The 113,038-nt window shown below is 72.4% G+C and carries 102 protein-coding genes and 2 pseudogenes (1 of these 104 cut by a window edge); 42 read left to right on the top strand and 62 right to left on the bottom strand.

Annotation, left to right across the window (positions count from 1 at the left end):
* From E6P78_RS33520 to E6P78_RS20495, 6 genes are all read left to right on the top strand, one after another.
* Window positions 1-532, top strand: the 3' portion of a protein-coding gene (locus tag E6P78_RS33520) for an asparagine synthetase A (protein WP_240799298.1). The gene continues 473 nt to the left of window position 1, outside the view; only the last 532 of its 1,005 coding nucleotides appear in the window; the start codon falls outside the window, past its left edge; the stop codon is at window positions 530-532.
* Complete coding sequence (locus tag E6P78_RS20515) at window positions 529-1,827, top strand: glutamate synthase-related protein (RefSeq protein ID WP_136205081.1); 1,299 nt, start codon at window positions 529-531, stop codon at window positions 1,825-1,827. The genes E6P78_RS33520 and E6P78_RS20515 overlap by 4 nt, the downstream gene beginning before the upstream one ends.
* Window positions 1,824-2,300: a hypothetical protein gene (locus E6P78_RS20510; RefSeq protein WP_240799297.1), complete on the top strand. Its 477-nt coding sequence runs from the start codon at window positions 1,824-1,826 to the stop codon at window positions 2,298-2,300. The genes E6P78_RS20515 and E6P78_RS20510 overlap by 4 nt, the downstream gene beginning before the upstream one ends.
* Before the next feature lie 40 nt (window positions 2,301-2,340).
* Window positions 2,341-3,627, top strand: coding sequence for an MFS transporter (locus E6P78_RS20505; RefSeq protein ID WP_136205080.1), 1,287 nt, complete (start codon window positions 2,341-2,343; stop codon window positions 3,625-3,627).
* A 7-nt stretch (window positions 3,628-3,634) separates the two neighbouring features.
* Window positions 3,635-4,399 carry a 4'-phosphopantetheinyl transferase superfamily protein gene (locus E6P78_RS20500; RefSeq protein ID WP_136205079.1) on the top strand — a complete coding sequence of 255 codons (765 nt, stop codon included), beginning with the start codon at window positions 3,635-3,637 and terminating at the stop codon, window positions 4,397-4,399.
* A gap of 488 nt (window positions 4,400-4,887) precedes the next feature.
* Window positions 4,888-6,606 carry a PP2C family protein-serine/threonine phosphatase gene (locus E6P78_RS20495; RefSeq protein WP_136205078.1) on the top strand — a complete coding sequence of 573 codons (1,719 nt, stop codon included), beginning with the start codon at window positions 4,888-4,890 and terminating at the stop codon, window positions 6,604-6,606.
* 9 nt (window positions 6,607-6,615) lie between these two features.
* On the opposite strand, the gene E6P78_RS20490 is transcribed toward E6P78_RS20495, so the two are convergent.
* Complete coding sequence (locus tag E6P78_RS20490; RefSeq protein ID WP_136205077.1) at window positions 6,616-7,200, bottom strand: TetR/AcrR family transcriptional regulator; 585 nt, start codon at window positions 7,198-7,200, stop codon at window positions 6,616-6,618.
* 143 nt (window positions 7,201-7,343) lie between these two features.
* Between E6P78_RS20490 and E6P78_RS20485 the strand changes: the two genes are divergently transcribed.
* A complete protein-coding gene (locus E6P78_RS20485; RefSeq protein WP_136205076.1) occupies window positions 7,344-8,486 on the top strand; it encodes an NAD(P)/FAD-dependent oxidoreductase in 1,143 nt (380 codons plus the stop codon).
* Window positions 8,487-8,591: 105 nt separating this feature from the next.
* On the opposite strand, the gene E6P78_RS20480 is transcribed toward E6P78_RS20485, so the two are convergent.
* From E6P78_RS20480 to E6P78_RS20455, 6 genes are all read right to left on the bottom strand, one after another.
* Window positions 8,592-9,203: a class F sortase gene (locus E6P78_RS20480; protein ID WP_136205075.1), complete on the bottom strand. Its 612-nt coding sequence runs from the start codon at window positions 9,201-9,203 to the stop codon at window positions 8,592-8,594.
* A gap of 49 nt (window positions 9,204-9,252) precedes the next feature.
* The gene (locus E6P78_RS20475) at window positions 9,253-9,918 is read right to left on the bottom strand and encodes a hypothetical protein (protein WP_136205074.1); all 666 of its coding nucleotides are present in this window, start codon (window positions 9,916-9,918) and stop codon (window positions 9,253-9,255) included.
* A 210-nt stretch (window positions 9,919-10,128) separates the two neighbouring features.
* Window positions 10,129-10,983, bottom strand: coding sequence for an ATP-binding cassette domain-containing protein (locus E6P78_RS20470; protein ID WP_136205073.1), 855 nt, complete (start codon window positions 10,981-10,983; stop codon window positions 10,129-10,131).
* Window positions 10,980-12,866 carry a dipeptide/oligopeptide/nickel ABC transporter permease/ATP-binding protein gene (locus E6P78_RS20465; RefSeq protein ID WP_240799296.1) on the bottom strand — a complete coding sequence of 629 codons (1,887 nt, stop codon included), beginning with the start codon at window positions 12,864-12,866 and terminating at the stop codon, window positions 10,980-10,982. Before E6P78_RS20465 ends, E6P78_RS20470 begins: the two co-directional genes overlap by 4 nt.
* Window positions 12,863-13,804: an ABC transporter permease gene (locus tag E6P78_RS20460; protein WP_136205072.1), complete on the bottom strand. Its 942-nt coding sequence runs from the start codon at window positions 13,802-13,804 to the stop codon at window positions 12,863-12,865. The genes E6P78_RS20465 and E6P78_RS20460 overlap by 4 nt, the downstream gene beginning before the upstream one ends.
* A 28-nt stretch (window positions 13,805-13,832) precedes the next feature.
* On the bottom strand, window positions 13,833-15,368 hold the full coding sequence (locus E6P78_RS20455) for an ABC transporter substrate-binding protein (protein WP_136205071.1): 1,536 nt from the start codon (window positions 15,366-15,368) through the stop codon (window positions 13,833-13,835).
* A gap of 161 nt (window positions 15,369-15,529) precedes the next feature.
* Between E6P78_RS20455 and E6P78_RS20450 the strand changes: the two genes are divergently transcribed.
* Window positions 15,530-16,165: a TetR/AcrR family transcriptional regulator gene (locus tag E6P78_RS20450; protein ID WP_136205070.1), complete on the top strand. Its 636-nt coding sequence runs from the start codon at window positions 15,530-15,532 to the stop codon at window positions 16,163-16,165.
* A 4-nt stretch (window positions 16,166-16,169) separates the two neighbouring features.
* On the opposite strand, the gene E6P78_RS20445 is transcribed toward E6P78_RS20450, so the two are convergent.
* Window positions 16,170-17,108 (bottom strand): SGNH/GDSL hydrolase family protein, encoded by a 939-nt coding sequence (locus E6P78_RS20445; protein ID WP_136205069.1) that lies wholly within the window; start codon window positions 17,106-17,108, stop codon window positions 16,170-16,172.
* Window positions 17,109-17,435: 327 nt separating this feature from the next.
* Between E6P78_RS20445 and E6P78_RS20440 the strand changes: the two genes are divergently transcribed.
* Window positions 17,436-19,751 carry a glycoside hydrolase family 3 C-terminal domain-containing protein gene (locus E6P78_RS20440; protein WP_136205068.1) on the top strand — a complete coding sequence of 772 codons (2,316 nt, stop codon included), beginning with the start codon at window positions 17,436-17,438 and terminating at the stop codon, window positions 19,749-19,751.
* Window positions 19,744-20,955, top strand: coding sequence for a beta-lactamase family protein (locus E6P78_RS20435; protein ID WP_240799295.1), 1,212 nt, complete (start codon window positions 19,744-19,746; stop codon window positions 20,953-20,955). Before E6P78_RS20440 ends, E6P78_RS20435 begins: the two co-directional genes overlap by 8 nt.
* Window positions 20,956-21,010: 55 nt before the next feature.
* Here E6P78_RS20435 and E6P78_RS20430 read toward each other — a convergent pair whose 3' ends face one another.
* Window positions 21,011-21,598 carry a TetR/AcrR family transcriptional regulator gene (locus E6P78_RS20430; protein ID WP_136205067.1) on the bottom strand — a complete coding sequence of 196 codons (588 nt, stop codon included), beginning with the start codon at window positions 21,596-21,598 and terminating at the stop codon, window positions 21,011-21,013.
* 10 nt (window positions 21,599-21,608) lie between these two features.
* Window positions 21,609-22,904, bottom strand: a complete 1,296-nt coding sequence (locus E6P78_RS20425) for a family 1 glycosylhydrolase (RefSeq protein WP_136205066.1) — start codon at window positions 22,902-22,904, stop codon at window positions 21,609-21,611.
* Window positions 22,905-23,135: 231 nt separating this feature from the next.
* Here E6P78_RS20425 and E6P78_RS20420 point away from each other — a divergent pair, with 231 nt between their 5' ends.
* Window positions 23,136-24,728 carry a family 20 glycosylhydrolase gene (locus tag E6P78_RS20420; RefSeq protein WP_136205065.1) on the top strand — a complete coding sequence of 531 codons (1,593 nt, stop codon included), beginning with the start codon at window positions 23,136-23,138 and terminating at the stop codon, window positions 24,726-24,728.
* A 20-nt stretch (window positions 24,729-24,748) separates the two neighbouring features.
* Here E6P78_RS20420 and E6P78_RS20415 read toward each other — a convergent pair whose 3' ends face one another.
* Window positions 24,749-25,423 carry a winged helix-turn-helix domain-containing protein gene (locus E6P78_RS20415; protein WP_136205064.1) on the bottom strand — a complete coding sequence of 225 codons (675 nt, stop codon included), beginning with the start codon at window positions 25,421-25,423 and terminating at the stop codon, window positions 24,749-24,751.
* Between the two features lie 92 nt (window positions 25,424-25,515).
* On the opposite strand from E6P78_RS20415, the pseudogene E6P78_RS20410 reads away from it, so the two are divergent.
* Window positions 25,516-26,328: pseudogene (locus E6P78_RS20410) on the top strand (isocitrate lyase/phosphoenolpyruvate mutase family protein); the annotation flags it as partial.
* Here the strand turns inward: E6P78_RS20410 and E6P78_RS20405 are convergent.
* From E6P78_RS20405 to E6P78_RS20370, 8 genes are all read right to left on the bottom strand, one after another.
* Window positions 26,290-26,886 carry a hypothetical protein gene (locus tag E6P78_RS20405; protein ID WP_136205062.1) on the bottom strand — a complete coding sequence of 199 codons (597 nt, stop codon included), beginning with the start codon at window positions 26,884-26,886 and terminating at the stop codon, window positions 26,290-26,292. The pseudogene E6P78_RS20410 and the gene E6P78_RS20405 sit on opposite strands and share 39 nt — an antisense overlap.
* Window positions 26,887-26,899: 13 nt before the next feature.
* Entirely contained in the window at window positions 26,900-28,063 is a 1,164-nt protein-coding gene (locus E6P78_RS20400; protein WP_136205061.1) for an ROK family glucokinase, read from the bottom strand.
* Between the two features lie 123 nt (window positions 28,064-28,186).
* Window positions 28,187-29,029: an ATP-binding cassette domain-containing protein gene (locus tag E6P78_RS20395; RefSeq protein WP_136205060.1), complete on the bottom strand. Its 843-nt coding sequence runs from the start codon at window positions 29,027-29,029 to the stop codon at window positions 28,187-28,189.
* Window positions 29,026-30,078 (bottom strand): ABC transporter permease, encoded by a 1,053-nt coding sequence (locus tag E6P78_RS20390; RefSeq protein WP_136205059.1) that lies wholly within the window; start codon window positions 30,076-30,078, stop codon window positions 29,026-29,028. Before E6P78_RS20390 ends, E6P78_RS20395 begins: the two co-directional genes overlap by 4 nt.
* The gene (locus E6P78_RS20385) at window positions 30,075-31,058 is read right to left on the bottom strand and encodes a sugar ABC transporter substrate-binding protein (RefSeq protein ID WP_136205058.1); all 984 of its coding nucleotides are present in this window, start codon (window positions 31,056-31,058) and stop codon (window positions 30,075-30,077) included. The genes E6P78_RS20390 and E6P78_RS20385 overlap by 4 nt, the downstream gene beginning before the upstream one ends.
* 293 nt (window positions 31,059-31,351) lie before the next feature.
* Window positions 31,352-32,527, bottom strand: coding sequence for a cytochrome P450 (locus E6P78_RS20380; RefSeq protein ID WP_136205057.1), 1,176 nt, complete (start codon window positions 32,525-32,527; stop codon window positions 31,352-31,354).
* A gap of 85 nt (window positions 32,528-32,612) precedes the next feature.
* The gene (locus E6P78_RS20375) at window positions 32,613-33,329 is read right to left on the bottom strand and encodes a response regulator transcription factor (protein ID WP_136205056.1); all 717 of its coding nucleotides are present in this window, start codon (window positions 33,327-33,329) and stop codon (window positions 32,613-32,615) included.
* Window positions 33,326-34,546, bottom strand: a complete 1,221-nt coding sequence (locus E6P78_RS20370; RefSeq protein ID WP_136205055.1) for a histidine kinase — start codon at window positions 34,544-34,546, stop codon at window positions 33,326-33,328. The genes E6P78_RS20375 and E6P78_RS20370 overlap by 4 nt, the downstream gene beginning before the upstream one ends.
* 147 nt (window positions 34,547-34,693) lie before the next feature.
* On the opposite strand from E6P78_RS20370, the gene E6P78_RS20365 reads away from it, so the two are divergent.
* Complete coding sequence (locus E6P78_RS20365) at window positions 34,694-34,918, top strand: hypothetical protein (RefSeq protein WP_136205054.1); 225 nt, start codon at window positions 34,694-34,696, stop codon at window positions 34,916-34,918.
* Window positions 34,919-34,981: 63 nt separating this feature from the next.
* Here E6P78_RS20365 and E6P78_RS20360 read toward each other — a convergent pair whose 3' ends face one another.
* On the bottom strand, window positions 34,982-35,911 hold the full coding sequence (locus tag E6P78_RS20360; RefSeq protein ID WP_136205053.1) for a DMT family transporter: 930 nt from the start codon (window positions 35,909-35,911) through the stop codon (window positions 34,982-34,984).
* Between the two features lie 153 nt (window positions 35,912-36,064).
* Between E6P78_RS20360 and E6P78_RS20355 the strand changes: the two genes are divergently transcribed.
* The 6 genes from E6P78_RS20355 to E6P78_RS20330 all read left to right on the top strand — a co-directional run bounded on the left by E6P78_RS20355 (window position 36,065) and on the right by E6P78_RS20330 (window position 39,976).
* Window positions 36,065-36,709, top strand: coding sequence for a TetR/AcrR family transcriptional regulator (locus E6P78_RS20355; RefSeq protein ID WP_136205052.1), 645 nt, complete (start codon window positions 36,065-36,067; stop codon window positions 36,707-36,709).
* A gap of 124 nt (window positions 36,710-36,833) precedes the next feature.
* Window positions 36,834-37,268: a hypothetical protein gene (locus E6P78_RS20350; RefSeq protein ID WP_136205051.1), complete on the top strand. Its 435-nt coding sequence runs from the start codon at window positions 36,834-36,836 to the stop codon at window positions 37,266-37,268.
* Between the two features lie 40 nt (window positions 37,269-37,308).
* Complete coding sequence (locus tag E6P78_RS20345) at window positions 37,309-37,920, top strand: TIGR03086 family metal-binding protein (RefSeq protein ID WP_136205050.1); 612 nt, start codon at window positions 37,309-37,311, stop codon at window positions 37,918-37,920.
* 97 nt (window positions 37,921-38,017) lie between these two features.
* Window positions 38,018-38,764: an SDR family oxidoreductase gene (locus E6P78_RS20340; protein ID WP_136205049.1), complete on the top strand. Its 747-nt coding sequence runs from the start codon at window positions 38,018-38,020 to the stop codon at window positions 38,762-38,764.
* Between the two features lie 43 nt (window positions 38,765-38,807).
* Window positions 38,808-39,038 (top strand): hypothetical protein, encoded by a 231-nt coding sequence (locus tag E6P78_RS20335; RefSeq protein WP_136205048.1) that lies wholly within the window; start codon window positions 38,808-38,810, stop codon window positions 39,036-39,038.
* A gap of 107 nt (window positions 39,039-39,145) precedes the next feature.
* Complete coding sequence (locus E6P78_RS20330; protein WP_136205047.1) at window positions 39,146-39,976, top strand: aldo/keto reductase; 831 nt, start codon at window positions 39,146-39,148, stop codon at window positions 39,974-39,976.
* 27 nt (window positions 39,977-40,003) lie between these two features.
* Here E6P78_RS20330 and alc read toward each other — a convergent pair whose 3' ends face one another.
* Entirely contained in the window at window positions 40,004-41,119 is a 1,116-nt protein-coding gene (gene alc / locus E6P78_RS20325; protein ID WP_136205046.1) for an allantoicase, read from the bottom strand.
* Complete coding sequence (gene allB / locus E6P78_RS20320) at window positions 41,116-42,465, bottom strand: allantoinase AllB (protein WP_136205045.1); 1,350 nt, start codon at window positions 42,463-42,465, stop codon at window positions 41,116-41,118. The genes alc and allB overlap by 4 nt, the downstream gene beginning before the upstream one ends.
* Before the next feature lie 315 nt (window positions 42,466-42,780).
* Between allB and E6P78_RS20315 the strand changes: the two genes are divergently transcribed.
* Window positions 42,781-43,581: an IclR family transcriptional regulator gene (locus E6P78_RS20315; protein WP_136205044.1), complete on the top strand. Its 801-nt coding sequence runs from the start codon at window positions 42,781-42,783 to the stop codon at window positions 43,579-43,581.
* 71 nt (window positions 43,582-43,652) lie between these two features.
* Here the strand turns inward: E6P78_RS20315 and E6P78_RS20310 are convergent, their stop codons facing one another.
* Window positions 43,653-44,333, bottom strand: a complete 681-nt coding sequence (locus E6P78_RS20310) for an ABC transporter ATP-binding protein (RefSeq protein ID WP_136205043.1) — start codon at window positions 44,331-44,333, stop codon at window positions 43,653-43,655.
* Entirely contained in the window at window positions 44,330-45,412 is a 1,083-nt protein-coding gene (locus E6P78_RS20305; protein ID WP_136205042.1) for an ABC transporter permease, read from the bottom strand. Before E6P78_RS20305 ends, E6P78_RS20310 begins: the two co-directional genes overlap by 4 nt.
* Window positions 45,413-45,522: 110 nt before the next feature.
* Here E6P78_RS20305 and E6P78_RS20300 point away from each other — a divergent pair, with 110 nt between their 5' ends.
* Both E6P78_RS20300 and E6P78_RS20295 read left to right on the top strand, forming a co-directional pair.
* Window positions 45,523-46,725, top strand: a complete 1,203-nt coding sequence (locus tag E6P78_RS20300; RefSeq protein ID WP_136205041.1) for a sensor histidine kinase — start codon at window positions 45,523-45,525, stop codon at window positions 46,723-46,725.
* Window positions 46,722-47,354, top strand: a complete 633-nt coding sequence (locus E6P78_RS20295) for a response regulator transcription factor (protein ID WP_136205040.1) — start codon at window positions 46,722-46,724, stop codon at window positions 47,352-47,354. The genes E6P78_RS20300 and E6P78_RS20295 overlap by 4 nt, the downstream gene beginning before the upstream one ends.
* 18 nt (window positions 47,355-47,372) lie before the next feature.
* Here the strand turns inward: E6P78_RS20295 and E6P78_RS20290 are convergent, their stop codons facing one another.
* Window positions 47,373-47,675 (bottom strand): DUF5955 family protein, encoded by a 303-nt coding sequence (locus tag E6P78_RS20290; protein ID WP_206307859.1) that lies wholly within the window; start codon window positions 47,673-47,675, stop codon window positions 47,373-47,375.
* 193 nt (window positions 47,676-47,868) lie between these two features.
* On the opposite strand from E6P78_RS20290, the gene E6P78_RS20285 reads away from it, so the two are divergent.
* Window positions 47,869-48,489, top strand: a complete 621-nt coding sequence (locus E6P78_RS20285; RefSeq protein WP_136205038.1) for a nucleotidyltransferase family protein — start codon at window positions 47,869-47,871, stop codon at window positions 48,487-48,489.
* Between the two features lie 234 nt (window positions 48,490-48,723).
* Window positions 48,724-50,343 carry a malate synthase A gene (gene aceB, locus E6P78_RS20280; RefSeq protein ID WP_136205037.1) on the top strand — a complete coding sequence of 540 codons (1,620 nt, stop codon included), beginning with the start codon at window positions 48,724-48,726 and terminating at the stop codon, window positions 50,341-50,343.
* 491 nt (window positions 50,344-50,834) lie between these two features.
* Here aceB and E6P78_RS20275 read toward each other — a convergent pair whose 3' ends face one another.
* The 5 genes from E6P78_RS20275 to E6P78_RS20255 all read right to left on the bottom strand — a co-directional run bounded on the left by E6P78_RS20275 (window position 50,835) and on the right by E6P78_RS20255 (window position 57,026).
* Window positions 50,835-51,734: a sucrase ferredoxin gene (locus E6P78_RS20275; RefSeq protein WP_136205036.1), complete on the bottom strand. Its 900-nt coding sequence runs from the start codon at window positions 51,732-51,734 to the stop codon at window positions 50,835-50,837.
* An 18-nt stretch (window positions 51,735-51,752) separates the two neighbouring features.
* Complete coding sequence (locus E6P78_RS20270) at window positions 51,753-52,964, bottom strand: cupin domain-containing protein (protein ID WP_136205035.1); 1,212 nt, start codon at window positions 52,962-52,964, stop codon at window positions 51,753-51,755.
* Entirely contained in the window at window positions 52,961-53,386 is a 426-nt protein-coding gene (locus E6P78_RS20265; protein ID WP_136205034.1) for a BatC protein, read from the bottom strand. The genes E6P78_RS20270 and E6P78_RS20265 overlap by 4 nt, the downstream gene beginning before the upstream one ends.
* Window positions 53,387-53,579: 193 nt before the next feature.
* On the bottom strand, window positions 53,580-55,868 hold the full coding sequence (locus E6P78_RS20260; protein ID WP_136205033.1) for a glycosyl hydrolase family 18 protein: 2,289 nt from the start codon (window positions 55,866-55,868) through the stop codon (window positions 53,580-53,582).
* A 165-nt stretch (window positions 55,869-56,033) separates the two neighbouring features.
* On the bottom strand, window positions 56,034-57,026 hold the full coding sequence (locus tag E6P78_RS20255; protein ID WP_136205032.1) for a fibronectin type III domain-containing protein: 993 nt from the start codon (window positions 57,024-57,026) through the stop codon (window positions 56,034-56,036).
* 132 nt (window positions 57,027-57,158) lie between these two features.
* On the opposite strand from E6P78_RS20255, the gene E6P78_RS20250 reads away from it, so the two are divergent.
* Window positions 57,159-58,220: an amidohydrolase family protein gene (locus E6P78_RS20250; RefSeq protein ID WP_240799294.1), complete on the top strand. Its 1,062-nt coding sequence runs from the start codon at window positions 57,159-57,161 to the stop codon at window positions 58,218-58,220.
* Between the two features lie 115 nt (window positions 58,221-58,335).
* On the opposite strand, the gene E6P78_RS20245 is transcribed toward E6P78_RS20250, so the two are convergent.
* The gene (locus E6P78_RS20245) at window positions 58,336-59,019 is read right to left on the bottom strand and encodes an alpha/beta hydrolase (protein ID WP_206307857.1); all 684 of its coding nucleotides are present in this window, start codon (window positions 59,017-59,019) and stop codon (window positions 58,336-58,338) included.
* Window positions 59,020-59,079: 60 nt separating this feature from the next.
* Between E6P78_RS20245 and E6P78_RS20240 the strand changes: the two genes are divergently transcribed.
* Complete coding sequence (locus tag E6P78_RS20240) at window positions 59,080-59,922, top strand: chitosanase (protein ID WP_240799293.1); 843 nt, start codon at window positions 59,080-59,082, stop codon at window positions 59,920-59,922.
* 47 nt (window positions 59,923-59,969) lie between these two features.
* Window positions 59,970-60,833: a chitosanase gene (locus E6P78_RS20235; RefSeq protein WP_136205031.1), complete on the top strand. Its 864-nt coding sequence runs from the start codon at window positions 59,970-59,972 to the stop codon at window positions 60,831-60,833.
* Between the two features lie 59 nt (window positions 60,834-60,892).
* Here the strand turns inward: E6P78_RS20235 and E6P78_RS20230 are convergent, their stop codons facing one another.
* From E6P78_RS20230 to E6P78_RS20185, 10 genes are all read right to left on the bottom strand, one after another.
* On the bottom strand, window positions 60,893-62,227 hold the full coding sequence (locus E6P78_RS20230) for a nucleobase:cation symporter-2 family protein (protein WP_240799301.1): 1,335 nt from the start codon (window positions 62,225-62,227) through the stop codon (window positions 60,893-60,895).
* A 384-nt stretch (window positions 62,228-62,611) separates the two neighbouring features.
* Window positions 62,612-64,009 carry an 8-oxoguanine deaminase gene (locus E6P78_RS20225; RefSeq protein ID WP_136205030.1) on the bottom strand — a complete coding sequence of 466 codons (1,398 nt, stop codon included), beginning with the start codon at window positions 64,007-64,009 and terminating at the stop codon, window positions 62,612-62,614.
* 42 nt (window positions 64,010-64,051) lie between these two features.
* Window positions 64,052-65,449: a nucleobase:cation symporter-2 family protein gene (locus E6P78_RS20220; RefSeq protein ID WP_136205029.1), complete on the bottom strand. Its 1,398-nt coding sequence runs from the start codon at window positions 65,447-65,449 to the stop codon at window positions 64,052-64,054.
* Between the two features lie 64 nt (window positions 65,450-65,513).
* Window positions 65,514-66,446, bottom strand: coding sequence for a factor-independent urate hydroxylase (pucL, locus tag E6P78_RS20215; protein ID WP_136205028.1), 933 nt, complete (start codon window positions 66,444-66,446; stop codon window positions 65,514-65,516).
* A gap of 7 nt (window positions 66,447-66,453) precedes the next feature.
* A complete protein-coding gene (gene uraH, locus E6P78_RS20210; RefSeq protein ID WP_136205027.1) occupies window positions 66,454-66,846 on the bottom strand; it encodes a hydroxyisourate hydrolase in 393 nt (130 codons plus the stop codon).
* Window positions 66,847-66,865: 19 nt separating this feature from the next.
* Window positions 66,866-67,375 carry a 2-oxo-4-hydroxy-4-carboxy-5-ureidoimidazoline decarboxylase gene (gene uraD, locus E6P78_RS20205; protein ID WP_136205026.1) on the bottom strand — a complete coding sequence of 170 codons (510 nt, stop codon included), beginning with the start codon at window positions 67,373-67,375 and terminating at the stop codon, window positions 66,866-66,868.
* A 188-nt stretch (window positions 67,376-67,563) separates the two neighbouring features.
* The gene (locus E6P78_RS20200; protein ID WP_136205025.1) at window positions 67,564-67,941 is read right to left on the bottom strand and encodes a helix-turn-helix domain-containing protein; all 378 of its coding nucleotides are present in this window, start codon (window positions 67,939-67,941) and stop codon (window positions 67,564-67,566) included.
* Window positions 67,938-68,189, bottom strand: coding sequence for a thiamine-binding protein (locus tag E6P78_RS20195; protein ID WP_240799292.1), 252 nt, complete (start codon window positions 68,187-68,189; stop codon window positions 67,938-67,940). Before E6P78_RS20195 ends, E6P78_RS20200 begins: the two co-directional genes overlap by 4 nt.
* Window positions 68,190-68,271: 82 nt before the next feature.
* Window positions 68,272-69,462, bottom strand: coding sequence for a lactonase family protein (locus E6P78_RS20190; protein WP_136205024.1), 1,191 nt, complete (start codon window positions 69,460-69,462; stop codon window positions 68,272-68,274).
* Between the two features lie 133 nt (window positions 69,463-69,595).
* A complete protein-coding gene (locus E6P78_RS20185) occupies window positions 69,596-70,435 on the bottom strand; it encodes a GntR family transcriptional regulator (RefSeq protein ID WP_136205023.1) in 840 nt (279 codons plus the stop codon).
* Between the two features lie 260 nt (window positions 70,436-70,695).
* On the opposite strand from E6P78_RS20185, the gene E6P78_RS20180 reads away from it, so the two are divergent.
* From E6P78_RS20180 to E6P78_RS20145, 8 genes are all read left to right on the top strand, one after another.
* A complete protein-coding gene (locus E6P78_RS20180; RefSeq protein WP_136205022.1) occupies window positions 70,696-71,964 on the top strand; it encodes an extracellular solute-binding protein in 1,269 nt (422 codons plus the stop codon).
* 47 nt (window positions 71,965-72,011) lie between these two features.
* Entirely contained in the window at window positions 72,012-72,998 is a 987-nt protein-coding gene (locus E6P78_RS20175; protein ID WP_136205021.1) for a sugar ABC transporter permease, read from the top strand.
* Window positions 72,995-73,837: a carbohydrate ABC transporter permease gene (locus E6P78_RS20170; RefSeq protein WP_136205020.1), complete on the top strand. Its 843-nt coding sequence runs from the start codon at window positions 72,995-72,997 to the stop codon at window positions 73,835-73,837. The genes E6P78_RS20175 and E6P78_RS20170 overlap by 4 nt, the downstream gene beginning before the upstream one ends.
* 33 nt (window positions 73,838-73,870) lie before the next feature.
* Window positions 73,871-75,484 carry a beta-N-acetylhexosaminidase gene (locus tag E6P78_RS20165; RefSeq protein ID WP_136205019.1) on the top strand — a complete coding sequence of 538 codons (1,614 nt, stop codon included), beginning with the start codon at window positions 73,871-73,873 and terminating at the stop codon, window positions 75,482-75,484.
* 41 nt (window positions 75,485-75,525) lie between these two features.
* On the top strand, window positions 75,526-76,968 hold the full coding sequence (locus tag E6P78_RS20160) for a cellulose binding domain-containing protein (protein WP_136205018.1): 1,443 nt from the start codon (window positions 75,526-75,528) through the stop codon (window positions 76,966-76,968).
* A 200-nt stretch (window positions 76,969-77,168) separates the two neighbouring features.
* Window positions 77,169-78,008, top strand: a complete 840-nt coding sequence (locus tag E6P78_RS20155; protein ID WP_136205017.1) for a TIM barrel protein — start codon at window positions 77,169-77,171, stop codon at window positions 78,006-78,008.
* 45 nt (window positions 78,009-78,053) lie between these two features.
* A complete protein-coding gene (locus tag E6P78_RS20150) occupies window positions 78,054-78,953 on the top strand; it encodes a 2-hydroxy-3-oxopropionate reductase (protein ID WP_136205016.1) in 900 nt (299 codons plus the stop codon).
* A gap of 239 nt (window positions 78,954-79,192) precedes the next feature.
* Window positions 79,193-80,650: a catalase gene (locus E6P78_RS20145; RefSeq protein ID WP_136205015.1), complete on the top strand. Its 1,458-nt coding sequence runs from the start codon at window positions 79,193-79,195 to the stop codon at window positions 80,648-80,650.
* A 305-nt stretch (window positions 80,651-80,955) separates the two neighbouring features.
* On the opposite strand, the gene E6P78_RS20140 is transcribed toward E6P78_RS20145, so the two are convergent.
* The 4 genes from E6P78_RS20140 to E6P78_RS20130 form a co-directional block, all read right to left on the bottom strand.
* Window positions 80,956-81,843 carry a hypothetical protein gene (locus E6P78_RS20140; RefSeq protein ID WP_240799291.1) on the bottom strand — a complete coding sequence of 296 codons (888 nt, stop codon included), beginning with the start codon at window positions 81,841-81,843 and terminating at the stop codon, window positions 80,956-80,958.
* The gene (locus tag E6P78_RS20135) at window positions 81,840-82,322 is read right to left on the bottom strand and encodes a hypothetical protein (RefSeq protein WP_346765591.1); all 483 of its coding nucleotides are present in this window, start codon (window positions 82,320-82,322) and stop codon (window positions 81,840-81,842) included. Before E6P78_RS20135 ends, E6P78_RS20140 begins: the two co-directional genes overlap by 4 nt.
* 3 nt (window positions 82,323-82,325) lie before the next feature.
* Entirely contained in the window at window positions 82,326-82,472 is a 147-nt protein-coding gene (locus tag E6P78_RS33515) for a hypothetical protein (RefSeq protein WP_240799289.1), read from the bottom strand.
* 68 nt (window positions 82,473-82,540) lie between these two features.
* Entirely contained in the window at window positions 82,541-82,933 is a 393-nt protein-coding gene (locus tag E6P78_RS20130; protein WP_240799288.1) for a hypothetical protein, read from the bottom strand.
* Window positions 82,934-82,950: 17 nt separating this feature from the next.
* Between E6P78_RS20130 and E6P78_RS20125 the strand changes: the two are divergent.
* A pseudogene (locus E6P78_RS20125) lies at window positions 82,951-83,303 on the top strand (hypothetical protein); the annotation flags it as partial.
* A gap of 624 nt (window positions 83,304-83,927) precedes the next feature.
* Here the strand turns inward: E6P78_RS20125 and E6P78_RS20120 are convergent.
* The 12 genes from E6P78_RS20120 to E6P78_RS20065 all read right to left on the bottom strand — a co-directional run bounded on the left by E6P78_RS20120 (window position 83,928) and on the right by E6P78_RS20065 (window position 99,889).
* Window positions 83,928-85,814, bottom strand: coding sequence for a non-ribosomal peptide synthetase (locus E6P78_RS20120; protein WP_136205014.1), 1,887 nt, complete (start codon window positions 85,812-85,814; stop codon window positions 83,928-83,930).
* 72 nt (window positions 85,815-85,886) lie between these two features.
* The gene (locus E6P78_RS20115; protein ID WP_136205013.1) at window positions 85,887-87,047 is read right to left on the bottom strand and encodes a nucleotidyltransferase family protein; all 1,161 of its coding nucleotides are present in this window, start codon (window positions 87,045-87,047) and stop codon (window positions 85,887-85,889) included.
* Window positions 87,048-87,165: 118 nt separating this feature from the next.
* Window positions 87,166-87,864: an IMP cyclohydrolase gene (locus E6P78_RS20110; protein ID WP_136205012.1), complete on the bottom strand. Its 699-nt coding sequence runs from the start codon at window positions 87,862-87,864 to the stop codon at window positions 87,166-87,168.
* Complete coding sequence (locus tag E6P78_RS20105) at window positions 87,861-88,448, bottom strand: hypothetical protein (protein WP_136205011.1); 588 nt, start codon at window positions 88,446-88,448, stop codon at window positions 87,861-87,863. Before E6P78_RS20105 ends, E6P78_RS20110 begins: the two co-directional genes overlap by 4 nt.
* Complete coding sequence (locus tag E6P78_RS20100) at window positions 88,445-89,710, bottom strand: phosphoribosyltransferase family protein (RefSeq protein ID WP_136205010.1); 1,266 nt, start codon at window positions 89,708-89,710, stop codon at window positions 88,445-88,447. The genes E6P78_RS20105 and E6P78_RS20100 overlap by 4 nt, the downstream gene beginning before the upstream one ends.
* A gap of 3 nt (window positions 89,711-89,713) precedes the next feature.
* Complete coding sequence (locus tag E6P78_RS20095) at window positions 89,714-91,135, bottom strand: fatty acid--CoA ligase family protein (RefSeq protein ID WP_168712659.1); 1,422 nt, start codon at window positions 91,133-91,135, stop codon at window positions 89,714-89,716.
* Entirely contained in the window at window positions 91,132-93,240 is a 2,109-nt protein-coding gene (locus E6P78_RS20090) for a beta-ketoacyl synthase N-terminal-like domain-containing protein (RefSeq protein ID WP_136205008.1), read from the bottom strand. Before E6P78_RS20090 ends, E6P78_RS20095 begins: the two co-directional genes overlap by 4 nt.
* Window positions 93,237-93,497 carry a phosphopantetheine-binding protein gene (locus E6P78_RS20085; RefSeq protein WP_168712658.1) on the bottom strand — a complete coding sequence of 87 codons (261 nt, stop codon included), beginning with the start codon at window positions 93,495-93,497 and terminating at the stop codon, window positions 93,237-93,239. The genes E6P78_RS20090 and E6P78_RS20085 overlap by 4 nt, the downstream gene beginning before the upstream one ends.
* Window positions 93,498-93,553: 56 nt before the next feature.
* Window positions 93,554-94,201, bottom strand: coding sequence for a hypothetical protein (locus tag E6P78_RS20080; protein ID WP_136205006.1), 648 nt, complete (start codon window positions 94,199-94,201; stop codon window positions 93,554-93,556).
* A gap of 78 nt (window positions 94,202-94,279) precedes the next feature.
* A complete protein-coding gene (locus tag E6P78_RS20075; RefSeq protein ID WP_136205005.1) occupies window positions 94,280-95,998 on the bottom strand; it encodes a condensation domain-containing protein in 1,719 nt (572 codons plus the stop codon).
* Window positions 95,999-96,248: 250 nt separating this feature from the next.
* Window positions 96,249-98,018: an ABC transporter ATP-binding protein gene (locus E6P78_RS20070; RefSeq protein ID WP_240799287.1), complete on the bottom strand. Its 1,770-nt coding sequence runs from the start codon at window positions 98,016-98,018 to the stop codon at window positions 96,249-96,251.
* Window positions 98,015-99,889, bottom strand: coding sequence for an ABC transporter ATP-binding protein (locus tag E6P78_RS20065; RefSeq protein WP_240799286.1), 1,875 nt, complete (start codon window positions 99,887-99,889; stop codon window positions 98,015-98,017). The genes E6P78_RS20070 and E6P78_RS20065 overlap by 4 nt, the downstream gene beginning before the upstream one ends.
* Window positions 99,890-99,981: 92 nt before the next feature.
* Here E6P78_RS20065 and E6P78_RS33510 point away from each other — a divergent pair, with 92 nt between their 5' ends.
* Together E6P78_RS33510 and E6P78_RS20050 are read left to right on the top strand one after the other, a co-directional pair.
* A complete protein-coding gene (locus E6P78_RS33510) occupies window positions 99,982-101,463 on the top strand; it encodes a thiopeptide-type bacteriocin biosynthesis protein (RefSeq protein ID WP_346765587.1) in 1,482 nt (493 codons plus the stop codon).
* Window positions 101,460-102,356 carry an IS982 family transposase gene (locus E6P78_RS20050; protein ID WP_136205004.1) on the top strand — a complete coding sequence of 299 codons (897 nt, stop codon included), beginning with the start codon at window positions 101,460-101,462 and terminating at the stop codon, window positions 102,354-102,356. Before E6P78_RS33510 ends, E6P78_RS20050 begins: the two co-directional genes overlap by 4 nt.
* A 27-nt stretch (window positions 102,357-102,383) precedes the next feature.
* On the opposite strand, the gene gcl is transcribed toward E6P78_RS20050, so the two are convergent.
* Window positions 102,384-104,168: a glyoxylate carboligase gene (gene gcl / locus E6P78_RS20045; RefSeq protein ID WP_206307856.1), complete on the bottom strand. Its 1,785-nt coding sequence runs from the start codon at window positions 104,166-104,168 to the stop codon at window positions 102,384-102,386.
* Between the two features lie 289 nt (window positions 104,169-104,457).
* On the opposite strand from gcl, the gene E6P78_RS20040 reads away from it, so the two are divergent.
* Window positions 104,458-105,180 carry a hypothetical protein gene (locus E6P78_RS20040; RefSeq protein ID WP_136205002.1) on the top strand — a complete coding sequence of 241 codons (723 nt, stop codon included), beginning with the start codon at window positions 104,458-104,460 and terminating at the stop codon, window positions 105,178-105,180.
* A 152-nt stretch (window positions 105,181-105,332) separates the two neighbouring features.
* Window positions 105,333-105,563, top strand: a complete 231-nt coding sequence (locus E6P78_RS20035; RefSeq protein ID WP_136205001.1) for a hypothetical protein — start codon at window positions 105,333-105,335, stop codon at window positions 105,561-105,563.
* A 19-nt stretch (window positions 105,564-105,582) separates the two neighbouring features.
* Here the strand turns inward: E6P78_RS20035 and E6P78_RS20030 are convergent, their stop codons facing one another.
* A complete protein-coding gene (locus E6P78_RS20030; RefSeq protein ID WP_136205000.1) occupies window positions 105,583-107,190 on the bottom strand; it encodes an AMP-binding protein in 1,608 nt (535 codons plus the stop codon).
* Window positions 107,187-108,863 (bottom strand): AMP-binding protein, encoded by a 1,677-nt coding sequence (locus E6P78_RS20025; protein WP_136204999.1) that lies wholly within the window; start codon window positions 108,861-108,863, stop codon window positions 107,187-107,189. The genes E6P78_RS20030 and E6P78_RS20025 overlap by 4 nt, the downstream gene beginning before the upstream one ends.
* Window positions 108,864-108,998: 135 nt before the next feature.
* Between E6P78_RS20025 and E6P78_RS20020 the strand changes: the two genes are divergently transcribed.
* Window positions 108,999-109,844: a helix-turn-helix transcriptional regulator gene (locus E6P78_RS20020; RefSeq protein ID WP_136204998.1), complete on the top strand. Its 846-nt coding sequence runs from the start codon at window positions 108,999-109,001 to the stop codon at window positions 109,842-109,844.
* Window positions 109,845-109,868: 24 nt separating this feature from the next.
* On the opposite strand, the gene E6P78_RS20015 is transcribed toward E6P78_RS20020, so the two are convergent.
* Window positions 109,869-111,029, bottom strand: a complete 1,161-nt coding sequence (locus E6P78_RS20015) for a winged helix DNA-binding domain-containing protein (protein WP_136204997.1) — start codon at window positions 111,027-111,029, stop codon at window positions 109,869-109,871.
* Window positions 111,030-111,184: 155 nt separating this feature from the next.
* Here E6P78_RS20015 and E6P78_RS20010 point away from each other — a divergent pair, with 155 nt between their 5' ends.
* Window positions 111,185-112,066, top strand: a complete 882-nt coding sequence (locus tag E6P78_RS20010; protein ID WP_136204996.1) for a DMT family transporter — start codon at window positions 111,185-111,187, stop codon at window positions 112,064-112,066.
* A gap of 49 nt (window positions 112,067-112,115) precedes the next feature.
* Here the strand turns inward: E6P78_RS20010 and E6P78_RS20005 are convergent, their stop codons facing one another.
* On the bottom strand, window positions 112,116-112,700 hold the full coding sequence (locus E6P78_RS20005) for a TerD family protein (protein WP_136204995.1): 585 nt from the start codon (window positions 112,698-112,700) through the stop codon (window positions 112,116-112,118).
* Window positions 112,701-113,038 lie beyond the last annotated feature (338 nt).

Raw genomic sequence — 113,038 nt, 5'->3', positions numbered from 1 at the left:
CGGCCTCCTCACCGAACTCGGGCGCCTGGAGGCCGACTTCGCGGACGTCCGCAGCGGCAAGTACGACGTGTGCACCCATCAGGAGGCGGTCTCCCGCCTGCTCGCCATCGGGCATCCGCAGAACCCGGACAGCGAGATCGACTGGACCGGTGAACGGCTCCTCTCCCTGGAGAGCGACCGCCCCTTCTTCGTCAACGACTACCCCAAGGGCTCGCGCGGCTTCTACGACCGCGAGGACCCCGACCGCCCCGGTGTGCTGCGCAACTTCGACCTCATCGCCCCGCACGGATACGGCGAGCTGGTCTCCGGCAGCGAGCGCGAGTCGGACTACGCGACGATCGTCACCCGGATGCGGGAGAGCGGGGAGAACCCCGCCAAGTACGCCTGGTACCTGAAGGAGGCCCGGGAGGGCATCCCGGCCAGCGCCGGTTTCGGCATGGGCCTGCAGCGCCTGGTCCGCTTCCTGACCGGCCTCGACTCCCTGTGGCAGGTCAGCGCCTACCCGAAGCTCCCCGGGGTGGTGGCCCCGTGAGCGCCCTCACCGCGGCCGGCTTCCCGGAACGGCAGGTCCGCGCCCGCGCCCGGCACGGCACCGCCGAGGTCTTCCCCGCCCCCGGCTCGTACGGGGCCGAACTCTTCGGACCCGGCGCCGAGAGCGCCGTCGGCACCGACGCGCTCGACCGGGCCCGCATCGCCCCGCCCGTCTTCATGCCCGAGCGGCTCGAAAAGCTCATCGCCCTGGCCCGCGAGCCCGAGTCCGGCGATGTCGACCTGACCACCCGGACCGGCGGCTTCGGCGCTTCGCTCCCGCTGTACCTGTCGGCCTTCGGGTCCACCCGGGCGGGCAGCGGCGACCTCGCCGTCCACGCCTCGCGCCAGGCGGGCCGGCTCGGCATCCCCATGGTCATCGGGGAGAACATGGTGCCCGTCCACGGCTACCGGCGCGGCGGGGACGCCACCCGCTCCGCGCTCCTCGACCGCATCGAGGCCTACCTCGGCGCCGCGCCCGAGGGCGTGGGCGGAATCGTCGTCCAGCAGTCGACCGAGGACGCCGACTCCGAGGTCTGGAACCTTCTCTACAGCGACCCCGCCACCCGCCCACTGCTCGAATCCGGGCGCCTGGCCTTCGAGCTGAAGACCGGCCAGGGTGCCAAGCCCGGTCTCGGCGGCATGACCGTGGTCGCGGGCGCGGAGGCGGAGCAGCTGGCGGACCGGTTCACGATCAGCGAGGTGTTCGGCGAGGACGACGACCGCAGGCTGCGCTGTGCCACGCCCGGCACCTTCACCGACGAGATCCTGCGCCAGCAACTGCGCTTCATGCGGAACAACTTCCCCAAGGCCCGCTCCTGGGTGAAGTTCCACCCGGGGCGCGACATCGGGGACGCCGCCCGTATCGCCTGGGCCGCCGGAGCGGACGCCGTCACCGTGGACGGCGCCGAGGGCGGCACCGGCTGGGCCCCCCGGGTCTTCCTGGACCAGGTCGGGCTGCCGCTTGCCGAATGCCTGCGCCGGATCGGCCGCCCCGACGGCTGCCTGCTCGCCAGTGGGGGCATGTGGGAGGGCGGACGCGCCCTGCGCGCCCTAGCCCTCGGCGCCCGGGCCGTCGGCCTGGGGCGCGCCGCCCTGGTCGCGGTGGACGAGGACCCCGAACACGGCCTGGAACGCCTCGTCGAGAGCATCGCCCTCGAACTGCGCTTGCTGGTCAGCGCGTTGGGCAAGTACACGGTCACCGCGCTGGGCCCCGAGGACCTGTGGTGGCCGGACAGCCCCTTCGACGGGCGGGCACCACTCACCACCGGCCAGGCCGCCGTCGGAGCGGCGCCGTGACCGCGTGGCCGTACCGCCGGCGCGGCCGGACCGTCCAGGCCCGGTTCCTGGTAAGGGAGTTGCCCGGCATCACCGTCGCCGCCGCCGACGACGGCGTACGGGGGGCGGAAGGCCAGGACTCCCTGGCCGAAGCCGCCCGCCGCGCCGCCGACGACGACATACGGGAGGCGGAGGACCAGAACTCCCTGGCCGAAGCCGCCCGCCGCGCCGCCGACGACGACATACGGGAGGCGGAGGACCAGAACTCCCTGGCCGGCGCCGCGCGCCGCGCCGCCGAGCGCACCCTCGCCGAGGCGGGCCGGGGCTACCTCGGCGGCCGCCTGGAACTGCGCACCCACGGTGGCACCGGCGGCGCGCGTGACCGCCGGGCCCTGCACCACGCCGCCGGCCGCGCCGCCGCCCTGGCCGTCACCGCGACGCTGCGCGGCGACGACACCGGGGTCAGCGTCCGCGCCACCCGGCACCCCCGCTGAACCGCCCGCTCCGAGCCCTCTCCCCCAGGAAGCCGAACCCATGACAACCACCCCCTCCGCCCCGTCGTCCGAAGCGGCGTCCGCCCCGGACTGGCGGCGCATCGGCAGCTTCGTCACCGGCCAGGCCGCCGTCCAGTGCGGAAGCTTCGCCCTCCTCATCGCCATGAACTGGACCGCGGTCCAGCTCGGCGGGCGGGGCGCCGTCACCCTCGTGATCCTCGCCTCCACGCTGCCGCGCGCCCTGATGCTGCTGTTCGGGGGCGCTCTCGCCGACAGCCTCGGCCCGCGCGCCGTCCTGCTGCGGGCCACCGCCACCCGGCTCATCGTCCTCGCCATCGGCACCCTGGTCACCGCGGGCGCCGACAGCCTCTGGCCCCTGGTCGCCGTCGCCGTGGTGGAGGGCTCCCTGCTCGGGCTCACCGGTCCGGCGTCCGGGGTCCTGCTGACCCGGCTGGCCCCCCAGGAGCACCTGGGCCGTGCCAACTCCCTGTTCTCCATGGTGATGCGGCTGGCGCCGATCGCCGGATCACCGCTCGGGGCGTGGCTGGTCGTGGCGGGCGGCCTGTCCGACGTCATGATCGTCTCGGCCGCCGGATGCGCCGTCTGGCTGGTCTGCGCCTTCCACGTCACCCATGGCATGGGCCGCCCCGAGCGCCGGTCCGGGACAGGTTCCTCGCTGTTCAGGCGTTCCGGTGACGGTCTTCTGCTGCTGGGCGCCCACCCGAAGCTGCGCTGGATGTTCATCGCCTGCTTCTGCATGGACTTCGCCTTCCTGTGGCCGGCCGAGGTCGCCCTTCCGCTGCGCGCCTCCGGCGAGGGGTGGGGCATCGGTTCGGTCGCGGCGGCCCTGACCGCGTTCAGCGCCGGCGCCCTGGCGTCGGCGGCGGTGGGTGCGGCCCTCGCCCACCGCATCCCGGTCCCGGTCAAGCTCCTCGTCACCGGCACCGGACTCGCCGTCGGCATGGGCTCCATGGCGCTGGTCCCCTCCCCGAGCGTCCTGGCCGTCACGGCGTGCGTCGTCGGCCTCTTCTCGGGACTCAACGGCCCGGCCCTGGTCACCGCGTACCAACAGGCCGTCCCCGAGGGCCGGCTGGGCGCCGCGATGTCCACCTTCTCGCTGTCCAGCATCGGAGCCGCGCCGCTGTCGCTCGCCGTCTTCAGTTCGGTCTCCGCCGCGCTGGGCGTCACCGGCACCTGGCTGCTGTGCGCGGCCATCGCCCTGTTCTCGCCGGTGGCCGCCACCCTCGCCCTGCGCTCCCCCGTGACGCGGAAGACCCCCGCAGCGGAGGTATCCGCCGCCCCCGAGCCCACCGCCACAGCCGTGTGAGGCAGACATGTCCCTGCTGGAACCCAGTCCACCGCCCGCCCTCGACCCCCTCCTCCTCCCGACCGCGCTGCCCCCGCTGCCCGCGGCGCTGCCCCCACCCACCGGTCCCGGGCCGGACGGCGCGCGGCTCTGGCTGGTCGCCACCGCCGCGCACGAGGAGAGCGCGACGCGCTACGCCCCGCTCGTCCTCGACCCCTCGGAGCTGGCCCGGGCGGAGGAGTTCCGCCGCCCCAGCGACCGCGCCACCTATCTGTGCGCCCATATCGGGCTGCGCCGGGTGCTCGGCAACCACCTGGGCGTCGCCCCCCGGACCGTCTCGGTGGCCCGGGCGCCGTGCCCGTGCTGCGGTGAGCCGCACGGCCGTCCCGTACTGCCCGGCGGGCACCTGCACTTCTCGCTCTCGCACTGCGAGGGTCTGAGCCTCATCGCCGTCGCCGCCGCCCCGGTCGGTGTGGACGTCGAACCGGTGCCGAGTCCGCAGACCCTGGTCGAGGCGGCCGATGTCGTCCACCCGGTGGAGGCGGCGGAACTCGCCGCCCTCGCTCCCGCTCTGCGCCCGGCGGCGTTCGCCCGGGTGTGGACCAGGAAGGAGGCGTATCTGAAGGGGCTCGGCATCGGTCTGGGTGCGGACCCGTCGACGGAGTACGTAGGCGCCGGCGGGACACCGGCCGCCCCGTCGGGGTGGTCGCTGGCCGACATCGCCGTCCCTCATGGCCACCGGGCCGCAGTGGCGGTCCGCCGCCGGGGCATCGGCGGTGCCGGCCCCGACTGACAGTGAGGACGACGGGTCGTTGTGACGCCTCGCCTTCGCGGGAGGCGTCACGGCAGGCCGGGGGCGCTCTCCCCCGGCGCGGTCCTCGAATGCCGGGGTGATCGGGACCATCGGCCGGGGCGGCGCACATGGCCGGCATGCGGGAGGTGGACGCGACCCTCACGCGGCCGGGCCGGCGCTCGCCGACGGCGGGGCCGGCATGGGCGCCACGAGGGGCACCGCCCGCCCGAGCACGTTCCGGCAGGCGCGGGCCGGGGACGTCGTTCGTGCTCTCCGCCCTGCTCGTACGAACGCTGTTCGCCACGCCCCGGCCCATGCCGGAGGTCCGCGAGCGATGGTCAACGTTTCTTGACCATCGAGGAAGGAGTTTCGCGCGAACCCTCAGGGTCTGCCGTGGCGGCCACTCGGCCCACACCGGCTGGCGTGCCCGGCGCCCCGCCCCGATGCTGTTACACACCCGTCGCCGCACCGCACCGATAAGGCCCGACATGCCCCTGGACGACCCCTCTCCGGTGGACGGCGTGCGCTCCCGGCTGGAGCTGCGGGCGATCCGGGAGCTGCTGGAGAGCCAGCGGCGACGCGTCACGGCGTACACCGAGCTCCACCCCGCCGACCCCGCGCCCTCGGCTCCGCCGCCCCAGGCGCCCTCGGCGCCACCCTCCCTCCAGGAGGTGCTCGACGCCCTCCCGATGGCGGCTCTGCTGGTGGTCCCGGTGTTCGATGACGACGGCGCGCTCCGGGACGTCTTCTACGTGACCCAGAACGCCGCGGCCCGCGCCTATGCGGCCTCCCGGCCGCCCCTGGGTTCGGTGTCGCGGGGCGCCGGCCCCGCATCGCTCTTCGAGCTCTTCCCCGCCCTCTCCCGTACGCCGGTCCCCGGCATGCTGACCCGCGCGCACCACCAGGGCACGCCGCAGGGCCCCGAAACGGCGGAGTGGCTCGTGAGCACCCCGACGGGACCGGTGCGCATCAGCGGCGAGGTCCGGGTCGCCCCCTGCGGTGACCACCTCCTGGTGTCATGGGAGCGCGGAAGCCGGCTCCGTATGGCGTCAGCCACCCAGCACCTCGTCCGCTCCTGCTGGGCGGAGTGGAACCTCGGCGACCACGGGATCGAGCCCTCCCGCGGATTCCGTCAGGTACTCGGCCTGCCCGGCGACACACCGGTGCCGGACCTGCTGGAGCTGGCGACGGCCACCACATCGGACAGCCTGCCCGGTCTGTACCGGACGCTGTACGACGTCATCCTGCGCAAGCGCACCGCCGAGTGCGAACTGCGCCTGCGCAGGCGCCGCGAGCGCGTGTTCCGCATGGTCGCCGAACCCGTGCGCATCGCTCCGGGCAGCCTGGTCTGGGCCCTGCGGGCGGTCCTCATCGACGTCACCACGGACCGGCTGCACCGCGAGGCGGCCGAGCGTGCCGCACGCGAGGCACGCCGTGAGCGTGAGCGCACCGACGCCGTCGCCGAGGTCGCCGACGTCCTGCGCGAAGCGGTGCTGCCGCACTTCCAGGACGAGCCGGCCCCCTTCGGACTCGACGCGGCGGCCGTCTACCGGCCCGACGCGCGGGAAGCCGGAGTCGGTGGCGACTGGTACAAGGCGCGCAGCCTTCCTGACGGCCGCCTCCTGATCGCCCTGGGCGACGCCCGCGGGCACGGCCTGGAGGCGGCGACTTTGATGGCCAAGCTGCGGTACGCCCTCGCCGGCCTCGCCTACACCGAGGAGTCCGTCGAACGGCTCACGGGGTGGCTCAACGAGGTGGCCTGCGCCGACGGGAGCGAGTCCACCGCCACCGCGATCGTCGCCCGCTTCCACCCGGAACGCGCCCTGCTCCGCTGGACCTGCGCCGGGCATCCGCGCCCCGTGCTGGTACGCGACGGCCTCGCCGCCCAGTTGCCGGCTCCCGAGGGCGGACCCGGCCTCCCGCTGGGGGTCATGCCCGGCGCGGCCTACACCGCCACCACCACGCCCGTGCAGGTCGGCGACATCGTCCTGATGTACTCGGACGGCCTGACCGAACGCCGCACCAGCGACCCCGATCTGGACACGCGACGCTTCCTCACCGCCGCGGAACACTGCTTCCGGGAAGCCGCCCCGGGCGTCGGCAACACCGGACTCCAGGACTACGCCGAACGACTCGTCGCCCACCTGGACGGCCCCCACCGCACCGACGACGCGACCCTCCTGGCCCTGCGCCGCATCAGCACCTAGAAGGCCGCTCTACGCCCCGCCCGGCGGTCGCCAGCCGTGGGCGAGGATGTCGAAGACCCCGTCGACGGCGGCCCGGCGGTCCTTCTGCCCCTGGGAAAGGACGGGGATCTCCAGGACGAAGCGGGCGAGGGTGACGCAGGCGAGGTCGTCGTGGGGCACGCCGAGGTCGTCGGCGATGGCCGTGCTCAGCGTGTCGGTGTGGCGGGCCCACATGCGTTCGGCGTACGCGCGCAGCGCCGGGGTCGAGTGGACCAGCCGGTCGAACTCCTCGCGCTGCGGGTGGGCCGCGAGGGGCAGCCAGCTGTCGATCAGGTGCTGGTGCAGGGCGCCGAGGATGCCCTGGCCGGCGGCCCGGTCCCGTACGGCGGCGATCAGCCGCGCGTCCACGCCCTCCTCCTGGTCGAAGACCAGGGCTTCCTTGCCAGGGAAGTGCTTGAAGATCGTGGCGGTCGAGACGTCGGCCGCGTCGGCGATGTCGCGCATGCTCACGTGGTCGTAGCCGCGCTCCAGGAAGAGCTCCAACGCGGCATCGGCGATCGACTGCCGGGTCTGCGCCTTCTTGCGCTCGCGGCGGCCGACGGGGGTTTCGGTCATGGGCGCGAGCCTACCCGACAGTGGAATCCAAATCTAAGTTGTTGGATTCTACTTTTTTCCATGTTCTACTTTTTAGGCGGGTGGGGTCAGCCATCCCGTTCTCACGCACCACCCCTGCCTCGAAAGGCCCGAAAGGAACGCTCATGCCCTCACCCACCCCCGCCCACGCCCGGATCAGCATCATCGGGGCCGGCCCCGGCGGGCTGACCTGCGCACGCATCCTCCAGCGGCTCGGCACAGCCGTGACCGTCTACGACCGCGACGACGGTCCGCACACCCGTGACCAGGGCGGCACGCTGGACCTGCACGCGGACAACGGCCAGATCGCCCTGCGCGAGGCCGGTCTGCTCGACGACTTCTTCCGGTTGGCCCGCCCGGAAGGGCAGGAGATGCGCCGGTACACGGCGGCCGGCGCACTCACCGGCCACCACGTCCCGGAACCCGACGAACTGTTCAAGCCGGAGATCGACCGGGGCGTCCTGCGCGACCTGCTGCTCGACTCCCTGGAGCCGGGCACCGTCCGGTGGGGCCACACCCTCGAACGCGTCGGCGGGCCGGACGACGGCCCGCGACAGCTGCACTTCACCGACGGGACCACCGTCGAAACGGACCTGGTCATCGGCGCCGACGGCGCGTACTCACGGGTGCGGCCCGCCGTGTCGTCCGCCGTTCCCGCGTACACCGGGGTGAGCTTCCTGGAAGCCTGGTTCTCCGGCGTGGACGACCGCCACCGCGACATCGCCGAGCTGGTCGGCCGGGGCAGCGCCCACGCCGCCGACGGGGAACGCGCGATGTTCGCCCAGCGCAACGGCGGCGATCACATCCGCACCTACCTCATCCAGCGCGTACCGGCGGACTGGACAGGCGCCCGCGGCCCGGCCGGCACCGACACCGACGGCATCCGCACCCTCCTCCTGGAGCGCTACGCCCACTGGGCGCCCGGCCTGCGCCGGATGATCACGGACAACGACGGGCCCTACGTACACCGCCCGATCCACGCGCTGCCCGTCCCGCACACCTGGGCGCACAATCCGACGGTGACCCTGCTCGGGGACGCCGCCCACCTCATGCCGCCGCTCGGTGTCGGGGTCAACCTCGCCATGCTCGACGCCGGCGACCTCGCCCTCTCCCTCGCGAACGCCGCCACCGTCGCCGACGCCGTCCGCGCGTACGAGAAGACCATGCTGCCCCGCTCCGTCGAGACCGCCCGGATGCTCGAAGGCCGCGCCGAGGACCTGCTGTCCGTCGAGGGGGACGACAGCGGCCCGGACGGCCCCGGGCGCTGAGGGCGACGCGCCCCGGCATGCGGAAGGCCGGCGCCTCGCCCCCGAGGCACCGGCCGTTCCCTACCGCTCTCGGCCATCAGGCCCTCCGCCGCACACCGTGTGCCGTCAGACCTTCTGTTTCTTCAGTGACGTCAGGTGGGCGAAGACGACGACATTGGCCGAGTAGCCGTCCTTCTTGTTGAAACGCCCACCGCATGTCATCAGCCGCAGTTCCGGACGGCCGGTGCTCCCGTACACCTTGTCGTCGGGGAACTTGTCCTTCGTGTACGTCTCGACCGCGTCGACCGTGAAGACGGCGGTCTGCCGGTCGGCCCGGGTGACCTTCACCGTGTCACCGCGGTGCAGCGCGTTGAGGTTGAGGAAGATGGCCGGTCCGGTCTCCGTGTCGCGGTGGCCGACGATCAGCGAGGTCCCCGCCTCGCCCGGCGACGGTCCGCCGCGGTACCAGCCCACCTCCCTCGGCTTGCTCATCGGCGGGGCGCCGAGGTGCCCCTTCTTGTCGAGCCCGAGGCCGGTGACGGGCGCTTCGATGAAGATGGCCGGCACCGCGATCTTCACCGGCCGCGACGGGGACAGGGGTGCGTGCGCGGCCTCGGCCGGCCGGTCGCCGCCGCCCGCGGCGTCATTGCCGTGGGCGGCGGCGACCGGATCGTCGGACGAGTCGGAACTCGCCCAGACGATGCCGGTCACCAGCGAGGAGGTCACGCACAACGTCATCGTCAGACGACACGCCCGGCTCGGGCCCCGTCGGCGTCTTCTGCGCGGGTTATGCCTCGTTGCGGGCACGGCGGCGTGCGGCTCGGCGGACCATGATCAGCCCGGCGGCTCCGACCGCCCCGGCCGCCAGCGCGGCGGTGGTGCCGACGTTCGAGTCGCTGTCGGAGCTGAGGCTCTCCAGGTCCGGGACGCCGCCGCCACCGGCCGGCACGCCGCCGGACGGCCGCTCGTAGCCCTTCTCGGCGCCCGAGGCCGCGCCCCGGCCGTCGTTGTCACCGCGGCCGTTGTTGTCGGCCGGCTTGGAGCAGTCCACCTGGAAGCTCTTGTTCTTCGGGCCCGCCGGGACGGTCCACACCAGCTGGTACGTGCCCTCGGGGAGCAGGTACTCCTGGCTGCGGGCCGCACCGTTGACGAGGGGCAGCGTGCTCTGCAGGGTGTCGCCCGGGGGGACGGTCGGCGGCTGCGCGGTGATCGTCCACGGAACGGCCGGAAGCGACTCGAAGTTGCTGGCCGCGAGGACGAACTTGCAGACCTCGACGCCGTCGCCGCCACGCGAGTGCCAGCCGACCGAGCGGATGTCGATGTCACCGCTGTCGCCGGGCGCGGCGTAGGCGGCGGAGGCCCCGGCGAGGGTGGCTCCGGCGGCGGCGACCGCGGCGGCCGCGACGGTGCCCGCGCGGACGCTGCGGGAACGGACGGTAGCGGAAATACGCATGCTGAACTCCTTCGAGCCGGGATGATTGTCGTACTGATCAACCGATCGCCTAAGAGATGACACGAGTCGCGGGATAAATGTCGCGTAACACTCTGAAAAAGCTGATAAGTACCCTGAGTAGCCGATAGCGGACCCCGCGCGAAGGTGCCCGGCACGCGAGAACGGGGCGCCCGCCCGGGCACCCCGTTCCGTTTCCGCGTGCGCGGCCCGTCAGTCCCGGGACACCCCGCCCGCCGCGGCCTCGCGCCGCCTGCGCTGCTCGGCCACGTCCGCCACCGGCGAGGCGAGCAGCAGGGTGCGGGTGTAGCTGTGGCGCGGCTGCGAGGTGACCGTCGCGGCGTCGCCCGTCTCGACGATCTCGCCCCGGTGGATCACCGACACGCGGTGGCTCATGAAGCGGACGACGGCCAGGTCGTGGGAGACGAAGAGGTACGAGACCCCCGTCTCCTCCTGGATCTCCAGGAGCAGGTCCAGCACCGTGCGCTGGGTGGTCAGGTCCAGCGCGGACACCGGCTCGTCGCAGATGACCAGCCGGGGGCGCAGCGCCAGCGCCCGGGCGATGGCGACGCGCTGGCGCTGTCCCCCCGAGAACTCCCGGGGCAGCCGCCCCGCCGCGTCCGCGGGCAGGTGGACGCGCTCCAGCAGCCCGGCGACCCTCCCCCGGGCCTCCCGGGCGCCGGTGCCCTGGCCGATGAGCGGTTCGGCGAGCGTGTCACCGATGGTGCGGGCGGGGTTCAGGGAGGTGTACGGGTCCTGGAAGATGACCTGGAGGTCGCGGCTGAGGGCGCGGCGGCGCCGGGCGTCGGCGTGTTCGATGGGCTCGCCGTCGAAGGTGATCGAGCCCGAACGCACCGGTACGAGCCCGAGGATCGCGCGGCCGATGGTGGACTTGCCCGAGCCGGACTCACCGACCAGGCCAAGGGTCTCACCGGGCCGGACATCGAGGCCGACGCCCTTGAGGACTTCGGTCTCCGGGGCCCGCCACCCCTTGCCGGGGAAGGAGACCCGCAGGTCGCGCACGGTGAGCAGGGCGTCCGAAGCGGCCGCGTCGTCAGGGGTGTTCATGCGGCGGTCCTTGCTTCTCGTCGCTGCCAGGGGGCGCGGGCCGGTGCGTCGTCGAGTACGGCGGCGAGCAGGGCGCGGGTGTAGGGGTCCTGCGGGGCGCCGAGGATCTGCTCGGTGGTGCCGGTCTCCACGATGCGGCCGGTGTTCATCACGGCGACCCGGTCGCAGACGTCGGCGACGACACCGAGGTTGTGCGTGACCAGGAGGACGCCGAGGCCGCGTTCGTCCCGGAGCCTGCGCAGCAGGTCGAGCACTTCGGCCTGGACCCGTACGTCGAGTGCGGTGGTCGGCTCGTCCGCGATCAGGAGGGCCGGGTCGCAGGACATCGCGCCGGCGATCAGGACGCGCTGGGCCATGCCGCCGGAGACCTCGTGCGGGTAGAGGCCCATGGTGCGTTCGGGCTCGGGGATCTCGACCAGTCGCAGGAGTTCGCGGGCGCGGTCGGCGGCTTCCTTGCGGCCGACTCCGAGGTGGTGGCGGATGGGTTCCATGAGCTGGCTGCCGATGGTGAAGGCGGGGTCGAGATTGCTCATGGGTTCCTGCGGTACGTACGCGAGGGTGCGGCCGCGCAGCGCACGGTGGTCGCGTTCGCGCATGCCCGCCGTCTCCCGGCCGTTCACCGTGATGCTGCCGTGCGTGACGCGGCCGCCCTCGGGCAGCAGGCCGAGGACCGAGAAGGCGGTCTGCGTCTTGCCGGAGCCGGACTCGCCGACGAGGCCCACGATTTCGCCCGGCCGCACGTCCAGGTCGACGCCGTGCACGACCTGCTTGTCGGTGCCGTCGGGCCGGGCGTAGGCGACGGTGAGCCCGCGTACGGAGAGCAGCGCGGCGCGCGGCGCCGTGGGCTCGACGGCTTCGGTGGACTCGGCGGACTCGGTGGCTTCGGTGGCCTCCGTGCGTTCCGCCGGCGCCGGGGCCGGGGCGGGGCGCGGGCGGCGGCTGGTCCGGGGCCGGGGTGCCTGTTCCTCCAGGGCGTCGCGTACGGCTCCGGCCAGCAGGACGAGGGCGCAGTTGGTGAGGCCGAGGGCGAGGCCCGGCCACAGGATGAGGCGGGGCGCGCGCTGGATGTTCTGGAACGCCTCGTTGAGCATGGCGCCCCAGGTGGCCGTCGCTCCGCTGCCGACGCCGAGGAATTCCAGGCCGGCCTGGAGGGCGATGGCGATGCCCGCGACGAGCGCGACCTGGATGATGATGGGCCCGCGTACGACGGTCAGGACGTGCCGGGCGACGATGCGGGTGTCGGAGAGGCCGGAGACCTTCGCGGCGTCCACGTACAGCTCGCCCCGGACGTTGGCGACGATGCCGCGCACCAGGCGGAAGAAGCTGGGGGCCACCAGGACGCCCAGCACGATCATCAGGACCCGGACGTCGGGGCCGAGGATGGCCCGGGACGCGAGCAGGACGACCATGGCGGGCAGCGCCATGACGAGGTTGACGGTCCAGTTGGCGACGGCGTCGAACCGGCCGCCGCGGTAGCCGGCGAAGAGTCCCGAAGGGACACCGAGCACCAGGGCGATGGCGAGGGCGAGCAGGGCGCCGCCGAGGGTGTTGCGCCCGCCGTACAGCACGCGGGAGAGGATGTCGCGGCCCGCCGAGTCCATGCCGAGGGGGTGCGCCCCGCTCGGGCCGTCGAAGGCCTCGCCGAGCGACGAGGCGCCCGGGTCCTGCGAGGCGATCAGGGGCGCCAGGACGACGGCCAGGACGAGGATCAGGAGCAGGGCGGCGGACAGCCCGCCGAGGGGGTTGCGCAGGACCCGGCGCAGGGTCCGGCCGGTGCGCCGGGGCCCGGCCGGGCCGGTTTTCCCGGCCGGTTCCGTGGTGCCGGCGGGGAGTGCGACGGCTGCGGGTTCCGGGGCCGTGGCCGCCCGGATGTTGTCGCTCATGCGACCCTCGCCTTGGGGTTGAGCCAGCCGATCAGGACGTCGACCAGGAGGTTGATCAGGACGACACCGACCACGGTGAGCATGACGAGCGCCATGATCACGGGGATGTCGCCGCGGGTGGTGTAGGTGACGGTCATGCTGCCGATGCCGGGGAGGCCGAAGATCTGCTCCACGAGCACGGCCCCGCCGAGCAGGCCCACGAACTGCATGCCGAGCACGGAGAGCGCGGGCGCCGAGGCGTTGCGCAGGACGTGCTTGAACACGATCCGGGACGCGGGCAGTCCGCGGGCCCGCAGGGTGCGTACGTAGTCCTGCCGCAGGGCGTCGATGACGGCTCCCCGCACCTGCTGGGAGACGCCCGCGACGGACGCCACGGACAGGGAGAGGACCGGCAGGGTGATGGTGGAAAGCCAGCCGCTGGGCGAGTCGGTGAAGCCGGTGTAGCCGATGGCGGGGAACCAGCGCAGCCGTACCGCGAAGACCAGGACCAGCACGAGGGTCAGCAGGAATCCCGGCAGGGCGTACCCCACCACGCCGAGCACCTGGACGAAGCGGTCGGCCGCGCCGCGCCGCACCCCGGCCCACACCCCGAGCAGGAAGGCGAGGGCCGTGGTGACGACGGTGACACCGAGCATCAGGCTCGCCGTGACCGGGAGGCGGTTGCCGACGGCCTCACCCACGTCCTCACTCGTGAACCAGGAGCTTCCGAGGTCGCCCCGGACGGCGTGGGACAGCCAGGTCCCGTACTGCTGGAGCACCGGCTGGTCGAGGCCGAGCGAGGCGTTCTTGGCGTCGACGGCGCTCTGGGTGGCGCTCTCCCCGAGCAGTTGGCGGCCCACGTCGATGTGCGGGACCGACAACAGCAGATAGGTGAGGAAGGAGATCACGACCAGGAGCACGGCTCCCGAGGCGATCCTGCGGGCGATGAAGTTCAGCATGACACTCGGTATCCGTCGGCGCGGGGCGTTACTTGGCCGGCGCGTAGTTGTAGATCGAGGGGACGGCCATGCCGGACTGCGGCGAGATCTTCACGGTCCCGTCCGAGACGTGCAGGTAGCTCATCCGGTAGAAGGGGACGAACCAGCCCTCCTTCACGAGGTGTTCGTTCAGCTCGTGCGCGGCGGCCTTCGCCTCGGACTCGGTGCCCGTCTGGATGCGGGGCAGCAGCTTCTGCGTCACCTTGTCCGTGGTGCCGAACATGTTGAACGCGCCCGGGGTGACCAGGTCGTTGGCCGCGGCCCAGTCGGCGGTGGGCTGGCCCATGTTCATGACCATGCCGGAGTAGGCCCGGTCCGTGAACACCTTCTGGACGGCCGAGGCGCCGTCGAGCGTGTCCCAGACGAGCTTCACGCCGATGGCCTTGAAGTCGGACTGGAGCGAGGCGGCGAGCGCGTCGTTGACGATCGCCGTGATCCGCGGCAGCTTCAGGGTGAAGCCGTTCGCGTACCCGGCCTCCTTGAGCAGGGCCTTGGCCTTGGCGGGGTCGTGGGAGTAGTAGGTGTCGAGCTTCTTGTCGTAGCCCATGGTCTCGGGGCCGAATATCTGCGAGGTGGTCCGGCCGCGGCTCTGGCGGATGCGGTCGAGCATCGTGTCGCGGTCGACGGCGTAGTTGAGCGCCTGGCGCACCTTCGCCTCGCGCAGCGCCGGCGTCAGCTTGCCGTCGCGGTCGAAGAGCAGCAGCCCCTGGAAGTCGATCTCCTGCTTCTCCGTCTTGGCCTTCGGGTCGGACTCGATGGCGATCTGCTGGTCGGCGGACTGCAGGAGGGCGGCGTTCACCTGCCCGGTCTTGAGGCCGTTGGTGATCGCGGTCTCGTTGTCGAAGAAGCTGATGTTGATGTTCTTGTACGGGAGTTCCTTGCCCCAGTAGTCCGCGTTGCGCCGGTAGGCCCACTTGGTGCCCACCGTGGTGCGGGCCTTGTCGAGGCGGTACGGGCCGGTGCCGTCCGGCGTCGTCTTGAGGCTGTCGCCCTTCGAGAACTGCTTGGGGTTGGCCATCAGGCCGGGCGCGTCGCTCAGGTAGAACTCCATCGCCGGATTGGGCTGCTTCAGCTTGAGCGTGACGTGGGTGGCGTCGGTGACGTCGACGGCCTCCAGGTCGTTCAGCCACTTCGCGGAGGCCCCGCCGCCCTTCTGGAAGCGCTCCATGTTCGCCTTGACCGTCGCGCCGTCGAAGGCGCTGCCGTCGGCGAACTCGACGTCCTTGCGCAGGGTCAGCGCGAGTTCGGTGCGGTCCGTGTTGTACGTCCACTTCGTGGCGAGCATCGGGCTGAAGGTGCCGTCGGGGTCGCGCTTGATGAGGGTGTCGTACACCGCCTGGAAGTACGGCAGGGCGCTGCCGGTGGCGACCGCGGGGTCCAGGCTCTGGGGGAGGGTCATCGTCGCGATGTTCAGCGTGGACGATCCGGCGCTCTCGGCGCCGCCGCCGTCGCCGGCGCATCCCGCGAGGGCGAGCGATGCCGCGACGCAGGCGGCCACCGTCGCGGTTCGGGAAGTTCTGCTCATGTCTTTCGCTCCGTCTGGAGAGCCGGGGGTTACCGCCCCCGGGGAAGATTGCCGGTGAGCCTACACACGGAATTAACCAGTTGGTAGGTTTTTGCTCCGGAGAATTAACCAGCCGGTAAGTTCTGCCGGACGACGATCGACTGCGGCAGGAGACCACCGAAGTGAACGGCCCCGCGCCCGACGTGCCCCGGCGGATGACGAAGGGCGAGCGCACCCGAGCCCGGATTCTCGACTCGTCGACCGAACTGTTCGCGCGTTCCGGCTTCCACGCGGTCTCGCTGCGCGACATCGCCGCCCACGCCGGGCTCACCCATGCCGGGCTGCTGCACCACTTCCCCGGCAAGGAGGCCCTGCTCCTGGAGGTGCTGAGCCTGCGGGACGAGACCGACGCGCGCCGGCTCTTCCCCGGCGTCCTCGGTCCGGGCGACCCGGAGCCGGACTCGGCCGAGCGGCTGCGCCGGCTGCTCGACGTGGTCACCCGCAACGCCGGGACGCCGGGCCTGGTCGCGCTGTACGCGAAGCTGTCGGCGGAGGCGTCCGATCCGGAGCATCCCGCCCACCACTACTTCGTACGGCGCTACCAGGTCCTGCGCCGGGAGACCACCGGCCTCCTGGAGGAGCTGTTCGCGGCGGCGGGGCCGGACGCGCGGGACGATCCGGCGGCCGTGGCGCAGCAGCTGCTCGCCCTGATGGACGGGCTCCAGACGCAGTGGCTGCTGGAGCCGGGCGCGGTCGACATGGCGGAGCAGGTCCGCGCCTTCCTCCGCCGGTACGGGCTGGACGCCGGGCGGGAGTGAGGTGTCAGCGGCCGAGGGTGGTGAGGACGGCATCGGCCATGCTCCTGTGTCCGGTCGCGTTGGGGTGGAAGCCCGCGCCCTCGTCCGAGTCCGCCGGTTCGATCCAGCGCACGCCCGCGGCCTTGCAGGCGTCGTGGCCGACGGAGGGGCCGTAGGTGTCGACGTAGTCGGCGCCGTACGCGCCGGCCCGCTGCGCCAGCATGGTGTCGAGGCGCTTCTCCTCGTCCCGCACCCAGCCGAAGTCGCCGTCGGCCAGCGGGATGGTGGCGCGGCAGGAGCTGCCGTCGTCCGGCAGCAGCGAGGGGTAGCCGACGAGCAGCACCCGGGCCTGGGGCGAACGGGCGTGGATCTGGTCGAGTACCGCGTCGATCTTCGACGCGGTCGCGTTGATCCGGGAGCCGATCTCGTCGGTGCCGAACAGGGTGAAGCTGGTCTTGCACGGCGAGCCGTGCGGTGCCAGGTAGCCCACCAGGACGCAGCGGGTGATGACCCCGGCCAGGTCCAGGTCGTTGCCGCCGACGCCCAGGGTGACCAGCGTCGTGTCGGGGTTCAGGGCGTCGAGCTGGGGCACGGCGGCGTCCTGCGGGCCCGCCATGTGCGTGGTGTCGGCCCCGGCGCAGGTCACGTCGGTGAAGGAGGCGGCGCCGACCGCCTGCGCGACGAGCGAGGGGTAGTTGTGGTCCGAGCGGCCGCAGGCCGTGTCGGTCTGCTGCGGGATGCCGAGCCCGGAGCTGTAGGAGTCGCCGAGTGCCACATAGCGCACCGCGTCGCCGGATGCCGGGGCGGCCGGGGCCGCGAGGCCGGGCGACGCGGCGCCCATCAGCAGTGCGGCGGAGGCGACCGCGGCGAAGGCCAGGCGCGGGGCGGACGTACGCCGCGGGGCCGGAGCCGGGTGGCCCGCCTCTCGGTGTGCGGGGGTGGTCGACCGACCGGATACCGACATGACCGTTCCTCTATTCGTGGGAGAGCGGAGCCGATGGGGCGGACGGCAGGAGAGAGCTCATGGGAGCGGACCGCCCGAGCACGAAAACCGTACGGTGATCGGTTTCTGGCCGTCAAGGGCCGCGCCCAAAAAGAAATCCGGGCGTTCGAGGGGCCCGTCGGCACCGCGCGCGCAGGCCCTTGACAGCGAAAACCGATCATCATACGGTTTTGGGTCGCGTGCCGTCTTGCCCCGATTCGCGGCACCGGACGGCCGCGGTCGCACGGCCCGCCCGCCCCGCTGCGGCACCCCGCCGCCGCCTCCACGAAAGCCCGACAGGTACCCCCCATGACTCAGCGATCCGCACCCCTCCCCTCCCCCGCCGCCGGCCTCCCGCTCGCCGAGAAGGCGTCCCTGACCAGCGGGTCCGGGGACTTCGTCAGCCAGGAGTCGGTAACGGCCGCCGTACCCGCGGTCCGGATGTCCGACGGCCCGCACGGGCTGCGGCTGCCCCGGGAGAGCGGCGACGGCGGCCAGCTCGACCTGCACAGCGCCGCCCCCGCGACCTGCTTCCCGCCCGCCGTCGCCCTCGGCAGCAGCTGGAACCCGGAACTCGCCGAGGAGGTCGCGGGCGCCATCGCGGCCGAAGCCGCGGCGCACGGCATCGGCGTGGTGCTCGGCCCGGGCATCAACATCAAGCGGTCACCCCTGTGCGGCCGCAACTTCGAGTACTTCTCCGAGGACCCGCTCGTCTCCTCGGAGCTGGGCGGCGCCATGGTGCGCGGACTGCAGAACGCCGGGGTGGGCGCGTCCCTCAAGCACTACGCGGCCAACAACCAGGAGACCGACCGGATGCGGGTCAGCGCCGACATCGACGAGCGCCCGCTGCGCGAGATCTATCTGCGCGCCTTCGAACGCGTCGTCCGCCGCGACCGCCCCTGGTCCGTCATGGCCTCCTACAACGGCGTCAACGGCGTGCCGGTGTCGCAGAACACCCGTCTGCTGACGGAGATCCTGCGCGAGGAGTGGGAGTTCGACGGGATCGTCATGTCCGACTGGGGTGCGGTACGCGACCGGGTCGCCGCCCTGCGCGCCGGACTGGACCTCCAGATGCCCGGCCCCGGCGGCCGCACGGACCGCGAGGTGGCCGCCGCCGTGGAGTCGGGCGCGCTGGACGAGGCGGTGCTCGACCGCGCCGTCGACCGGCTGGCCCTCTTCGCCCACCGCGCGACCGCCCGGACCGGCTCCCCCGACGCTCTCGACGCGGACGCCTCGCACCGCGTCGCCGGGCGGGCGGCCGACCAGTGCGTGGTGCTCCTGAAGAACGACGGCTCGCTGCTGCCGCTGGACCCGACGGCCGGCAGCGTGGCCGTCATCGGCGAGTTCGCCCGCACCCCGAGGTTCCAGGGGGCCGGCAGCTCCCAGGTGACCCCCACCCGGCTCGACGTCCCCCTGGACAGCCTGCGCGCCCTCGCCACCGGCGCGGACGTGCGCTTCGCTGCGGGCTACCTGCTGCCCGGCGCCGAGGGCGAGCGGCCGGATGCCCGACTGGCCGACGAGGCCGTGGAACTGGCCGGGCGCAGCGAGACGGTGGTGCTGTTCCTCGGCCTGCCGCCACAGGACGAGTCGGAGGGCTTCGACCGCGACCACCTCGATCTGCCCGCCGCACAGACCGACCTCCTGCGGCGGGTCCTGGAGGTCAACCCCCGTGTGGTGGTGGTGCTCTCCAACGGCGGGGTCGTGCGCACCGCGCCCTGGCAGGAGCAGGTGCCGGCCCTGGTGGAGGGGTGGCTGCTCGGCCAGGCGGGCGGCGGCGCGCTCGCCCGTGTGCTGTTCGGGGCGGTCAACCCGTCCGGGAAGCTCGCCGAGACCGTTCCACTGCGCCTGGAGGACTCCCCGAGCCACCTCTCGTTCCCCGGCGAGGAGGGCAGGGCCCGGTACGGCGAGGGGGTCTTCGTCGGATACCGGGGCTACGACGCCCAGGGCCGCGAGGTCGCGTTCCCCTTCGGCCACGGCCTGTCGTACACGACGTTCGGCTACGACGGCATGAGCGTACGGGAGGACGGGGACGGCTTCCGCGTCGCGCTGACCGTCACCAACACCGGCTCCGTGGCCGGCCGGGAAATCGTCCAGGTCTACAGCAGCGGGCCGGCCGGTTCGCGCGTCCTGCGGCCCGTGCGCGAACTGCGCGGATTCGCCTCCGTGTTCCTGGAGCCGGGCGTGAGCCGCGAGGTGGTCGTGCACGTGGCGCGGCACGATCTGGCGTACTTCAGCGAGCGGGAGGGCGGCTGGAAGGTCGAGGGCGGCCGCTACCGCGTCGAGGCCGGCGCCTCCTCGCGCGACATCCGCGCGTCCGTCGACATCGACGTCGAGGGCGATCCGTCGGGCCTGCGGCTGACCGGCCGCAACACGCTCGCCGAGTGGCTGGGACACCCGGTGGGCGGCCCGGTGCTGAGCGAGGCGTTCGCCCGTGCCCGCGCGGACGCCTCCCAGGAGGGGGCGGGCGCCCTGGCCGATCCCATGATGCGGCGGTTCCTCGCGGGGGTGCCGCTCGACGTCATCTCCGAGTTCCCGCAGAGCCCCCTGCGGCCCGAGAGCCTGCCCGCCCTGGCCGACGAGGTCGAGGCCCGCACGGCCGCCGGCCGGGACCGGCAGGGTGACTGACGTGCGTGGCGACGCGGTGGTGAGCGGGCGGGTGGCGCCCGGCTGGGAGGAGGTGCGCGACGCCTTCGTACGGGGGTGCGCCGACGACCCCGGTTCGGCACAGCTGGCCGTCCACCACCGCGGCCGGCTGGTCGTCGACCTGGCAGCCGGCCCGCCGCCCTTCGGGGCGGACTCGGTGGGTGTGCTGATGTCGGTCACGAAGGGGCTGGTCGCGGTCTGCGCGCATCTGCTGAGCGAGCGGGGTGCGCTGGACCTGGAGGCGCCCGTGGCCCGCTACTGGCCGGAGTTCGCCGCCGCCGGGAAGGCGGGGACGACGGTGGCCGATCTGCTCACCCACCGGGCGGGGCTGCCCGCGTTCGCGTCCGACGCGGCGGGGGCCGGGCTGCCCGCCCTCCTCGACTGGGAGGGCCGGGTGGCGGACCTGGCGGCGATGCGCCCGGTGTGGGAACCGGGCACGGCGTCCCTGTACCACGCGCTGACCTACGGTCACCTGGTCGGCGAGGTCGTCCGCCGGGTGTGCGGGAGGAGCGTCGGCGCCTTCTTCGCCGCCGAAGTGGCCGGTCCGCTCGGCCTGGACCTGTGGATCGGGCTGCCGCCGGAGCAGGAGCACCGCTTCGTCCCGCAGTTCTCCGTACGCCCCGACCCGTCGCCGGAGCAGGTCGCCGGCTTCCTCGCCGGGCTCGGGCTCGATCCGCGGAACGCGCTGTCCCTGGCGCTGCGGGCCTCGGCGGCGGAGCTGACGGCCGCGACCACGGCGTTCACCACCCGCGAGGGGCGCGCCGCCGAGCTGCCGGGGGCCGGCGGCATCGGCAACGCCCGGTCCCTGTCCCGCCTGTACGCGGCGCTCGTCGGCCCGGTGGACGGGGTGCGGCTGCTGTCCCCGGCGACCGTCGAGCGGGCCCGCGCCCCGCGCAACGACGACGTGCCGCCCCCGCCCCCGCTGGACGGCGGCGACGGCTCGGGCCGTTCCCGCTTCGGGCTCGGCTTCGAGCTGCCCCGGCCGGGCCTGCCCCTGCTGGGCGAGGGCTCGTTCGGCCACGCGGGAGCGGGCGGCCGTCTCGGCATGGCCGACCCCGGCAGCGGCCTCGCCGTCGGGTACGTGTGTACGGCGATGGCCTGGGAGCCGGGGGCCGGGGGCGACCCGCGCTGGAGGGACTGGACCGAGGCCGTGACCGGGACGGCGGCGGCGCTCGGCCGGCAGTGACCCGTAAAGAAAATGGCGAGGGGCGGCGCGGTGGCGCCGCCCCTCGCCCGGGTGTTCAGGCCTCGTCGGACGCCGTAAGCGGATCGAGGACGGAGAGCAGGTCCTCGATGGGCTGTTCCATGTCCGTCGACCGGTCGATCAGCCATTGCAGCTGGATGCCGTCGGCGACGGCGATGAGCAGTACGGCCAGCCGCTCCGGCGGGACGGCGGAGCTGATCCGCCCCTCCGCCACCCCGTCCCGGACGAAGTCCGCCACGCGTTCGCGCAGCACGGGGTAGCGCTCGGCGAAGTGGGCGTGGGCGGGGTGGGCCGGGTCGCTGGCGGCGGCGGCCATGGAGACGAACAGCTCGACCAGGCCGGGCGTCTTGGCACCCTCCCGGATGATCTCGAGGTAGCCCTGCGGGTCGGCGCGCTCCACCTGCCGCACCCGCGCGGTCTCGTCACGCATGCGCAGGACCTGGGTGAGCAGGTCCTCCTTGGAGTCGAAGTAGTGCATCAGGCCGGGCAGGCTCAGACTGCACTTGGCCGCCACCTTCCGCAGCGAGGTACCCCGGTACCCCTCCGCGGCAAAGATCTCCAGTGCCGCGTGCAGGATTTCGCTGCGCTTGGCCTCGCCCTTCTCGTACGGGCCCCGTTTCGCCATGCCGGTCACCCTAACGCGAGGACGGCGCGTGCACCGAGCCGAGCGACGCCGCAGCCGGCAGTCGGCGGTCCCGGGAGAGGCCGCCCAGCCAGCGCGCCGACTCCTTGGGGGTGCGGGTGAAGGTGTGCCGGTCGACCGCGATCAGCCCGAAGGTCGGCCGGTAGCTGCCCCACTCGTAGTTGTCCAGGGCGCTCCAGTGCAGGTAGCCGCGTACGTCGATGCCCTCGTCCATCGCCTCGGCCAGGCTCGCGAGGGCGCGGGCGGTGTAGGCGATGCGGCGGCTGTCGTCGTCGGTGGCGATGCCGTTCTCGGTGACGAGGACGGGCACGTCCCGGCCGACCACCTTGGCCGTGTGCCGCACCGCGTCCCCGAGCGCCTCCGGGTAGAACTCCCAGCCGGTCAGGGTCAACTCGGCGCCGGCCGGCGGGGGGAGGGTGCCGTCGGGGCCGATGCGGTGTCGGGTGTAGGCCTGCACGCCGACCCAGTCGTCCTCGCGGGCGGCCTCCAGGAACACGTCCTCGCGCGGCCACGCGTAGGCGGTCGCTGCGGCCTCGGCGCCGGGTTCGGCCTGGTAGACCTGGTTGGCGACGGTCCAGCCCACCTGGAGGCCGGGGACGGTGTCCCTCAGCGCGGCACGGGCGGCCCGGTGGGCGCGGACCAGGGCCCGTATCACCTCGGGGTCCGGTTCGAACGAGGCCGGGTCGACGGCCGCCGCCCCCGCCTCGCGGGCGGCGTGCGCCCCCTGCGCGATGCTCTCCCAGCCGTGCTCGGCCGCGTGGCTCCGCAAGGCGTACATCAGGGCCATGATGTTCGGCTCGTTGATGGTGGCGACATAGCGGACGCCCTCGCGCAGGACGTCGCCGCACGTGCGGGCGTAGGCCGCGAACAGCTCGGCGGCCTCGGGAGCCGTCCAGCCGCCGAGGTCGCCGAACCACTGCGGCGAGGTGAAGTGGTGCAGGGTCACCACCGGTGTCAGTCCGCGCTCCAGCGCCCCGCGCACCATGGCCCGGTAGTGCGCGAGGGCCGCCCGCGAGATCCGGCCGCGCTGCGGTTCGATCCGGGCCCACTCGATGCTGAACCGGTAGGAGTCGAAGCCGAGTTCGCGCAACAGGTCCATGTCCTCGGGCCACCTGTGGAAGCTGTCGGCCGCGTCTCCGCTGGGTTCCTCGACGAAGCTGCGGGGATGGTTCTCCAGGGTCCACCAGTCGCTGGAGACGTTGTTGCCCTCGATCTGGTGGGCCGAAGTCGAAGCTCCCATCAGGAAGCCTTCCGGCAGGGCGAAACCGGGTCCGGCCTCGTTCACCATCGGGTTCTCCTTTCGCCCGGAGGCAGGCCGTGCGCCCACTCCGCAAAAAGCGTTCATTGATCGGTTTTCGTGTTAGCGTACAGGTGGCAGCGGTACGGGAGAAGAGGCGGCGGGTCCGAACTCGCCCCGGAGCCCGCGCCGAACGCCCGGGGAGCCGGACCGCCCGAACCTGACATCGCCGCTCCGGCTCCCCGGCCCTCGCGCCTCCGTCACCGCACAGGGAGAAGCCTCGTGAACGCCGTCATTCCGCACGCCGACCCCCGACCGGCCTCCCCCGCCGGCGCACTGCGCACGACCGGCCCCTGGCGGGTGCGGGCGGCCGACCCCGCGCTGGAGCAGGTCGCCGGGACGGTACGGGCCCTGCTCGCCCCGCACCTGTCCGGCGGCACGGACCAAGCGCCCCGCGAACTCCTCCTCGGCCTCGACGCCGAGCCGCCCACGACTCCCGCGACGCCCCTCGGCATCGCCCCGGACGGCGGCGAGCGTCCCGTGGACGAGGGCTACCGGCTGCGCGTGGACGCCGACGGCATCACCTGCCTCGCCCGCACCCCGCAAGGCGCCTTCCGGGGCGCGACGACGGCCCTCCAGCTCATCGCCACGAGCCGCGCGTCCGGCGAACTCCCCTTCCAGGAGCTGACGGACGCCCCGCGCTACGCCTGGCGCGGCCTCATGGTCGACCCGGCCCGCACCTTCCTCACCCCGGACGAGCTGCGCCGGATCATCGACCTCGCCGCGCTCTACAAGCTGAACGTGCTGCACCTGCACCTCACCGACAACGAGGGCTGGCGCATCGAACTGCCGGGCACCCCCCGGCTGACGGCGCCCGGTCCGGACGGCGCCGCGCGCGGCTTCTACACCGCGGCCGAGTTCCGCTCGCTCCAGGAGTACGCGGCCCGGCGGTTCGTCACCGTGGTCCCCGAGATCGACCTGCCCGGCCACTGCGCGACGCTCCGCGAGGCCGTCCCCGGACTCCCCCCGGCCCCCGCCCCGGCCGGGCTCGCCGACCGCTTCCCCTTCGTGCCGCCGCTGGACCTGACCGACGAGGCGACCCGCGCCGCCGTCACCCGGATACTCTCCGACATCTGCGCGCTGACGGCCGGCCCCTACGTCCACATCGGCGCCGACGAGGCGTTCGGCGCGACCCCGGAGAGCTTCGACGCCTCCGTACGCGAACTGCGCGCCGCCGTCCGCGCCCTGGGCAAGCGCCCGGTCGCCTGGCAGGAGTCCTCACGCGCCGGCATCGAGCCGGAGGACGTCGTCCAGTACTGGGTGGACGTGGCGATGATGGACCTCCCCGACACCGCCGACGAGCTGGCGGCCCGCCCCGAACTCGTGGCCGCCGGGCGGACCCCGGAGATCATCGGGGCGCTCAAGTCGTTCTTCGCCCCCACCGACGACGACCTGCGGCGAACCGTCGAAGGCGGCGGGCGGGTCCTGCTGTCGCCCCAGTCCCACCTGTATCTGGACAGGCCGTACGCGGCGGAGTTCGCACCGCCCGAGCAGGCCGCCGAGGCGGCCCGCCTCGGCTTCGACGGATACCGCCCGCTGGGCGTTCAGCACACGGCGTCGTGGGACCCGGGCGCGTACGCCATCCCCGACGCGTGCGTCGCGGGCGTGGAGGCCACGGTCTTCGCCGAACGGTTCGAGGGCTTCGACGACGTCGCGGTACTCCTGCTGCCCCGGCTGGCCTCGGTGGCGGAGGCCGCGTGGTGCGGGCGGGCACCCCAGTGGGCGGAGTACCGCGAGCGCCTGGCCCACCACGGACGCCTGTGGACGGAACGCGAACTGAAGTACTTCGCCTCCACCGAGGTCCCCTGGCACTGAGGACCGCCTCCCGCCGCCTCTCAGACCCGCACCCCCAGCAGCTCCCCGAACGCCTCGCTCCCCCGCGCCGTCACCTTCACCGCGCGCCCCGAGCCGACCCGGCGCACCCACCCCCGGTCCAGGGCCGTCGCGCACAGTGCCGCGCCGAGCGCGCCGGCCAGGTGGGGGCGGCGCTCCGTCCAGTCCAGGCAGGTGCGTACGAGGGGGCGGCGGGTGCCTGGGGGCTGCCGGTAGTCCAGGGCGTCGGTCAGCCAGGCACGGCCCGCCGGGGTCACGGCGACTCCGGAGTCCGTGTCGATGAGGCCGCGCGCGGTCATCGCGTCCGCCAGGGCCACGCCGAGGCGGCCCGCCAGGTGGTCGTAGCAGGTCCGCGCCCGGGCCTCGGCGTCCTGGCGCACGGAGGCGCGCAGGTTGCCCGGGCGGGGTGTGCCGGGGGCGTACGCGGCAAGGGCCTCGGTCAGGGCGGCGGCCTCCGGGCCGGCCAGCCGGACGTAGCGGTGCCGGCCCTGGCGCTCCTCGGCCAGCAGGCCGCCGGCGACGAGGCGGGAGAGCTGCTCGCTGGCCGTGGACGCGCTGACACCCGCGTGCCGGGCCAGCTCACCGGCCGTCCAGGCCCGTCCGTCGAGCAGCGCCTGGCAGAAGGCGGCCCGGGTGCGGTCGGCGAAGAGAGCGGCCGTCTCGGCGAGAGGGGACATACCTTCATGGTGCCGCGGGGACGGTTCGGCCGGCACCGAAGTGTTCCGGCCCTACCGTCGGAGCCATGAACCACTCGACGGCACATGAACCCCCGCCGACCCCGTTCGCACGGCTCCACCACCGGGGCGGCGCGCTGCTGCTGCCCAACGCCTGGGACCACGCCTCCGCCGCGGCCCTGGTGGCGGAGGGCTTCGAGGCGGTCGGCACCACGAGTCTCGGGGTGGCCGCGGGCCTCGGTCTGCCGGACGGGGCGGCGGCCACCGCGGAGGCGACCGTGGCCCTGGCCCGGCGGCTCGGGCGGGGTTCGTTCCTGTTCAGCGTCGACGCCGAGGGGGGCTTCAGCGAGGACCCGGCCGAGGTCGCCGCGCTGGCCCGCCGGCTGTACGCGGCGGGGGCGGCGGGGATCAATCTGGAGGACGGCCGGCCGGACGGCACCCTGGCACCCGTCGCCCTGCACGCCGCGAAGATCGCCGCCGCCAAGGAGGCCGCGCCCGCGCTGTTCGTCAACGCCCGCACGGACACGTACTGGCTCGGATGCGAACGGGAGCGGACCGGGGCGCGGCTGGCGGCCTACGAGCGGGCGGGCGCGGACGGGGTGTTCGTGCCGGGGCTCTCGGACCGGGCGGAGATCGCCGCCCTGGCCGCGCGTCTCACCGCCCCGCTGAACGTGCTGTTCGCGCCGGGCGGCCCGGGCCTCGCCGAGCTGACCGCCCTGGGCGTGCGCAGGGTCAGCCTGGGCTCGCTGCTCTACCGGGAAGCGCTCGCCGGGGCCGTGGCGAGTGCCGCCGCGATCCGCGACGGGCGTCCGGCGGATCGCGGGGCGCTGTCCTACGCCCAGGTGCAGGCGCTGGCGCCGGGCGCCGCGTCAGGGGGTCGCGGCGGAGACGACGTAGACGACGGGTGACATCGGGTCGGTCATGTCGACGGTGATGTCCTGGGTGGGGCGCGGGTCCTCGTTGGTGTGGGTGGTGCCCGCCCAGGAGACGCCGTCGCCGAAGTACCAGCCGGCGATCTTCGTGTCGCGTGCGCCGATGGTGACCTTCCCGGCCTCCAGGGCGGCGCGGCCGGTGCCCACGTCGGTCAGGAACCGGTCCAGGCCGGCCGACGTCGTACGGAACTGCGCGTACATCCGGCTGGCCTTCCAGTTGTTGGTCTCGTAGTACTGGACCTCCGTGGCGTACCCGGGGATCGGCACCTCGAAGATCCGGCGCAGCATCCGGGACGGCCAGCCCGCCCGGAGCCCCTGCGCGGCGGCCTCGGCGGCCTTGTCCTGGCCGGAGCGGCGGCTCTGGCCCGCCGAGATCAGCAGGTACCCGGCCGGGACGCCGATGAGCAGCACGATGATGGTCGCCGTGATCAGGCGCCGCCGGATCAGACGGCGGCGGGTCTCGGGCGGCCGCCCGTCACCCTCGCCGGGCGACGTGGGCTGGCGCGGCACGACGCGGTGCTCGGCTGCGGTCATGGGTTGGGCGTCCCTACGAAGTGCGGGTGTTGCGGGTGTTGCGGATGGTGCTCGCGGCCTGGTCGTAGATCTGGGCGTAGCGCTCGTACCGCTCGACGCGGCGGCGGTTGGTGCGGCGGAAGCGGCGGGCCACCAGCCGGGCGAGGTCGGCCGCGCCGACCATACCCGCCTCCGGGCCGAGCTGTGCCTTCGCGATGCGGGCCTCGGGACGGTAGCCACGGCCGGTGAGGTGGCGTTTGAAGGCGTCCCTGGCGGGTCCGATGAGCAGGTCGTCGGCGGCGCTGACACCGCCGCCGATGACGAAGCAGGAGGGGTCGAGCGCGGCGGCCAGGTTGGCGATGCCGACGCCGAGCCACTGGCCGATGTCCTGGAGGAGTTCGACGCACATCGCGTCGCCCTCGCGGGCCAGTTCGGTGATGAGCGGTCCGGTGATGTCGGGGATGTTGCCCTTGACCCGCTCGATGATGCCATGGGCCACCGGGGAGTCGGCGGCGGCCAGCTCCCGGGCCTCGCGGACGAGGGCGTTGCCGGAGCTGTACTGCTCCCAGCAGCCGCGGTTGCCGCAGGGGCAGCGGTGGCCGCCGGGCACGACCTGCATGTGGCCGAACTCACCGGCGACGCCGTACTTGCCGCGCTTGACCTGGCCGTCCTCCAGGATGGCGCCGCCGATGCCGGTGCCGAGCGTGATCATGACGAGGTGGTCCTCGCCGCGACCGGCCCCGAAGCGCCACTCGGCCCAGGCGGCGGTGTTGGCGTCGTTGTCCACCATGACCGGGACGACGAGCCGGGAGGCGAGGGCGTCGCGCAGGGGCTCGTCGCGCCAGGCCAGGTGCGGGGCGAACAGCACCTTGGAGCGGTCCGCGTCGACCCAGCCGGCCGCCCCGATGCCCACGGCGTGCACGTCGTGCCGGTCGGAGAGGTCCAGGACCAGCTCGACGATGGTGTCCTCGACGACCTTGGGGCTCTTGGACTTGTCCGGGGTCTCGGTGCGGACGGTCTCCAGGATCGTGCCGTCGGCGTCCACGACGCCGGCCATCACCTTGGTCCCCCCGATGTCGATGCCGACGGTGGGGACCCGCGGCGCCGTGAGGTGGGAGCGCCTTTCCCGGGTGCCCACCGTTCGCAGGACGGTCGCGCGGGCGGAGCCGCGGTGTGTGAAGTCGCGGTACGTGCTCATCGTCCCTGAGGGGTCTGGGGTGACCGGGTCAGGAGTGATCCCGGTGGCGGACGGCGCCCGTCTGCCCCGATTCTGCCACCCCCAAAGGGGCGGGGCTGTCGGGCGGGGCGGCGGGCCCCCCTGCTACAGGGTGCCGTCGGGGCCCGGGCCGGAGGTGCGTTCCAGCTCGTGGCTCAGCTCCTCCAGCTCGCTGCCGCCCGCCATCTGGCGGGTCAGTTCGTCCAGCGTGATGCTCTCCTTGGTGTGGCTGCCGGCCATGGCACCCCGCTTGAGCAGGACGAACCGGTCACCGACGAGGTACGCGTGGTGCGGGTTGTGCGTGATGAGAACCACGCCGAGGCCGGCGTCCCGGGCGGCCGCGATGTACTTGAGGACCACCCCGGACTGCTTGACGCCCAGCGCGGCGGTCGGCTCGTCCAGGACCAGCACCTTCGCGCCGAAGTGGACGGCCCGGGCGATGGCGACGCACTGGCGCTCGCCGCCGGACAGGGTGCCGATGGGCTGGTCCACGTCGCGCAGGTCGATGCCCATGCGCAGCAGCGCCGAGTGGGTCGTCTCGCGCATCAGCCGGACGTCGAGGCGTTTGAAGGGGCCCGCGCCGGTCGTCGGCTCCGAGCCCAGGAAGAAGTTCCGCCAGACCGGCATCAGGGGGACGACGGCGAGGTCCTGGTAGACGGTGGCGATGCCCCGGTTCAGGGCGTCGCGCGGGTTGGCGAGGGTGGTCTCCTCGCCGTCCACCAGGAAGGTCCCGGCGTCGTGCCGGTGCAGCCCGGCGATGATCTTGATGAGGGTGGACTTGCCGGCGCCGTTGTCGCCGAGCACGCAGGAGATCTCGCCCGCGTGCACCTCCAGGGACACCCCTTCGAGGGCCTTGATGTTGCCGTAGTACTTGGCTACGTGGTCGAGCTCGACCAGCGCCCTGCGGCCGGTGTCCTGCGGCCCGTTCGGTGCCTTGGGGGCCGTCATTTCGTCGCCTCCGCGCGCTTGCGTACCCATGCGTTGAGCAGGGTGGCCAGGAGCAGCATCGCTCCGAGGAAGAACTTGAACCAGTCGGGGTTCCACTCCGCGTACACGATGCCCTTGCTGGTCATGCCGAAGATGAAGGCACCGACCGCCGAGCCGATCGCGGAGCCGTAGCCGCCGGTGATCAGGCAGCCGCCGATGACGGCCGCGATGATGTAGATCAGCTCGTTGCCGACGCCCTCGCCGGACTGCACGACGTCGTAGCTGAACAGCAGGTGCTGGCCGGAGACCCAGGCGGCGAAGGCGACGCCGAGGTAGAGACCGATCTTCGTCCGGATCACCGGGACGCCGACCGCGCGGGCCGCGTCGGCGCCGCCGCCGACCGCGAAGATCCAGTTGCCGAAGCGGGTACGGAGCAGAATCCAGGTGGCGACGGCGACGAGGCCGGCCCACCACAGGAGGGTCACCTTGAGTTCGACGCCGCCGACCGTCCAGTACGAGGCGAAGAGCTTGCGGGCGGAGGGGAAGCCCTCCATGTTGCCGATGGTCTTGGTCGAGACGCTTTTGCTGATCAGCTTGGTGAAGCCGAGGTTGAGCCCGGTCAGCATCAGGAACGTGCCGAGCGTGATGATGAAGCTCGGCAGTTTGGTGCGGGTCAGCATGAAGCCGTTGAACGCGCCGATCGCGAGCGTGACCAGCAGGGACACGAGGACGCCGACCCAGACGTTGGCGGTCATCTGGTAGCTGAACATCGAGGAGACCAGCGCGGAGCTGGTGACCATCACACCGGCGGAGAGGTCGAACTCGCCGCCGATCATCAGCAGCGCGACCGGCGCCGCCATGATCCCGATGGTGGAGGCCGCGTACATCACCGTGCCGAAGCTGGTGGCGCGCAGGAAGCTGTCGGCGACGATCGCGAAGAAGAGGAAGACGGCGAGCGCGCCGACGACCGAGCCCAGCTCCGGGCGGCCGAGCAGTTTGCGCAGCGGTGAGGTGCGCAGCAGCCGCTCGTCGGTCCCGGCGGGGGACGACGAGCCGGTCGCGGCGGTCATCGGGTTCCCCGGTCGGCGTACTCGGCGAGCTGGGCGGCGTCGTCGGAGGTGACGATCTGCGGGCCGGTCAGGACCGGGCGGCCGCCGCCGAGGACGTTGCGGTTGTAGCGGTAGAGCCAGAGCAGGTCGACGGCCTCGTACCCCTGGAGGTAGGGCTGCTGGTCGACGGCGAAGCCGAGGGCCTTGGCCTGGAGCGAGGCCGCGACCTTGGGGTTCAGGTCGAAGGTGTCGATCTCGGCCTTGCTGCCGGCGGTCTGCTTCGCCTTGACGGCGGCGTCCGCGAACGGCGCGCCGAGGGTGACGACCGCGTCGATGTCCTTGTCGGCCTGGAGCTTCGCCTCGATGGACGCCTGGACGTCGGGCATGTTGGTGCCCTCGACGTACAGGTTCTGCATCCGGCCGTCGAAGGTCTTCTTCGCCCCGGCGCAGCGCTGCTCGTGGCCGACGTTGCCCTGCTCGTGCAGGATGCACAGGGCCTTCTTGCGGCCGCGCGCGTTCAGCTCCTCGCCCACGGCCTCGCCGGCGATCGACTCGTCCTGGCCGATGTGGGTGAGCGCGCCGTACTTCTTGGACTCGGCGGAGCCCGAGTTCACGGTGATGACGGGGATGCCGGCCCGGGTGGCCTTGGCCACGACGTCCTTCATGGCGTCGGGCTTGGCGAGCGTGACGATCAGCCCGTCGACCTTCTTGTCGATGGCGGCCTGCACGAGCTGGGCCTGCTGCTGGCCCTCGTCGTCGTGCGAGTACAGGAAGTTGATGTTGTCCTTCTGGGCCGCCATCTTGGCGCCCTTCTGGACGATGTCCCAGAAGGTGTCGCCGTCGCCCGAGTGGGTGACCATGGCGAAGGTCCAGCGGGGTGTGTTCACCGCGGACCGGCCCTCGGCCGCGGCCTTGGCCGCACGCTCCTCCGCCCGCTTGCCGCCGGTGCTGCTGCATCCCATGAGGGACACCCCCAGCACCGCCGCAAGCACGGCGCCCATCGCACGTACCCCTGTCCGAACCCTTGCCACGACGCCGTGCCCTTCTTGTGCTGCTCACTGTGCTGCTGGTGGAGCCGGGGGCCCTGTGGTCCCGGCCCGGCTGGGCAAGTATCCCCGAGCCGGCGCCGCCGCCGCCCGGAGGGGCGGGGAGCGTGTGTCGGAGCGGGGCGCGTACGGTGCCGGGCTGCCGTGGCCGCCGTCGTCACCGTACGCCGGGCCTCTGTCACCGTACGAGAGCCGGGCACCCATGTCACCGCCCCGACGGACGCGGCCGGTGGCGGGCGGTGCCTCGCCTACCAGCGCACGGGGAGCCGGCGCACCCCGCGTATCAGCGTCCCGGGCAGCCAGTCGAAGGGGGCGGCGTCGGGGTCGGCTTCGAGACCGGGGCAGCGCTCCAGCAGCGTACGGATGGCGATGCGGCCCTCCATCCGGGCCAGCGGTGCGCCTATGCAGAAGTGGATGCCGTGTCCGAAGGCCAGGTGGCCCTGGGTGTCGCGGCGGATGTCGAAGCGGTCGGGCTCGGGGTAGCGGCCGGGGTCGCGGTCCGAGCCGGCGAGCGAGACGAGGACCGCCTCGCCCGCCTCGATGACCCGGGAGCCGATCTCGACCCGTTCCCGGGCGTAGCGGAAGGTGGCCGTCTCCACCGGGCCGTCGTAGCGCAGCATCTCCTCCACCGCTCCGTCGAGCAGCCCGAAGTCGGCGCGCAGCGCGGCCAGCTGGTCCGGGTGGGCGAGCAGGGCGCGGACCCCGTTGGAGATCAGGTTGACCGTCGTCTCGTGACCGGCGACGAGCAGCAGGAAGGCCATGCCCACGAGTTCGTCGGGCGAGAGGGTGTCATCGTCGTCGTGGCCGACGGCGATCAGCGCGCTCATCAGGTCGTCGCCGGGTGAGCGGCGCTTGTCCTCGATCAGCTCGCCGAGGTAGGCGCCCATGGCGCGGACCGCCTCGCCCTCCTCCTGCGCGCTGCCGGGCGCCACCACACCGTTGGACATCTTGCGGAAGGCCGCCCGGTCCAGGTCGGGCACGCCGATCAGCTCGCATATGACGGTCATCGGCAGCGGGAAGGCGAGCGCGTCCACGAGATCCGCCCGCCCGGCGGGCTCCATCACGTCGAGCAGCCCGTCCGTGATCTCCCGCACGCGGGGGCGCAGCGCCTCGATCCGGCGCGAGGTGAACTCGCGGGCGACCAGCTTGCGCAGCCGGGTGTGGTCCGGGGGGTCCATCCCCAACATGTTGGCGTTGATCGGGTCGCCGCCCCCCTCGCCGGGCAGCGACCGCCAGTCCTTGCCGAAGCGCTGGTCGGCCAGGACGGCTCGGCCCTCCTCGTAGCCGACGACGAGCCAGGCGCGATCGAACTCGTCGGTGCGGATGGCGTGCACGGGCCCGGCCGCCCGCATCTCCTCGTAGCAGGGATACGGATTCGCGGTGAAATCAGCCAACTCACGCAGGTCTACGTCGACTTCGGACATGGGACCGCCCCTCCCGGTCGGATCGTCCCGGTCACCGGGACCGGCTCGTTCAGCGTAAGCCGCGGGGCCGGCGCGGACGAATGGCTCAGACCCGTCTCGGTCCGCTCCCGTCGTCGAGGAGACCGGCGTCGTGGACCAGCAGGGCGATCTGGACGCGGTTGTTGAAGCCGAACTTGGCGAGGATGCGGGAGACCTGGGTCTTCACCGTGGCGACGCTGAGGTAGAGCGTGGCGGCGATCTCGGCGTTGGAGCGGCCCTGTCCGACGGCGACGGCCACCTCGCGCTCCCGGTCCGCGAGCGACGCGATCCGCTCGCGCGCCCGCTCGCCGCGGTCGGCCCGCTCGTCCGGGCCGGAGCCCGCCGCGCGGGCCATCAACTGCCGGGTGACCGCGGGCGACAGGACCGGGTCGCCGGCGGCCACCCGGCGCACCGATTCGACGATCTGCGCGGGCGGGGTGTCCTTGAGGACGAATCCGGCGGCGCCGGCGCGGATGGCGCGCAGCACCTGTTCGTCGGCGTGGAAGGTGGTCAGGACGACGATCTCGGGGGCGTCCGGGCGGCCGCGCAGCACCTCGGTGGCGGTCAGCCCGTCCATGACCGGCATCCGGATGTCCATCAGGACCACGTCCGGCCGCAGCCGGTCGACCAGTGCGGCGGCCTCGCTGCCGTCGGCTCCCTCGCCCACGATGTCGATGTCGTCGGCGCCGCCCAGCATCAGGGTGAGCCCGGCCCGTACGAGCGGGTCGTCGTCGACGATGAGCAGGCGGACGGGCGGGGCCGGGGCGGGGGCCGGTGTGGTCATGACGCCCACGGTAGCCAGGCCCGCACCGCGAACCCGCCGTCGGGTGCGGGCCCGTGGTCGAGGCGGCCCCCGGCGAGGGTGGCCCGCTCGGTCAGCCCGATGAGCCCCTGCCCGGAGCCCGGCACCCGGGCGAAGGGCTCGGCCGGGGCCGGGTTGCGCACCTCGACGGTCACGCCCTGCCCGGGCCCGCCCGTGACGCCCACGGTGACCTCGGCGCCGGGCGCGTGTTTGCGGGCGTTGGTCAGCGCCTCCTGGGCGATGCGGTAGACCGTGCGTCCGGTGGCGGCGGGGACGGCGGCCGGGTCGGCGATGCGGTTGTCGAGGGCGACCTCCATGCCGGCGAGCCGGGATTCGGCGATCAGCGCGTCCAGCGTGGCGAGGGTGGGCTGCGGCCGGTCGCCGTCGGTGTCCCCGTCGCGGGGGCTGCGCAGGACCCCGATGATCTCGCGCAGGTCCTCAAGCGCCTCGTGCGCGCTGTCGCGGATGACGCCGGCGGCCCGGGCGACTTCGGGCGGGGGTGCGTCGGGGCGGAATTCGAGGGCCCCTGCGTGCACGCTGAGCAGGGTCAGCCGGTGGGCGAGCACGTCGTGCATCTCGCGGGCGATGTCCTCCCGGGCGAGCCGCTGCGCCTGCTCGGCCCTGAGGGCGGCCTCGGTCTCGGCGCGCCGGGCGCGCTCGCGCAGGGAGACGACGAGCTGGCGCCGGGAGCGGACGACCATGCCCCAGCTGAGGACCAGCAGCGTCAGCAGCAGCCCGATGACGGTGGACGCGAGGAACGACGAGTTCGGGTCGGGGCGCAGGTACGGCTGTACGGGGGCGACGGCCAGGACCCCGGCGCCGACGAGGGCGACCGGGCGGAACGGCCGGTGGACGGCCACGCTGAACAGCGCCACCAGCAGGGCCCCGTCCGCGACCGGTTCCACGGTGGACAGCAGGGTCAGGGCGACGGCGAGCCCGACCGGCCAGCGCCGCCGGAACCACAGGGAGCAGCAGGCGGCGGCGCCGACGAGCGAGTCGACCAGTACGAAGACGTCGGGGGTGGTGCGGTCGGCGTCGATCGTGGCGAGGGTCGCCATGCCGATGGCTGCCGCGCAGAGGAAGGCCGTGAGGTCGACGGCCCAGTCCCGCACGGTGCGGCGGGAGCGGCCGCGGTCGCCCGGCAGCTCGGGATCGGCCATCGCCGAGGGCAGCAGCCAGGGGTACTCCGTACGCGTCATGTCGACAAAGCTACGCACGCGGGGGGCGGCTTCGGGGCGTTCGGGGCGCCGGGGCGACCAAAGTCGAGGAGGCGGAGACTTTCGGACCCCGGGACGCAGCCCACCGGCCGACGCGGCGGCGGGGCCCCGGCCGCCAGGCTCGCTGTCATGAAAAAACTCTGCGAGACGGTCGGCTTCCTGGTCTTCGTCCAGGGGGTCACCGGACTGCTCCACGAATGGCTCGACTGGTTCCGCTTCTTCGACCTGGTGCAGCGGCTGCCGTTCGTCGCCGAGTACCCGCTGTTCGCGAGCATCGTGCTGCTGGTGACCGGGGCGGGCGTCATGGTCGCCTCGGACGCGATCAAGGAGCGACCCGGTCAGGGAGAGGGGTGACCCGGCCGGGGAGGGGAGTGACCCTGTCGAAGAGAGTGCCCCGGTGCAAGGAGTGATCCCCGGTCAGGGCGCGGCCGGGGCCGCGCTGCGGCGCCCCCAGGCCGTGCCCGCCAGCACCAGCGCGGCGCCGGCGACCCCGGGCAGGCCGAGGCGTTCGCCGCCGATCGCGATGCCGACGGCGGCGGCCCACAGCGGTTCCGTACCGAGCAGCAGACTGACCCGGGACGGTGAGGTGCGGCGTACGGACCACATCTGCACGAAGAACGCGAACAGCGTGCAGAACACCGACAGGAACAGCAGCCCGCCCCACTCCCGCACCCCGAACCCGGCGGCGACGGTCCACGGCGCCCGGCCCGTCCCCGGCGCGGCGGCCAGCAGGGCGAAGACGGCGACGGCGCTGCCGAGCTGGACGGTCGTCAGCGACAGCGAGTCCGCCGCCCTGACGGACCTGATGCGGGCCATCAGCAGGACGTGCAGGGTCCGGGCGAAGGCGGCGGCCAGCATGAGCAGGTCACCGGCCGAGGGGCTGGTGAACCCGCCGCCCTGGGTCAGGAGCACCACACCGGCGACGGAGAGCCCGGCAGCCGCGAGGAAGGCCCCGGTCGGCCTGGTCCGGGTCACGGCGGCCTCGGCGAGCGGGGTGAGGATCATGGTGAGGCTGATGATGAGCCCGGCGTTGGTGGCCGAGGTGTGCACGATGCCGTACGTCTCCAGCAGGAAGATCCCGCTGAGCACGAGGCCGAGCAGCCCGGCGCCGCGCCACTGGGCTGCGCTCAACGCCCGCAGCCGGCGCCGGCCCGCGACCACCAGCACGGGCAGCACGACGGCGAACCGCAGCACGAGGACGGCGAGGACGGTCTGCGGTGTGGTGATGCCCTTGGCGGCCAGGTAGCTGGAGCCCCAGACCACCGCCACCAGCAGCACGGGCAGATCGGTGAGCCAGGCCCGGCGCGGCGGGGCGAGAGCGGGTATGGGGACGGCTGCGGACGACACCTGGTTCTCCTGTTTCTCCACAGGGATGACGGGGAGACGACACCGGCTCGCACCTGGGGACGATCACGCTACCGGGCGCACTCCTACAATGACGAGCCCCGGGGGCGGGCCCGAAGGCAGCCGCCCGCACCTCACGGAGCACGGAGGCACCGGATGGCCGGAACACGTCAGGACGGAAGGGTCGAGCGGGGCAATCGCACCCGGCAGCTGGTCCTCGCCCGGGCGGCGGCGGTCGCCTCGGTGGAGGGACTCGAAGGGCTGTCCCTCGGCCGGCTGGCCACGGACCTGCGGCTGAGCAAGAGCGGAGTGTTCGCGCTCTTCGGTTCCAAGGAGGAGCTCCAGCTGGCGACCGTGCGGGCGGCCGTCGCGATCTACGACGAGCATGTCGTGCGCCCGACGCGCGGCACACCTGCCGGCCTGGGCCGCGTCCGGCAGCTGTGCGCCTCCTGGATCGCCTACTCGCAGGACCGGGTCTTCCCCGGCGGCTGCTTCTTCTACGCCGCGCTCGCCGAGTTCGACGCCCGCGAGGGCGCGGTGCACGACGCGCTCGCGGCGGCCCAGGCCGGCTGGTTCTCCTTCGTGGAACGGCGGATCGAGGAGGCGCGGACACTGGGCGAGATCCGCGACGACTGCGACGCCGCCCAGCTCGCCTTCGAGATCATCGCGTTCCTGGAACTGGCGAACGGCGATTCGGTGCTCCGTGGCAGCTCCGAGAGCTACACGAGGGCGTGGCGCGCGATCCTGGGGCGGCTCCGGGCGGTGGCGGTGGACCCGTCGTCGCTTACCGCCGACGCGTAGGACCGACGCTCAAGGCGCTTGCTCCCGCAAAACTAATAGCACGACCGTTCGTCCAGTTGTAGTGTTCCGGGTGTCCGCCGCGGAGACCCGCGGCGGACGACCGAACCGCGCCAGGAGGAGACCCATGCCGCACGTTCTCTGGAGCACACAGTGGCGGCCGGGCGCCGCCGCCGGGGCCGTGGGGCCCGGGTCGGAGGTGCTCGTCGGGGTCACCGAATTCGTCACGCACCGCTCCTGGAGCACGTTCTCCGTGGGCGCCGAGGGCATACGGCTGCGCCGCACCTGGCCCCGGACACCCGGCGCGGTCGGCATGTGGCTGTGGGCAGACCTGAGCCCACGGATGAACCGTTCCGGTTCGATCACCGTCTGGACCGCCCACGAACACCTGCTGGGCTTCGTCGCCCGCCCCGACCACCGGCGGATCGTCCGCGCCCACCGGGACCGCGGCACCCTGCGCTCGGCGACCTGGACGGCCCCGTTCACCAGCCGCTCCGCCGTGTACGACTCCGCGTGGCGGCTGGTGTCCGGGGCGGCTCCGTGGCCCGTCGCCGCGCCCTGACCCCACCGCCCCCGCACCCCGACGAAGGGACACCCCGACCATGGACATCATCCGGCTCGACCGGATCGCGGTGCTGGAATCCGTACGCGTCGTCGACCGCGCCGGCCCCGGCGACTGGGACCGCCCCACCCCCTGCGACCGCTGGACGCTGCGCCTGCTGGTGGAGCACATGGGCACCCAGCACCTCGGGTTCGCCGCCGCCGCGCGGGGCGAGGGAGCCGATGGAGCCGCCTGGGCGCCCCGGCCGGCCGGGGACGATCCGGCCGCCTGGTATCGCGGGACGGCCCGGACCGTACTCGACGCGTTCGCCCGGCCGGAGGCGTCGGCCCGGCGGTTCGCGCTGCCGGAGGTCAGCACGGGGGCGACGTTCTCCGCGACCACCGCGATGGGGTTCCACTTCATCGACTACGTCGTGCACTCCTGGGACGTGGCCGCGGCGCTCGGCCTCCCCACCGCCCTGCCGGAAGCCGTGACGGAGGCCGCCCTGCCCCTCGCCCTGCGGGTACCGGACGGGCCGGCGCGCGAACGGCCGGACGCCGCCTTCCGGCCCGCTCTGGCCGCCGGCCCGCGGACGGGCCGCGCCGACCCGCTCGCCCTCACCCTGGCGGCACTCGGCCGCTCGCCGGACTGGCGCCCGCCGCAAGGGGGTTGACCGTACCGGAGTTGGCGTCCGTTTCCCGCCGGTTTCCGGCCCGCCGAAGGACTTTCCTGGTTCCTGCCAGCACGACCGGCAACGAACAGGAACCCCGATGAACAGCACCGTCAGCACCGGCCGCACCGCGCTCGTCACCGGCGGCAGCCGCGGTATCGGCGCCGCGACCGCCCTGCGGCTCGCCCGGGACGGCGCCGATGTGGCGCTGACCTACGTACAGGACGAGCAGGGCGCCCGGGAGGTCGTCCGCGCGATCGAGGAGACCGGCCGCCGCGCGGTCGCCCTGCGCGCCGACGCGGCCGGCCCGGAGGCCGCCGCCTCGGTGGTGCACCGGGCGGCCAAGACCTTCGGCCGGCTCGACGTCCTGGTGAACAACGCGGGGATCGGCGTCCTCGGCCCCATCAGCAGCCTCACGCCCGCCGACGTCGACCGGGTCCTCGCCGTGAACGCGCGGGCGGTGTTCCTCGCCTGCCGGGCCGCGGCCGAGGTGATGGAGCGCGGGGGCCGCATCATCTCCCTCGGTACGGCCCTGAGCCGGCACGCGGGCGGCCCCGGCGCCACCCTCTACGCGATGAGCAGGTCCGCGCTCTGCGGGCTGACCAAGCCGCTGGCCCGTGAGCTCGGCCCGCGCGGCATCACCGTCAACCTGGTCCAGCCCGGCGCGGTGGACACCGACCTCAACCCCGCCGACGGCCCGTTCGCGGACGGGCAGCGGGCGGCGAACGCGCTGGACCGGTTCGGCACCACGGCCGAGGTGGCCGCGCTGATCGCGTACCTGGCCGGCGAGGAGGCCGCCTTCGTCACCGGCGCCGAACTGGCCGTCGACGGCGGCCACGCGGCCTGACCATGACAGGGTGGGGCACCGATGACGCCCGAAGGAGGCACTGATGTCCACGCCGCACGAGCAGGACGACCGCCCGCCGCACGAGGAGTTCGCCTTCCGCATCGTCCGGCGCGGATACGACCGCGACCAGGTGGCCGCCTACATCGTCCTGCTCCGCACCGGCGCCCCGTCGGCCGCCGCCCCGGCCTTCGAACTGGTGCGCCGCGGCTTCGACCAGGCCCAGGTGGACGAGGTCATCGCCCGGTTGCACCGCGAGGCGGCGCGGGGGCGGTGACAGGACGCCGGGCCGCCGCCCTCCCGCACTGCCGCTCCTCCCCGCCCCGCCTACGCTGGGCGGGGAGGGCGTTCCGCGAGACGGTGAACAGGCGAGAAGGGAAGATCATGTCCGGTATCCCGGCGCACACCCTGAACGACGGCCGTACGATCCCGGCGGTCGGGCTCGGCACCTACCCGCTGGACGACGACGCGGCGGAGAAGGCCGTTTCCGGCGCCCTGGGCCTCGGCTACCGGCTCGTGGACACCGCGCTGAACTACGGCAACGAGACCGGTACGGGACGCGGCATCGCCCGCAGCGGGGTGCCGCGCGAGGAGGTCTTCGTCACGACCAAGGTGCCCGGCCGGCACCACGGCTACGAGAAGACGCTGGCCTCGTTCGAGGAGTCCCGGCGCAGTCTCGGCCTGGACTACGTGGACCTCTACCTCATCCACTGGCCGCTGCCCCGGGTCGGTCTGTACGTGGACACCTGGCGGGCGCTGATCAAGCTCCGCGAGGACGGTCTCGTGCGGTCGATCGGGGTCTCCAACTTCACCGCGGAGCACCTGGAGCGGCTGGAGGGCGAGACGGGGGAGCTGCCCGCCGTGAACCAGATCGAGCTGCACCCCCGGCTGCCGCAGGAGGAGCTGCGGGCCGTCCACGAGGCCAAGGGCATCGTCACGGAGAGCTGGAGCCCGCTGGGGCGCGGCCGCGACCTGCTGGCCGACCCGGACGTGGTGGCCGTCGCCGAGGCGCACGGCGTCACCCCGGGTCAGGCCGTGCTGCGCTGGCACACCCAGCTCGGGGCCGTGCCGATCCCGAAGTCGGCCGATCCGGGGCGTCAGCGCGAGAACCTGGACCTGTTCGGCTTCGAGCTGACGGCCGAGGAGCTGGCCCGGATCTCGGGCGGCCGGCCGCAGCGGTTCGGCGGGGACCCCGAGGTGCACGAGGAGTTCTGAGCCGGACCGCCCCCGCGGTCGGCCCGGTCAGCCGCCGAGTCCGGCGTGGCGGGCGGCCAGCCGGGCGGCGCCGCGTTCGGTCAGCGCGCCGAAGAGGCGCAGCCGCGAGATCCCGCCGTCCGGGAAGATGTCGATCCGGACCTGGTCGGCGCGGACGGCCTCGGGCAGGACGAAGCGGTGGTTGGTGTCGGGCTGCAGCCGGGTGCGTGGCAGCAGCTCGGTCCACGCGCCGCTCTCCGCGTCGCGGGCGGTGAGCCCGGCCCAGCCGGCCGCGTTGCCCTTCAGGTACGCGGTGTCGATCTCGACGGCACGGATCTCCGCCTCTTCGGCCAGGTGGTAGTGGATCCAGTCGTTGCCCCGGTCGCGCCGGCGGCGGGTCTCCCAGCCGTCGTCCATCTTGTGGGACCTGCCGGGCTGGATGGTGTGGGTCGCCGGTGAGTAGAAGCGGTCGGAGGCGTCCTCGACCCGGCCGCCGTTCTCCAGGGCGACCACGTCGAAGGTGGAGAGCGCGGCAAGCCAGGCGGGGTCGGGGGCCACCTCGCCGTACACCCGGAGCCGGGCTATGCCGCCGTCCGGGTGCTGGCACAGCCGCAGGTGGGTGAAGCGCCGCTCCACGTCGACGGCGAACCCGTTGGCCGCGTGGCCGCCGACGGCCGTACGGGGGACGAGCGTCGTCCACTTCACGTCGGGGGCGAGCAGTTCCTCCGGGGACGGCGAGCCCGGCAGGGAGACGGCCTCGACGGAGACGGCCTGCGGGTGGTTGCCGCGGAAGTGGGCGGTGTCCACGATCAGGCCGCGCACGATGCCGGGGGCGCCGAGGCGGATCAGCGCCCAGTCGTGGTCCCCGTCCGCCGGGTGGGGCCGGCCAGCGCTCACGCCGCGCCGGCGGCGGGTCTCCCAGCCGTCCATGATCTTGCCCTTGTGCCCGAGGCGCTCCGGGTCGAAGTGGGCGGGCTCCGGCTTCAGCAGGTTCTCGCGCTCCGCGAAGAACTCGTCGTTGGCGGCGATCACGCCCGCGCCGAGCCGCCGGTCGGCCAGGTCGACCAGGTCGGTGAAGGGGTGGTCGGCGGTGCGGTAGTCGGCGTACGGGTCGCCGCCGCCGTACGGGTTCGCGTCGCCGGTGAAGTGTGCTGTCGCAGTCATGCTCGGTTGTCCCTTGTCCGGAGGCGGCCGGTGGGTCCGGCGAGGACGCCGTCGGCGGCGATGCGCACGCCGCGCAGCCAGGTGGACCGGACCACGCCGTGCAGGGTACGGCCGGCGTAGGCGGTGACCTGGTTGCGGTGGAAGAGCTCGGCCGGGTCGACGGTGAAGGTGGCGTCGGGGGCGAGGACGGCGAAGTCGGCGTCGCGGCCGGCCTCGATCGCGCCCTTGTGGTGCAGTCCGGCCAGGGCGGCGGGGGCGGCCGACATCCAGCGGGCGACGTCGTCCAGGGTGTGGCCGCGCCTGCGGGCCTCGGTCCAGATGGCGGGCAGGCCGAGCTGGAGGGAGGAGATGCCGCCCCAGGCGGAGGCGAAGTCCGGCGTCTTGAGGTCGGTGGTGCAGGGCGAGTGGTCGGAGACTATGCAGTCGATGGTGCCGTCGGCGAGCCCCTGCCACAGCGCGTCCTGGTTGGCGGCCTCCCGGATCGGCGGGCAGCACTTGAACTCGGTCGCCCCGTCGGGGACTTCCTCGGCGGTGAGGGTGAGGAAGTGCGGGCAGGTCTCGACGGTGAGGCGGACGCCCCTGCGCCGGGCGGCGGCGATCAGCGGCAGGGCGTCGCTGGAGGACAGGTGCAGGACGTGGACGCGGGCGTTCAGCCGCTCGGCGTGGGCTATGAGCCCCTCGATCGCGGTGTTCTCGGCGTCGCGCGGCCGGGACGCGAGGAAGTCGGCGTAGGCGGGGCCGCCGTGCTGCGGCGCGGACGCCAGGTGGTGGGGGTCCTCCGCGTGCACGATGAGCAGCCCGCCGAAGCCCGCGATCTCGGCCATCGACCGGGCCAGCTGCTCCTGGTCCAGCTCGGGGAACTCCTCGACGCCGGAGGGCGAGAGGAAGCACTTGAAGCCGAACACCCCCGCCTCGTACAGGGGGCGCAGGTCCTTGACGTTCGTGGGGATCGCGCCGCCCCAGAAGCCGGTGTCGACGTGCACCTTGGGCTCGGCGACCCGCTGCTTGACGCGCAGGTGCTCGACGGTGGTGGTGGGCGGGAGCGAGTTGAGGGGCATGTCGAGCAGGGTGGTGATGCCGCCGGCCGCGGCGGCGCGGGTGGCGGTGTGGAAGCCCTCCCACTCGGTGCGGCCGGGGTCGTTCACGTGGACGTGGGTGTCGACGAGGCCGGGCAGCAGGACGTCGTCGCCGAAGTCCTCGACGCGGGCGCCCGGGGGCGTCCCGGTGTCGTGGGGCAGGACGGCGTCGATGGTCCCGCCGGTGACGGCGACCGCGGCGGGCCGGGTTCCCCCGGGGGTGACGACGCGCGTCGAGCGCAGTAGCAGCTTCACGTCCGTACCGGACACCCGTGCTCCTCACTTCGCGAATTCAACGAACTGTTGAAGGAGTCTTCACTCGGGAACCCGGCCCGTCAAGACCCTGCCCCCGCGCCTCCGGCACCGCACCACCCCCTCTGGGGGTTTCCACAAAGTAGAAGGTTCATTTCGGAGTACGGAACGTAGAATGAGCCAGGGACGGCGTCGCCGGACCGCCGCACGGCGTGCGGACACCCGGACAAACGGGCGCTGACCGGCCATGACGGCCCCCTGTCGGCAGTGGGCCGATCGGGAAGGGCCCGGTAGGCTGCTGCCTTGCTCCTCCGCTTCGAAAGGACCGTTGACGTGCCGCCGTCCCACGCCAGCACTTCCGACTCCAAGCCCGCCGGTTCCAGCGGCGGTGTGCAGTCCCTTGAGCGCGCCTTCGATCTGCTGGAGCGGATGGCCGACGCGGGGGGCGAGGTCGGCCTGAGCGAGCTCTCCGCGAGCAGCGGGCTCCCGCTGCCCACGATCCACCGGCTGATGCGCACGCTGGTCGTCTGCGGTTACGTACGCCAGCAGCCCAACCGGCGTTACGCGCTCGGCCCCCGCCTGATCCGGCTCGGCGAGTCCGCCGCCCGGCTGCTCGGCACCTGGGCCCGCCCGTATCTGGCCCGGCTGGTCGAGGAGACCGGCGAGACGGCCAACATGGCGCTGCTCGACGGCGACGAGATCGTTTACGTGGCGCAGGTGCCGTCCAAGCACTCGATGCGCATGTTCACCGAGGTCGGCCGCCGGGTCCTGCCGCACTCCACCGGGGTCGGCAAGGCGCTGCTGGCGCACACCCCGCCGGACGAGGTGCGCGCGCTGCTCGCCCGGACCGGGATGCCCGCCGCAACCGAGAAGACGATCACCACGCCGGACGGCTTCCTGGACGCGCTGGACCAGGTCCGCCGGGTGGGGTACGCGGTGGACGACAACGAGCAGGAGATAGGGGTCCGCTGCCTGGCGGTCCCGGTGCCCGACTCCCCCACCTCGGCGGCGATCTCGATCTCCGGTCCGGCGGGCCGGGTCACCGAGGCGGCCACCGAGCGGATCGTGCCGATCCTCCAGCAGGCCGCCAAGGAGCTGTCCGACGCGCTGGCCGGCAGCGGACCGGCCGGCTGAGGCACGGGCGTACGAGAAGGGGCCCGGAGCTCGCACGTCGCACGCTCGGGGCCCCTTCTCGTACCCACGCGTCAGGCCGGGACCGCCGCCGTCAGCCGGCCGTCGAGCATGGTGACCGTCTGGTCCATCCGGTCCAGGTGGGTGCGGTCGTGGGTGACCAGGACGGTCGCCGTGGACCGCTGCCGGGTCAGCGAGACGAGCAGGTCGAGGACGGCGGCGCCGCGTTCGTGGTCGAGGGCACTGGTCGGCTCGTCCACGAGCAGGAGCGCCGGGTCGTTCATCAGGGCCCGGGCGATGTTGATCCGCTGGCGCTGCCCGCCGGAGAGCTGGTGGGGCCTGCGGCCCGCCTGACCGGCCAGACCGACCGCGTCGAGCAGTTCGAGCGCCCGGGAGCGGGCGGCCTTGGCCGGGCCGCCGGACAGGTGCGCCATGACCTGGAGCTGTTCGGCGGCGGTCAGCGAGGGCAGCAGGTTCGGCTGCTGGAAGACGATGCCGATCCGCTCGCGGCGCAGCGCCGCCTTGTCCGCGCGGCCGAGTCCCGTGGTGTCCGTACCCGCCACGAGGACCGCGCCCTCGTCGGGGGCGACCAGCGTGGCGGCCACGGCGAGGAGGCTCGACTTGCCGGAGCCGGACGGGCCGACGACGGCGGTGAGGGTGCCGGCGGGCACGTCGAGCGCGACGCGGTCCAGGGCGGTCAGGCGGCCGTCGCCGTCCGGGTAGGTGAGGGTGACATCGGTGAGCGTGAGGGTCATCGGGCACTCCCGAGCGCGGTGAGCGGGTCGACGGAGGTGATCCGCCGGATGGACAGGGCGGCCCCGGCGGCGCCGAGGGCGATGAGTACGGCGGCCGGGACGAGGACGGTCGCCGCGTCCAGGACGAAGGGCACGGCCCCGCCGGAGACCAGGGCGCCGATGCCGGAGGCGAGGGCGGTGCCGAGCCCGGTGCCGAGGGCCAGCATCACGACGGCCTGCCCGAGCGCGTCCCTGAGCAGGTACGGGGTGGAGGCGCCCAGTGCCTTGAGGACGGCGACGTCACCGCTGCGCTGGATCGTCCAGACGGTGAAGAACGCGCCGATGACCAGGGCGGAGATGGCGAAGAGGAAGCCGCGCATCAGCTGGAGGGAGCCGTTCTCGGCCTGGTAGGAGCCGATGGCGGTGAGCGAGTCGTCGAGCGTGAGCGTGCGGGTGCCCGCCGCCTTGTCGCCGGCGGCCAGGTCGGCGGCGCCGGTGGTGGTCAGGGCGATCACGGTGGCATCGCCGCCCGCGCCGCCGCCGGTGCGCTGCCAGTCGGCGAGTGCGGTCCACACGACCGGCGTGTGGCTGTACGAGGCGTCGCCCGCGACGGCGGCGACGGTGACCTCCTGGCCGCCGATCCGCAGCCGGTCACCGGCGTGTGCGGCCAGTTCCTCCGCGCCGCCCTGCGAGAGCACGACCTCGCCCGGCCCGACCCGGGTGCCGGGGGGCGTCAGGCCGCTGCCGGGCTCGACGCCGAACGCGGAGACGGCCGCCGTCCGCTTCCCCCCGTCGGCGGCGGCGTTCAGGGTGCGGATACCGAGGGGCTGCGCGGCCTCCACGCCGGGCCGCCCGGCCCAGCTGCGCCATTCGGCCTCGTGGACGGCCGAATCGGTGAACGACACCGACCGGCCGTCGGGCGGGGCGGCGAACGCGAGGTGGTCGGCGTTCAGCCCGGTGACGGCCGAGGTGTTCTCCCGGGCCAGTCCGGCCGTCAGGCCGGACAGCAGGCCCACGAGCAGCGTGATCAGCACCACGACCGTACCCATGAGCGCGAACCGGCCCTTGGCGAACCGAAGATCTCTCCATGCGACGAACATGACTCCAGCGTCCTTTTCCCCGGCCCCGGAAACATCGCCCGCGGGCTGGTCCCGACATCAACCTTTCGATTGACCGGCCCCGGGCGGCCCGCGCCTACGCTGGAACCATCATGGAAACGCACGTTCATCCCCCGGTCGCCGCCGCGCTGCGGCTGTGTCTGCACGGCCTGATGCTGGGCCTGCTGGCGCTCGCCGCCGCCAAGGCCGTCAGCGACGGGCGCCCGCACCCCGGCGCGGTGATCGCCGCCGCCTGCGTACTGGCGGCGGTGTACGTGGCGGGGGCGGCGATCCCGTTCGTGCAGCCGGGGACCCGGGCGGGCGCGGCGTGGCTGGCGTTGCTCGGTGTGCTGTGGGCGGCGCTGCTGGTGCTGTCCCCGGACGCGCTGTGGGTGGCCTTCCCGCTCTACTTCCTCCAGCTGCACCTGCTGCCGATCCGCTGGAGCCTGCCCGCCGTGGCGGTGACGGCGGCGGCCGCCATCGCGAGCTTCCTGCTGCACGGGCAGGCGGTCACCCCCGGCACGTTCATCGGCCCGCTGCTCGGCGCGGCCGTCGCCGTCGCCACGGTCCTCGGGTACGAGGCGCTGTTCCGGGAGAGCGAGCGGCGCCGCGAGCTCATCGAGGAGCTGGTCGCGACCCGCGCGGAGCTGGCCGAGGCGGAGCGCACCGCCGGAACCCTCGCCGAACGCGAGCGGCTGGCCCGCGAGATCCACGACACCCTCGCCCAGGGCCTGTCCAGCATCCAGCTGCTGCTGCGCGCCGCCGAACGGACCCTGCCCGAGGACGCCCCCGCCGCCGCCCATGTGCACCGGGCGCGCGAGGCGGCGCAGGACAACCTCGCCGAGGCCCGGCGCTTCGTCCGCGCGCTGACCCCGCCCGACCTGGCGAACGGCTCCCTCACCGCCGCTCTGGAACGGCTCTCGGCCCGTACCACCACCCCGGGGCTCGCCGTGCAGTTCGCCGTGAGCGGCACACCGGTCGAGCTGCCCACGCCGTACGAGGTGGCGCTGCTGCGGACCGCCCAGTCGGCGCTGGCCAACACCGTGCGGCACGCCGGGGCCCGGCGGGCGGAGATCACGCTGAGCTTCATGGACACCTCGGTGTCGCTGGACGTGGTGGACGACGGGCGGGGCTTCGCGCAGGACGCCCCGGCGGGCGGCGGCACGGGGTCCGGCGGCTTCGGCCTGCCCGCCATGCGCTCCCGGGCCCGTTCGCTCGGCGGCACCCTGAGCGTCGAGTCGGCGCCCGGCCAGGGCACCGCCGTCGCGCTGACGCTGCCGCTCCCCGTCGGCCGGACCGGGCAGGACGCGGCATGAGCGCGCCGGTCAGGCTGCTGCTCGCCGACGACCACCCGGTGGTGCGGGCGGGACTGCGGGCCGTACTGGACACCGAGCCGGACTTCCGGGTCGTCGCCGAGGCCGCCACCGCCGAGGAGGCGGTGGCGCGGGCCGCCGCGGGCGGGCTCGACGTGGTCCTGATGGACCTCCAGTTCGGCTCCGGCATGCACGGCTCGCAGGCCACGGCGGCGATCACGGCGGTGCCGGACGCTCCCAGGGTGCTGATCCTGACGACGTACGAGAGCGACGCGGACATCCTGGCGGCGGTCGAGGCGGGAGCGGCGGGCTACCTGCTGAAGGACGCCCCGCCCGAGGAGCTGGCCGCGGCGGTCCGTACGGCGGCCGCCGGCCGCTCCGCCCTGGCGCCGGCCGTCGCGCACCGGCTGATGGACCGTATGCGGACCCCGGCCCAGGCGCTCACCAAGCGCGAGCTGGAGGTCCTGCAACTGGTCGGCGAGGGCCTGTCGAACGCGGAGATCAGCAAGCGGCTCTTCCTCAGCCAGGCGACCGTGAAGTCCCATCTGGTGCACATCTACGCCAAGCTCGGCGTCGATTCGCGCACGTCCGCCGTGGCGGCGGCGACGGCCCGCAGGCTCATCCGCCGCTGACCGCGCTCCCGTTCGCCGTCAGCGGCGCGGCGGCTCGCCGAAGAGGTCGACGGCGACGCGGACGTCCCGGAGAGCCGAGGCCAGGGCGCTGACCGAGCCGATCGCCCCCGCGATCAGCAGCAGCGAGCGGCGGAGCCGGGGGATCTCGGGCGCCCCGCTGAGCGCCATCGCGTCCAGCGCCGCGAGTTCGTCCTCGGCGATGGCCCGGTCGGGAAACTGCGCGGGATGTCCGGCCAGTGCCCGCCGGAGCCGGGAGACCGCCGTACGCAGCTCCGCCACTCTCGGGTCCTCACCGCTGCCGGTCACCCGCTCCTGCCCCACACTCTTCAACAAAGCTCCCCCTCGCACACCTTTGTGCCAGTGTTCCGACCGGTCCCCGCACCTTGGTCAAGTGTCCGGGGGTGCGGGCAAGTTAACGCCATGAAAGGTGTCGGGCGCCACTCCGGGAACGCAACCCACGCCGTACGGGTGGGAGCCCTGGGCGGGAACGACCGCCGTGGGGTATCCAGGCGGCATGACAAGCACACCGCACACCCCCCTCACCACGACCCCCGTCGTCGCCGGGCTGCTGCTCGCCGCGGGTGGCGGGCGCCGGCTCGGCGGCCGTCCGAAGGCCCTTCTGGAGCACCGCGGCCGCCCGCTGGCCGACCACGCGGTGCGCGCCCTGCGCGAGGGCGGCTGCGGCCCCCTCCATGTGGTGCTCGGCGCGGCGGCCGACGAGGTGCGGGCCCGGGCCGCTCTGGACGGCTGCACGGTGAGCGTCAACCCGGAGTGGACCGAGGGCATGGGTTCCTCCCTGCGGGCGGGGCTCGGCGCCCTCGCGGGTACGGGCGCGGACGCGGCTCTCGTCCTGCTGGTCGACCAGCCCGGCATCGACGCGCGGGCGGTGGCCCGGGTGCGCTCGGCGTGCCGGGGCCGGACGAGCCTGGTGGCGGCCTCGTACGCGGGGGAACGCGGTCACCCGGTGCTGTTCGGGGCGGACCTGTGGGCGGACATCGCGGCGGGGGCGGTGGGCGACCAGGGGGCGCGGGCCTACCTGCGGGCCCACCGCGACGCGCTCACGCTCGTCGAGTGCTCCGACGTGGCACAGGCGTACGACATCGACACCCCGCAGGACCTGACACACCTGGAGTGAACGCACTGGCACGCTGCGCCAGCCCTCCTCCACTTCTGTCGAACCGGAGAATCTCGACATCAACAAACCATTGAACTTCCACCATGAGGAAACTACTATCCACTGGTCAGAAGCCCTCTGCACCTCAGACGGCGGCCACAGCCGTATCCCGGAGCCCTGGCACGCCGTGCCATTACGGGCGACCCGGCGGCCGTGGGACGCCGTCCGCACCGCCCGCTGAAGGAGTGACAGCTCATGTCCGCACCAGCGCCGTCCTCGCTGGCCATCGTCGATGCCGAGCCCCTGCCCCGGCAGGACGAGGTCCTCACCCCCGCGGCCCTCGCGTTCGTGGCCGAGCTGCACCGCCGGTTCACGCCCCGCCGCGACGAGTTGCTCGCCCGCCGCGGCGAGCGCCGTGCCGAGATCGCCCGCACCTCCACCCTCGACTTCCTCCCGGAGACGGCGGCGATCCGGGCGGACGACTCCTGGAAGGTCGCCCCGGCCCCGGCCGCGCTGAACGACCGCCGGGTGGAGATCACCGGTCCGACCGACCGCAAGATGACCATCAACGCCCTGAACTCGGGCGCGAAGGTCTGGCTCGCCGACTTCGAGGACGCTTCCGCCCCCACCTGGGAGAACGTCGTCCTCGGCCAGCTCAACCTGATGGACGCCTACCAACGGTCCATCGACTTCACCGACCCGAAGTCCGGCAAGTCGTACGCGCTGAAGCCGGCCGACGAGCTCGCGACCGTCGTCACCCGCCCCCGGGGCTGGCACCTGGACGAGCGCCACCTCCAGCTCGACGGCACCCCGGTGCCCGGCGCGCTGGTCGACTTCGGGCTCTACTTCTTCCACAACGCGCAGCGCCTGATCGACCTCGGCAAGGGCCCGTACTTCTACCTGCCGAAGACGGAATCGCACCTGGAGGCCCGCCTCTGGAACGACATCTTCGTCTTCGCCCAGGACCGGCTCGGCATCCCGCAGGGCACCGTCCGCGCCACGGTCCTGATCGAGACGATCACCGCCGCGTACGAGATGGAGGAGATCCTCTACGAGCTGCGCGACCACGCCTCCGGGCTCAACGCCGGCCGCTGGGACTACCTCTTCTCCATCGTCAAGAACTTCCGTGACGGCGGCGCCAAATTCGTCCTGCCGGACCGCAACGCGGTGACGATGACCGCCCCGTTCATGCGGGCGTACACCGAACTCCTCGTCCGCACCTGCCACAAGCGCGGCGCCCACGCCATCGGAGGCATGGCGGCCTTCATCCCGTCCCGCCGCGACGCCGAGGTCAACAAGGTCGCCTTCGAGAAGGTCAAGGCCGACAAGGACCGCGAGGCCAATGACGGATTCGACGGCTCCTGGGTCGCCCACCCCGACCTCGTCCCGATCGCCATGGCCTCCTTCGACGCGGTCCTCGGCGAGAAGCCGAACCAGAAGGAGCGGCTGCGCGAGGACGTGTCGGTCGCGGCCGGCGACCTGATCGCCATCGACACCCTCCAGGCCAAACCCACCTACGAGGGGCTGCGCAACGCCGTCGCGGTCGGCATCCGCTACATCGAGGCCTGGCTGCGCGGCATGGGCGCGGTCGCCATCTTCAACCTGATGGAGGACGCGGCCACCGCCGAGATCTCCCGCTCCCAGATCTGGCAGTGGATCAACGCGGACGTGGTCTTCGAGAACGGCGAGCACGCCACGGCGGACCTGGCCCGCAAGGTCGCCGCCGAGGAGCTGACCGCGATCCGCGCCGAGACCGGCGACGAGGCCTTCGCCGCCGGCCAGTGGCAGGAGGCCCACGACCTGCTGCTCCAGGTCTCGCTGGACCAGGACTACGCGGACTTCCTGACGCTCCCGGCGTACGAGCGGCTGCGCTGACACGTCCCGCGTACGACGGCGGTCCCCGGTGCCGGCGACGGCACCGGGAACCGCGCTCTCCCCGGGCTTTCGGGCTGCGGACGGTCTCGGCCACCGCCTTGCCGCCGAAGACATCGAGCAGGACGTCGCGGACGGACGCGACCGGGTACACGCCGCAGTAGACGGTGTGCTGCCTGACCATGTTCCGGCCCGGGCTCCGCCGCCGTACGGGGTGCCCCTCCTCCCACGGCAGCGGACGGCCGGCTTCCACGGGGTGGATGCCCTTCGGCGGCGAGGCCTTCTCCACCTTCTGCGGGCTGAACATCTCCACCGCGTGCCAGTAGCGCACGATGTCCGCCCTGCGTCGCCGCTCGCTGCTCGCCGCCATACGGCCCATCCCCCTCGTTCCGGTGCCCCAGGAGCGATCACCCTAGCCAACTCCGCGCACGGCGTGGAGGGAGCATTGGCGCACAGGCGACCTCCGGGAGGCGTCCACCGGGACCGCGGACGCCTCAACCGAGGTGGATCGCGGTGACCTCGTGGACGACGGCCGCGCTCGTCGCCGGTCCGTTGCAGGTCAGCTGGCTCGGTGCGGCCCGGTGTGCACGTACCTCGACGTCGTAGGCCTCCGCGCGGGGCGGGGGGCCCGTGACGCGGACCAGCCAGTGGGGGCCGGCCCGGGACGTGCCGGTGACGGCGTAGTCGTGCCGGCCGGCCGGGCCGAAGCGCGCGAGTACGGCGGCGACGGCCGCCTGCTGGGGCGGGAGGAGATCGGTGTACCCGCGCAGGTGCCCGGCGTGGACCCGGCCGGCGAGGTGCTGCTCGACCACGGCGACGGACGACAGGGCGTCGAGGCCGCCGTAGTAGACGCCGTCGGGCGCGACGAGGACGTTGGCGGCGAACCGGTCACCGCCCACATGCGTGCACTCCCACACCAGGTCCGGCCACCGCTCGCTCAGGGCGCGGGCCACCGGCCGTCCGCGTACGGCGCAGCAGGTGTCGTGCCGGCCGTGGGTGCAGACGAGGACGACGGGAGGGTGGCCGGGCTCTCCGGGCGCGCCCAGGGCGGCGGCTGCCCGGGCCAGGTCCTCGTCGCGCTCCCAGGTGCCCCACTGCTGGCGGTGGGCGCCGGTGCCGTCGTAGCGCAGTACGGCCCAGCGCCGGGGGCCCGCTTCCTTGTCCCGGCGGCCGTGGCGCCTGATCAGGAGCACCCGGGCCCGCACCGCCCGCGCCGCTTCGAACAGGAGGGCCTTGGCGGCGGGGTCGAGGGCGAGACCGTCGAAGCCGTTGGCCGGCCAGGAGCCCCCGTACTCAAGGAGGACCCAGACGAGGCCGTACGGGGCCGTGCCGGTGAGCGCGTCGCCGCGGGCCCGGGCGGCGTCGGCGCAGAAGAAGCGTTCCGTCCCCGTCACGCGGTCACCGCGGCGGTGTCACTGCCCGGCCGGCACGAGGACGCCCGCGCGCAGCAGCCTCCTCGCGCAGGCGAGGCCGAGGTCGCCGGCGGTGCGCACCTCGCCGGCGAGCAGGCGGGTCAGGGCCGGCAGGTCGGCCTCCGGGAAGTCGAGCCAGCCGACGCGGGTGACCAGGCGCCGGTCCTCCAGCCGGGCTTCCAGCGCGCCCCGGAGCCGGACCGGTGAGCCGGGGCCGAGGCGGTCGACGGCGGCGAGCTGAGCCAGCGGCCCGAGTGGTGCGGGGCGGGCCTGGCCCCGCCGCGCACGGTGGAACCGGGGGGCGGGGTCGGCCTCGGTGACGGCCGCGAGGAGGCGTTCGCGCACCTGGGCGGTCGCGTCGTCCGGTACCTCCGTGCCCAGCGGCAGGGAGCCGCGCAGCCACGGGTCCTCGCGCAGTGCCGCGAGCGCGGAGCTCATGAGCTGTTCGGCCAGGGCGTACCGGGTCCAGGTGTGGACGCCGAGTGTCAGGTGGATCGAGACCTCGCCCTGCGCCTCTGCGGCGTGCAGCCAGCCGCGCGGGAGGTAGAGGACGTCGCCCGGTTCGAGCACGGTGTCGATGTGCGGCTCGCCCTGCGCGGCCTCGGCCACGGCCTGCCGGTGCTCGGTCCAGGGCTGGTCGCGCAGCGGGTCGGGGTGCACGGGCCGGTGGACGATCCAGCGCTTGGTGCCCTCGATCTGGAGGACGAAGACGTCGTGGACGTCGTAGTGGGCGTCGAACCCGCGGTTCTGCGGCGGGGTGACGTAGGCGTTGGCCTGCACCGGGTGCCCCAGTTCGGCGCCCAGGGCGGCGCCGAAGTCGCCGACGGGAGCCCAGGTGCGGTGGAGGGCTTGCAGGACGAGGGTGGCGCCGTCGGCGAACTCCCGCCACAGGGCGGTGTCGTCGACCTGGTCGGCGATGGTGGCGCCCACGCCGGCCGGTGAGGTGAACGAGGCGTCGGGGAGCGTGGCGCCGTTCTTGGCGACGCGGAGGAACGGCGTACGCAGGCCGCGCCGCGAGACGAGTTCGTCGACGGCACGGGCGGAGAAGAGGTCGGAGAAGTCTCCGGCGCGGCGGGTGAGCAGCGCGGTGCGCGACCAGATGTCGCGGGCGAATTCCTCCCGGCTCAGGCCGGTCGTCAGGCGTGTTTCCAGGACCCCGGGGCTCGCCGTCGCGGTCCCGGGGTCCTGGATGCCGGCCGGGGAGGCGCTCAAGAACCGTTGCCGGACGCGTCCGCGGCGCCGTCCGCACCGCCGTCGTGGACACCCGGCCTGCCGGCCGCACCACCGTCCGCGGGGCCCTCCGCGCCGCCGTCGGCACCGCCGTCGTGGACGCCCGGCGTACCGGCCGCGCCGCCGTCCGCCGGACCCTCCGCGGCGCCGTCCGCACCGCCGTCGTGGACACCGGGCGTACCGGCCGCACCACCGTCCGCAGGGCCCTCCGCGCCACCGTCGGCTCCACCGTCGGCGCCGCCGTCGTGGACGCCGGGGGTGCCCGCCGCACCACCGTCCGCGGGGCCCTCCGCGCCACCGTCGGCACCGCCGTCCGCGCCGCCGTCGTGGACGCCGGGGGTGCCCGCCGCACCGCCGTCCGCGGGGCCTTCCTGCTGGTTCGGGTCCTGCTCGGGGCTGGTCATGTTTCCTCCCGCGCATCGAACGGCTGGGGCCGGGCCCCGTACCGGGCCCGGTGGTCAGGCAGGACGGCGCCGCACGGGCACCGCCGCGACCAGCCTACCGCTATGGGCGGTAAGTCACGATTTGGGGGAAATATGTGCCGTACGGGGAGCCGCGCACGCCGCGCGGCTCCCCGTACCGTCGTCGCCGGGCGGGTTACTTCAGCCCGGTGTCCAGGGCGTTCAGCAGCGTTCCCTGGGGGGTGTCGCCCGACATCTCCCAGACCATGACGCCCAGCAGGCCCTTGTCCTTCACATAGGCGGTCTTCTTGCCGATGGACCAGGTGTCGTCGAAGGACCACCACTGGTTGCCGGTGTATCCGTACGTCGAGACGGACTGCTCGTCGTGATGGACCGTCATCGTCGGATAGGCGCCGATGAGGTTCGAGTAACCCCGGGTGCCGGCCTCCTCCGCGAACTGGCCGGGGGCCGCGCCGCCCGCCGACTGCCACTCGCCCGCCGCGCCGCCGTCGGTGACGTTCTGCCAGCCCCGGCCGTAGAACGGGATGCCGAGGGTCAGCTTGCGGGGCTCGACGCCCGCGTCCGTGTACGCCTTGACGGCGGTGTCCGCGCTGAAGTGGAAGTCGTACGGGTCCTGGTCGTCGTTGTAGAGGTTGGCCTGGTGGCCGGTGCGGTCCGGCTCCCAGGAGTTGTCGCTTCCGGAGCCGTGGAAGTCGTAGCCCTGGACGTTGGCGACGTCGAGCGAGTCGAAGACCTTGGACAGGTCCCAGCCCTCGTCGATCTTCTGCGGGTCGGCGGGGGTGAAGGCGGTGAGGAGGCGGTGGCCGCCGCCGAGCGCGTCGAGCTGCTTGCGGAACTCGGCGAGCAGCAGGGTCAGGTTGTCCTTGTCGTCGGGCGAGTAGTGGTTGCCGGGGTGCCCGGTGCCGGTGCCCGGCCACTCCCAGTCGATGTCGAAGCCGTCGAAGATGCCGGCCGCGGTGCCGGGGCCGCCCGCCCCGCCGTACTCGGGCAGGTTGCCCTTGATGTACATGTCGATGCAGGAGGAGACGAACTTCTTGCGGGCCGCGTCGGTGGCGGCGACGTCGGAGAAGTACTTGGAGTAGGTCCAGCCGCCGAGCGAGACCACGATCTTGAGGTCGGGGTGCAGCTGCTTCAGCTTCCTCAGCTGGTTGAAGTTGCCGCGCAGCTTGCCCCAGCCGTCGTCGGCGACCCCGTCCACGGACTGGGCGGCGCTGAACGGGCGGGCGTAGTCGGCGTCGGCGTCACCGGCTCCGGTGCCCTGCTCCGGGTCCTCGGGGTCGGCGGTCGTGCCCTTGGTGACGCCGTTGAGGCAGGTGAGGTTGTTGGGATCGATGTTGGCGAAGGCGTAGTTGACGATGTCGAGCTTGTCGGCCGCGCCCGAGTCCTGGAGGTTCTTGACGAAGTACTGCCGGCCGTAGATGCCCCACTGGACGAAGTAGCCGACCTTGGCGTAGTTGCCGGCGCCGACGATGTCGTCGGTCTTCACGGTGAGCGCGTTGCTCGCCGGCGAGGTGTTGTCGGCGGGGTCGCGGGCCTTCACGGTGAAGGTGTACGAGGTGGAGGGCGACAGGCCGCCGACGGTCGCGGTGGTCGTGGTGCCGGAGACCGTGGTGGCCAGGTCGGAGCCGCGGTAGATGTCGTATGCGGCGATCCGCTGGTTGTCCGTCGCGGCGGTCCAGGCGAGCGTCACGGACGAGGAGTCGGTGGCGGTGGAGTGCAGGGCGCCGGGGGCCGTCGGGGCGGAGGTGTCGGTCGCCGGGTCGACGGTCGTCACGGTCAGCGGGGCGCTCTCGGCGGAGACGTTGCCCCGGGTGTCCTTGGCCCGGACGGTGAAGGCGTAGGTGGTGGCCGGGGTCAGACCGGTGACCGTGGCGGCGGTCGCGGCGGTGGCGGAGCCGACGACCTCACCGCCCGCCAGGATGTCGTACGAGGCCACGGGGAAGTCGCCCGCGGTGGCGGCCGTCCAGGACAGCGACGCGGTACGGGCGGTGACATCGGTCTGCTTCAGCCCGCCGGGCACACCCGGGGGCGCGTCGGCTGAGCCGTCGCACTTGTCGCCGTTGATCCGGCAGCCGGTCGGTGCGGTGATCGGGCCGGTGGCGACGAACCAGAAGCTGTACGGCTCGGTGGTGCTGTGCGCGGCGACCGTGCCGTTGTAGTGGGCGTTGACCGCGGTGATGTGGCTGCCCTGGGTGGTGACGGTGCCGTTGTACGAGGAGTCGATGGCGACCCCGGCGGGCAGGTCGAACTCCAGGCTCCAGCCGGTGACGGCGGTGTCGGTGTCGTTGTGCAGGATGTAGGTCCCCTTCCACCAGGGGCCGTTGTCGGCCGAGGTGAAGGTCGCCGTCAGCTTGCCCGCGGCGTGGGCGGGGACGGCCTGCAGGGACAGGAGCGCGAGGAGCAGTCCGAGAACGGCGAGCAGTGCGGTCGCCGTTCTCCGTCTGAGTGGCATGTGCTCGAACATGGTTCTCCCTTGAGGCAGGGACCGGTGAGGCGGTCCTCGGGGAGGTGCGGATGTCGTTCCATGGAGCACACGGGAAGGTAATTGGTCTGGACCAAGTCGTCAATAGGTACAGACCACTTGCGGTCGGCCGGTCGCGCGGCCGTCACGCGGCCGGCCACCGCGACGTCAGCCCCCGAGGACGACCGTGCGCACCGCCGAGAAGTCGCCCCACTTGCCGTCCGGCAGCTTGGCGCGGATCTTCATCGAGTAGCGGGTGCCGCGCGGGTCGGTGACGGTGAGCCGGTAGCTCGCCCGGCCGGCGGGCGGCTCGCCTCCCCAGACGATCGTGGTGGTCAGCCGGCCGTTCATGTAGAGCTGGTACGCCGGGATCTCGCCGCCCGTCTCCGGCTGCTTCCAGTCCAGGTCGACGGCGTACTCCTTCCCCTCGGCCTTCGCCGTGATCCGCAGGTCCGTGGGGGCGGTCGAGGCGGGGGCGCCGGGGGCGGAGGCGGTGGTGACGTCGATGGCGTTGCTGTCGGGTGACGAGGTGTCGGCGGCGTCGCGGGCCCGGACGGTGAAGGTGTAGACGGTGCCGGGGCGCAGCCCGGTCAGCCGTGCGGTGGTCTGCGTGCCGGGCACGCTGTGGATGCGCGAGTCCTCCTGGTAGACGTCGTACGCGGTGACGCCGACGTCGTCCGTGGAGCCGCCCCAGGACAGGGTCGCGGCCCGGCTGCCGTCCGCCTTGCCGCGCAGTTTCACCGGCCGGGTCGGGGCCTCGTGGTCGGCGGGGGTCGGTGCGGGGGTGGTGGCGGAGGCGGCGGCGCTCGGCGCGGAGAGGTTGCCGGCCGCGTCGCGGGCGCGGACGGTGAACGTGTAGGCGGTCGAGGCGGTCAGCCCGTCGATGTCGATCATCACCCGGTTCGCCGGGACGGACTTGACCTTCTTGCCCTTGCGGTAGATCTCGTAGCCGGTGACGCCCGTGTCGTCCGTGGCCGCCTCCCACATGACGTGCGCGGAGGTGGCGCTACTCGCCTGCGCGGTCACCCCGTGGGGCGCGGTGGGCGCCTTGGTGTCCGCCCGGTCTTCGGAGCCGCAGGCCGTCAGTGCGGCGAGGAGCAGGGCGGCGGAACAGACCAACGTGGCAGGCGTGTGGGGGGATCGCACGGTCTTGCCTTCCATCCGGCAGCAATGGTCCAGACCTGTATCGCACGCGGCGGGGGTCGCCGACAAGAGCACGGAGCGGAACCTTCCGCAATGTGCCGGTGTGCACCTGCCCCGTACCGGCGACGGCGGCTGACGTACCGTCGGCCCATGCTGTGCATACGGGGTGTGGTGCCGCCGGAGCGTGAGGAGCGGTCGTTCTCGGTCGAGGGCGAGGTGCTGCGGGAGGGCGAGCCGCCGGGCGGCTTCGCCGGCCGGAACGCCGAGACCGTCGTCGACGGAGGCTGGCTGCTGCCCGGACTCGTCGACGTACACACGCACCCCGGGGCCACCGAGCCGGGAACCCCCTTCGACGAGAAGCCGCTGCGCGAACAGCTGCGGGCGCACCGGGACGCCGGGGTCCTCGCGGTGCGCACGCCGGGCACGGCCGCACGGATGCCCGCGTGGGTGGACGCAGATCCGGAGCTGCCCCGGGTCACGTCGGCGGGGCGGTGGCTGGCCACGCCCGGCAGGTTCATCCCCGGCTTCGGCCGGGACGTGAGCGAGGCGGACCTCGTCCGGGCCGCCTTGGAGGAGTCGGCGGCCTCGTCCGGCTGGTGCAAGGTCGTCGGGGACTGGCGGGCGGACGAGCCCGCGGTGCCGCTCGCGCTGCTCACCGAGGTGGTGGCCGCCGTGCACGCGGCGGGCGGCAGGGTGGCGGTGCACTGCCAGACCGCTGAGGGCACCCGCAACGCGGTGCTCGCGGGCGCGGACAGCCTGGAGCACGGCATGCATCTGGACCCCGCGCTGCTGGACCGGATGGCCGCACAGGGAACCGCGTTCGTGCCGACACTGGCCGTGTTCGCGGCGGGCGTGGACGCGATGCGGGCGCGGGAGCCCAGCGTGCGCCGCGATCTGTGGCTGGCCGGATGGGACACCATGTTCGACAACGTCCGGGCCGCCCACGAGGCGGGCGTCACGGTGCTGGCCGGCACCGACTCGTTCCCCTGCGGGACGGTCGCGGGCGAGGCGTCCTGGCCGGCACGGGCCGGGCTGCCCGCCGAGGCGGCACTCGGCGCGGCGTCCTGGACGGCACGGTCCTGGCTCGGCCTGCCCGGCCTGGTCGACGGCGCACCGGCCGACCTCGTCGCGTACGCCGGCGACCCGACCGCCGATCCGGCGGTGCTGGATCACCCGAGCCGGATCGTTCTGCGGGGACGCGTCGTGCGCTGAGCGACGGGTCCGGGACGCCCGGGAGGACGTGACCCGGGCCGTACCGGCCCGCCGGGGCGGGGTCGCGGCGCCCGCTCGCCGACCCCTGTGCGCGTGAACGGCACCGGCCGCGCGGTCAGCTGGTGAAGAACTCCGTGATCCGCTGGGCGACCTGCTCGGGGTCGGCCTCGTGCGGGCGGTGGCCGCCGCCGAGGGTGACGAGGTGGCAGTCCGGGATCATCGAGGCCATGTCCTGGAGCCGGGCCTGCGGCATGGTGCTGCCGGGCCCGCCGGCGAGCAGGAGCGTGGGGGCGACGATCTCGCCGAGTCCCTCCGCCCAGGCGGGGTCGGGGTCGGCCAGCTGGGCGTTCACCGCCGCGAGCACGGCCTCGTCGTAGTCGACCGGCCCGTCCGGCGGGACGTCGGGACCGGCCGCGCCGGGGAACGGCGGCGGGGTCTCCACCAGCACCAGCCGTTCCACCCGGTCCGGGTGCTCCTGGGCGAGGAGGTGGGCGACGACCCCGCCCATGCCGTGGCCGACGACGCCGGCCCGGTCCAGCTCGCACTCGTCCAGGAAGCCGAGGACGTCCTCGCGCATCGACGCGAAGTCGTAGGCGTCGGGCCAGTCGCTCTCCCCGTGGCCGCGCAGGTCGATCGCGTACACCCGCCATTCCCGGCCCAGCAGACTCCCGGCCGCCTCCCAGCTCGCCGCGCTCGCGCCGAGACCGTGCAGCAGTACGACGGGCGAGCCGAACGGGTCGCCCCAGGTCCGGTACGCCAGCCGCACATCGCCGACATCCACCACAGACTGATCATCCATGCCCCCGACGCTACCCCCGAATGCGCCGGCTCCATCCCACCGGCCTGGCAGTCTGGAGCGGTGAAGCTCACCCCGCGTTCCCTGATCGCCTCCCTCACCGCACTCCTCATGACCGTCACCGTGCTGTCCGGCTGCGCCCAGGCCGGGCCCGCCGGCTCCTCGGGCAAGGGGGCGACGGGCCCCGGTCTGGCCGATCCGGTGAAGAAGGACATCGCCATGCAACTGGTCTCCAGCGCGGAGAACTCGACGCTGGACTGGAAGGCCCAGTACAAGTACATCCAGGACATCGGGGACGGCCGGGGCTACACGGCGGGCATCATCGGCTTCTGCTCCGGGACCGGCGACATGCTCAGCGTGGTCGAGCGGTACGCGCGGTCCCGGCCGGGCAACGCGCTGGAGCGGTTCCTGCCGGCGCTGCGGAAGGTGAAGGGGAGCGACGCGCACACGGGGCTCGGCCGGCCGTTCACCCGGGCCTGGGCCGAAGCGGCCGGTGACGCGAGGTTCCGGGCCGCGCAGGACACCGAGCGGGACCGGTCCTACTTCGACCCGGCGGTGAAGCAGGGCAAGGCGGACGGGCTGGGCGCGCTGGGGCAGTTCATCTACTACGACGCCTATGTGATGCACGGGGGCGGCGACGCGGAGGGCAACATCGGCTTCCGCACGATCCGCCGCCGGGCGCTCGCCGAGGCGGACTCCCCCGCGGAGGGCGGCGACGAGCGGGCCTATCTCGACGCGTTCCTCGACGCCCGTGTCGCCGCGCTCCGCGAGGAGCCCGCGCACAGCGACACCAGCCGGGTCGAGACGGCCCAGCGGGTCTTCCTGAACGAGGGCAGGTTCGGCCTGGAGACCCCGCTGCGCTGGAAGGTGTACGGCGACAGCTATGTGATCGACGGCCGCGGCTGAACCGCGTTCCCCCACCCCGGGACGACGAACTCCCTTGGAGGACACAGGTGTACGCTCCCCACAAGCGCACCGCACGTCGCACCACCCGGTCCCTGCGCGTCGCCCTCGTCGCGCTCGGGCTCACCCTCACCGCGGTGCCCGCCACCGCCTTCGCAGGCACCGCTCCCGCCTCCGTGGCGGCCCACCGCCAGGAGGCGGCCGTGACCGGGCTCGACGATCCCGCGAAGAAGGACATCGCCATGCAGCTGGTGTCCAGCGCGGAGAACTCAACGCTGGACTGGAAGGCACAGTACGGCTACATCGAGGACATCGGGGACGGCCGCGGCTACACGGCGGGCGTCATCGGCTTCTGCTCCGGCACCCACGACATGCTCGGCCTGGTGGAGCTGTACACGCGGCGCGAGCCGGACAACGTACTGGCCGGATACCTCCCCGCCCTGCGGGACGTGGACGGGACCGACTCGCACGACGGCCTGGACCCGGGCTTCGAGGGTGCCTGGAAGACGGCCGCCCAGGACCCGGCCTTCCAGCAGGCCCAGGACGACGAGCGCGACCGGGTGTACTTCGACCCGGCCGTCGACCGGGCCAGGAGCGACGGTCTCGGCACGCTCGGCCAGTTCATCTACTACGACGCCATCGTGATGCACGGCGACGGCGACGACAGCACGAGCTTCGGCTCCATCCGGCAGCGGGCCCTGGCGCAGGCGGCGACTCCGGCCCTGGGCGGCCACGAGGTGGCCTACCTCGACGCCTTCCTGGACGCGCGGGTGTGGGCCATGGAGCAGGAGGAGGCCCACTCGGACACCAGCCGGGTGGACACCGCGCAGCGGGTGTTCCTCAGGAACGGCGATCTGGACCTGGACCCGCCGCTGGACTGGCAGGTGTACGGCGACAGCTTCCACATCGGCTGAGCCGCGAGGGGTGGCGCGTACGGCCGTGACCGTACGCGCCACCCCTCGCCGACGAGCCGTCAGTGGGCGGCGACCTCCACCGCCTTGACCGGGTCGTGGCCGCCGGGTGCGGTCCCGGCCTCGGCCTCCGGTTTGCGGCCCAGGTGGTTGAAGGCGAGGTTCAGGACGATCGCCACGACGCAGCCGGTCGAGATCCCCGAGTCCAGGACGACCAGGAGGTCCTTCGGGAAGGCGTGGTAGAAGTCCGGGGCCGCGATCGGTACCAGCCCGACGCCGACGGCCGCGGCGACGATCAGCGCGTTCTCGCCCTTCTCCAGCGCGGCGCCGGCCAGGGTCTGGATGCCGCTGGCGGCGACCGAGCCGAACAGTACGATGCCCGCGCCGCCGAGTACCGGCAGCGGGACCAGCGCGATGACGGACGCGGCCACCGGGACCAGGCCGAGCAGGACGAGGATGCCGCCGCCCGCCGCGACGACGAAGCGGCTGCGGACCTTGGTCATCGCGACCAGGCCGATGTTCTGGGCGAAGGCGCTGCACATGAAGCCGTTGAACAGCGGGCTGACGGCGCTGCCGAGGGTGTCGGCGCGCAGGCCGCCCTCGATGGTCCGTTCGTCGGCCGGGCGGCCGACGATCTTGCCGAGGGCCAGCATGTCCGCCGTGGACTCGGTCATGCAGACCAGCATCACGATGCTCATCGAGACGATCGCGGCGATCTCGAACTGCGGTGCCCCGAAGTGGAACGGGGTGGGGAAGCCGATCGCGTCGGCGTCCTTGATGGCGCCGAAGTCGGTGATGCCGACGGGGATCGCGATGAGCGTGCCGGCGACGAGCCCGAGCAGGATGGCGATCTGCTGGAGGAAGCCGCGCAGGAGCTTGCGCAGGGCCAGCACGATGACCAGGGTGACCGCCGCCATCGTGATGTTGGTGGTGGAGCCGTAGTCGTGGGCGGTGGCGTTGCCGCCCTGGGACCAGTTGAAGGCGACCGGCAGCAGGGAGACACCGATCAGGGTGATGACCGTGCCGGTGACGACGGGCGGGAAGAAGCGGACCAGTTTGCAGAAGTAGGGGGCGAGGACGAAGCCGAGGAGGCTCGCGACGATGATCGCGCCGAAGATGACGGCGATGCCGTCGTGCCCCCGGTCCTTGCCGATGGCCACCATCGGGGTCACCCCGGCGAACGAGACGCCGTTGACGAACGGCAGCCGGGCGCCTATTCGCCAGAAGCCGAGCGTCTGGAGCAGGGTGGCTATGCCCGCGGTGAACAGGCTCGCCCCCATCAGGAAGGCGGTCTCCTTCGGGTTGAGGCCCACGGCGGGCCCCACGATCATGGGCGGGGCCACCACGCCCGCGTACATCGCGGCCACGTGCTGGAGGCCGCTGGTGAACATCTTCAGCGGGGGAAGCGTTTCGTCGACCGGATGTCTCCGGTCGGACGGGGCCGTCTCCGGCTCGCCGTCGGGGTGGGTGGTCGCACATGCGTCGTTGCGAAACCTGGGCGTAGCTGCCACAGCGGTTCCTCCGGTCGGGTACACGTCTGCGGTGACGTGGGTGTCAGGGAGGTGGTCCCGGGGCCGGTCCGCCGGACCGGGCCCCGTGTGGTGCGGTGGTGCGGATGGGGCAGATCGTGCAGCTGGTGCGGCAGCTTTGAGCGCCGGTACGGGAGGCGCGTGCCTCTGGGCAGCGCCACCCGTACCGGTTGCCGCGGACCCCGCTCGGGTCCGCGGCGGCCGGCCGAGGGCCGTCCCCCTCGTCCGGCCGGTATCAGGGGTTGCCGGGTGTCAGGCTCCGGCGGCGATTCGCGCGAGGCGGCGGGCCTCGTCGCGGGTGGCGCGGGCGATGGCGTCCTCGTCCGCGGTGACCAGGCGGCCGGCCTCGACGACCGGCTTGCCGTCGGCCAGCGAGAGGGTGACCGGGGCGGCGGCGCCGAAGACGAGCGCGATGACCGGGTCGGCGATGGAGGCGTGGGCGAGTGTGTCCAGCTTCCACAGCACCAGGTCGGCGAGCTTGCCGACCTCCAGGGAGCCGGTCTGGGCGGCGCGGCCGAGGACCTGGGCGCCGCCGTAGGTCCCCAGGCGCAGCGCCTGACGGGCGTTCAGGGCGCGTTCGCGGTGCGGGCCGAGGCGGTTGATGAGGAGGGCGTTGCGCAGTTCGGTGTGGAGTTCGCCGGACTCGTTGGACGCGGTGCCGTCGACGCCGAGGCCGACCGGGACGCCGGCGGCGAGCATGTCCGGGACGCGGGCGATGCCGGCGGCGAGGCGGGCGTTGGAGGACGGGCAGTGGGCGACGCCGGTGCCGGTGCGGGCGAAGGCGGCGATGTCGGAGTCGTTCATGTGGACGCAGTGCGCCATCCACACGTCCTCACCGAGCCATCCGGTCGACTCGAAGTAGTCGGTGGGGCCCATGCCGAACAGCTCGTGGCAGAACTTCTCCTCCTCCACGGTCTCCGAACCGTGCGTGTGCAGCCGCACCCCCTTGCGCCGGGCCAGTTCGGCGCCCTGGCGCATGAGTTCGGTCGATACGGAGAACGGCGAGCAGGGTGCGACGGCGACCTGGGTCATGGCGTCGAAGGAGGCGTCATGGTACGCGTCGACGGTCGCCTCGGTGGCGGCGAGCGCGCCTTCCAGGGTCTCCACCGCGAAGTCCGGCGGCAGCCCGCCGTCCTTCTCGCTGCGGTCCATGGAGCCGCGGGCGAGGGTGAACCGTACGCCCAGGTCGCGGGCGGCGCCGATGATGGCGCCGGACAGGTCGCCGGAGTCCCGCGGGTAGACGTAGTGGTGGTCCATCGCGGTGGTGACGCCGCCGAGGGCCATCATGGCGAGCGACCCCTGGGCGGCGGCGCGGGCCATCGGCTCGTCGACGCGCGCCCACGTCGGGTACAGCGCGACCAGCCAGTCGAAGAGGTTGTTGTCCGTGGCCAGGCCCCGGGTGATCCACTGGTAGAAGTGGTGGTGCGTGTTGATCAGGCCGGGCGTGACGAGGTGCCCGGTGCCGTCGATGCGGCGTACGACGTTCTCCAGGCCCTGCGGTGCCTTGCCGGCGCCGACGGACTCGATGCGGTTGCCCGCGACGACGACGTGGCCCGAGGCGTACTCGGTGTCGGCCGCGTCCACGGTCGCGATCGAGCAGTTCTCGATGACGATGCGTTCCACCCGGTCGGGGGCTGCCGGTGCTGCCATGGTGCTTCCTTCTCTCGTCTGAGGTGTGGGCACGGCAGGACCCTAGGAGGATTTGAGTGCCACGGCGGTGCGGCCGTGGGTGCCGAGATGGTGGAAGAACAGGTTGAGCAGGACCGCGACGAGCGCTCCCGCACTGATTCCGGAGCCCAGGACGGTCTGGGCGCAGGACGGGAAGTCCGCGTAGAAGCCGGGCGCGGCGAGCGGGACGATGCCCGCGCCGAGGGCCACGGCGACCAGGATGATGTTGGAGCTGTCGTCGAGTCCGGCCTCGGAGAGCGTACGGATGCCGCTGACGGCGATGGAGCCGAACAGGACGATACCGGCGCCGCCGAGTACGGGCATGGGGACGAGCGAGACGATCGCGCCGAGCACCGGGAAGAGGCCGAGGACCAGCAGGGCGGCGCCCGCCGCCGCGACGACGTAGCGGCTGCGGACCTTCGTCAGCGAGACCACGCCCACGTTCTGCGCGAAGGCGCTCGTGGGGAAGCCGCCGAAGACCGGGCCGATGAGGGTGGCGAGCCCGTCGGTGCGCAGCCCGCGGGTGAGGGTGCGTCCGTCGGTGCGGCGTTCGCAGATCTCACCGACGGCCAGCATCCCGGCGGACGACTCTGTCATCAGGACGAGCATCACGATGCACAGCGAGAGGATCGCGGCGGGCCGGAATTCGGGCGCGCCGAAGGCGAAGGGGGTGGGCACGGCCGCGAGCGGGGCGTCGCGGAGCGCGGAGAAGTCGGCGAGGCCGAACGGTACGGCGGCCAGCGTGCCGACCAACAGACCCATGAGCAGCGCGACTTGGCGCAGGAAGCCGCGTCCGAAGCGCTGGATCAGCAGGATGACGACGAGGGTGAACGCGGCGAGCGCGAGGTATTTCATGGCGCCGAAGTCGGCGGCCGTCTTGTCGCCGCCCTGCGCCCAGGAGACCGGCACGGGCATCAGGGTGACGCCGATGAGGGTGATGACGACACCGGTGACCAGCGGCGGGAAGAACCGCAGGAGTCTGCCGAAGAACGGCCCGACGGCCAGGCAGAACACCCCGGCGACGAGCACCGCCCCGTAGATGGCGGGCAGTTGGTGTCCGGGCGCGCTGGTCTCGGCGATGGCGAGCATCGGGGCGATGCCGGCGGACGAGGCGGCGTTGACGAAGGGGAGCCGGTTGCCGGCGAATCCGCCGATCCCGAGTGTCTGCATGAGGGTGGCGCAGCCCGCGATGAGCAGGCTCGCGGCGATCAGCCGGGTCATGCCCGCGGGGTCGAGGCCGACGGCCTGGCCGATGATGAGCGGTGGGGTGACGACGCCGGCGTACATGGCGGCGATGTGCTGGAGCGCGGCCGGCAGGAGCCGCGAAGGGGTGAGCTTCTCGTCCACCGGATGAACCGCGCGCTCCGGCGGGGTGGGACAGGGGCCTTCTGCTTCCGCGGGCCCGGATGCTGGCTGTGCCATGAGGGTTCCCTCCGGCCCGGCCGGTGCCCCGCCGTGGGCGGGCGGGCACCGGCGCGGCGCCGCGTCAGAGGTTGGTCATGTCGACCGGGATCTGCGGCTCGACGCCGTCCCGGAGCACGGTGCCCTCGATGAGCCCGTACGGACGGTCGGCCGCGAAGTACACCGCACCGTCGGCGGTATCGTTCTTCAGTCCGAACGGCTCCAGGTCCACGAGGAAGTGGTGGTTGTTCGGCAGCGAGAAGCGGATCTCGTCGATCTCGCTGCGGTTGTTGATGATGCGCGAGCCCATCTGGTACAGCGTCTGCTGGAGCGAGAGGGAGTACGTCTCGGCGAAGGCGTGGAGCATGTGCTTGCGCGCCTGCTCGTAGGACTTCTCCCAGTTCGGCATCCGCTGCTCGTCGCTGGTCCAGTTGTAGCGCCAGCGGGCGGAGACGTCGGTGGCCAGGATGCGGTCGTACGCCTCCTTGAGCGTCGTGTACTTGTCCTTGACGTAGCCCCAGAACTCGGAGTTGGTCGAGTTCAGCACGGTGAGGTCCTTGAGGCCGGATATGACCTGCCACTTCTCACCGTCGAAGGTGATCTGGGCGGTGCGTATCTCCTGGTTCCTGCGTACGAAGGAGTGCTTGACCTCGTCGGACCCGATGAACCGGGAGTTCGTGTCGGAGGTGGCTATGCGGTCCCAGGCGTACTCCTCGATGCGGATGCGCGCGGTCTTGATCGGCTCCTGCGAGGTCACGAAGTGGCGGGCGAGGTGGATGCCGAACTGCTCGGCGGAGTCGATGCCGTGTTCCTTGGCGAAGGCGAACACCGTGTTCTTGGTGGTGTCCGTGGGCAGGACGTGCGCGTTGGAGCCGGAGTAGTGGACGTCTTCCATCTCGCCGGACAGGGCGACCGAGACGTTCAGGTCCTTGATGTGGTGGGTGTCGCCGTCCCGCGTGATCCTGACGACGCGGTTCTCTGCTTTGCCGTACTGGTTCTGGCCGAGAATCGTGGGCATGTGTCTGCTAGCTCCCTCGGTATACGGAGTAGCCGAACGGGTTGAGCAGCAGCGGTACGTGGTAGTGCTCGCCCGGGGCGACGGCGAACGTGATCGCCACCTCCGGGAAGAACGCGCCGCTGTCCCTTACGCGGGGGGCGTCCTGCTGCGCCTCGGCTTGCTTCTTGGCGGTGAAGTACGGCTCGGTCTCGAAGTCGAGCCGTACGTGGGTGGTGCCTTCCGGCAGGGCCGGCAGGTCCTTGCAGCGCCCGTCCGCATCGGTCGCGGAGCCGCCGAGCGTCACCCAGGGCGCGTCGCCGCCCGAGCGGGCGGCGAGCGAGACGGCGACGGCTGCGGCGGGGCGGCCGATGCTGGTGTCCAGGATGTGGGTGGACACCGATGCGGTGGCGAAGGTGCTCAAGACCCTCACTCTCCTTCTGTTACGCGTCTTCCGTGACGAGGCGGGTGAGGCGGATGCGGTTGATCCTGCCCAGTTCGGTGCGCACGATCTCCCGCTCCCGCTCGGGCGGGTTCCCGATCCGGGACTTCACCGCGTCGCGCATCTGTTCACCGGTGGCTCCGGTGGCGCAGATCAGGAAGACGTGTCCGAACCGCTCCTGGTAGGCCAGGTTGAGTTCGAGCATTTCGGCCTTGAGCTCCTCGGTGGCGCCGGCCATCCCCCGCTGTTCGCGGGAGGAGGTCGGGTCCCCGGGCTTCGGGCGGCCGATCGGCGGGTGACCGGCCATGGCCTCGGCCAGGTCCTCCGCGCCGAGGGCCGCCGTGGCGGTGTCGCTCGCGGAGAGCAGGGCTTCGGTGGTGGCGTACGGGCGGCGGGAGAGGATCGCTCTTCCCCATGCCGCACTGGCACACACCTCGTGCAGTGCGGCGGCCGCCTCGTGGTCCGCCAGGGTGTTGAACCGGGCGAGGCCCGGCGTGGAGCTCGAAGTCACGGGAGCCTCCGTGGCTGTTCTTCGCTGTGCGTTGGTCGGGCTGCGGATAGCTAACGCCCTCGACAACACGACGTCAACAGTTTGTTGAAATTCCGTTCACACAGAAGGCCGCCACCCGGTGATCCGGGCGGCGGCCTGATCGATCACGCGCCGTTCGCCTGCGCCTGGGCACCCGACCAGGCGCCCAACTACGCGCCCTTGGTGCCGTTTTCCCTGTTCAGGTAGTTGTAGACGGTGAACCGGGAGACCCCCAGGGCCCCCGCCACCGTCTCGACGCCGTGCCGTACGGAGAAGGCACCGCGTGCCTCCAGGAGCCGGACCGCCTCCTGTTTGGCCTTGCGGTCCAGCTCGGCGAGCGGCATGCCGTGCCGGCGCTCCATCGCGGCCAGGATGTGGTCCAGCGAGTCCGACAGCTGGGGCAGCCGGACCGCCACGACGTCCTCGCCCTCCCAGGCCAGCACGACGTCGTCGGCGCGCGCGTCCCCGGGCACGAGGAGTTCGGCGCCCATGGCGTCGGCGAGCGGCTTCACCGCGGCGACGAGGGGATGGTCCACCGGTCCGGTCACCGCGGGTCCTCTCCGATGACGTTGACCTGGAGCGAGACCCGGGTGGCACCCGATGCCAGCGCCTGGCGCAGCAGGCTGTCCACCGCGGTGAGCACTTCGTCGGCGCCCCCCTCCGCCGTGTTGCCGAACGGGCCGACGTCCACGGCGTCCAGCTCGGCCGCCTGGATGACCTCGCGCGCGACGACCGCGTGCGCGGGCGCCTCGTCGAGATCGAAGGGCTCGGTGGTGAACTCCACTCTCAAGCGCACTGTGCCTCCCTGATGCGTTCCACCGCCGGGGCGACCCGCGGCTCGGGCACGACCCTAATGCCCCGGCGCCGGCGCGGGGGCCCTACATCGGCAGCACACAGACCGCGGCCGGTTCCGCGAAGGCCGTGCCCACGGACTCCAGGGCGCCGGTGGACGCGTCGACCCGGAAGGCGGTGACCGTGCCGGAGTTCTGGTTGGCGGCGAAGAGCAGGCTCCCGTCCGGCGAGAACGCGGTGTGCCGGGGGAAGTCGCCGCCCACGGAGACGGTGTCGATCAGGCGCAGCGCGGCCCCGCCGTCCTCGATCGCGTACCGGGTGATGCTGTTGTGTCCCCGGTTGGCGAGGTAGGCGAAGCGGCCGTCGGCGGTGACGAGGAACTGGGCGGGGTAGCTGGTGCCGCTTCCCGTTCCGGTGGACTGCGGGTCGCCCGGGGTGAGGGTGCCGGTGGCGGGGTCGTAGCCGCAGACGACGGCGGTGTTGTCGACCTCGCAGGCCAGGTACGCGTGGCGGCCGTCCGGATGGAAGGTCAGGTGGCGGGGGCCCGCGCCGGGGTGCAGGGCGGCGTACGAAAGCTGCTCCAGGGTGCCGTGCGCCTCGTCCAGCCGGTACGTGTAGACCGTGTCGGTGCCGAGGTCGACGGCCAGGATGTGGTTGCCGTCGGGGGCCGTGATGATCTGGTGGGCGTGCGGCCCGTCCTGGCCGGGTCCGGGCGCGGGTGAGCTGTGGGCGACCAGGTCCGTGCGCTCCCCCACCGATCCGTCGGCGGCCAGCGGGTGCACGGCGACGCTGCCGGAGGTGTAGTTGGCGCTGAACAGCCAGCGGCCGCCCGGGTGGACCGAGAGGTGGCAGGGTCCGGCGCCGCCGGTGGCCCGGGTGCCGAGGACCCGGAAGGTTCCGTCGTCGGCGAGGGCGACCGCGGTGACGCCGCCGTTCTGCTGCTCGTCCACGGCGTAGAGCGTGCTGCCCGTGGGGTGGAGCGCGAGGTACGAGGGGTTCTCGACGCCGGTGACGACGGTGCGGGCGGTGATGCCCCCGGTGCTCCGGTCGTACGAGGCGACGCCGATGCCGGTGCCGCCGGGGGTGGTCGAGGTGTAGGTGCCGAGGAACAGGGTGCCGGTGCGGCGGGTCGCGGGCCGTGCGGGGTGCGGCGGGCGGCCGGGGCGGTGGTGGTCGGGGCGGTGGTGGTCGGTGCGCGGGAGCGTGGGGGCGGCGGCCAGGGCGCCGCCCGCCAGGAGTGCTCCGAGCAGGGTGCGGCGGCTGGTGGGGGATGTCATGCGAGGCACCTCGTGGGGTCGGTCGCTTCGGATGTGTCAGCCACAGTGGCCCTCCCCCGGGGGCGGCCGCAAGAGGCGCATCGGCCATTGCGCAGGTCGCAACGCCGGGCGCCTCGGCTGCCGGTGGCCGAGCTCAGTCACCGGACTGGATGTCTCCGCGCGTGGAGGAGGTGATCGGCTCGCGCTGGGCGAAGTCCCCCGGCGGGATGCCCGGGTGGTGGCCGCCCTCGACGGGCTGCACGGCGGCGGCCGGGCCGAGCGCCAGCCGGGAGACGATCCGGTAGCGGTCGCCCCGGTAGAGCGAGTGCACGTACTCGACGGGGCGGCCGGTGGTGTCCGAGGTCAGCCGCTCGAATAGCAGGGCAGGGGACAGCTCCGGCACGTCCAGCAGCCCGGCCTCGGCACGGGTCACCACGGTCGGCTCGATCGCCTGGACCGCTTCGTGGACGTGCACGTCGTGGCGCTCGCGCAGGTGCTCGTACAGGTCGCCGTTCTCCAACTCGTCGGCGGACAGGCCGGGCACGAGTTCCGCCCTGATGTGCAGGTGCTCGATGGCCATCGGGGCGCCGTCGACCAGCCGCAGCCGGGCCACGTAGACGATGTCGGCCGCCGGTGACATGCGCAGCTTGCGGCCGACGCGGGCGCCGGCCTGGAGCGTGGTGAACTCCAGCAGCCGGCTCGACCAGGCCCCGGCCGCCTGCGGCACCGACAGGGCGAGGTCGGCGGAGATCAGTTCCTGGGTGATCTTCTCGGGTGCGACGAACATGCCCCGGCCGTGTTCGCGCACGAGGAGCCCGGCGGCGACCAGTTCGTCCACCGCGGCGCGCAGGGTGGGGCGGGAGACGCCGAGCGTGGCGCACAGGGACCGCTCCGATGGGATGGCGTCGCCCGGCCGCCGCGACTCGATCAGTTCCAGAACGGCGTCCCGGGCCCGCTCCCGTTTGAGCACCGTCCCCGATGCGTCGGCGTCCATGTGCTGCCCCCTCCTGACGGCGTACTTCCTTGACCACTTACTGGACCAGCTTGCCCGACAGGATCACTGGTCAGGTGGATTGTAGCCGGTACTCCGCCAAACCTCGCGGGCCTGTTTCCGCGAAGATCACCAAAATCCCTTGATACCAAGGGGGTTGACGGCCTCATTGGTCTATGCCACCTTCATCCACCAACAAGAGGTGAGCTGTCCAGCGGCCTTCACTGGTCAGGTGGTCAGGTCCTGTTCTCCAGAGGTGAACCGTGAAGTACCGCTTGCTTGCCGGTGGGTCCGCGCTCGTGATGGCCGCCGTGCTCTGCGCCTGCAGCTCCTCCGACGACTCGGCCGGGAAATCCGGTGACGGCCGGACCGGCATCGATGTCTGGCTGATGCGCGACAGCGTCTCGGCACAGTTCCAGAAGGAGTTCGTGAAGGGCTTCGAGGACGCGCACCCCGACATCCGGGTCCGGGTCCAGATCCAGGAGTGGGACGGCATCGGCGAGAAGATCACCGCCGCGCTTGCCAGCAACGACGCGCCGGACGTCATCGAGAGCGGCAACACCCAGGTCGCCCAGTTCGCGCAGAGCGGCGGGCTCGTCGACCTCAGCGACAAGGTCGACGAGCTGAACGGCAAGGACTGGCTGCCGGGGCTCGCCGAGCCGGGGGCGTACGAGGGCAAGCAGTACGGCATCCCGTACTACGCGGCCAACCGGGTGGTCATCTACCGCACCGACCTGTTCGAGCAGGCGGGCGTCGACGCCTCCGCGATCAAGACGCGCGACCAGTGGATCACCGCCACCGGCAAGCTCAACAAGGGCGGAACGCAGGGCATCTACCTGCCCGGACAGATGTGGTACGCCCTGGCCGGCTTCGTCTGGGACGAGGGCGGCGACCTCGCCACCGAGTCCGACGGCACGTGGAAGGGCGCCCTGGACACCCCCGAGGCCCTGCGCGGGATGGAGTTCTACAAGCAGCTCCAGGCGCTCGGCAAGGGGCCCAAGGACTCCGACGAGGACGACCCGCCGCAGGCCGACGTGATGGCCCAGGGCAAGGTCGCCCAGGTCATCTCCACCCCGGGCGGCGCCAATGTCGTCATCGAGAAGAACCCGGACCTCAAGGGGAAGCTCGGCTTCTTCCCGATCCCCGGCAAGACCGCGGGCACTCCGGGCGCCGTCTTCACCGGCGGCTCCGACCTGGTGATCCCCACGGCTTCCGGCAAGCAGGAGGCCGCGCTCACCTTCATCAAGGAACTCACCGGCGACACCTGGCAGAAGAAGCTCGCCGTCGCCATGAGCTACGTACCGAACCGGACCACGCTCGCCTCCGCGGTGGCCGGTGACCCGGGCGCCGCCGCGATGGCGGCCGGTGCGGCCAACGGCCACGCCACGCCCAACACACCGGGCTGGGCCGCCGTCGAGGCGGAGAACCCGATCAAGGACTACATGGCCGCCGTCCTCACCGGCCGCGACCCGGCGAAGGAGGCCGCCAAGGCCTCCGCCGACATCACCCGGGCCATGAAGACCGATTCCTGACCCGCGGGCCCCGCCCGACCGTCCGAACCATCGAGAGGAGGCGTGCCGTGTCGGTCATCCGGGAACGGACCGCACCCCCCAGCCCCCTGCGCCGGGCCGTACCCGGCACGTCCGGGCCGCCGCCCCGCCGGCGGCGGTCCGGGGAACCGCGCGGCCTGTGGCCGTACGCCCTGATCGCCCCGGCGGTGGGCGGGATGCTCTACCTGCTGCTCTATCCGCTGCTGCGGGCGGTGCTGATCTCGCTCCAGGACTTCCGGCTGCGCCAGCTGATCACGGGCGACGCCGAGTTCGTCGGACTGCGCAACTACCGCACGCTGCTGTCCGATCCGCGGTTCTGGGAGGTGGTCCGGCGCACCTTCCTGTTCATGGCGGTCAACGTGGTCCTGATCATGGTGATCGCGACGCTCGTCGCCCTGATGACCGAGCGGCTCGGCCGGTTCGGCCGCACGGCGGTGCTCAGTTCGCTGGTGCTGGCCTGGGCCATGCCGGTGATCGCGGCCACCACGGTCTTCCAGTGGCTGTTCCACTCCGAATTCGGCATAGTCAACCATCTGCTGACCGGGGCGGGCTTCTCCTCCTTCGACCGCTACCCGTGGTTCGCGCACGGCTCCGCCGCCTTCGCCATCCTGGTCCTGCTGGTCGTCTGGCAGTCGGTGCCGTTCGCGGCGATCACGATCTACTCCGCACTGACCACCGTCCCGGCCGAGCTGTACGAGTCGGCGCGGCTGGACGGGGCGAGCGCCGCCCGGATCTTCCGCTCGGTCACCCTCCCGGTGCTCCGGCCGATCTTCCTGCTGGTCTTCTCGCTCGAGGTGATCTGGACGTTCAAGGCGTTCGTCCAGATCTGGGTGATGACCCGCGGCGGCCCGGGGGACGCGACCACGATCCTGCCCGTGTACGCGGTGCAGACGGCGCTCGCCGGCCAGCGCTACGACCTGGGCTCGGCCGCCTCGATGGTCACCGTGGTCCTGATGTCCGGGGTGCTCGTCCTCTACTTCCGCCAGATGCTCCGCCAGGAGGACGAGATCCGATGAGCCGTGCCCGTACCCCGCGCGTGCGAAGGATGCCGCTGAACGCCGCCGCCGTACTGACGGTCCTGGTCTGCCTGTTCCCCGTCTACTGGATGATCTCCACCGCGTTCAAGCCGTCCCGGGACATCCAGTCCACCGATCCGCAGCTCTTCCCGCACACCTGGACCCTCGACCACTTCCGGACCGCCGTGCAGGCCGACGGGTTCGGGCTGTTCTGGCGCAACAGCATCCTGGTGACGGCGAGTTCGATCCTGCTCGCCCTGATCGTCGCGCTGGCGTCGGCGTACGCGGTGGCCCGGCTCCGGTGGAAGGGCCGGCGGCAGTTCATGCTGATGGTCTTCATCGCACAGATGGCGCCGTGGGAGTCGCTGATCATCCCGATCTACATCATCTCCCGCGACACGGACATGCTGGACCGGCTGCCCACGCTCACCCTCGTCTACTTCATGGTCACCCTGCCGTTCTCGGTCATCGTGCTGCGGGGCTTCATCGGGACGATCCCGCCGGAGCTGGAGGAGGCCGCCCAGGTCGACGGGTGCACCAGGACCGGCGCCTTCCGGAAGGTGGCCCTGCCGCTGCTCGCGCCGGGACTCATGGCCACCTCGCTGTTCGGCTTCATCACCGCCTGGAACGAGTTCGCGTACGCCAACTTCCTGATCATCAAGCAACAGGACAGCCGCACCCTGCCGGTCTGGCTGTCCTCCTTCCAGAACACCTTCGGCACCGACTGGGGCGCCACCATGGCCGCCTCCACCCTGTTCGCCCTGCCCGCGCTGGTGGTCTTCCTGCTGCTCCAGCGCCATGTCACCTCCGGCTTCGCGGCCGGCGCCGTCAAGGGCTGACCGACGACCCAGCTCCCACCCCGGAGGCACCGCATGCCCGCACCCCACCCCGAACACTCCCTCGTCCCCCGGCCGCTCAAGGTCTCCTCCCGCCCCGGCCGCTTCACCTTCGCCCCGGACACCTCGATCCGCGCCACCCCCGGCGCGGAGGGCGCGGCCGACCTGCTGCGCACCCTGCTCGCCCCCACCACCGGGCTGCCGCTGGCGCCCTCCGCCACCGGCCGGATCGTGCTGGCCCTGGACCCGCAGCTGAGCGGCCTCGGCGAGGAGGGGTACGGGCTCACCATCGGCCCGGACACGGTGCTGCTGCGGGCCGCCCGCCCGGCCGGCCTGCTGTGCGGGGTCCAGACGCTGCGGCAGCTCCTGCCCGCCGAGACACTGTCCGGGGCGGACCGGCGGGGCGGACCGTGGACGCTGCCCTGTGTGGAGATCAGCGATGTGCCGGCGCACGCGTGGCGGGGCACCATGCTGGACGTCGCCCGGCACTTCCAGCCGGTCTCCTACCTGCGCCGGTACGTGGACCTGATGGCGCTGCACAAGCTCAACACGCTGCACCTCCACCTCACCGACGACCAGGGCTGGCGGATGCCCGTCGCCGCCTACCCGAAGCTCACCGGGATCGGCGGCCACCGCAGCCAGTCGATGGCGGGGCCTCCGGGCGGCGTCCCCGAAATGTTCGACGGGGTTCCGCACTCGGGGGCGTACACCCGGCAGGAACTGCGCGACCTCGTCCGGTACGCGGCGGCGCGCGGGGTGCGGGTGGTGCCGGAGATCGAGATGCCGGGCCATGTGCGCGCGGCCCTCGCCGCCCATCCGGAGCTGGGCAACGATCCCTCGCGGCGGCTGGGCGTGTGGACCCGCTGGGGCGTCTGCGACACCGTCCTCGGCGTCCACGAGGAGGTCTTCGACTTCTGCCGGACGGTGCTGCAGGAGGTCATGGACGTCTTCCCCTCGCCGTACATCCACGTCGGGGGCGACGAGTGCCCGACCACCGAGTGGGAGAACAGCCCGGCCGCCCGGCAGCGGGCCGCCGCCGAGGGGCTGGCGGACACGCGGGCGCTGCACGGCTGGTTCATGGGCCGGATCGGGGCGTTCGTGACCGAGCGGGGCCGCACACCGGTCGGCTGGGCCGAGACCGGCACCGAACTCCCCCTCGACTTCACCGTGATGACCTGGCGCGACCCGTCCCACGCCCGCACCGCCGCCCGCCGCGGCCACCAGGTGGTCGCCGCGCACTACCGGGCCACCTACCTCGACTACGCCGAGTCCGCCGACCCCGGCGAACCGCCCGCGCAGCCGGGCCCTCCGGTGGACCTGCGCACGGTCCACGGCGACCGGTCGCTCGCCGACGACTGGGGCCCGGCCGACACCGGCCGGCTCCTCGGTACGCAGGCCCAGTTGTGGACCGAGTACGCGCGCACCCCGGACCGGATCGAGTACCGGACGTATCCGCGGCTGTGCGCGCTGGCGGACCGCGCCTGGTCGGGCACGCGCGCCGACTGGCCCGGATTCCTCGCGCGCCTCGGCCCGCACCTGGCGCGGCTGGACGCGCTCGGCGTCCGCTACCGGCCCCCGGAGGGTGTCGGACTCCCCCTGAACCCCAGGCCGCAACCGGCCGCCTCCCCAGGAACAGCGCCAACCCCGTGAATATCCATTCCCCCATGACCGTTCCGGAAAGGAACAGGCAGATGAAGTCACTCGCGAAGAGCCGGATGCGCGCGGTCGGCGCGGCCGCCGCCACCGTGGCGCTGGGCTGTACGGCGCTGGCCGCCGTCCCCACGACGGCGAGCGCCGCCGACGGATCGCTCGCCGTGCAGTACCGCACCGGCGCGTCCGGGGCCACGGCCGACCAGAGCGAACCCTGGCTCAAGGTGCGCAACACCGGCAGCGGGTCCGTCCAGCTCAGCGACGTCAAGGTCCGCTACTACTTCAAGGGCGAAGCGGCGGGCGACGCCTACCGGTTCGCCTGCTCCTGGGCGGTGAAGGGCTGCGGGAACATCACGGGGACCTTCGGCACGCTCGCGTCCCCGACCGCCACCGCCGACCGCTACCTGGAGATCGGCTTCACCTCCGGCGCGGGCTCGCTGGCACCGGGTGCCGACACCGGTGACATGCAGCTGCGGTTCTACCGGTCGACCTGGCAGCCGCTGGTGCAGAGCGACGACTACTCCTTCGGCGCCGGCGCGACCGCGTACGCCGACTGGTCGAAGGTGACCGCGCGGCTGGGCGGGGCCACGGTCTGGGGCGAGGCCCCCGAGGGCAACACCCCGACCGACCCGACCGACCCCACGGACCCGACCGACCCGACCGTTCCGTCGGAGGACGCGCCGACGCTCTTCGACGACTTCAACTACAGCGGCCACACCGATCCGCAGATCGCCGCGCACGGCTGGAGCGTCCGCTCCAACTCCGGTGGCCCCGGGGTGCCGGGTGCCACCTGGGCGCCGGAGAACGTCACGTTCGCCACGGAGAGCGGCAACTCCATCATGAACCTGGAGACGTCGACGGCGGGCAGCGGTGAGTCGACCAAGCAGACCGAGATCCTGACCCAGTCCATGAAGTTCCGCAACGGCACCTACGCGGCGCGGGTGAAGTTCGAGGACGCGCCGAAGTCGGGCCCGGACGGCGACCACCTCGTCCAGACGTTCTTCACCATCAACGACCTCAAGGCGCCGATGGCGGACGACTACGCGGAGTACGACTTCGAGTACCTGCCCAACGGCGGCTGGGGCGAGAGCGGCAACATCCTGTACACGACCTCGTGGGAGACCTACCGGCCCGACCCCTGGGAGGCCGTCAACGAGCACACCGAGTCCCGGCAGAGCTACGCCGGCTGGCACGACCTGGTCGTGACCATCGACAACAGCGAGATCACGTACTACATCGACGGCCAGGTGTTCGGCACGCACGGCGCCGCGTACCTGCCGGAGCGGGGCATGTCGATCAACTTCAACCAGTGGCTGATCGATCTGGCCGGGCAGACGAGCACGACGCCCCGTGCGTACGACCAGCGGGTGGACTACGTCCTGCACGTCAAGGACCAGGTCCTCACCCCGGCCCAGGTGAACGCCCGGGTGAGCGCCTACCGCGCGGCGGGGACGACGTTCCAGGACACCGTTCCGGCGGGGTGACCCGGTAGCAGCACGGCGAACAGGCGGGGCGGACGGCCGACGGGCCTCCGCCCCGCCTTTCGCGTCTCCGGAGCGCCCGTGCGGACCCTCCTGACCGGGCCGAATTCCGGGCAGCCCCTTGACAGCCCCGCCACCCTTTGGGCAATCTTCCGTTAAGCAGAAACTAACTTCCGCAATACGGAAGGAGCGCCGAAACCCTCATGGGCTACCCGGACCAGCGCTTCGATGTGAACCTCTCGATCCTCTTCACGGAACTCCCGCTTCTGGAGCGGCCCGCGGCAGCCGCCGCGGCCGGCTTCACCGCGGTCGAGCTGTGGTGGCCCTGGATCGAGACCCCCACCCCCCAGCAGGCCGAGCTCGACGCCCTCAAGAAGGCGCTCGACGACGCCGGTACCCAGCTGGTGGGGCTGAACTTCTACGCCGGACAGCTCCCCGGCCCCGACCGCGGCGCGCTCTCCGTGCCCGGAGCGGAGTCGGACCGCTTCCGGGCCAACATCGAGGTGGCGGCCGGCTTCGCCGCCTCGGTCGGCTGCAAGGCGCTCAACGCGCTCTACGGCAACCGGGTCGACGGCGTCGACCCCGACGCGCAGGACGAACTGGCCCTGGAGAACCTGGTGCTGGCCGCCCGCGCCGCCGACCGGATCGGCGCGGTGCTGCTGATCGAGACCCTGAACGCGCCGGAGTCGCCGCGCTACCCGCTGGTCAGCGCGCCGGCCGGGATCGAGGTGGTGGACCGGATCAACGCCGCGACGGGCCTGGGCAACGCGAAGTTCCTGCTGGACCTGTACCACCTGTCGATGAACGGCGAGGACCTGAGCCAGGTCATCTCCGCGTACGCCGACAGGACCGGTCACGTCCAGATCGCCGACAACCCGGGCCGCGGCGCGCCCGGCACCGGCTCGCTCCCCCTGGAACAGCTCCTGGACGAGCTGGCGAAGGCCGGATACGAGGGCTGGGTCGGGCTGGAGTACAAGCCCGGCGACCGCCCGAGCGCCGATTCCTTCGACTGGCTCCCGGCCGCCGCGCGGCCCGCCCGCTGAGGGCAGCGGGCGCCCCCCTGTACACGCTGATCGGAAGGCACTCTCATGAGCAACAACCTCCCCAAGGTTGCGTGGATCGGGCTCGGCATCATGGGCTCGCCCATGTCCGAGAACCTCATCAAGGCCGGGTACAACGTCACCGGTTACACCCTGGAGCAGGACAAGGTCGACCGGCTGGCCGCGGCCGGCGGCACCGGCGCCTCCTCGATAGCCGAGGCGGTCCGGGACGCGGACGTGGTCGTCACGATGGTGCCCGCGTCCCCGCAGGTGGAGGCTGTCGCCTACGGCCCCGACGGCATCCTGGAGAACGCGAGGCGCGGCGCGCTGCTGATCGACATGTCCTCGATCACCCCGCAGACCTCCGTGGACCTCGCGAAGAACGCCGCGGAAAAGGGCATCCGGGTCCTGGACGCCCCCGTGTCCGGCGGTGAGGCCGGCGCCATCGAGGCCGTGCTGTCCATCATGGTGGGCGGCGAGCAGGCCGACTTCGACGCGGCGAAGCCGCTGCTCGAAGCGCTCGGCAAGACCATCGTGCTGTGCGGGCCGCACGGTTCCGGCCAGACGGTGAAGGCCGCCAACCAGCTGATCGTCGCGGTCAACATCCAGGCGTGCGCCGAGGCCGTGGTCTTCCTGGAGAAGTCCGGCGTCGACCTCACCGCCGCGCTGGACGTCCTGAACGGCGGCCTGGCCGGCTCGACGGTCCTGACCCGCAAGAAGGACAACTTCCTCAACCGCGACTTCGCCCCGGGCTTCCGGATCGACCTGCACCACAAGGACATGGGCATCGTGACGGACGCCGCCCGCAACGTCGGCGCCGCGCTGCCGGTCGGCGGCGTGGTCGCCCAGCTCGTCGCCTCGCTGCGCGCGCAGGGCGACGGCGGCCTGGACCACTCGGCGCTGCTGCGCTCGGTCGAGCGCCTCTCGGGCCGGCCCGTCCAGGGCTGACCCCGGCCGCTCCCCTCCCCTCCACTCCCCAGACTTCCGGACGGTGCCGGCGCTGACACCTGTCCTGTCGCGCCCAGGCGCCGGCACCGTCCGGAACACCCTCCCACCCTCCCACCAAGAATTTCAACAAACTGTTGACGCCGTGCGCGGGGCGTACTTACGCTCCGGACACACCCCGCACTCCGGCCCCAGGCCGTCGCAGTTTCAGCAGCTCCCGTACGGAAGGTCGCCCCGACACCATGACGCAGCGTGTGCTTACGACCGAGTCCGGCGCCCCGGTCGCCGACAACCAGAACTCCGCCACCGCGGGTGCCGGAGGGCCGATCCTCCTCCAGGACGGTCACCTCCTGGAGAAGCTCGCCCGCTTCAACCGGGAGCGCATCCCGGAGCGCGTGGTGCACGCCCGCGGCTCCGGCGCGTACGGCTACTTCGAGGTGACCGATGACGTCACCGCCTTCACCCGCGCCGACTTCCTCTCCGAGGTGGGCCGCCGCACCGAGACGTTCCTCCGCTTCTCCACGGTCGCCGACTCGCTGGGCGGCGCGGACGCGGTGCGCGACCCGCGCGGCTTCGCGCTCAAGTTCTATACGGACGAGGGCAATTACGACCTCGTCGGCAACAACACGCCGGTCTTCTTCATCAGAGACCCGATCAAGTTCCCCGATTTCATCCACTCGCAGAAGCGCGATCCGTTCACGGGTCGTCAGGAGCCGGACAACATCTGGGACTTCTGGGCGAACTCCCCCGAGGCCACGCACCAGGTGACCTGGCTGATGGGCGACCGGGGCATCCCCGCCTCGTACCGCCACATGAACGGCTACGGCTCGCACACCTACCAGTGGACGAACGCCGAGGGTGACGCGTACTTCGTGAAGTACCACTTCAAGACGAACCAGGGCGTGCGCTCGCTCTCCGCCGACCAGGCCGCCGAGCTCGTCGGCAAGGACGGCAGCTCGCACCAGACGGATCTGCTCCAGGCCATCGAGCGCGGCATGAACCCGTCCTGGACGCTGTACGTGCAGCTGATGCCGGCCGCCGAGGCCGCGGACTACCGCTTCAACCCGTTCGACGTGACGAAGGTCTGGCCGCACGCGGACTACCCGTTGCAGCGGGTCGGCCGGCTGGTGCTGGACCGCAACCCGGACAACGTCTTCGCCGAGGTCGAGCAGGCCGCGTTCTCCCCGAACAACTTCGTGCCCGGCATCGGCCCGTCCCCGGACAAGATGCTCCAGGGCCGGCTGTTCGCCTACGCGGACGCGCAGCGCTACCGCCTAGGCATCAACCACACCCAACTGCCGGTGAACGCCCCGCGCACCGCGACCGTCGACAACTACGGCCGCGACGGCCTCCACGCCACCCGCTACGGCTCGCGCCACGACAAGAACTACGAGCCCAACTCGTACGCGGGCCCCGCCCAGACGGACGCGGCCCACTCCGCCCCACTCCCCGTCCAGGGCTGGACCGGTACCCACGAGGCACCCGCCCACACCAAGGACGACGACTTCTTCCAGGCGGGCGAGCTGTACCGGCTGATGTCGGACGACGAGAAGGCCCGGCTGATCGCCAACATCGCGGGCGGCCTGTCCCAGGTGACCCGGGACGACGTCATCGAGAAGAACCTCGCCCACTTCCACGCGGCCGACGCCGAATACGGCAAGCGCGTGGAGGAGGCGGTCCACGCCCTGCGCGAGGACTGAACCTCCCCCCGAACCCTGCCCGCGCCGACGCGTCCACCCGGATGAGGGGTTGTGCGCGACGCGGGCAGGACGAGGCCGCGGCGGTGGCGCGATGCCAGTGCGGTGGTACGTGGGAGGGCGGCCCGGGTTTCCTGACCTGAAGGAACCGGACAGCCCCCCTTCGCGCCTCCGCCGCGGTCCCTGTTCTTTCCCTGAGCCAGGGCGTGGAGTACGGATACGGTCCCGTACCCCACGCCCTTTCATGTGTCAGAGGATGACGTCGACGGCGTCCAGCAGGACGGCGGTGCTCGCCTCGGGGTCGTGGTTCATGGTGAGCGCTTGGTGGGGGAGCTGGGCCAGGTGGCCGGCGAGAGCCTTGGTGGAGGTTTCGGCGGGCAGGAGCCCGAAGACATCCGGGGACCGGTCCTCGGTGGCGACGTCTTCCACAACGGGGTGCGGTCACCGGCGACAAGCGCGTCGGTCACCTTCTGCTTCTGGGTGGGATGCATCTGTTCACCGGCCCGGACACGGGCGCGCACGGGCTCGTACCAGCCGAGGGCATCGAGCAGCCCGAAGCCGATGGCCCCCGCGCTGGGCCAGGGCAGGACGCGGATGACTTCGCCGTCGAAGCGGGCGAACGCCCGGTCGTTGGCCAGAAGTTGAAGGTCGCCGGTACGTGCCAGCAGGAACCCGGTGGTCGTCCTACCGGCCCCCTTGTTCCCCAGCGTGAGAAGCGTTGCGCCGTCCGTGGGCCGTGTGACGGCCGATGCGTGGAGGATCTGCCAGCCGGCGGAGAGAAGCTGGCCTCGGACGACTTCCCTGGCAAGGCGAGCGGTAGCGGTGGCGATGGCCGTCTCATCGGTACCGACGATCCTCATGCGCCCGCCGGCCCGGTCCCATGCGTAGGACAACCCGTCGTCCGGCTGCGTAGCCGTGACAAGTCCGGTCGCGTCGCGGATGACCAGCATCGGGGTGGTGGCGTACGTGACCTCCTCCGGCCGCCCGGCCAGCACGCGGGCTCCGAGCGCGCCGTGCTGTTCCACGTCTACGTCGGCGCGGATCATCGGGCCGGTGGCCGTACGGTCCGGGTCGACGTCCGAAGCCGTCCACCACAGGCCCAGGTACCGGCTGACCCAGTCGGTGATGGCCGAGGTGTGGCTGATGACGGTGACCGATTGGTGGTCGGCCGTCGTGATGCGGGTCGCGAAGGTCATGACGCGGACATCTCCTTGAGGGTCGAGCAGAGGTGGTGGTAGGCGGCCTGCAACTTGGCCTCTACGGCTGCGAGATCGCGCTTCTCTCCGGCGTCCAAGCGCGGCAGGCACACGGTGGGGCGCCCCGAGGAGAAGTGCAACGGCATTCCGAGATAGGTGCCGTCCCGAGGTGCGGACAGCTCGATGACTCCGTCCGTGACGCCCAGAACAAAGGCGAGGGCGGCCACGACGGCAGCGGCAGGACCGGACCGGACCCGGCCGATCCCGGCGGCGATACGGCCGGGCCGGGCGGCCATCTCCGCCCGGATCGCCTGCACGGGGATGCGGACGGCCCGTCCGTTGACGGTGGTGGAGGAAGCACAGTTCACCGCCAGGTCCCCGTGCTCGCCGATCACATGCCCGCGTACGGCCTGGGTCGGTACCCCCGTCCTCCGGGCCAGGATGAGCCGGTACCGGGCGGTATCGGTGCTGGAGCCGATCCCTCACACCCGCGTACTGCCGGACGCCTCCGCATACAGGCGGGTCCTCACGTCGACGGGGTTGGTCACCACGACGACCGGTCCGGAGAACCCGGCCAGTTTTCGGGCGAGGCGCCGGATCATGAATCCATTGGCGGTGAGGCCGGCCATGCGGATGTCTGTCGTGTGACCGTTGGTGCAGGCGGCTCGCGGGCAGAGCACAAGGGCATCGCACGACTTCATTCGGGCGGGGCCGAGCCTGCCGAAGCGGAGATCCGCTGCAACGTGTCCGCGAGGAGCAGCGCGTCGTCGGCATCCAGATAGTCGAAGCGGATGCGGTTGCCGCCGTGCCGGCTTCGGCAATGTCCGCAGATGGGTACCGACTCGACAAGCAGCGCCTGGCCGATCGCGGAGATCACCCGCCCCAGTTCCCGGGCGAACCGCTCGTGGTCGTGCCAGTCCCCGAGATCGAGGTCGCGCACAACCAACTCGTCACCGCCGAGACTGCGGTAGAGCAGCGTGGCAGCGTCTGTATCGAACATGCCGATGTCAATGAGGGACGTGTCCCCCACGGTCTGGATGTCCAAATGCCGCTCGACGCCGATGTACGCCAGCGCGCGGTGCAGCTGCAATGCCGCATTCCGCACCTGGACTGGCCGACGAACTCCAGCTCGTCGTCGCCCCGCTGCTCGTCGGCCAGCCGGACGCGGTACGCATGCTCGGCCCCGCCACCTACCCCGGCGGCCCCGCCGCGCGCCTGCGGCTGCTGGAAACTCGCCAGATCGACGACGTGGTACTCCTGAGGCACGCCCCCAAGGACACTTCGACGGAGCCACGATGAGCACCACACCCCCCTCACCCGACGCCCCGGGCACGGGCCGCGAGCCGAACGCCGCAGACGGCAGATGGCTCGCCCGCGCCTGCGAGCTGGCCGCCCTGTGCCCGCCCTCGGAGACCGCGTTCAGCGTGGGCGCGGTAATCGTCGCCGCCGACGGAACCGAGCCGAGCGCCAGCAGACTCGTGCCCCGTAGAGACACTGTCTTCCGTCCCGAGGGGATCACCATGCGCGCAAGGCGAATCGCACGAATGACGGCTGGGCCGGCAACCGCGGTGACCGCCGTCGCCGGTCTGAGTCTGGCCGCCGCCGGCCCGGCCGCGGCTGCGGGGGGCGGTAGCTGGCGGGCGTACGGCCATACGAATCCGATCACCTCCAGTGCCAGCACGTGGCATTGCGCCGGCACCGTGCCGGTGAGCACCGACGTTTCCGCCCAGGTCCGCGCGATCCGGTCCTCGGGCGGGGGCGTGGTACAGGGGGCGGTCATCGTGCGCAACAACCGGTCGACCGTCTACAGCGCGAAGGCGGTGGTGGATCTGCGGACCCCCAGAACCTGCGGCTGGGTGTGTGGGCATGTTCGTCGTCGGGGGTCGGGGCGCACTCCTGTTCGGTGTGCTTCGGCCCGAGCCCCAAGCACGGCGGCGCGGTGAACTCGGTAGGGATGGTCAACGACGTGCTCCTTCCCTACGCGTCACCCTTCGTCTGAGCCATGACTCCAGGCACGTGGGCGCCCACGAGCCGGAAGGGGGCCGGCCTTCGCACGGCGCAGCGGGGGCGCGTCCCGTTACGTCTCAGAGCTCGCGGTCCTCGACACCGGCCTCGGCGGCGATCCTGGCGGAGGCTGCCACGGTGTCCCCGCTGATCAGGATGTCGGCCACCAGGTCGTCGTCGTAGTCCAGGCCGAACCTGTCGGCGATGAGGAACGAGACCTCCACGGCCGCCATGGAGTCCCCGCCCAGGTCGTGGAAGTTGTCGTCCCTGCCGACCTCGTCCAGGTCCAGGACCCGGGCCCAGATCTCGGCGATGTGGACCTCCAGCCGCGTGGCGGGAGGCAGGAACGGGCGTCCCGACTCGGGGCGGTTGTGGGACGGGACGGGGAGCCGGGCCCGGTCGACCTTTCCGTGGGCGCTGAGCGGCAGTGCGTCGACGAGCACGATCCTGCCGGGCAGTGAACGGCTCGGCAGCCGTCGCACCAGGTGCTCGGTGATCGCGCCGCCGATGTCGGTGCCGCGTGCCGCCGGAGCGACGACGGCGTACACGGACAGGCAGAGGCGTCCGGTGCCGCTCTCGTGGGTGCGGGCGCAGGCGTCGGCCACGGCCGGGTGGTCGCGGACGGCGGCCTCCAGTTCGCCCAGTTCGATCCGCTGTCCGCGGATCTTCACCTGGTCGTCCGCCCTCCCCTCGAACTCGATCCAGCCGTCCGCGGTGTACGTGCCCCGGTCCCCGGTGCGGAAGGTCCGCCATCCGTCCGGGGTGGGGATTCCCAGCGGGGCGAAGCGCTCGTTCTCGCTGCCGTCGGCCCCGGTGTAGCCGGCTGCCACGCCGAGCCCGTTGATGTAGATCTCACCCGTCTCGCCGACGGGGCAGACCCTCCGGTCCCCGTCGAGGATGTAGATCCGCGTATTGGCGATGGGGCGGCCGATGGGCACCGGCGCACGCGAGTCCTCGCTCGCGTCGAAGTGCGTCACGTCGATGGACGCCTCGGTCGGACCGTAGAGGTTGTGCAGCCGTGCCCCGCTCTGGCGGCGGAACTCCTCGACCAGATCGGCGCCGAGCGCCTCGCCGCTGCAGAAGACCAGGCGCAGGCCCGGGCATCGCCGGGCGCCACCGGCCTGGAGCCACAGCCGCAGCATCGAGGGGACGAAGTGGGTGACGGTGACCCGGTGCCGGGTGAAGAGGTCGATGAGCGCCTCGGGCGAGGCGTGGGCGCCCTCGGGAATCACCACGGTCCCCGCTCCGGCGTACTGCGGCCAGAACAGTTCCCAGCCGGCCACGTCGAAGGTGAAGGGTGTCTTGAGCGCGACGCGGTCGTCCGGTGTCAGCTCGAAGGCACGCTGCATCCAGTGGATGCGGTTGGCGAAGCCGCCGTGCGTGCAGCGCACCCCCTTCGGCCGCCCTGTCGATCCCGAAGTGAAGATCACCTGCGACAGGTCGTCCGCCACCGGCCGTACGGGCGTGAAGGCCGCCGCCGGACCGTCGGGGCCGTTCACGTCGAACTGCGGAATCCCCAGGGCCTCGACGTCCGCACCACCGTCGACGAGCACGGCGGCGGCGCCGCTGCGCGAGGCGATCGAGCTCCTCCAGGCGAGCGGATCACCGGGGCTGAGGGGGCAGTACGCATGGCCGGACAGGGCGACGGCGTGGGTGGCGGCGACCAGCTCGGCAGAGCGGCCGATCGCCACCGCGAGGGTCTTCTTCCGGTCCTCCCAGCCCTGCTCGTCCCCCATCGCCGCGAGGCGGGCGCCGAGGGCGAACACCTCGCGTCCCAGCGCCTCGTAGGTCCATTCACGAACGCCGTCGATCAGGGCGGTGCGCGGTCCCAGGTCTCGGTAGTTTCCGGCGATGCGCCGCACTACTTCGTCCGAAGGGACCTCCTCCGGGTGTCCCTGGAGTTCTTCGATGATCTTCCTGTCCGTCGGACTGCAACGGCCCCACGGATCATCCTGGTCGAACGACATTCCTCACCTTGCCCACGAGAATTCAGTTGGTGTGCCGCAAAAAGAAAGGGCTGCTGCCGCGCAGCTCCGGAATCAGTGGAACCGCGCGCCGACGCCGCCCTGTTCGAGGTCGGTCAGGTCGATGGCGACACCGAAGTCGAGCAGGGCGGGCAGGCAGTCACCGACGTTCATCAGCGGAGCCGCGGCGGTGCGGAACTCCCGCGGGTGCACCAGCCCTTGGAGACCGAGGTCGCAGATGCTGTCCACCGCCCGCAGCGCCTGGTGGACGGACGGCGCCAGATAGGGATGACGGCGTGCGGCCTCATGGACTCCGTCCAGGTCGAAACGGCCCCGGTGCCACAGGAGTTTGATGTGGCACAGAGATTTGAGGCCCGTCTCCTGGAGGACGGTGCTGTCCACGTACAGCCGGTGCAGCAGCGCCCAGGCGAGCACATCGTCGCTGAGCGTCCTGATGGCCGCGCCGCCGACGCGGATCTCCTGTGTCCCCTCCCACCACCTGTCCTCGCTCGGCTTCACGCGCGTGCCGATGTCCTCGGTCAGCAGGTTCAGGCTGTAGTGCAGGTCGATGGAGACCCTGAGGTGCAGCTGCCCGGACACCATGCAGAACGTCCTGGGCATGAGCGACTGGACCCTGTCGGACACGCCTTCCAGGGCCGGAACGGGCACCAGGCGGTGGTACGGCTGCACCTGCCCGTACGAGTAGACCGACTCCTCGGTCATTCTGCTGATGCGCGCGGGCATGCGCCGCACCCGACCGTTGTCGATGCGGATGCCCACCTCGTAGCCCAGGGACTCGATGATCTTCCTGGCGTCGGCCAGCGAACCCTTCCGTACGAGCAGGTCGATGTCGTTGCTGAACGACGGGGCCTCGGTGTTGTCGAGCAGGGCGTCCAGGGCCAGGCCCTTGTAGACGATCAGCGGGACGTCCTGCGCCTGGAACTCGGCCGCGACCGAGGCCAGTTCGGTGCGGTGGTGCTCGCGGATCGCCAGCGCCGCCGTCCGGTAGAGCTGGAACGGCCCGTCCTCGGCGGCCACGGCCGGGTGACCGGCATGGCTGACGAGTGTCGCGTTGATGACGTTGCGCTGCCGCAGGTACGAGTAGACGGTCCCGTCTCCGTGGCGTTCCAGAAGGCGGTCGAAGCAGTCCCGGTGCGGTCCTGTGGCCTCTCCCGGAAAAGGGGCGAGGCTGGATCTGATGATCCCTATGCGTTCGGCAACGGTGAGCGGGGACATGTTCTTTCGCCTTCTCGTGTGTACGGGTCCGGACCTGGCGGGGCCGCCGGAGGACGGTCGGAAGCGCGCCGCGGGCCGGGTCACGGTGCGTCCCGGCCCGCGGCGCCGCGCCGGACGGCTACCCGGCCGTCACGTCCGCGGCATGCCGGACCTGCCCCTCCACCCCGTCCTGCGGGGCGAAGGCCGTGGCGGCGACGCGATACTCGTGGTCCAGCGTCTGCCACACCTCTTCCAGCAACTGCTCGGCGTCCCCGGCACCGACCAGGACGTCCAGGTGGTGGCGGGCGGTCGCGACCCGGACCCCGTCCGACTCGTAGGTGGAGAGCAGGACGCCGTGACCGACCGGCAGCGGGCCCAGCGCGGTGACGGTGGTGTCGGTGCTCTCCCGGCCGTTCTCGGGCCGGCGCGCGGCACCCAGCCACGCCTTGCCGTCGGCCCGCTCGACCACGACGGTGATCCGGGGCGTGAAGATCGGCGGGTCCGGCTCGTACTCCAGACCGTGCAGCGCCTCGGCCGGGGACTGCCCGCCGGTCAGCCGGGTCGCCACCTCGGCGACCTGCTCTCCGTTTCCGTAGACGGTCCAGGGGCCCGCCACGCACGCGGCGACGTAGTGGCGCAGCGCGTCGCTGTCCTGTGCGCCCACGGGTACGACCGCGAGCTCCCCGGCCGCGGAGCCGTCCAGGCGGCGGGCGCGGGACGCCTCGCTGCGCCCGGTCAGCGCGTACGCGGCGGTGAGAACGCCGTCGTGCGTACGACCCAGCACGACCAGCCGACCGGGGTACCGGTTGGCGCGGAGTGCTTCGCCGAGATGTTTCATGTGCCAGTCCTCTTACTCGTCGCAGGTTCGGGTGCCCGGTCCGGCCGGCGCAGGAGAGCCAGGTCTTCGAGCCGGAACAGGGCGGTGAGCGGGCAGTCGATGCGTTCGAGCGCTTCGGCCGCACCCTGTTGCCGGTCAAGTATGACGAACGCGCCCACCACCGGGTGCTGTTGACGCCGCAGCTCAAGGACCGTGCGTTCCAGGGCGGCACCGGTGCCCGCGACGTCGTCCACCACCGCGAAGTGCGCGCCCTGCGGCACCTGGCTGGACAGGCGCCCGGAGAGTCCGTAGTCCTTGGCCGTGCGCCGTACGGCCCTGGCCTCCAGGGGACGGGCGGCGGACGCGCTCACCAGGGACACCGCGGTGGCGAGCTGGCCGCCGGCGGCGACCTCACCGGCGACCACCTCGGCCGTCGTTCCGGCGATCCGCTCGTACAGGGCGAGCGCCAGGGCGTGCAGCAGCGCGGGTTCGCCCAGCACCCGGTGGCCGTCGAAGTAGTCGCTCAGCAGGAGGCCGTCCGACCGATGGGCCGTCACGAACGGAGCGCGGTCCAGCAGCGCCTGTGCCAGCGCGGCGGAGGTCATACCCCGGTCCCCGGCGAGCTCTCGCGGTCGGCGTGTGCGGCCTCGACGGCCTTGAGGGCGGAGCGGAGTGTTTCGTCCGCCTCGCAGACCGAGGTGTCCAGGCCGGTCAGGTGACCCGCGTCGACGAGGTCGAGGAAGCCGGCGCGCACGCGGGTCATGTGCTCGATGTCGATGGGCCGGTCGCGCTCCTCGGGGCGCTGCCGGATGCGGCTGACTGCCACATCGACCGGGCTGTGCACGAGCAGGGCCAGGTCCGGCTCCGGCAGCAGCGCGACCGTGTCCTGGAACCAGCCGTCGAAGTGCTGCCCCCGGGCCAGCGCGTTGGCGACGGTGGTGTAGATGTAGCGGTCGCAGAGCACCGTTTCGCCCGCTTCCAGCCGGGGGAGGATCGTCGCCCGCGCGTGGTAGAGGCGATCGCCCAGGGTGACCAGGTAGAGGGCCCGGTGGATCGTCGGGTCGTCGCCGCCCCGCTCGGCGAAGCCGCGGAAGACCTCGGTGGCGCGGGCGCTCGGTGTCGGCTGGAAGGTGTCGAACACCTGGTGACCGGCGGCCTTGAGCTCGGCGCTGAGCCCGTTGACCAGGGTCGTCTTGCCCGCGCCGTCGGTGCCTTCGACCACGACGAGGAGGCCGGGCGCGGTGTGGGGCCGCATCCGGCGGAGGAAGCCGGAGGCGGTGGGGTCCTGCGACGGTCGGGCGCCGGAGGAGGGTTTCCGTACCGAGACCCCGTCCGGGGTCACGTCGATCCGGATGAGGGAGGTGATCTCCAGTCCCGTCCGCGACCGGAGCGCGTCCCGGCCGCCGTTGGCGGGCTTCTCCACCACGACGGCCGCGTCGATGACCTCGGCGCCGATCTCGCGGACGGCGTCCACCAGGGCGATGAGGGTCCCGCCGGTGGACAGGGTGTCGTCGACCAGGCAGACCCGGTCACCGGATTCGATCCCGTTGACGAAGAGGGAGCCCCGGGTGTACTCGCTGTCGAAGTCGACCAGGTGTCCCGGGACGGCGTAGGGGTACGTCCGCGCGATCGCCAGCGGGATTCCCGTGGCCAGCGACACGGCGGCGCCGATGACGGCCCCCTTCTCCTCCTCGACCAGGATCTTCGTGCAGCCCGCCAGGTCCAGGGCGGCGAGCAGCCTTCCCGTCACGTGCTCCAGCAACTGCGGGCGCAGCGCGGGGGTGTGGTCGCACAGTTCGTTCACGCTGGTGAGGTAGCGACCGGAGTCGACCACCCTCGCTGCGGCGTAGGAGTCTTCGAGAATCAACGATCAGCCTTCCAGGATGGCGAGGACACGCGCCCGGTCCGGCTTGCCCGAAGCCGTGCGCGGAATGTCGGGGGTGAGGACCCAGCGGCGGGGCACCGCGAAACTGCTGAGGCGTTCACGGAGGTGCTTGGCCAGCTCCGCGGCGGTGGTGCCGGGGTCGGCGTGGACGAGAGCGGCGACCATCTCGCCCCGATCGGGGTCCGGGACCCCGGCCACCACGGCGTCCTTGACCAACGGGCTGTTCAGCAGGTGGTGCTCGACATCGAACGGACTGACCTTCGCACCGGCCACGTTGATGAGCACCTTCGTCCTGCCGGTGAGCCAGAGCCGTCCGTGCTCGTCGAGTCTGCCGAGGTCGCCGGTCTCCACGAAGCGCGCCGTGGGGCTGTCTCCGGGAAGGGCGGGTCTGGTGGGGACCGGCGCCCGTCCGCCACCGCCCGTGAGGTAGTGGGCGGGGGTCGCGGGCCGGTCGATCACGACCTGTCCGGTCCGCCCCGCCCCGAGGGGTGAGCCGTCCGGTCCGAGGATGCGCACGGTGACTCCCGGAACCGGCAGCCCCACCGATCCCGCCGTGTCCGGGTGCGCGGCGAGGTTCATCGTGGCGATGCCGCCCTCGGACAGTCCGTACTCCTGGCAGATGGGCACACCGGTGACCTCCTGCCATCCCTCGGCCCAGGAGGGGTGCAGCGGAGCACCCCCCGAGAGCGGGTGGCGGAGCCCGGGGAGGCCGGTGCGGCGGACCTCCTTCGCGCGGGCCACCGCGCGGAACACATAGGGGGTGCCACAGATCGTCCCGGGGCGGTGTTCGTGCGCCATCCGGACCATCCCCGCCGGGTCGTAGCGGGGCGTCAGCAAGCTCGGCGAGCCTGCCCGGAGCGCTGCCGTGAGCAGCCCGGAGGCGAAGCTGTGCGACACGGGAGTGCCGGTCAGGACCGGGTGCTCCGGGCCGAGGCCGAGTGCCTGTGCGACCGCTGCGGCCTCGTCCTCGATGTTCGCCCCGTTCCGCAGGACCCCCTTGGCGGTGCCGGTGGTCCCGGAGGTGAGGTGCACCAGAGCAAGGCGGTCGGTGCCCGCTTCCGCGGGGCTCCGGCCGGGCAGCCGCCTGACCCCGTCGGCAGCGACGAAGAGGGTGGCCGCCATGTCGCGGGCCAGCGCTTCGGCGGTGGTGCCGGGCATGGCCTCGGGCAGGGGCAGGACCGGGTGTCCGCAGGACCGCAGGGCCAGGAAGTCGATCACCCACTGGCAGTCTCCCGGCCGGTGGAGCGCGGCGAGTCCGGGGCGGACGCCGGGGGCCGGCGCCAGCTCGCGGGCCCGTTCCGCGACCCGGTCGACGAGCTGGGACCAGGTCAGCGTGCGCTCCGGATCGACCAGGGCGAGCACGTGCGGGCGTTCCACGGCGTGGCCGTGGAGGAGGTCGAGCATCATGCCGCCCCCTCCGACCCCGGACGCCGGTAGTGGACGAACACCGTGGCGGAGTAGGCCCCCGTGCCGGCGACCACCGCTTCCTCGACCTCGCCGCGCGCGATCATGTCCATAGCCTCCAGATGGGCGGTCAAGGGGTCGGCGGCGCCGCCCAGCGCCTCGTACTCCGTCCATCCGGAGTACGGGGCGAGGACCGCGCTCGTCCCGTCGAGCCCCGTGACGATCAAGGTCTTCGGCCGGGCCGGGCAGAGCCTCGCGAGCCCTTCCTCCAGTACGTCGAGCCCGGCCGGCGCGGCGGCGACGGGGAGGCGGACCGCTGCCACCAGCTCGACCGCGGACGCTTCCCCCCGTTCGGGCCCGGAGCCGAGTGCGATCACCGTGCCCGTCGGCGGGACCGGTGGGTCCCCCGCTTCGGCCCAGAGCCGGTTCTCCGGGGCGTCGTAGCCTCCGGCGAGGCAGGCCGAAGCCCTTCCCGTCGCGACCAGATGGGCTGCCGAGACGAGTGCCTCGACCGCCGCCGTCCTGCCGAGGAAGGTCTCGGTCTGACCGGTGACGCCGAAGAGGACGGACGCCATGGAGGCGGGGGTGTTGAACGTGGACAGCGCGAAGTCCATCGGATCGACGCGCCGTGGCCCCTGCTCCTGGAGGGTGGTCCAGATGCGGGAATGGTGGCTCTGCATCCCGTACTCGGTGCCGAGCAGCAGACCACCGGCGAGGAGGTCGGCACGCGTCGTCTCCCCCAGGCCGCCCAGGAGGGCACCGACCGCGTCGGCCACCAGGAGGCAGGTCCGGTCGGGACGGGGGTTGCCCACGGGCGCGGCGGGGACGGCGGGTGATCCGTCGGCCCACCCCGCGGACCAGCCGCGGGTGGTGGCACGGCCGCCCGCGACCGAGGCGGCCGCGTACACGTGGACGGGCTTACGGCGCATGGGGCGGGGTTCGGCCGGACGGTCGTCCAGCACCACCGTGCAGTTGGCGCCTCCGAACCCGGAGGCGTGCACGACGACCGACCCCCGGGGGTGGGGCCCGTGCCCGTCGGAGAGTTCGAGCGCCCCGGTCCGCGGATCTTGTTCCCCGGAGTGGAGCACCGGGGGCGTCTCGTTCCGGATCAGTCCCTCGGTGGCGGCGATGAAGGTGAACAGCCCCGCGGCGCCTTCGGTGTGCCCGGCGGCGGCCTTGGTCGCCGCGGTCCGTACCGGGAGCCCGCCGTCGGAGAGCACATCGCCCACGGCCTGCGCCTCCGCCAGGTCGCCGGCCTGCGAGGCGGTTCCGTGCGCGTGGTAGAGCCCGATCTCGTCCGGGCTGCGGCGGGCATCGGCGAGCGCCCTGGTCAGGGACCGGGCGATGCCCTGTGCGGCGGGTGTCGTCAGATGGACGGCGTCGGAACTGGCGCCCCAGCCCTGGAAGGTGGCCAGAGCCGGATGCCCGCGCTCCGCAGCGTGCCGGGCGCTCTCCAGGACCACGACCGCCGCCCCCTCCGCCAGGACGAACCCGTCCCGGTCGGCGGAGAACGGCCGCGTCGTCGTCCGGGACAGCAGGCGCATCGAGTGGAACCCCGCGAAGACGACCTCGGCCAGCACATCGACCGCGGCGACCAGCACGACCGGGGTCTCTCCACTCCTGATCCGCTCACCGGCCCACGCCAGCGCCCCGGTGCTCGACGCACACGCGGAGGACAGCACCACGCAGGGGCCGTTCAGTGCGAGCTGTTCACGCAGCGAGACGGCCGGTCCTTCCTTGCGGTAACGCCTGGCATCGGCACCGCTGTCGGGCGGTACCGTCCCGAAGGCCACGTCCGGCAGGTGCCAGCCCGCACTCGTGGACGCGAGCGCGAGCCCGGCGGTACGCAGGTGCTCCGGCGCCAGACCGGCCTGGGTCAGGGCCTCGTGCGCCGATACGGCCAGCAGCTCGGCCGGGCGGTCCTCCAACGACCCTTCCCAGAAGGGGACTTCGTGGACGGCGGCGGTCCGGTAGGCGGAGGCGCCGGGCCAGTCGGCGGTCTTCGGCGACCGTCCCGCGTAAAGGCCCTCCCAGAAGCTCCGGACCCCGGACCCGAAGGGCGAGACGCAGCCCATGCCGGTGACCACTACCCCCGTCGCCCCGGTCACGTCGGTCCGACCCCGGACACGCCGTCCACGAGGCGCACGAGGTCGGCCACGGTCTTCGCGGCATCGAGATCGCTGTCGTCGATGTCGATCCGGAACGCGTCCTCGATGTCGGCGGCCAGCGACAGCAGTTCCAGCGAGTCGATGCCGAGATCCGCCAGCCTGGCCTGCGGCGACACCGCCGCGCTTCCGCCCCGCAGCTCGGGACTGTGCGCGATCAGCAACTTTTCCAGAGCGTCGGTGATGCCCTGATCGGTCATGTTCTCGTCCTTGTCTCTGTCCGACCGGCCCATGTCAGTGGTGGTCCGGGACCGTGTCAGTGGAAGTCGGGGTCGAGTCGGCCCATGGCCGCCAGTCCGACCTTCAGCTGGCCGTCCGGGTCGAACGTGTCGTAGAAGGTGCCGCGTTCCAGGTCGAAGATGCGCGCGGCGCCCATGACGGAGGGGCCGCGGACGAAGAGGGTCAGGCAGGGGTCGGTGTCGCTGTCGTTCATGACCTGGTGCGGCCGGCCGGCCGGAAGCGAGTTGGACTCCCCCTCCGCCAGGGAGTGTTCGAGATCCTCGTGGAGCAGGGCCTCACCGGCCGCCTCGTCGGTCTTCCGGATCTCGAACTGCTTCTCCCGGTAGCCGCCTCGCAGCATGACGGTGCTGCAATGCCACTTGTGGTAGTGGACCCGTTCCTCGGCGCCACCGTTCTGCAACCTCGTCTTGAACCGGTGCAGCCGGATGCGGAAGCCGTTGCCCGGCTCCGTGTGGAGGACGAACTTGTCCATGAGGATTCTCGGATACGCGGAATGCGGGGCGAGGCTGCGGAAGAGCTCACCGTCCGCGAGGATCTGGTCGGTACGCTCCGCGAAGACCTCCGGGCGGGCGGCTGCGGCCCGCAGGATCTCCTCAACGACAGGCGCCTGCCGCTCCGTGTACGAGCTGTCGCGCCAGTCGACTTCGCCCCGCAGGGCTGTCACGAGATCGTTTTACATACTGATTGCCACGATTCCCCCCATGGGATTCGACGAACGGTCGGAGAAGTACGGGCGGTCAGGTCATGCCGGGGAGCCCTCGGCGGTGCTTCCGGCGGGGACGACGGTCAGGAGCGCGGGCACCATGGCCCCGGGAAAACCCGGAAGGGCGCGGTGCGCCGCCCGGCGCAGCTCCTCGACGTCGACGGGCTCGTCGCAGAAGACCCGGGCCGAGAGGACGGGGCCGTTCACGCCTTCCCCGACCCCGGCCTCGACACGTCGGCCGGGGAGCAGGCCGGAGAGCATCGACACGACGTCGGGCAGGCAGATCCAGCAGTCGTCCACCGGGACCCAGTCCTCGCCTCTGGCAGGGGGGCGGCACCCGTCGGCGGCGACGAGGCCGCGCAGCTCCTGGAGCGGCAGGTCGGCGCCGGCGGACCTGATGAGGACCCGCTCAAGGCCCCGCATCAGCCGTTCCGCCGACTCGGTCGACATGAAGGCGGTGTCGACCATGGCGTATACGTGATCGCAGTCGCCCAGAGTCCGGGCGTGGAAGAAGAACTTCGCGTCCTGCCGGTCCCACTCGCCGATCCAGGCCAGTCGCGTACGGCTCGCGAGCCCGTCCAGGTCGGCGTCGTCGTCCGGCTCGACGGACCGCTCGCCCATGAATACCCGGATGTCGTTGAAGAACGACGAGAGGTCGAGGTGGACGCCTCGTTCAGCGTTGACCCGCGCCGTCAGCCGTTCGCGCTCGGCTGGATCGCACTGACTGCGCAGCAGGTCCGCCCTGGTGGCCTGCGCCACGGAGTGGACCAGACCGGTGAAAGATCCGTCCGAGAGGTCGGCGCACACCAGGCCGTTGCTCACGGCGCTGCTGACGATGCGCTTCAGATCGAGGAAGGACCGATTGCCGAGGATGGTCTTGAAGGCCACACGCCGGTTGCCCGTGAACACTCCGAGCATGAGGGCGGTGGCGGCGAGGAGCACGTTCGACGTGGTGGTTCCGTCGCGCCCGGCGATCCGGCGCAGCGCCTCGGTGAGGGCCGGGGAGCGCATCTCGAGCCGCTTGAAGCGGTGCGGGTCGGGCGTGAGCCGGGGCCCGGGGAACATGGTCTGCGGCATCGTCCGCAGCTGCTGCTCCAGCCGTTCGAGCGAGCGCGCGGAGAGCCGTCGTCCCGCCGCCGACTGTTCGTGCGCGGAGCGGTCGAGGGGCTGCGGGGCGGGTACGGCCCAGGAGGCGGGCGGGACGGGTCCGCTCATCAGTTCGGCCAGCTCCTGGGAGAGGACCCGGGTCGCGCCGCCATCCGCGAAAACGTGGGAGAGGACCATGACGACCCTCGCGGGCATCCCCCGGACGGAAACGACGCAGAGGCGCGCGGGCCAGTCTTCGAGCAGGTCGAAGGAGCGGCCGGACAGCTCTTCGCGGCAGCGCGCGGCGACCTCGTCCACGGTCCCCTCGGACGCCTCTGCCAGGAGCACCGGGAGCGCTCCCGAGGCGAAGACCTCCTGGAGCGGTTCACCATCGGCGGCGAGGGTGACGCGGCTCCGGAACGCCTCATGGCGGTGGACGACACGGCTCAGCGCGTCCATGACCTCTTCGTGCGACAGCCCGTCGGGCACCGGGACGGACAGCGCCATGTTGAAGTAGTGCGCCTCCTCCCCCATCCACTGGGAGTCGTTCCACAGGAGCCGCTGCGCCCACATGAGGGGGCCCGGTCCGCGCGCCGGGCCGGAGAAGGCGATGGTTCCCGGAATCCGCGGCCCGTCGGCGGAACTCCCGGACCTGTCGCTCGTAACGGTCACAGCGCTGAACACTCCGTCCGGTGCGGCAAGGGACTGCGGTCTCTCGGCGCGCGACCGGCTGTGAGGACAGCGGCAACAGCGCCCTCTCGGACCGCAGTTGGGCCTTAGTGGCTGAATCTGAACCCATATTGGCCTGGACCAATGAAAGCTGTCAAGATCGTCACGCCACGCTGATCGCCGTCAACGACGATGTGCCCACGCCGAGTTGAGGACCGGCGACTGCGCCGTCCGGGTAAGCGGGAAGCAGAGGTCAGGCGGTGTACGCCCCTGCCTGAAGGTCGAACATCTCCTGGTACAGCCCCTGCCGGGCCATGAGTTCCTGGTGGCTGCCGGCCTCGGCGACCCGGCCGCCGTCGAGGACGACGATCCGGTCGGCAAGGCGGACGGTGGAGAAGCGGTGCGAGACGAAGACCGTCGTCCCGCTGGCCGAGGAGGCGGCGGCGAAGCGCTCGAAGAGGGAGTGCTCGGCGGCCGCGTCCAGCGCGGCGGCGGGCTCGTCCAGGACGAGCAGCAGCGGATCGGCGCGGAGCACGGTGCGGGCCAGCCCGAGGGACTGCCACTGGCCGCCGGAGAACTCCCGGCCGTCCCCGTAACCGCGTCCGATCAGTCCGTCCAGGCCGCCCGGCGTCTCGTCCTCCAGCACCCCGGCCCGGGCGTCCGAGAGTGCGGCGCGGAGCGCGGCGTCGTCGTCCAGGGCTTCGAGCCTGCCGACGCCGACGGACTCGCGGAGCGTCAGTTCGACGCGGGCGAAGTCCTGGAAGAGGGTGGCGAGCCGCTGCTGCCACTGCTCGGGGTCGAGGTCGGCGAGGTCGGTGCCGTCGACCAGGATGCGGCCCTCGGTGGGCCGGTAGAGCCCGCAGAGGAGTTTTACGAGGGTGCTCTTCCCTGCTCCGTTCTCGCCGACGAGCGCGGTGCTGGAATCGGCCGGGAGGAAGAGGGAGACATCGTCCAGGATCTTCCGGTCGCTGCCGGGGTAGGCGAAGGAGACGTGTTCGAGCCGGATGCCCTCGCGCAGTGCGGGCGGCGGGACGTCGCGCCCGGAGTCCTGGGACACGGCGCCCAACGAGCGCAGTTCGGCCAGGAGTTCGGTGATCCGTCCGGCGCTCTGCAACCGCCCCAGCTGACCGAGGGCGGCCGCGACCTGCCCGCCGACCTGGACGGCCAGCGTGAGGGTGAGTACCAGTTCGCCCACGCCCGCCTCGCCGCGCGCGGCCCGCCGCAGCACGAGCAGGATCGCCGCCCCGTACGCGGCGGCGAACCAGATCTGTCCGGCCGCACGGATCATCGCCCCGCGCAGTTCGCCGCCCAGCTGCCGTTCGGTGACGCCGCGCCAGGCGGCCCCGTGCCGTTCGGTGACCGCTTGCCGGGCCCCGAAGAGCCGGATCTCCTTGGCGGTGGCTGCTGTCGTGCCGATCTCCACCAGGTGTCGAGCGAGCTGGAGTTCGGAGGCGCTGCCCGCCCGTGCGGCGTCGACGATCCGCTGTGCCCGGCTGCCGGCGAGCACCGCGGGGACGGCGGCGAGCGGCAGCAGGACGAGCCAGGGGTCGACGCGGGCCAGCACCACGGCGGTCAGCAGCCCTTGCAGCAGCGAGCCGCCGAGCAGCAGCAGCGCCTCCAGGGCGGCCCGGACCTGGAAGATCCGGTCGCCGAGCTGGGTCAGCGTCTCGCTGAACCGGGGGTTGTCGAGGGCCTCGATGCCCGGGGAGCCGTTGACGACATCGGCGATCTCCCGCCCGATGGCGAGCTGTTGGAGCTGGGCGAGCTCGTAGTAGGAGAGGTGCGCGAAGTGCGCCATGGTCAGGTCGAGTACCAGCACCAGGCCGATGCCGACGGAGAGGGTCAGGGCCGCGTCGCCCCGTCCGTCCAGTGCCGCCTCGGTGAAGGCGGCGAGCAGTACGGCGGCGACCGGCGCGGCCACGTATCCGGCCGCGAGCAGGCCGACCGAGGTGAGCAGCCGCGCGGGGCTGAGCCGCCACCCGAGTGCCAGCAGGTAGCGGGCCGAGGCCATGACCGTTCTCAACTTCTGCTCCCGACGGTGTCGTTGTCGTCCTCGAAGCGCTGGGCCTGGAGCCGGAAGAGTTCGGCGTAGCGGCCGTCCGCGCGCATCAGGGACTCGTGGTCGCCCTGTTCCAGGACCCGGCCGTGCTCCACGACGACGATCCGGTCGGCGTGCCGGACGGTGGAGAAGCGATGCGAGATGATCAGGCTGGTGATGCCGCGCGAACCGGCTTCGGCGAGGAACTCGTCGAAGAAGGCGACCTCGCCGCGCACGTCCAACTGCGCCGTCGGTTCGTCCAGGACGAGCAGCGAAGCTCCGCCCTCGACGGCGAGCAGGGCGCGGGCGAGGGCGATGCGCTGCCACTGGCCTCCGGAGAGATCGTGCCCCCCGTGGTAGCGGCGGGAGAGCGGGGTGCGCAGTCCGTCGGGGAGCTTGCCGACGACGGGGGCGGCCCCGGCCCGTCGGGCGGCGTCCAGCAGAAGGGCTTCGTCGGCCTCCAGATGGGGGGCGCCGAAGCCGATGTTGTCGGCGGCGGGCAGTTCGTAGCGGAGGAAGTCCTGGAAGACGACGGCGATCCGGCGCTGCCAGGACTCCGGGCTGTGAGCGGCCAGATCGGCGCCGTCCACGGTGATCCGTCCCGAGGTCGGTTCGTAGAGCCGGGCGAGCAGTTTGACCAGGGTGGTCTTCCCGGCGCCGTTGAGGCCGACGATCGCGGTGCAGGAGCCGACCGGGATCTCCAGGTCGAGGCCGTCCAGGACCGGGGGGGTGTCCGGGCGGTAGGAGAAGGCGACGTTCTCGAATCGGATGCTGTGCCCGGGGCGCGGCGCGGGGTCCGTACCGGCGGCGGGGCGGGGCTTCGACTCCTCCAGCGCTTCGAGCCGTTCGAGGGCGTGGAAGGAGACCAGGCCGAACTGGGTCTGGGTGTCGCACTCGGGGAAGGCGATGCCGAAGCGCATGGTGACCAGGGCGGCCTGGAGGCCGATTCCGAGGGCGAAGAGGTCGGTGCGCCCCTGTACGGTGCCGTGCGCGAGCAGCGCGAACACGGCGGTTCCGCCGGCGAATCCGGCGGCGGCGAGGGCGATGAAGGGCCAGAACTGGAGTCGCCGGCTGCCGGCCCAGAGCGGGCGCAGATGGTCCATGGTGTCGCGGCCGTAGCGGGCGCTGAGCCAGGGCATCAGGCCCAGCAGCCGGATCTCCTTCGCAGCACCCGTCCCGGTCGCCAGCTGGCGGATGTAGCCGGTGCGCCGCCGGTGTCCGGCGAGGGAGTCCCAGAGGGCGGCGTAGCGGCCCAGGGTGCCGCGGACGCCGAACCGGATCGCGAGTGCCGTGAATGCGGTGACGGCGGCGCCGACCGGGCCGGCCGCATACCCGACCAGGGCTACGGCGAAGGCGAGTTGGAGGTAGCGGGAGAACAGGAGCGGCAGCGCGGCGGCGGCCTCGCCCGGGGTGGGCACGGTGCGGGCGAAGGCGGCCCTGGCGTCCGCGAGCAGGTCCTCGTGCGCGGTGTCCTCCAGAATCCCGAAGGGCGCCCGGCGCAGCGTGACATCGAGCAGCCGGCCGATGCAGTGGCCGTCGACCCGGCGGGAGACCGCCTCGGTCAGCGCGGGCTGGAAGGGGGTGAGGGTGTGCTGGAGGGCGAAGGCCCCGACGGCGACGGCCAGCCATCCGTAGACCTCCCCCGTCAGGCCCGCCCCTCCGGCGGCACGGTCCAGGAGCACGCTCGCCGCGAGCATGAAGCCGCCTGGCAGCAGGCCGAGGACGGTGTTCACCAGGAGTGACGCGGCCACCAGTGGCGTCCCTGCGCGGGGCAGCAGCCGGGCGAGGTCGATCCAGCGGCCGGCCCTGCGCCGCATGACGGCTGCGGCTCCGGCGAACGGTCGTGGTCCTGGCACAGCGGCATTCCCCCCGGTACTTGCGTACTTCCGTGCGACAGGCCGGCGCGGACCGCACACCCGGAGGCACGGTCGGGTCCCGGAGGCGCTCGATGATCCACATATTGGCCTGGACCAATTCCGGGCGTCAAGGCACCGAGTGCGCCGCGGACCTTGAACCCGGCTTCTTCGGGTGGCAGTTGTCACCGGGCAGCCCCTTCGGTGAGCGGGTGGCCTTGCGGCCCAGGCGGAGCGGTCCGGGAGCGCGCCCGCCGCCTTCGCGCCCGGGCGTATCCGCCAACGCGAGCCGGCTCCTCCGGGACTGTTCGTCGGGCATGGCAAGCCTCCTACTTCGAGGTGGAACAAACCGTCACCAATCACTCTCGAAGAGTGACCGTCTTCTGGATAACTCCCCTCCCCCGAGGGCTGGTCAGGGCATTCGGACGGTCACCCAACAGACCGAACTAGGGCGTTTCGACCTGGTCTTTACCTGGTGGGCCGAGAGCACGGCGGCTACCGTGCCCGCATGGGTGCGATCCGCAACACCGTCCCCAGGCCCTGGCTCAGCGCTCAAGGATCGTGCTGGAGTGCGCCGAGGGACACTCGATTCTGGGTCCTGCGGCGTGACTGCGAACTGGCACCCCGCCCTGTACGAACCGGAGACGATCGCCTTCGGCGGCCCGGCCGGACTGGCGTTCGCACATGCCCTGTTCCACGCAGACAGCGAAGGCGTTCTCAACTACAACCGCGCCTACGAGGCACGTCCCACCGACCAGCTGGGTCCGAAGGAGACATCGCTCCTGGCCATGGCGCTCCTCATGCGGGCGACCCGCCTCGAAATCGGCGAGCAGGGCGACGCGTGGGGCCGTGTCGAAGAGGGGCGCCCCCTCCCCGACGATGTGACACCGCAACAGGTCAGCGCCATGACAGCACCCCTGAAGGGACTCCTGCTGACCGATGCCCGCCCCCTCCTCACGGACGGTCCCCTCACGCCCGTCCGTCCGTGGATCGAGGCCCTGCAACAACACGGCCACCGACTCGCGGAGGCCGCCGAATCAAGCGAACTCAGCACCGGCAAGCGCGCCATTCTCGCGCTGCACATCCTCTTCCACTGGAACCGCATGGGCTTCTCCGTAGGGCCTCGCGTGCAGCCCGGGACCAGATGGATTGCCGGCGGACTGGGTCAGGGCGGAGGTGCGCCACGAAGGGCAAGCCCGCCGCCGGACCACACGACACCCAGGCCATCTGTTCAAACACGCCGAGAGTACCTACGGGGGCCCGTAGGTACTCTTGGGGGCCGGGCAGCAGTCCTAGGGCCTGTCTTCAAACTGCCGTCGTCGCCCGAAGGGCGGCCGGGCGGCGTCAGGTGCTTCCCCAAGTTCTCGGCTTCGCTCGAACAGGGGAGACCCCACTCCTCGGCGTGCCGGCCCCAGGCCTCTGTACTGGACGTACCGGGGTCTGGGACCGGTGCGGCGAGAGTGCGTGCATGGCGTCGCCCGGCAGACGGCAGTTTGAAGACAGGCCCTAGACGAGTAGTTCCGATTGTTGGGTGTCTGCCCGGAGACGTGGAGAGGGCGCCCAAGATCGTTGTGTGACGAACGAAGACTTGGACGCCCTCATCACCGGACTGTACGTGAAGATCGACGATGAGATCGGAGGGAACCGATGGCTGGGCAGGCCACCGCAGTTGAGCGATTCGGAGCTGGTGTGCCTGGCGGTCGCACAGGCGCTGCTCGGTTTCTCCTCGGAGGCGCGCTGGCTGCGCTTCGCCCGCGCCAACCTGGGCCCGATGTTTCCGTACCTGCCCAAGCGGCCGGGATACAACAAGCGGCTGCGGGCCGCGCTGCCGCTGGTCAAGAAGGCGATACGGGTGCTCGCGACGGACACCGACTTCTGGTTCGACAACCACTGGATCGTCGACTCCACACCGGTGCCGTGCGGGATGTCGCGGCCGACGGTGAAGCGGTCGGAGATGGCTGGCTGGGCCGGATACGGATACTGCGCCTCGCACTCCCGTTTCTACTGGGGCCTGCGTCTGTTCCTGGTCTGCACCCCGACCGGGATGCCAATCACGTGGGCCCTGGCCAGCCCGAAAATCGACGAGCGGGAGGTCCTGGCCGCGATGCTGGACCGCGAACCGCACCTGACCGCCGACCGGCCCGGCCTGCTGCTGATCGCCGACAAAGGCTTCGCCTCCAAGGAGTTCGAGACCGATCTCGCCTTCCAGGGCGCCGAGTTGCTCCGGCCCTCGTTCAAGCGGGAGAAGCGCCGCAAAGGCGAGTCCCTGCTGAAGTCGGTACGGCAGCTGATCGAGTCGGTCAACGACACCCTCAAGGGCCAGCTCGACCTGGAACAACACGGCGGGCGGACCTTCGAGGGCGTCGCCGTCCGTGTCGCCCAGCGCATCCTCGCGATGGCCGCGGCGATCTGGCACAACCACAAGACCGGCGCACCGGTCCTGCGGTCGCTCACCGCATTCGATCACTGAACACATCGGAACCACTCGTCTAGGGTGTCAGGCCCCCGCGAACGGCCTGATCGCCGTCGGGGCGTGGGTCGGGGCCGTCGCCACGTCTTCGAACTCGTTGACCGACGCGATGTCCGAGCCGCTCATCGAGATGTTCGTGACCCGCTCCAGGATCGCTTCGACCACCACCGGGACGCGGTGTTCCGCGGCCAGCTTCTTCGCTTCCTCGAAGGCCGGGAGGAGGGCGTCCGGCTCCGTCACGCGGATGGCCTTGCAGCCCAGGCCCTCGACGACCTTGACGTGGTCGACGCCGTAGACGCCCAGCTCCGGGGAGTTGAGGTTCTCGAACTCCAGGTTGACCTGGAAGTCGATGTCGAAGTTGCGCTGGGCCTGGCGGATCAGGCCCAGGTACGAGTTGTTGACCAGGACGTGGACGTACGGGATGCGGTGCTGGGCGCCGACCGCGAGCTCCTCCAGCATGAACTGGAAGTCGTAGTCGCCGGAGAGCGCGACCACCGAGCCGTCGGGGTCGGCCGTGGCGACGCCGAGCGCGGCCGGGATGGTCCAGCCCAGGGGGCCCGCCTGGCCGCAGTTGATCCAGTGGCGCGGGCGGTACACGTGGAGCATCTGGGCGCCCGCGATCTGGGAGAGGCCGATCGTCGTGACGTAACGGGTCTCCGGGCCGAACGCGCGGTTCATCTCCTCGTACACCCGCTGCGGCTTCAGCGGCACGTTGTCGAAGTGCGTACGGCGCTGCAAGGTCGCCCGGCGCTCCTGCGTGGACGCGGCCCAGGCCGAGCGGTCCGGCAGCTCGCCCGCCGCCTTACGTTCGCGGGCGACCTCCACGAACAGTTCCAGGGCCGCCTTCGCGTCGGAGGCGATGCCGAGGTCCGGGGCGAAGATCTTGCCGATCTGGGTGGGCTCGATGTCCACGTGGACGAACGTGCGGCCCGCCGTGTAGACGTCGAGCTTGCCCGTGTGGCGGTTGGCCCAGCGGTTGCCGATGCCGAGGACGAAGTCGGACTCCAGGAAGTTCGCGTTGCCGTAGCGGTGCGAGGTCTGGAGGCCGACCATGCCGGCGTTCAGCTCGTGGTCGTCGGGGATGATGCCCCAGCCCATCAGGGTCGGGACGACCGGGACACCCGTCAACTCGGCGAACTCGACCAGGAGTTCCGCCGCGTCGGCGTTGATGATGCCGCCGCCCGCGACGAGCAGCGGGCGCTCCGAGGCGTTGAGCATGTCCAGAGCGCGCTCGATCTGCTTGCGGGACGCGGCGGGCTTGTGCACCGGCAGCGGCTCGTACAGGTCGGGGTCGAACTCGATCTCGGTGAGCTGCACGTCGATCGGCAGGTCGATGAGGACCGGGCCGGGGCGGCCCGTGCGCATCAGGTGGAAGGCATGCTGGAAGACGCCGGGGACCTGTGCGGCCTCCAGGACGGTCGTCGCGGCCTTGGTGACCGGGGCGGCGATCGAGGCGATGTCGACGGCCTGGAAGTCCTCCTTGTGCAGGACGGCGGTCGGTGCCTGGCCCGTGATGCACAGGATCGGGATCGAGTCCGCGATCGCGGAGTACAGGCCGGTGATCATGTCGGTGCCGGCCGGGCCCGACGTACCGATGCAGACGCCGATGTTGCCCGGGCGGGCCCGGGTGTAGCCCTCCGCCATGTGGGAGGCGCCCTCGACGTGGCGGGCGAGCGTGTGATGAACCCCGCCGGCGGCCTTGAGGGCCGCGTAGAAGGGGTTGATCGCCGCGCCCGGCACACCGAACGCGTTACTGACGCCTTCGCGCTTGAGGATCTCAACTGCCGCTCGGGCAGCGGTCATTCGAGGCATTGAGTGCTCCTGCTCGGACCTGGGTGGAGTCGGGCTCTGTCGCGCCGCCTGAGAGCACCAATTCCGTATTACGGAAGATGGATTCTGTTATACGGAAGTCAATTTAAAGTGCGCCCGGACCGCCGTCAAGGGAGGCGGCCCCGGGGGCGAACGGCCGCGCGGACAGTGGCGCGAAGTGCCGCAAGTGACTCCCCCGGGGGTCACTCTTGATGGAGCATGGGGGTACGGAACGGAGCCGGCCCGGTACGCGGGCCCGGCCGCGTCCGCGCGGTCCGGAAGGGAGCCCAGGGTGGATTCAGTGCCGGTACGGTGCCCGGCCTGCCGCCGCGACCACGCGTACGTGACGCCCGTCTACCCGTGCCCGTGCGGGGCGCCGACCGCCCCGCCGCTGCTGCGCGGCGCGCCCGTCATCCCCATCACCCACCGCACCTGGAACGACGACTGGGTCACGGTGCGCTGCCGGGGCTGCGGGCGGCACGACCAGTGGCCGCAGCCGGAGCTGTGCTGCCCGTGCGGGGCGGTGCTGCGGGTGCCGGTCCGGCCCGTGGCGTCCGCCGGGCGGGCGGCGGGGGCCCCGGCCCGGCCGGTGCGGCCCGCACACATACCGCTGCCGCGCACCGCGGCGGCCCCGCGGCCGGCGTTCCGCCCGCTGACGATCCGCACCGCGCGCGACGCGGTCGGCGCGGCGGCGCTCTATCTGACGTGGCTGGGCTTCCGCGAGGTCACGCAGCCGGCGACCCGTCCCGCGTCCCGCATCGACCTGCGGGCGGCCGGGCTGATCGCCCAGGTCGACGCCACCACCCGCCCGACGCCCCTGCGCGACGTCGAGTGCTTATGGCTCAACGCGCTCAACAGCTCGGTGTCCGGGGTCCTCTTCTCGCTGGCGGGATACGCGCCGGACGCCCGGGAACGCGCGGACGGGCTCCGCATCCCGCTGTTCGTCATGGATCTCACCGGCACCCCGCAGCCGGTGAACGGCGCGGCGGACGAACTCGTCAGCACCGGAGCCTGACCGCACACCCGTGCCTTTTCGGCCGAGCAGAGGCCGCGACGTGCCGTGCCTCACAGAAACCGCCCGGCCACGGTGCGTGTGATCCGTCACGTTCTGGCCAACGGCTACCGATCCACGGTTCCTTGTCAGTAGCGGGCTCTACAGTGGAGCGCATGGTCTTAACTCCACGGACTCCCCCTACCGCGCCCGCGTACGCCCCCGCGCATTCGGCCCGGTCGGCACATCTCGCCGCCCTGGAGGCCAATGAGGCGATACGGGCGCTCGTGGACGCCCGTGCGGGCCAGGACTGGTCCCCCGTGGAGTCCGCGGCGTACGAGGTGCTGCTCATCGAGTGGGCCGCCGCGACGCGGGGCGCCGCCGGCGACGTCATCGAAGCCGCCTGACAGCGCCCCTCGCAGCGCGCTACCGCCGGTAGTCCTCCCGCAGTTCGATCTTGCGGACCTTGCCGCTGACCGTCATCGGGAAGGCCTTCAGGATCTGCAGCAGGCGCGGGACCTTGTAGTGCGCCAGCTGCCCGTCGCAGAACTCCCGCACCTCGTCCAGGGCCGGGGGGTCCGCGGGGTCGGCGGGGATGACGCAGGCCAGCACCTCTTCGCCGTAGTGCTCGTCCGGCACGCCCACCACCTGCACATCGGCGATCTTGGGGTGGCGGTAGAGGAACTCCTCGATCTCACGCGGATAGACGTTCTCGCCGCCCCGGATGATCACGTCCTTGATGCGGCCGACGATCTGCACGTAACCGTCCTCGCGCATCACCGCGAGGTCCCCGGTGTGCATCCAGCGCCCCGCGTCGATCGCCTCGGCGGTGCGGTCGGGCTGGTCCCAGTAGCCGAGCATCACGCTGTAGCCCCGGGTGCACAGCTCGCCCGACATCCCGCGCTCCAGCGTCACCCCGGTCGCCGGGTCGACCACCTTGACCTCGATGTGCGGCATCACGCGGCCGACCGTGCCGGTGCGGCGCTCCAGGTCGTCGTCGCGGCGGGTCTGGGTGGAGACCGGGGAGGTCTCCGTCATGCCGTAGCAGATGGACACCTCCTCCATGTGCATCTCGGCCACGACCCGCTTCATCACCTCGACCGGACAGGGCGACCCGGCCATGATCCCGGTGCGCAGCGAGGACAGGTCGTACGAGGCGAAGTCGGGGAGCCCCAGCTCGGCGATGAACATGGTGGGCACCCCATACAGCGAGGTGCAGCGCTCCCGCTGGACGGCACGGAGCACGGCGGCGGGTTCGAACGAGGGGCCGGGGATCACGATGCAGGCGCCGTGCGAGGTGATGCCGAGGTTGCCCATCACCATGCCGAAGCAGTGGTAGAAGGGCACCGGCAGGCAGACCCGGTCCTGCTCGGTGTAGGCGACCAGTTCCCCGACGAAGTAGCCGTTGTTGAGGATGTTGTGGTGGGAGAGGGTCGCGCCCTTGGGGAAGCCGGTGGTGCCGGAGGTGTACTGGATGTTGATCGGGTCGTCGCAGGACAGCTCCGCCTCACGGGCGGCCAGCTGATCGGGCGTCACCTCGTGGGCTACGGCGACCAGTTCGTCCCAGGAGCCGTCCCCGATGTAGTGCACGGCGCGCAGGGCGGGGCAGTTCGCGCGGACCTCGTCCACCAGGGCCCGGTAGTCGCTGGTGCGGTGCGAGAGGGAGGCGGCCAGGAGGGAGATCCCGGCCTGCTTCAGCACGTACTCCAGCTCGTGCGCCCGGTAGGCGGGGTTGATGTTGACCATGACGGCGCCGATGCGGGCGGTTGCGTACTGGACGAGCACCCACTCGGGGCAGTTGACCGCCCAGATGCCGACCCGGTCCCCCTTGGCCACGCCCGACGCCATCAGCGCCCGTGCCAGCTCGTCCACGGCCGCCCCGAACCCGGCGTACGTCCAGCGCCGCCCGGACGGTACGTCGACCAGCGCCTCGCGCTCCGGCCAGGCCTCGACCGCCCGGTCCAGGTTGCGTCCGATGGTGTCGCCGAGCAGGGCTGTGGTGCCCGTGCCGTGTGCGTAGGAAAGCTCCGTCATGCCAGGTCCCCCTCGGCGTACTCGGTTCCGGTGCCCCGGGCGGTGCGCTCGCGCAGCTCGATACGGCGGATCTTGCCGGACACGGTCTTGGGCAGCTCGGCGAACTCCAGCCGCCGGATGCGCTTGTACGGGGCGAGGACCGCCCGGGAGTGGGCGAACAGCACCTTGGCGGTCTCGGGCCCCGGCTCCCAGCCGTCGGCGAGCACCACGTACGCCTTCGGTACGGAGAGGCGTACCTCGTCGGGTGCGGGGACGACTGCGGCCTCGACGACCGCCTCGTGCTCCAGCAGGGCGCTCTCCAGCTCGAACGGGGAGATCTTGTAGTCGGAGGCCTTGAAGACGTCGTCGGCGCGGCCGACGTAGGTGATGTAGCCGTCCTGGTCGCGGGAGCCGATGTCACCGGTGCGGTAGTACCCGCCGGCCATCGCCTCGGCCGTGCGCTCGGGGTCGCCGTGGTAGCCGGTCATCAGGCCCACGGGGTGCGTCGACAGGTCGAGGGAGATCTCGCCCTCGACCGCGCCGGGCTCCCCGCTCACCGGGTCGAGCAGGACCACCTTGTAGCCCGGGCTGGGCCGCCCCATCGAGCCGGCCTTGAGGACCTGGCCCGGGCTGTTGGCGACCTGCACGGCGGTCTCCGTCTGGCCGAAGCCGTCGCGGATGGTGACGCCCCAGGAGCGCCGGACCGCCTCGATGACCTCGGGGTTGAGCGGTTCGCCCGCCGCGACGACCTCGCGCGGCGGGGTCTTCAGCTGGGACAGGTCGGCCTGGATGAGCATGCGCCACACGGTCGGCGGGGCGCAGAAGCTGGTGATGCCGGAGCGGTCCATCTCGGCCATCAGCCGGCCCGCGTCGAACCGGGTGTAGTTGAAGATGAAGACGGTCGCCTCGGCGCTCCAGGGGGCGAAGAGGTTGGACCAGGCGTGCTTGGCCCAGCCGGGCGAGGAGATGTTGAGGTGGACGTCGCCGGGCTTGAGCCCGATCCAGTACATCGTCGCCAGGTGGCCCACGGGGTAGGAGACGTGGGTGTGCTCGACGAGCTTGGGGCTGGCGGTCGTGCCCGAGGTGAAGTAGAGCATCAGCGGTTCGTCGGCGTCGGTCTCGCGGTCCGCGGTGAACGTACGCGGCGCCTCGTCGGCCCCCGCGTAGGAGAGCCAGTCCTCGGTCTCCTCGCCGACGCAGATGCGGGTGTAGCCGCCGGGCACCTCGTCGAACTTCGCGGTGTCGGCGTCCCGGGCCAGCACGTGCCGGACCCGGCCGCGCTCGACCCGGTCGCGCAGGTCGACGGGGCCGAGCAGCGGGGTCGCCGGGATGACGACGGCCCGCAGCTTCATCGCGGCGAGCGCGGTCTCCCACAGCTCGACCTGGTTGCCGAGCATGACGAGGATGCGGTCGCCCTCGCGCACTCCTTGGGCGCGCAGCCAGTTCGCAGCCTGGTTGGAGCGGGCGGACATCTCGGCGAACGACATCTCGGTGCGCCCGCCGTCCTCCTCCACGATGTGCAGGGCGGTGCGGTCGTTGTCCCGGGCGATGACGTCGAACCAGTCGAGCGCCCAGTTGAAGTGGTCCTCGCGGGGCCAGCGGAAGCCTTCGTAGGCCGCGGTGTAGTCCTCGCGGTGCCGGAGCAGGAAGTCCCGGGCGGCCCGGAACGTCTCCGTCGCACTCGTTTCCGGCATGTGCCCTCCTCGTTGCCGACCCGGCCGGTCTCTTCGGTCCTCACATGATGTAAACAGTGACCCAGGTCTCACCACCCCCGGATGGGGGTGTCGCGGGGCTGCCGTACACCGGGGGCCGAACAGGGAGGCGTAAGCGTGCCGGAATCCGTGGATGCGTTCGAGATGCAAGCGGCGCTGCTGCGGCTGCGCCGGACGAGCGGGCTGCCGGTGGCCTTCGGCGGGCTGCTCTCCGACACCCGGCACACCAGGATCGCCGAGGTGAACGGGGCGCAGACGACGGCGCTGCGCGGGCTCGTGATCTCCTCGGGCAGCGGCCTGGGCGGCAAGTCCATGGCCCTGTCCCGGCCGTGCGCGGTGACCGACTACCGCTCCTCGCGCCACATCAGTCACGAGTACGACACGGCGGTCGCGGCGGAGGGCCTGCGCTCGGTGGTCGCCGTCCCGGTCGTCGTGCGCCGCGAGGTGCGGGGCGTGCTGTACGGGGCGCTGCGCGAACCGCTCACGCTCGGGGACCGCACGTTCGACGCGGCGGTGGCCGCCGCCCGGGACGTGGAGCAGGCACTGGCGGTCCGGGACGAGGTGCGGCTCCTGCTGGCCGCGTCCCGGCAGGAGCCGGTCACGGGCCCCGGGGCGGCGCCGGGGGCCTGGGAGGACGTCCGGGAGGCGCACCGCGAGCTGCGCGCCCTGATGCCGAAGGTCGCCGACCCGGCGCTGCGCGACGAGCTGCTCGCGGTGTGCGGGCGGCTCGCCTCGGCGACCGGCGTCCGGGTGCCCGGGGCGCGGGAGGTGCAGCTCGCACCGCGCGAGGTCGATGTGCTGGCGTGTGTCGCGGCGGGCGCCACCAACGCGGTGGCGGCGGAGCGGCTGGGGCTGCGCCCGGAGACGGTGAAGGGCTATCTGCGCTCCGCGATGCGCCGGCTCGGGGCGCACACCCGTCTTGAGGCGGTCGTCGCGGCCCGGCGTGCGGGGCTGCTGCCGTAGCGGACGGCCCGTGCGGCGCTGGGGTCAGCGGGCGAGGTCGATGAACCGGGCGAAGCGGATGTCGTAGCCGTTGCCGTGGGCGGTGGCCGGGGCCGTCACCGACAGCAGGGCGGCGGCCTCGTCCGTCAGGGCGTCGCGCTCGGCGGCGGTGAGCGGGCGCAGCTCCTGCACGGTGAGGGCGGCCGGTGCGTCGCGCGGGGTCTTCTCCAGCCGCCAGAGGGCAGCGAGGAAGCCGTCCACCAGCGCGCTGCCGTAGGTCTGGTTGCCCACCCCGTTGAGCCCCCTGAGGTGGGGCGGGACGACCCGGGTGCGGTCGGCGTGGCCGAGCAGGACGTTGTCGAACTCGGGCAGGAGGCGGGGCGGGGCGGGGGTGTCCTCGGCGGGGCGCGGGGCGTCGGGCAGGTCGAAGAGTTCGACGCCGTTCTCGTCGCGGAAGGTGACCAGCCGGGGCCGCAGCCGCTCGAAGACCTCGCCCAGCCGGGTCAGCCCGGCCCAGGTCTGCATGTCCTTCACGGACGCCGGGCCGAACGCGCCGAGGTAGCGCGGCACGGCCGCGTCGAGGCCGGGCGCCGCCTCGGCCGCCCGGCCGAGCCAGTGCTCGGCGGTGGTCAGCGCGACGCCGCCGCTGCGGCCCCAGACGCCGCGCGGGGTGACCTGGACCAGCGGCAGCAGACAGCGTGCGGCGGTGCTCAGGGCCCGCGGGTCGGCGTCGGGCCACTCGGTGCGCAGCCGCTCGCGGATCTCCTTCGGGGTGCGGGGCGTCTCCTCGACGTACGCCCTGCTCAGCTCGCGCAGGCGGTCCGGGTCCACGCCGGTGAGCCGCTTGCGGAAGACGCCGAGCTCCCGGTCGCAGGCGGGCTGCATCAGGGGGCGCAGGGTCAGCGCGTCGTCGGCGGTGTGGGTGTGGATGGTGGAGCGCAGGGTGACGATGCGCGCGACCTCGCGCGACTCCATCAGCTCGGCCAGCTCGGCCGGCCGGAACCCCTCCAGCCGCGCCAGGAGCTGGTAGTACGGCGGTTTGGTGTTCTGTGCCTGGAGGCCGACGAGGTGGGCGACGGCGTCCTTCGCGTTCATCGCCGCCCGGCGCAGCAGGAGCTGGCGCTCCAGGGTCGCCCGTCCCAGGGCCCTGGGCGAGAGCACGGGGACGGGTGCGGCGCCTGCTGGGGGCTTCGTGTTCGCGGCCATGGACGGCACGCTACGCCGCCATGCGGTCGGGTCCTTTCCTGATGACCTCGATGGCCTCGGCCCGGAAGGGGGCCATGACCTCGGCCCGGAAGGGGCGCCATGCCGTCGGCGGGAGGAAGCCGGGTTCGGGCTGGGGCCGCCCGCATGATGGACCGGTGATCGCCGTCCTGTTCGCCGTTCTGACCGCCCTCAGCAACGGCTCCGCCTCCGTCTTCCAGCGCCGCGCCGCCCTGGAGGTCCCGCACACCGAGGCCATGCGGGTGGCGCTGATCGGCCATCTGCTGCGCCAGAAGGTGTGGCTCGCGGGGATCGCCCTGGTGATCGTCGCCGCCGTCTGCCAGGCGGCGGCGCTGGCCACGGGCCCGATCGCGGTGGTCCAGCCGATCTTCGTGATCGAGCTTCCGGCGACGCTGCTGCTGGCCGGCTTCATGATGCGGGTGCGGCTGCCCCGGTCGGTGTGGCTCGGGGTGGCGGCCGTGACGGTGGGGCTGGCCCTCGGCATGGCGTCGGCGGCGCCGGGCGGCGGCAGCGACGCGGTGCACGGGGCCGGGTGGGTGCCCGCGCTGATCCTGACGGGCGTGTTCGAGACGCTGCTGATCGCCGGTGGGCTGGCCACCCGGGGCAATGTCCGGGCCGCCCTGCTGGCCACGGCCGCCGCCTGCGCCTACGCGCTCACCGCCGCGCTGATGAAGGACGCCATGGCACGGCTCGACGGCGGGGGCGGCGCCGGGGCCCTCTTCACGTCCTGGCAGCTGTACGCCACCGCGGTGGCGGGCGTCGGCGCCCTGTTCCTCCTGCAGAACGCGCTTCAGGCGGGCACGCTCGTCGCCGTGCAGCCGTGTCTGACCCTGGGCGACGCCCTGATCAGCGTCCTGTACGGGGTGACCCTGTTCGGCGAGGAGCTGCGCACCGGCTGGTGGGTGCTCCCCGAACTGCTGGCCCTCGGGCTGATCGCGGCGGGGTGCGTGGAGCTGGCGCGCTCGCCGCTCGCCTCCGGGAACGCGACGGCCCCGGCCCGCGCGCGCCGGGTCGACTGACCGGGCGCCCACGGGCCGGGGCTGCGCTGTGCGTGACCCCCGCCGCGTGTTACTTGCTGATCGCGAAACGCATCAGGGCGTGCTCGTCGCCCTGCTTGATCTTGCCCGTCTCGTTGATCACCTGGAGCTTCCAGCCGGCACCGACCCGCATGGCCTTCGCCACGGCGCAGCCGTTGTCGGTGGTGAGCAGGCTCGGCCAGATGTCGGCGACCTGCTGGCTGCTGCCGCCCGTGGCGTCGTACACCTTGAAGCTGATGTTGCGCGCGTTCTGGAAGGCGCTGCCCTTCTTGTACGCGGCGGCGATGAAGACGATCGCCGTGACGTTCGGCGGCACCTTGGCGAAGTCGACGGTGACCGTCTCGTCGTCGCCGTCGCCCTTCCCGGTCTGGTTGTCACCGCTGTGGATCAGCGAGCCGTTGCCCAGCGGGTCCAGGGAGTCCAGGCCGGCCAGCCGGACCGGGTCCGCGCCCTGCATCGCGATGGCGATGAGGTCGAGGTCCGTGCCCTTCTTCTGCCGGATCTTCCCCATCAGCCCGCCACTGCTGCCGACGGTGGGGTCCCAGGAGACGCCGATGGACAGGTGGGTGACCCCGTCCAGATCCGCCGGGCCGTCTTCCTTGTTCAACGTGATCATGCGTGATCCTCTTCGTGGCGAGATTCCTACAGGGTGAGTCTGCCTGGTGTCCTCCCGGAGCCGTCCACCAGGGGCAAAATTTCGACCAAGTGTGGGACGCGCAAGGTCGGATTGTCCTGCCTCGGCACGATGTACGGACGCGTGTCCTCGTGATACCGGCGCTTTCCGCCCCCAACGGCCCGGGGCGCGGCGGCTCGGTGTCGAGCTGCCGCGCCCCGGGGGCGGTAATGGGGTTCTCGGCCGTTTCACGCGGCCTGTTCGCGCACCACCGATGGCGTTCCGAGACGCTGATGGCCGCCGCTGGCGAGCATGCGCACCTCCGCGTGGTCGCTGATCTC

The sequence above is a fragment of the Streptomyces sp. A0958 genome (genome assembly GCF_004795035.1).
In the GTDB taxonomy this organism is placed as follows: Bacteria; Actinomycetota; Actinomycetes; order Streptomycetales; family Streptomycetaceae; genus Streptomyces.
The sequence above is the reverse complement of the archived record's forward strand: the minus strand, read 5'-3'. Positions and strand labels throughout refer to the sequence as shown.

Bases quoted from the DNA above. Each gene is read 5' to 3' on its own strand.
- E6P78_RS20190 (WP_136205024.1), bottom strand. From the start codon at position 69,462: ATGACATCCCCCACCAGCCGCCGCACCCTGCTCGGAGCACTCCTGGCG.
- E6P78_RS20430 (WP_136205067.1), bottom strand. From the start codon at position 21,598: ATGGCGAAACGGGGCCCGTACGAGAAGGGCGAGGCCAAGCGCAGCGAA.
- E6P78_RS20340 (WP_136205049.1), top strand. From the start codon at position 38,018: ATGAACAGCACCGTCAGCACCGGCCGCACCGCGCTCGTCACCGGCGGC.
- E6P78_RS20500 (WP_136205079.1), top strand. From the start codon at position 3,635: ATGTCCCTGCTGGAACCCAGTCCACCGCCCGCCCTCGACCCCCTCCTC.
- E6P78_RS20365 (WP_136205054.1), top strand. From the start codon at position 34,694: ATGAAAAAACTCTGCGAGACGGTCGGCTTCCTGGTCTTCGTCCAGGGG.
- E6P78_RS20375 (WP_136205056.1), bottom strand. From the start codon at position 33,329: ATGACCACACCGGCCCCCGCCCCGGCCCCGCCCGTCCGCCTGCTCATC.
- E6P78_RS20425 (WP_136205066.1), bottom strand. From the start codon at position 22,904: ATGGTGAACGAGGCCGGACCCGGTTTCGCCCTGCCGGAAGGCTTCCTG.
- E6P78_RS20260 (WP_136205033.1), bottom strand. From the start codon at position 55,868: ATGTTCGAGCACATGCCACTCAGACGGAGAACGGCGACCGCACTGCTC.
- E6P78_RS20025 (WP_136204999.1), bottom strand. From the start codon at position 108,863: ATGCCGGAAACGAGTGCGACGGAGACGTTCCGGGCCGCCCGGGACTTC.
- E6P78_RS20085 (WP_168712658.1), bottom strand. From the start codon at position 93,497: ATGACCGATCAGGGCATCACCGACGCTCTGGAAAAGTTGCTGATCGCG.
- E6P78_RS20305 (WP_136205042.1), bottom strand. From the start codon at position 45,412: ATGTTCGTCGCATGGAGAGATCTTCGGTTCGCCAAGGGCCGGTTCGCG.
- E6P78_RS20470 (WP_136205073.1), bottom strand. From the start codon at position 10,983: ATGAACACCCCTGACGACGCGGCCGCTTCGGACGCCCTGCTCACCGTG.
- E6P78_RS20405 (WP_136205062.1), bottom strand. From the start codon at position 26,886: ATGACCGCAGCCGAGCACCGCGTCGTGCCGCGCCAGCCCACGTCGCCC.
- E6P78_RS20310 (WP_136205043.1), bottom strand. From the start codon at position 44,333: ATGACCCTCACGCTCACCGATGTCACCCTCACCTACCCGGACGGCGAC.
- E6P78_RS20150 (WP_136205016.1), top strand. From the start codon at position 78,054: ATGAGCAACAACCTCCCCAAGGTTGCGTGGATCGGGCTCGGCATCATG.
- E6P78_RS20415 (WP_136205064.1), bottom strand. From the start codon at position 25,423: ATGTCCCCTCTCGCCGAGACGGCCGCTCTCTTCGCCGACCGCACCCGG.
- alc (WP_136205046.1), bottom strand. From the start codon at position 41,119: ATGACTGCGACAGCACACTTCACCGGCGACGCGAACCCGTACGGCGGC.
- gcl (WP_206307856.1), bottom strand. From the start codon at position 104,168: ATGCCTCGAATGACCGCTGCCCGAGCGGCAGTTGAGATCCTCAAGCGC.
- E6P78_RS20115 (WP_136205013.1), bottom strand. From the start codon at position 87,047: ATGTCCCCGCTCACCGTTGCCGAACGCATAGGGATCATCAGATCCAGC.
- E6P78_RS20245 (WP_206307857.1), bottom strand. From the start codon at position 59,019: ATGGATGATCAGTCTGTGGTGGATGTCGGCGATGTGCGGCTGGCGTAC.
- E6P78_RS20300 (WP_136205041.1), top strand. From the start codon at position 45,523: ATGGAAACGCACGTTCATCCCCCGGTCGCCGCCGCGCTGCGGCTGTGT.
- E6P78_RS20385 (WP_136205058.1), bottom strand. From the start codon at position 31,058: ATGGGCGCCGTGCTTGCGGCGGTGCTGGGGGTGTCCCTCATGGGATGC.
- E6P78_RS20395 (WP_136205060.1), bottom strand. From the start codon at position 29,029: ATGACGGCCCCCAAGGCACCGAACGGGCCGCAGGACACCGGCCGCAGG.
- E6P78_RS20110 (WP_136205012.1), bottom strand. From the start codon at position 87,864: ATGAAACATCTCGGCGAAGCACTCCGCGCCAACCGGTACCCCGGTCGG.
- E6P78_RS20145 (WP_136205015.1), top strand. From the start codon at position 79,193: ATGACGCAGCGTGTGCTTACGACCGAGTCCGGCGCCCCGGTCGCCGAC.
- E6P78_RS20345 (WP_136205050.1), top strand. From the start codon at position 37,309: ATGGACATCATCCGGCTCGACCGGATCGCGGTGCTGGAATCCGTACGC.
- E6P78_RS20170 (WP_136205020.1), top strand. From the start codon at position 72,995: ATGAGCCGTGCCCGTACCCCGCGCGTGCGAAGGATGCCGCTGAACGCC.
- E6P78_RS20155 (WP_136205017.1), top strand. From the start codon at position 77,169: ATGGGCTACCCGGACCAGCGCTTCGATGTGAACCTCTCGATCCTCTTC.
- E6P78_RS20285 (WP_136205038.1), top strand. From the start codon at position 47,869: ATGACAAGCACACCGCACACCCCCCTCACCACGACCCCCGTCGTCGCC.
- pucL (WP_136205028.1), bottom strand. From the start codon at position 66,446: ATGCCCACGATTCTCGGCCAGAACCAGTACGGCAAAGCAGAGAACCGC.
- E6P78_RS20035 (WP_136205001.1), top strand. From the start codon at position 105,333: ATGGTCTTAACTCCACGGACTCCCCCTACCGCGCCCGCGTACGCCCCC.
- E6P78_RS20495 (WP_136205078.1), top strand. From the start codon at position 4,888: ATGCCCCTGGACGACCCCTCTCCGGTGGACGGCGTGCGCTCCCGGCTG.
- E6P78_RS20460 (WP_136205072.1), bottom strand. From the start codon at position 13,804: ATGCTGAACTTCATCGCCCGCAGGATCGCCTCGGGAGCCGTGCTCCTG.
- E6P78_RS20355 (WP_136205052.1), top strand. From the start codon at position 36,065: ATGGCCGGAACACGTCAGGACGGAAGGGTCGAGCGGGGCAATCGCACC.
- E6P78_RS20475 (WP_136205074.1), bottom strand. From the start codon at position 9,918: ATGCGTATTTCCGCTACCGTCCGTTCCCGCAGCGTCCGCGCGGGCACC.
- aceB (WP_136205037.1), top strand. From the start codon at position 48,724: ATGTCCGCACCAGCGCCGTCCTCGCTGGCCATCGTCGATGCCGAGCCC.
- E6P78_RS20140 (WP_240799291.1), bottom strand. From the start codon at position 81,843: ATGACCTTCGCGACCCGCATCACGACGGCCGACCACCAATCGGTCACC.
- E6P78_RS33510 (WP_346765587.1), top strand. From the start codon at position 99,982: ATGATCCACATATTGGCCTGGACCAATTCCGGGCGTCAAGGCACCGAG.
- E6P78_RS20095 (WP_168712659.1), bottom strand. From the start codon at position 91,135: ATGATGCTCGACCTCCTCCACGGCCACGCCGTGGAACGCCCGCACGTG.
- E6P78_RS20335 (WP_136205048.1), top strand. From the start codon at position 38,808: ATGTCCACGCCGCACGAGCAGGACGACCGCCCGCCGCACGAGGAGTTC.
- E6P78_RS20440 (WP_136205068.1), top strand. From the start codon at position 17,436: ATGACTCAGCGATCCGCACCCCTCCCCTCCCCCGCCGCCGGCCTCCCG.
- E6P78_RS20400 (WP_136205061.1), bottom strand. From the start codon at position 28,063: ATGAGCACGTACCGCGACTTCACACACCGCGGCTCCGCCCGCGCGACC.
- E6P78_RS20185 (WP_136205023.1), bottom strand. From the start codon at position 70,435: ATGGACGCCGACGCATCGGGGACGGTGCTCAAACGGGAGCGGGCCCGG.
- E6P78_RS20480 (WP_136205075.1), bottom strand. From the start codon at position 9,203: ATGACGTTGTGCGTGACCTCCTCGCTGGTGACCGGCATCGTCTGGGCG.
- E6P78_RS20370 (WP_136205055.1), bottom strand. From the start codon at position 34,546: ATGACGCGTACGGAGTACCCCTGGCTGCTGCCCTCGGCGATGGCCGAT.
- E6P78_RS20445 (WP_136205069.1), bottom strand. From the start codon at position 17,108: ATGTCGGTATCCGGTCGGTCGACCACCCCCGCACACCGAGAGGCGGGC.
- E6P78_RS20490 (WP_136205077.1), bottom strand. From the start codon at position 7,200: ATGACCGAAACCCCCGTCGGCCGCCGCGAGCGCAAGAAGGCGCAGACC.
- E6P78_RS20390 (WP_136205059.1), bottom strand. From the start codon at position 30,078: ATGACCGCCGCGACCGGCTCGTCGTCCCCCGCCGGGACCGACGAGCGG.
- E6P78_RS20330 (WP_136205047.1), top strand. From the start codon at position 39,146: ATGTCCGGTATCCCGGCGCACACCCTGAACGACGGCCGTACGATCCCG.
- E6P78_RS20030 (WP_136205000.1), bottom strand. From the start codon at position 107,190: ATGACGGAGCTTTCCTACGCACACGGCACGGGCACCACAGCCCTGCTC.
- E6P78_RS33515 (WP_240799289.1), bottom strand. From the start codon at position 82,472: ATGGCCGGCCTCACCGCCAATGGATTCATGATCCGGCGCCTCGCCCGA.
- E6P78_RS20225 (WP_136205030.1), bottom strand. From the start codon at position 64,009: ATGGCAGCACCGGCAGCCCCCGACCGGGTGGAACGCATCGTCATCGAG.
- E6P78_RS20220 (WP_136205029.1), bottom strand. From the start codon at position 65,449: ATGGCACAGCCAGCATCCGGGCCCGCGGAAGCAGAAGGCCCCTGTCCC.
- E6P78_RS20015 (WP_136204997.1), bottom strand. From the start codon at position 111,029: ATGGCCGCGAACACGAAGCCCCCAGCAGGCGCCGCACCCGTCCCCGTG.
- E6P78_RS20120 (WP_136205014.1), bottom strand. From the start codon at position 85,814: ATGTCGTTCGACCAGGATGATCCGTGGGGCCGTTGCAGTCCGACGGAC.
- E6P78_RS20255 (WP_136205032.1), bottom strand. From the start codon at position 57,026: ATGGAAGGCAAGACCGTGCGATCCCCCCACACGCCTGCCACGTTGGTC.
- E6P78_RS20005 (WP_136204995.1), bottom strand. From the start codon at position 112,700: ATGATCACGTTGAACAAGGAAGACGGCCCGGCGGATCTGGACGGGGTC.
- E6P78_RS20485 (WP_136205076.1), top strand. From the start codon at position 7,344: ATGCCCTCACCCACCCCCGCCCACGCCCGGATCAGCATCATCGGGGCC.
- E6P78_RS20380 (WP_136205057.1), bottom strand. From the start codon at position 32,527: ATGTCCGAAGTCGACGTAGACCTGCGTGAGTTGGCTGATTTCACCGCG.
- E6P78_RS20455 (WP_136205071.1), bottom strand. From the start codon at position 15,368: ATGAGCAGAACTTCCCGAACCGCGACGGTGGCCGCCTGCGTCGCGGCA.
- E6P78_RS20505 (WP_136205080.1), top strand. From the start codon at position 2,341: ATGACAACCACCCCCTCCGCCCCGTCGTCCGAAGCGGCGTCCGCCCCG.
- E6P78_RS20160 (WP_136205018.1), top strand. From the start codon at position 75,526: ATGAAGTCACTCGCGAAGAGCCGGATGCGCGCGGTCGGCGCGGCCGCC.
- E6P78_RS20105 (WP_136205011.1), bottom strand. From the start codon at position 88,448: ATGACCTCCGCCGCGCTGGCACAGGCGCTGCTGGACCGCGCTCCGTTC.
- E6P78_RS20165 (WP_136205019.1), top strand. From the start codon at position 73,871: ATGCCCGCACCCCACCCCGAACACTCCCTCGTCCCCCGGCCGCTCAAG.
- E6P78_RS20295 (WP_136205040.1), top strand. From the start codon at position 46,722: ATGAGCGCGCCGGTCAGGCTGCTGCTCGCCGACGACCACCCGGTGGTG.
- E6P78_RS20350 (WP_136205051.1), top strand. From the start codon at position 36,834: ATGCCGCACGTTCTCTGGAGCACACAGTGGCGGCCGGGCGCCGCCGCC.
- E6P78_RS20465 (WP_240799296.1), bottom strand. From the start codon at position 12,866: ATGAGCGACAACATCCGGGCGGCCACGGCCCCGGAACCCGCAGCCGTC.
- E6P78_RS20250 (WP_240799294.1), top strand. From the start codon at position 57,159: ATGCTGTGCATACGGGGTGTGGTGCCGCCGGAGCGTGAGGAGCGGTCG.
- E6P78_RS20265 (WP_136205034.1), bottom strand. From the start codon at position 53,386: ATGACCAGCCCCGAGCAGGACCCGAACCAGCAGGAAGGCCCCGCGGAC.